Raw genomic sequence first — 115,343 nt, 5'->3', positions numbered from 1 at the left:
GCAGCAATAATAGGATTCAGTATCCCGCCAATATAATCCCCAAACGTTCCCCACGTCCCGGTATCCTTAGACAAATTTTGATAGACGCTCCACCAAGCATGATCTTTTAATAGATGAGAATTGAAATTAACAAAATAAAAAACAACAACAATTAAAACGACACTAATAAGGGTTAACAAAACCCATTTTGTGCTAATACCGTTTGATTCGGTTTTATTTTTTCTAATCGAATTGCTCATCAGCAATAACGGCTCTAAGGAAAAAACTTATAAATATCTCGTCTGTGCATGACTGTCTTCACGATAACCACTTCATTTTCAATCGCCAAGCCCACTCGGTAATTACCGAATCTGACTTTATAAAAACCGTGATAGCCCTGCATTTTCTCGATTTTTCCCAAACTAAAAATTGATGAGGCGGAAATCAGTTCATCAAATACGAACCCTTCAATTTTTACCCGCGTTTCGCTTGGGACGCTTGCCAATTGCTTTAAGAATTTTTTGTTGTACCTGACTTCCATCAAGCCTTGTCCAAAGAGGCATAGTATTTTTTTGCATCTTCGACGGTCATTGCCTCGCTTTTATCTTCGTTCATTAATTGAACTAAAGCGTAATTTTCCAAGACATTTTCGATTTTCTCGAACGTGGCAATATCAAGCTGTACCGCAACTTTTTGATTGTCTTCGTTAACGATGTATTGTTTTTTTAATTCCATAATCTCTGTCTCCGAGTATTACCCCACCGAGCCTTCCAAACTCAACCCCAATAACGCCTGCGCCTCGACCGCGAACTCCATCGGCAGTTCCTTGAACACTTCCTTGCAGAAGCCGTTCACGATCATCGATACCGCATCTTCGGCCGAAAGCCCGCGCTGCTGGCAGAAGAACAGCTGGTCTTCGCTGATCTTCGAAGTGGTCGCTTCGTGCTCGACCTGCGCGGACGGCTGCTTCACCTCGATATACGGGAACGTGTGCGCGCCGCAGCGGTCGCCGACCAGCAGCGAGTCGCATTGCGTGTAATTGCGCGCGTTTTCGGCGCTCTTCAGCACCTTGACCAGGCCGCGGTAGGTATTCTGCGCCCTGCCGGCCGAAATGCCTTTCGACACGATCGTGCTGCGCGTGTTCTTGCCGATGTGGATCATCTTGGTGCCGGTGTCGGCCTGCTGGTAATTGTTGGTCAGCGCCACCGAATAAAACTCGCCGATCGAATTGTCGCCGGTCAGCACGCAGCTCGGGTATTTCCAGGTGATCGCCGAGCCGGTTTCCACCTGGGTCCAGGACACTTTCGAATTGTCGCCGCGACAATCGGCCCGCTTGGTTACGAAGTTGTAGATGCCGCCCTTGCCTTCCTTGTCGCCGGGATACCAGTTTTGCACGGTCGAATATTTGATCGTGGCGTCTTTCAGCGCGACCAGCTCGACCACCGCAGCATGCAGCTGGTTTTCGTCGCGCATCGGCGCAGTGCAGCCTTCTAAATAAGACACATGGCTGCCCTCGTCCGCGATGATCAGGGTCCGCTCGAACTGGCCGGTATTGGCCGCGTTGATCCGGAAATAGGTAGACAATTCCATCGGGCAGCGCACGCCTTTCGGAATATACACGAACGAGCCGTCGGTAAACACAGCCGAATTCAGCGCCGCAAAAAAATTATCGGTATGCGGCACGACCGAGCCGAGGTATTGCTTGACCAGCTCGGGATGCTCGCGCAACGCTTCCGAGATCGGGCAGAAAATAATGCCGGCATCCTTAAGCTTTTCCTTGAACGTGGTCGCGACCGAAACGCTGTCGAATACCGCATCGACCGCGACGCCGGCCAGACGCTCCTGTTCGTCGAGCGGAATGCCGAGCTTTTTGTAGGCGTCCAATACTTCCGGATCGATGTCGTCGAGGCTCTTCGGGCGGTCTTCCTTACGTTTCGGCGCCGAATAGTAGCTGATCGCCTGATAGTCGATCGGATCGAACTTCACGAACGCCCATTTGGGCGTCTTCATCGTGCGCCAGTGGCGGTAGGCCTTCAGGCGCCATTCCAGCATGAATTCGGGCTCGTTCTTGACCTTGGACAAACGATAGATCACGTCCTCGTCGAGGCCCGGCGCAAAGGTTTCGGTTTCCAGCACCGTCACAAAGCCTTGCTTGTATTCCTGGCTGATCAGATTTTGGATTTCTTGAGCGCTTGCTGACATAAAAGTTCTCTATAACAAAATAGATGCAGAATAATAAGACCAAACGATGGGTTTCGCTGCGCTCAACCCATCCTACGCATACATTAACGGTATAAACTCGCCACCGGAATCAGGATTTCCTCGGGCGCCATTGCCGGCTTGATCATATCCGCCAGCGTTACCGACTCCAGCGCGTCCTGTATCGCTTGGTTGATCACGCCCCAATTGCCGCGGATGCCGCACCCTGAAGCCTGTTCGCAGCCCTGGTGGGAAATACTGCACTCGGTCAGCGCGATCGGCCCTTCCAGGGCGCTGATCACGGCCGCAACGGTGATCCTGTCCGGCGTATCGGCCAAGGCATAACCGCCTTTCGCGCCGCGCGTCGAAACCAGTACACGCGCAGGCACCAGCAGTTTAAGAATTTTACTGACCGTCGGCAAGGCAATTCCTGTGGCCGAAGCAATCTCGATCGCCGTGTGAAAGGCTGTGGTATCCTTCGCCATAAAACTCAAAATAACCGTGGCATAATCGGTCAGTTTACTTAACCGTAACATACTCCGCTCCCGCTAATTAGGACTATTTTAGTCTTATTTAATTCCATAGTAAAGAAGTAGGTTTTGATTTCTCGGCAAACTGCAAAACCGCCCGCGATCTGTTATCATGGCGGCCCCTAAAACCGACTCAACTACATAAGGCATCCATGTCCGAATTCAGCAATGTCACCGTCGTAAAAAAAGCCAACGTTTATTTCGGCGGCAACGTTTCGAGCCGCACCATCCGCTTCGCGGACGGCTCGGTCAAAACTCTCGGCTTCATGCTGCCCGGAGAATACACATTCAACACCGCCGATCCCGAACTGATGGAAATCCTCGACGGCGACCTGGACGTCTGGCTGCCGGCCGCTACGCACTGGCAGACGGTTAAAGGCGGCGAGTCGTTCAACGTGCCGGGCAATACCCAATTCACGGTCAAGATCAAGACACCGACCGACTATTGCTGCTCGTTTCTGAAATAAAACGGATCAGCCGAAAATGCCGCAGCGATGAACTTCTGGCAAAACAAAAAACTGCATGAAATGACCGGCACAGAGTGGGAATCGCTCTGCGACAACTGCGGCAAGTGCTGTTTGAACAAGCTCGAAGACGAGAAAACCGGCGAAATTCACTTCACCAGCGCGGCCTGCAGGCTGCTCGACTTGAAAACCTGCCGCTGCACGCGCTATGCGGAACGCATGCAATTGGTGCCACGCTGCCTCGACGTCAGAAAGCTGGATCTAGAAGCGTATCACTGGCTGCCCTCGACCTGCGCCTATCGGCTACTGGCAGAAGGCGAAGACCTCCCTGCATGGCATCCGCTGGTTTCGGGCCGCCGTGAAACGGTGCAGCGGGCCGGCGTTTCGATCAGCAGCTATGCAATCAATGAAAACCAGGTCAGGCGGCTGGAGGATCACATTATCCGGTGGCTGGATTAATCCATGCCCTTCTCCCGAACGCCGGCAAAAGAAGGGCCGATCGCTCAGGCAATCCGTAATTTTTCGAGAGAAGCAAAGGCGCGTTCCCCGCTAATGTCGGGCGTAATGGTCAATTCAAGCCCGGTAACACCGGCAAGCGCAACCGTATGATCTTCGGTCTCGCGCGTGCTCCCGTCGGGACTGAAATTCCATTGCTGGCGCACGATTTCATTCCAGGTCAGGCCGTCATCGCCGGACCAGCGAAGCACATATTCCTGTGTCCGCTTGATCGCATTTTCCAGAAAAATCAGATGAATCCGATGGAGGTCCTGCGGCTTTTTAAAAAGCAGACGGATTGATTGGGCCCCAGGCTGGGCGGCCCGCCAACCGCGCTCCGTATTGGATAACAGGGCGGCTTCTATCGGATGCTCGCTGCTTTCCGAAGTCACCTCCACGTCGGCAACCGGCTCCAGATTCAACCAACCCGTCGCCTGCTTTTGCCGATCGGGGGAAATATCGGTAATGATGCGTTTTTCCATATGGCCGGACTCCCACTATTCGAATTAAAACTTACCTTCATTCGATTGAACGGCGCTCCTATGGTTCACGCTCCAGGGGCAGCAGATACCAGAGCACGGCCGCGACCAGAAACAGCGCCGGAACATCTCCCGCCAGATTGGCCCGTTCGTTTGCGTCCGCAATGCCGTGAAACAGCATGATGCCGCCATGCACAATGCTCGACCCGATCGTAAAACCGATCAGGCTCCGATGCTCCAGCGGATTGTTGGCTGCCCGGATCAGGAAGACGCCCAGCGTGGCATAAATGCCGATGATCATCTGCTCGTATTCCGGCTGCCGCGGCTCCCAGCCCCAGCCGGAAGGCCAGATCCACATCATCAGCGGATAAACGCCGACGATGAATACGGTTCCGACGATTCGAAGAGCCATACTCAGGTATTTGAGTTTTTGATCGGGTGTCATGTCGACCTCCTCTCGGCTTAGCCAGGAACTAAAGGAAAGCAGCTATAAAAATAGACTGATGAAAGAGGTTCATCGTTCGTGGAGATACCCTAAAGGGCACTCGGTGGGCTTTATGCCTCAGCCCCACAAATTCCGGTCGACCACGCATTTTGAGTTAAAATGTAGGATGTGCCGACGAAAGGAGGCGCATCGATCGCAAACGATACCCTAAAGGGCACTCGATGCGCTTTACTGCGTTCAGCATATCCTACGGCTATCGCCTGCATCCCTACAAGTCGTCAACGCATCTTGCGGACTAAAGGCTACTCTTCCCCCAGCCATGCTTCCAGCGTATCGATAATACTCTGCGCCTGTTCCCGGCTGGAAATATTGAATTTGGACTTCTGGCGGTATTCGCCGTTCTGTTTCTGGTAACGCCGGATCGAATATTTGTCCGGGCCGTATTCTTCCTTCGCGCGGTTCCATTCCTGGTAGCGGTACATCACGGTTGCCCAGGCGCCCTTGCTCAGGACTTTCTTGTCCAGCTCCTTAACCGTTTCCACACCGCCGTCTTCATAGGCGATGGTCAATTCTTCTACATTCTCTGCCATATTGCACCTAAAACTTTATGTAGGGTACGCTGTGCGTACCGTGCCACGGTTACAAGTAACCCAAAACAGGTACGCTCAGCGTACCCTACTTTCCTATAAACTGTCCGAACGCCCGGCTGCCCTCGCCGGCCCTGATCGTTTCGACGACCTGCAGCCGCTTCGCATCGATCACCGACACCGTGCCGTCGAACCAGTTGGCGACATAGACATGGCGGTCGTCCGCGAGCGTGCCGATCCCTTCCGGCTTGCCGCCCACCTCGATCACTCCATGCTCCTTCAACTCGGCCGTATCGATCACCGAAACCGAATCGCTGTTCTGGTTGGTCACCAACAGGCGGCTGTCGTTCAGCGCGAACGCGGCCGCATACGGCCGGCCTTGTACCTTGACGGTAGACACGATTTCCATCGACGCCGTATCGACCACCGTCACGTCGTCGCTTTCGACATTGGCCGTATAGAGGCGCCGGCCTTCGCTGTCGAGAGCCAGACCGAAAGGATGCGCACCGACGCCGGCCGATCCGACCACATTCAGACTGGCCAGATCGATCTTCGAAACCGAATTACTGAGCCGGTTGGCGACATAGAGCCAGCGGTTGTCGGGACTGACCGCAAGGCCTGAAGGCGACTGGCCGACCGGAATCGTCTTGACCGGTTGCAGGCTGTCCGTGTCGAGCACGGTCACGATCGCCTTATACCAGTCCGCGACGAACAGCCGTTTGCCGCTCCGGTCGATGGCGACGCCCAACGCGCCGTCGCTGACTTTGGCTTCTTTGACGAGCGCGCGGGTTTGCGCGTCGATCACCGCGATGCTGCCGCTTTCCGGCGCACTGATATAAACCCGGCTGCCGTCAGGCGCTACCGCCACACCTGCCGGCTTGCCCTTGACGGGAACCGTATCGACCACTTTGCCCGACTCGGTATCGATAATCGCGACATTGTCGTCCAATTGATTAGTGATATAAGCAAAAGGCGCTGCGGCAGAGGGCAACGGCAGGGCCAAAGCCGCCAAAACTGCCGCCGCGAGAACATTATGTCGCCCCGATCGCATGCTTATTTTTCGGCCAGGGTTTTCAGGTTGGCCAGGCCGGATTTCAACACGTTTTCCACGGCCTTGTTCGCAACTTCTTCGTTCATTTCGGCCGGTGGATCGTTGTTCATGTAAGCGCGGTAATAGGCCGCCTTCCAGAACACCTTCGACTTGTCCGCACCTTGCGCTTCGACGCCGATGGTCGCGGCATAATCGTGCACCGGCAATACAGGCACATGCTCTTCCGCGCCGGCATGGGTGATCGTGCTCGCGGTGCTCATTTCGGTGATCTTGTAGGAATACGACATCTTCGCTTCGTCGTATTTTTTCAACTCTTCGGTGATTGTGCCGCCGCTAGCCAGAGTCAACACGCGAACCGCACCTTTCTTGTTGCCGTCCTGATTGGTCACGCTGCTGATGCCGGGATGCCAGGACATATCGCCGTAATCCTTGATAATGCCCCAGACTTTCTCGGCGGGCGCGTTGATCACGACTTCTTCTTCGGCTTTTTGACGAACCGGCCCGTGCGCAACGGCAAGCGATGAAGCAAAGAACATCGCAGCGGGAATGCTATACAACAGTTTTTTCATGATAACTCCTGAGTGGGACGTTAATAAATAAACCCCGCATTATATGCCAATCCCTTGCTGCAAGCATCCGTTTAAAATGGATAGCGAACATAGGCGCCGGAGCGCATTCTTCAAAACCATCCCGCAGCTTGCATATTTAATATTTAAATAACAAAAACTTACAAATAACAGTCAATCCGTTTTCGAAAAATAGACCGCCCATCCCTTTACCGTAAGGCTTATGGCCATTATGCTGTAGCTTTTTTGCATCAATCACTTGCGATTGAAGATCCATGCCGTCCCATTCCAAGCTCGCCTGTTTTCTGCTGCCGCTCGCATTTTGCATAGTTGCGGCGGCGGCCCCGAACCAGGCGAAGGAACCCGATCCCGGCTTTCCGGCAGAATCGGCAGCCCTCACGCTGGAACGCGCCGTCAATCTGGCGATCGAACGCAATCCCGACCTTCAGATCGCCAATGAACGGATCGGACAAGCCGAAGCCGCCATCGGCGAAAGCCTCGCCGCGTTCTATCCGCAAATCAAGGCCCGTTTGAGCTACCGTTACAGCGACAATCCGGCGGAGGCATTCGGCATGATCGTCGCACAACGCCGTTTTTCTTTCGGCCAGAACATCAATCAGCCGAACGGCGTGACCGATTTCCGCCCCGAAGTCCAGGCAACCTGGTCTTTGTACCGTGGCGGCCGGGATTATCACCAAAACCAAGCCGCCGGCCTCGACAAGGAAATCTTCGAACTGGAGCTTTCGGCGGTCCGCAACAATCTGATCCATGGGGTGACCGACGGCTTTTATACCCTCGTGGTCGCGCAGGAAAATCAGGCGATCGCGCATCGAGCGATCGAAGCGGTGCAGAGCGAGCTGACTGAAACCCGTAAACGCCATGCCGCCGGCACAATGCTCAAAGCGGACGTACTCTCGCTGGAAACCCGCCTGGGCGCCGCCCGTGAAGTCGAAATCCGCGCGCAGAATGCGAGCGAAATGGCGCGTACGGTACTCAGAACCCTGCTCGACTTCCCACAAAGCGACCCGATCGAACCCCTCATTGATCGGGAACACCCTGTGCCGCGCTTGCCGGAGGCGTTTGACAACCTGCAAGCGCAGGCATTCGGCAACCGCCCCGAAATACAGATTGCCCAACGACAAATCGAAGCTCGGCAGCTCGAGCTCAAAATCGCCCTGGGCGAAAATCTGCCGCGCGTCGACGCCTTCGTCAATTACGGGCTGAACGAACGCTCGCCCGAATTTTCTTCGGCGCATGACAACGTAACGTCGGGCGTCGCGGTCGAGATGGACCTGTTTTCCGGCCTCGGCACGGCGGCGCGGGTCCGCAAGGCCGAAAGGCGGCTGGCCGAAGCGAAAGCGCAACGCCATAAAATCGAGCTGCAAATCGGCCGGGAAGTCAAAAATGCGTCCCTGGAATTGCAGGAAGCGCTGCAGCGCGCGGAAGTCGCCCGAACGGCGGTCGCGGCAGCGGAAGAAGCGTTCCGTCTGGTTACCGTGCAGCATCGGGCCGGGGCCGCGACGGTGACGCGCTTTCTGGAAACCGAAGTCGCCCGCGACCGGGCGCAAACGCAATGGATGGCCGCGCGGTATGACGCGCTGCGCGCCGAAGCGGCTCTGCAGCGCGCGCTCGGAGCCTGGCGATGACGCAGCCGCTGCCGAAAAAATGGCTGTTCCCGGCCGGCGCGCTGCTCGTACTGCTCCTGCTAATTTTATGGATGCTCGGGCTGATCGGGGGAGACAAAACCGAACCCGGCCTGACGCCTCTGCCCGCGCAACCGGCGCCCCAACGGGAAACTGCGCGCGTCATAAAACAAACGTTCCGGGAGACGCCGGCTTGGCCGGGTATAGTCAAGGCGTTCAGCGAAGCGCGGGTAGCGCCGAAGATTAACGCCCGTATTCTGGAAGTGGCCGTACGCGAGGGCGACCGGATCAAACAAGGCGCACTCCTCGTCCGTCTCGACGCAGAACAGCCTCAGACGCGGGAGCGGGAAGCTTCGGCGCATGCCGCCGCCGCGAAAGCCGAAGCGGTGCGTGCGGAGGCGGACCTGAAACGGACGCGGGAACTGTTCGAACAGGAAGCGGCGACCCGCGAAGCCTATGAACACGCCGAAGCAGCCGCACGCAAGGCAGCGGCGGCCGCCCGGGCCGCCGAACAGAACGTGCGTGAAGCCGCGCTGCAACGCAGCGAAACCGTATTAACCGCGCCTTTCGGCGGTGTAATCGCCCGGCGCTTGCATGAACCGGGCGACATGGGCCTCGCAGGCGAGCCGATCGTCGTGCTGCACAATCCTTCGGCGTTGCGTCTGGAAGCCTCGGTCCCGGCCTACTGCGCCGTCCGAATCCGCACCGGCGATCCGGTCACGGCGCGGATCGACGCTCTGAAAGCTTCGCTCGATGCGAAGATCGGCGAAATCGTGCCGGCCGCCGACCCGCTGACCGGCACGGTTCTGATCAAAGCCGACCTGCCCGAAACAAAAGACCTGCAGCCGGGCCTGTTCGGCTGGCTCGACCAGAGTTGCGGAACCGAACATACCGCCCTGCTGATTCCCGCGGCGGCGCTGCACCGGATCGGCCAGGTCGAGGCCGTAACCGTAGTGGAAGACGGCAGGCTCATTGCACGGCACGTGCGCTCCGGCTTCGTCCGCGGCGAGTTCGTCGAGATTCTCTCCGGCCTGGACGAGGGCGAAACAGTGGTCATCCAATGACGCGCGACTCCCAACGCGGCCTGAGCGCGGCGATCGTCCGTATCTTTACCGTTTCCCATCTATCGCCGATGCTGCTGATCGCGGCGCTGATCGCCGGCATCGCTGCCTTACAGTTGACCCCGCGCGAAGAAGACCCGCAAATCGTCGTGCCGGTGATGGACGTGATGATCGACTATCCGGGCGCCTCCGCCGAAGAAGTCGAAAAACTTGCCGCAACGCCGCTCGAGGCGATGCTGAAACAGATCCAAGGCGTCGAGCATGTATTTTCGGCTTCCCAGCCGGGCCGGGCGGTCGTCACGGTCGGCTATTACGTCGGCGAAGACCCCGAGGACAGCCTGGTCAAGACCTGGAGCAAGGTGATGTCGAACCAGGACCGCCTGCCGCCCGATGTGCGTGGCTGGAACATCAAGCCGGTCGATATCGACGACGTGCCGATGCTGATGCTGACCTTGTCTTCATCGACCGGACAAACCGATGCAATGGGACTCCGCCGGATCGCCGACGAGCTGCTGGCGAGCCTCAGCGGCGTCGACAATATCGCGAAAACCGAAGTGATCGGCGGCGCGCGACGTCAGGTGTCGATTTATCCCGATAGCGCAAAAATGACCGGCTACGGAATCGCGCTGCAGGACATCATCCACGCGCTCCAGGCCGCCAACGTCCATCTGCGCACAGGGCGCTTCCGGAACGGCAACCGCGAAACGGTGCTGGAAGCCGGCGCCTATTTCGCATCGGCAGACGAAGTCGCCGCGGCCGTGGTCAAAGCCGCCGAAGGCCGCGCCGTTTACCTCCGCGACATTGCCCGCGTAATCGACGGCGAGGAAGAGCGCGAACATTACACCCGGATCGGTTTCGGCCCGGCGGTCTCGAAGATGCGCACGGTCGGCCGGGCCGAAGATCCCAAGGCGAAGCCCGGCGACGAACGCGAAATGGTCTCGATCGCGCTGGCGAAGCGCAAGGGCAGCAATGCGGTAAAGGTTTCGCAAGATATTCTGGCCGTGGTCGCAGCGCAGCGGGATCTCTTGATCCCTGCCGACGTCGAAATCACGGTCAGCCGCGATTACGGGGCGACCGCCGACCACAAGGTCAACGAACTGGTCAAGCACTTGGGCCTTGCGATCGCGATCATCCTGGTGCTGCTGGCGCTGGCGCTCGGGCCGAAGGAATCGCTGATCGTCTGCATCGCGGTGCCGGTCACCTTCGCGATTACCCTGCTTGCCGACCTGGTATTCGGCTATACGATCAACCGGGTCACGCTGTTCGCGCTGATCCTGTCGCTGGGCCTCCTGGTCGACGATCCGATCGTCGACGTCGAAAACATCTTCCGCCATTTCAAACTGAAAAAAGAGCCGCCGCTGGAAGCGCTGCTGTCGGCGGTCGACGAAGTGCGTCCCCCGACGATCGTCGCGACGCTGGCGGTGATGCTCGCATTTATCCCGATGTTCTTTATCACCGGAATGATCGGACCGTACCTCGCTCCGCTCGCATTCAACATTCCGGTCGCGATGCTGATTTCCTTGCTCGTCGCATTCACGATCACACCCTGGGCGAGCTATCTGCTGCTGCGCGGCGAATACGGCAAGGACGAAGCCGCATTCGACTTGAAAACGTCGAACGGCTACCGCTTTTACCGCCGCCTTTTGGGACCTTTAATCGCCTCGCCGGCGCGCAGCCGAATGTTTCTGATCGCGGTCGGCATCGCCTTTCTACTGTCTTCCTTGCTCGCGGTCACCCGCGCGGTGCCGTTGAAACTGCTGCCCTTCGACAACAAGAACGAATTGCAGATCGTGGTCGACATGCCGGCCGGCAGTACGCTCGAAAAGACCGATGCGGTAATCCGCGCCTTGGGCCGTTATCTTGCGACGGTGAACGAAGTCACCGATTACGAAAGCTATATCGGCCTCGCTTCCCCGATCGATTTCAACGGAATGATCCGGCATTATTACCTGCGCGCCGGCAACCGGAAAGGCGATATCCGAATCAACCTCCTGCCGAAGGACGAGCGCGTGCAGCAATCGCACCAGATCGCGATGCGCATCCGCGGCGACATCGAACGGATCGGCCGGCAGTACGGTGCGAAATTGAAGATCGTCGAATTGCCGCCCGGCCCGCCGGTGCTGTCGACGCTGGTCGCCGAAGTGTACGGCCCCGCCGATGGAAGCTACGGACGGCTGATCCAAACCGCCGAACGCATCAAGCAGCGTTTTAGGCAGATCGCCGGCGTCGTCGATATCGACGATCTGTCCGAAGCGCCGGACCCGACCTTGCTGTTTCGGATCGATAAACAAAAAGCCGCTTTGCTCGGCGTCAGCCCGGAGGCAATCGTCTGGACGCTCGGCGTAGCGTTGGAGAGCGGCGCTGCCGGCACGCTGCATGTACCCGGCGAACGGCTACCGCTCGAAATCCGCCTACGCCTGCCGCGCGCGGAACGCTCGTCGCTGCCGGAGCTGTTGAATACTAAAGTTAGAAGCAGCGGGAGCGCGTTGATTGCGCTGAGCGAACTCGGCACGCTCGTTCCCGAATCCGGCGAGCCGGTCATCCATCACAAGGATCTCGAACGCGTCGCCTACGTGATCGGCGACAGCGCGGGCCGCAGCCCGGTCGAGGCGATCATCGACCTGTACGCGGACTTCGCCGACCATCCGCTGCCTGAAGGCTACCGCGCCGAACTGAGCGGCGAAGGCGAATGGAAAATCACCGCGGCGATCTTCCGCGACCTCGGTATTTCGTTCGGCGCCTCGCTGATCATGATCTATGTGCTGCTGGTCGTGCAGACAGGATCCTTGAGCCTGCCTGCGATCATGATGATCGCGATCCCGCTGACCATCATCGGGATCATGCCCGGCTTCTGGCTGTTGAATGTCTTCTTCGCTGAAACGATCGCCGGCTTTACGGATTCGATCTATTTCACCGCGACCGCAATGGTCGGGATGATCGCCTTGGCCGGGATCGTGGTCCGGAACGGGATCATCCTGATCGATTTTATCGAACGGACACGCGCACGCTCAGATATAGCCAATCTCGAAGAAGCCCTGATCGAAGCGGGCGCGACCCGGATGCGGCCGATTTTCCTGACCGCGGGTGCCGCAATGTTCGGCTCGGTCGTGATCATCCTCGATCCGATCTTTTCCGGCCTGGCCTGGAGCTTCATCTTCGGAATCTTCGCCTCGACCGGATTTTCGCTGTTCGTGATTCCGGTGGTGTATTACCTGATCTACCGGGACAAGCCCGGCAATAAGGAGGAAATCTGAGTCGCGCTCAGCAGATGCGCGGCAACTGTTCTCCGCTGAAAAGATCGAGGATCCGATTCACGCCGATCAGTGTCTGGAGAGTGACCCGGCCTTGGGAACAGGCGGACTTGACCTGGCCTATCCTGCAAGACTGCTGCCCTAATGGATGCCGGCGCAAAACAGCCAGCGCGGCTTCGGTTTGCAATTCCGGAACGAATAGCGCGAAACAGCCTTCGTTGGCGATATACAACGGATCGAAGCCCAGGATGTCGCAGGCGGCACGCACATCTTCCCGCACCGGCAAGGCGCTTTCACTAAGCTCGAATTCATAACGGCCTGCGGACGCCAGTTCGATCAGCGCCGAGGCCAGCCCGCCACGGGTCAGATCGCGCAGGCAGTGGATTTCGATGCCGGCCTGCAGCAGTTCCTGCACGAGGCCCGACAGGTCCGCGCAATCGCTTTCGATCCGGTGCTCGAAATTCATCCCTTCCCGCTCCAGCATGACCGCAATCCCGTGCCGGGCAAGGTCGCCGTTCACGATGATGCTGTCGCCGGGTCGGATCGCCGACGGCCTGACATTCACCGGCTCGCCGACAATTCCGATACCGGCGGTATTGATGTACAGCCCGTCGCCCTTGCCGCGATCGACCGTTTTGGTGTCGCCGGTCACGATCAGCACGCCCGCCTCGGACGCGGTCTGCTGCATCGACTGCAGTATCCGCTGCAGGTCGGCGGCCGGCAGCCCTTCCTCGATGATCAGCGAACAGGTCAGGTACAACGGCTTGGCGGCGCTCATCGCGAGATCGTTCAGCGTACCGCAGACGGCCAGCTTGCCGATGTCGCCGCCGGGGAAAAACAACGGCTTCACGACATACGAGTCGGTCGTGAACGCCAGCTTTGTTCCGTTGATTTCGACGACCGCACTGTCGTGGTTTTGATCCAGGACCGGATTCCGGAACACAGGCCTCACGAGTGTGTCGAGCAATTGCTGCATCAGCCGGCCGCCGCCCCCGTGCGCCATCACGATCCGGTCGTATTGCAGCGGAAGCGGGCAGTTCAATTCGAAATCAGCCATGTTGCAGGCGGCGGTAGCGGTAATAAGCGGCGCAGGCGCCTTCGGACGAGACCATCGTGGCGCCGAGCGGTTTTTCCGGCGTGCAGCGGGTGCCGAACTCGGGGCACTGTGACGGCTTCAGCAAACCTTTCAGTACGTCGCCGCTGCGGCAGGCGACAGGCTCCTGCGTATCGATCGCATCGACCGAAAAGCGCAACTCGGCATTGAAGTCGCGGTAATCGTCGTTCAATGCCAGACCGCCGTGCCTGATCATCCCGAGTCCCCGCCAGTTTCGGTCGACCACCTCGAACACCTGTCGCAACAACTGCTGCGCGGCCGGATTACCCTGCTCGCGCACCACGCGGCGGTAGGCGTTTTCCACTTCGAAGCGTCCTTCTTCAAGCTGCTTGATGCAGGCATAAAGCCCGTGCAGAACATCGACCGGCTCGAAGCCGGTGATCACGATCGGGACCCGGTAGCGCCCGGCGAGCGGCACGTATTCGCCGCAACCCATGATTGTGCAAACGTGTCCCGCTCCCAAGAATCCCTGCACCCGGTTGTCGGACGAATCCAGCAGCGCTTCGATTACGGGCGGCACGCGCACATGGCAGACCAGCAGCGAAAAGTTCTTCAGTCGCGACTGTTTAGCCTGGTAGGCCGCGAGCCCGATCGTCGGCGCGGTCGTTTCGAAACCGACGCCGAAGAAAACGACTTCTTGGTCCGGATGCTTACGGGCGATTTCGAGCGCATCGGTCGGCGAATACACGATTCTGACGTCGGCACCCTGCGCCTTCAGGCCGAGCAAGTCCTCCTGCGACCCCGGCACGCGCAGCATGTCGCCGAACGAGCACAGAATCACGCCCGGCAAGGCGGCGATCGCCAGCGCTTTGTCGATATATTCGAGCGGCGTCACGCACACCGGACAGCCCGGTCCGTGAATCAGGTTCACGCCTTCGGGCAGCAGCTGATCGATCCCGTATTTGATGATGCTGTGAGTCTGGCCGCCGCAGACTTCCATGATGTTCCAGGGCCGGGTCGTGATGGCGGCGATCGCGGCGGCCAGCTGTTTCGCCGCGGCAGGATCGCGGAAGGCCTGCTGCATATTCATTGCTCGTCCTTAAACCCGGCCAGTTCGCGAAATGCCTGCAGGCCAGCCTCGGCTTCGCCGGGATCGAGCAGCGACAGCGCAAAACCGGCATGCACGATCACATAGTCGCCGATCTGCGCTTCCGGCACATAAGCCAGACTGATTTCCTTCACGATGCCCGAAAAATCGACCCGGCCTTTGCGCAGCAAAGGGTCGCTGTTTTCGGAAATATCGGTGATTCGGCCGGGAACGGCAAGGCACATATTCGGTTATCCAAGGTATTTGACGGCATACAGCTGGCCGAGAGACAGGCCGCCGTCGTTCGGCGGTATTTTTTCATGACAATAGACTTGAAAGCCAGCGGATTTTAATTTTCCGGCCGCCCGTTCAACGAGCAGCGCGTTCTGGAAACAGCCGCCGCTCAACACAACAACTTGTTCCCCGGCGCGTTCGGCGATCGCCGTGATGATCGCCGCCAAAGTGTTGTTAAATTTTCGCGCGACCAGGCCGTGATTGCCGGCCGGAATATCCGCCAGCAGCTGTTCGATCATCGGTTGCCAGTCGATCATGCAAGGCCTTTCGCCGGCGATCCGGAAATCGTAGAGGAGGTCCGATTCGACCGCTGCCGCGCATTGTTCCAGCCCGATCGCGGCCTGCCCCTCGAACCGATTGACCTGGCAAAGCCCGAGCAGACTGGCAACCACATCGAACAGGCGCCCGGCGCTGGTGGTGAGCGGGCAGTTGATCCCTTTTTTTAACGCCGTTTCGAGCAGATTCGATTCCGCTGCCGAGAAATGCGGCGCCATGCGCTCGAAAGTCCTTACGGGATCGATCGCGTAAAGGAGCCCCAAAGCCGCGCGGCGGGGCTCCCGCATCGCTTTTCCCCCACCCGGCAGCGAAAACGCGCGCAGATGCGCGAAGCGTTCGAATCCCCGGCCGTGTATCCGCAGGAATTCGCCGCCCCAGAGCGTGTTGTCGCTGCCGAGCCCGTTGCCGTCGAAGGCGACTCCGAGCAGCGGCGGCTCCAGGCCGTGTTCGGCCATGCAGGCCAGCACGTGCGCGTAGTGATGCTGAACCCTGAGTGTTTTAACGGGCTGAGACGATAGCATCGCTTCGCGTTCGGCGATCCGACTCGCGCCATAGTCGTCATGCAGATCGCGCACGATCAGCTTCGGTTCGATGGGATAAAACTGCCGTAGATCGATCAGCGCCGCGTCGAACTGCCTGACGGAATTTGCATCATCCAGATCGCCGATATGCGGACTCACGATCATCTGACGGTTATGGCCGATCGCGACGGTACTTTTCAAATGTCCGCCGACCGCGAACGCATCCGGCAGGGCCGCCTTCGATAAAACGGGCTGCGGCGCATAGCCTCGGGCACGCCGCAGCAGTGTGAGTCGGCCGTTGATTACCCGTGCCACCGAATCGTCCAGCGGCCGTAGGATCGGACGGTCATGGGTCAGGAAACAGTCGGCAATATTCGCCAATCGCTCCAGCGCCTGAGCGTTATCGATGCAGATCGGCTCGCTGTGCCGGTTGCCGCTGGTCGCAACGGCCGGCGCACCGAAGCCATGCAATAGCAGATGATGCAAGGGCGTATAGGCCAGCATCACGCCGAGCATCGTATTGTCCGGCGCCACTGCCTCGGCGACGGCGGTATGATTCCGCCGCTTTGCCAGCACGATCGGGGCGGCAGGCGAAGCCAGTGCCTCCTTTTCAAGCTTGCTCAGAAAGCAAAGCGCTTCGGCGTCTTCAATCCCCGCCACCATCAAGGCGAACGGTTTGGCCGGCCGGTGCTTGCGGATGCGCAAGCGCTCGACGGCCGCCCGATCGGCTGCATCGGCCCACAGCTGATAGCCGCCGATCCCTCTGACCGCAACGATTTTTCCTTCCCGCAAATAACCGCAGGCGGCCTCCAGCGCCTGATCGCCGTCTGCCAACTCGTTGCCCGCCCGGTCGAGCAGGCTTAACGCCGGGCCGCACTTCGCGCAGGCGATCGTTTGCGCATGGAAACGCCGGTTGTCGATGGATCGATAATCCTGGATGCAGGCCGGACACATCGTGAATCCTGCCATGGCGGTGCGCTCGCGGTCGTAGGGTAGACTCTCGATGATACTGTAGCGCGGCCCGCAGCGGCTGCAGCTGGTGAACGGATAACGGTAGAATCGGCTGGCGGATTCGAATAGGTCCTTCAAGCAATCGCCGCAAATCGCCAGGTCGGGCAGCACGAAAATCGCGTTTTGCCCTTCGGCTTCGCTGCTTCGGATCTCGAAGCGGCTGAAATTTTCCAAAGGCCGCTTGTCTACCGAGAGCGTGAGAACGTTCGCGGGCGGCGGCGGGTTATTGAGCCCGTCAAGAAACTGCCGCTGCAATTCCGGCGCGCCTTCGATCGCTATCGTCAGTCCGGCGCCGGTATTTGCAACCCACCCGTTCTGGTGGCACCGCTCTGCCAGCTGAAAGACGAACGGCCGCATTCCGACGCCCTGGACCGTTCCCTCGACCTGAATCCGAAGCTGTTCGCGAATAGTGAAAACCCGTAAAAGTTTTAATGGCATTCAAGCATAAGTGGACTTATTATAATGCCGGCAGGCCCCGAACATTCAAATCCGGCAAAACGTATGCGACTATTCATTCAGGATCTGGCGGCAAAACATCACTTTCAGCCGACGCGTTTACTCGAAATGCTGCGGGAAATTCAGGCCCGCGATCATCATATTTCGAATGAAGCGGTCGAGCTGCTGGCCAAGGCGCTGCAAATCCCCCGGACGCGGATCATCGACGCGGTCGAGTTTTACAACTTCTTTTCTTCCACCCCGAAGGGGCGTTACGAACTGCTGATCAGTGACTCGATTACGGATCGGATGCTGGGCAAAGACGCCCTAATCGAATACATGGCCGAAAAATTGCGCGTGCCGGTCGGCGGCGTGCGCAACGACGGTCTGGTCAGCCTCGACAATACCTCGTGTACCGGCATGTGCGACCAAGGTCCGGCGGGTCTAGTCAACGGCCATGCGCTGACGCGGCTGGATCGCGCCCGAGTCGACCGGATCGCCGACCTAATCGAGCGGCAAACACCGCTTGCCGGATGGCCTCCCGAGTTTTTTCAGGCCGAAGATAATATCCGCAAATCTGGACTACTGCTGGGCCGGCCGATCGCCCCTGGCGATGCGCTGAAGGCGGCCTATACGCGAGGGCTCAACCAAACGCTGGCCGAAATCGACGCTTCGGGGCTGCGCGGCCGCGGCGGCGCGGGATTCAAGACCGCGGCCAAATGGCGCTTCTGCGCCGAAGAAGCGGAAACCGAACGCTATGTGGTCTGCAATGCGGACGAAGGCGAGCCCGGCACGTTCAAGGATCGGGGGCTGCTGAATGCGTTCGCGGACCAGGTGTTCGAAGGGATGACCCTCTGCGCCGCGATCGTCGGCGCCAAACACGGCTTTTTGTATTTGCGCGGCGAATATCTGCACCTGTACGACAAACTGCAGGCAATTCTCGCCCAGCGCCGGGAGGCCGGCCTGCTCGGCCGCGGCATTCTGGGACATAATCTCGATTTCGACATTGAAATCCGGCTCGGCGCCGGTGCCTATATTTGCGGCGAGGAATCGGCATTGATCGAATCGCTCGAAGGCAAAAGCGGCATTCCGCGCAATCGGCCGCCGTATCCGGTCTCGCACGGCTATCTCGGCAAACCGACCGTCGTGAATAACGTCGAATCGTTCTTCGCGGCCGCGGCAATTGCAGTGCACAGCGGCGCCTGGTTTGCGGCGCACGGCACCGAGAAATCGAAAGGCACCAAGATTCTCAGCATCAGCGGCGACTGTACACATCCCGGCATCTATGAATACCCGTTCGGAACGCCGGTCCGAACTATTCTGGACGACTGCGGCGCCAAAGACATCCTGGGCGCACAGGTCGGCGGGCCGTCAGGCACCTTCATTTCTAACCGCGAATTCGGCCGCCTGCTCGCGTTCGAGGATCTGGCCACCGGCGGCTCGTTCATCGTATTCAACAACAGCCGGAACATCCTCGACATCGCGCATAACTTCACCCATTTCTTCGCGCACGAAAGCTGCGGCTTCTGCACGCCCTGCCGGGTCGGCACTTCATTGCTCAGGAAACAGCTCGACAAGATCTACGACGGCCGCGGCTCGGCCGGCGACGTCGCGGCACTCGACGAGATTTGCCGGCTGGTCAAGACCTACAGTCACTGCGGCCTCGGCCAGACCGCCGCGAATCCGGTGCTGACGACCCTGGCGCGCTATCCCGAAGCCTACCAAAGCCGGTTGAAGAAAATCAGCTACGAGCCCGGTTTCGACCTGGACGCCGAGCTCGAAACCGCACGCCGCCTCGCGAACCGGAGCGATGCGGCCGCGCATCTATCGCAAACGGGGGAATGAGATGACCAAGACGTTTATACTCGATGGCCAACCGATCCCTTTCAGCGACGGTCAAACAATCATCGACGCCGCGCTTGATGCCGGCGCCTATATCCCGCATCTGTGCCACCACTCCGGCTATACGCCGCACGGCAGCTGCAAACTGTGCTCGGTGCTCGTGAACGGCCGGGTCTGCTCCGCCTGCACCTTTCCGGCCACGGAAGGCCTGGAAGTACTGAGCCATACCGAGGAATTGAACGAGGACCGTAAACGGATCACGCAGATGCTGTTCGTCGAAGGCAACCACCTCTGCCCCGGGTGCGAAAAAAGCGGCAACTGCAAGCTGCAGGCGGTCGGCTATTATCTCGGCATGCACGACAACCATTTCATGCATTTTTTCTCGCCGCGCAAACTCGATGCCTCGCATCCGGACGTGATGATCGATCTGAACCGCTGCATTTTCTGCACGCTGTGCGTCCGCGCCTCGCGCGAGAAGGACGGCAAGGACGTCTTCGCGATCAGCGGCCGAGGGATCAACAAGCACTTGATCGCCAACTCCGCAAGCGGCTTATTGAAAGACACCGACCTCGAAGCGAGCGACAAGGCCGCACACATCTGCCCGACCGGCGCGATCCTGATCAAACGCACCGGCTATGCGACGCCGATCGGGGCGCGCGACTACGACCATCAAACGATTGCCGAAGTCAGCCTTGAACAGGAGCAAGAATCGCATGGCGGATAAAAAACTCAGAATCGCGACCGTCTCGCTGGCGGGCTGCTTCGGCTGCCACATGTCGTTCCTGGACATCGACGAGCGGATCCTGGAATTGGCCGAAGTCGCCGAATTCGACCGCTCGCCGCTGACCGACATCGAACACTGCGGCGACTGCGACATCGGCCTGATCGAAGGCGGCGTCTGCAATTCCGAAAACGTGCATACGCTGCGCGAGTTCCGCAAGCACTGCAAGATTCTGGTCGCGGTCGGCGCCTGCGCAATTAACGGCGGCCTGCCCAATTACCGGAACTATATTCCGCTGGAAGAATGCCTCGGCGAATCCTACCTGGACGGAATCGGCGTTGAAAACCCGCAGATTCCGAGCGATCCGGAACTGCCGCTGCTGCTGAACAAGGTCCGGCCGATCCACGAAGTCGTCAAGATCGATTATTCCCTGCCCGGCTGCCCGCCGTCCGCGGACGTGTTCTGGAAATTCCTGACCGATTTGCTGGCGGGACGGGAGCCGGCATTGCCGTATGAATTGATCCATTATGATTGATACTTAATTTTATCCATCTGAATTAATCGGTAGACCATGAAAACCAAAGAATTGATAGCGGAAGCGGTTTCGTTACCTGTAGAAGAAAGAGCTTTACTCGTGGATTGTTTGTTAAGCAGCTTAAATACGCCCGAACAGGGGGTTGACGAAAATTGGGTGACAGTAGCCAAAAACCGGCTGCAAGAATTAAAGTCTGGTGAAATTAAAGCGATTTCCAGCGAGGAAGTTTTTAAAAAAATAGCCGCTAAATTTCAGCAGTGAACATTCTGTTCCATCCCGATGCGGAACTGGAATTCAATGAAGCTATCGATTATTACGAAAACGCCGAAACTGGCCTAGGCCTCGATTTTTCGATTGAGATTGCCAATGCTATCGAAAGAATCGCTGCTTTCCCAAAAGCATGGCCGCTCTTGGAAGATGGCATCAGAAGATCCTTGGTCAGGCGCTTCCCCTACGGCGTTTTATACCATGAGAGCCAAAGAACTATCTATGTCGTTGCAGTAATGCATCTTCATAGAAATCCCGATTATTGGCAGCACCGAATCAAGAACTAAGACAGACTATGTACGAACATTTGGAAACCGCCGACAATCCCGAAAACCTGAGACGGATCGCGATCGACCCGGTCTCCCGCGTCGAAGGCCACGGCAAGGTCACGCTGCTCTTGGACGAGCACAACCAGGTCAAACAAGCCCGGCTGCATATCGTCGAATTCCGGGGCTTCGAGCGGTTCATGCAGGGCCGGCCGTACTGGGAACTGCCGGTAATCGTGCAGCGCCTGTGCGGGATTTGTCCGGTCAGCCATCAGCTCGCGGCCGGTAAAGCGATCGACCAGCTGGTCGGGATCGATCCGGACAAACTGCCCCCAACCGCGGACAAGCTAAGACGGCTGCTGCATTTCGGCCAAGTCCTGCAATCGCATGCGCTGCATTTTTTCCATCTGGCCAGCCCCGACCTGCTGTTCGGTTTCGAAAGCGAGATCGGCAAGCGCAACGTGATCGGAGTATTGAGCGATTATCCCGACATCGGCCTAAAAGGGGTCAAGCTGCGCAAATACGGTCAGGAAGTGATCCGGGTGATCTGCGGCAAACGCATCCACGGCACCGGCGCGATCGCGGGCGGGATGAACAAGGCGCTGACTTTGGAGGAACGTGACTATCTGCTGAAGGACGTCGATCAGATCATCGCCTGGTCCGAAGAAGCGGTCGACGTGATCAAGAAAGTGCACTGCTCGCATCTGCCCTATTACGACGAATTCGCAACGATACGCAGCAATTATCTCGGCCTGACGCGTCCCGACGGCGCGCTGGAGCTTTATCACGGCGGCATCCGGGTCAAGAACGACCGAGGCGAAACGGTGATCGATCATATCGACTACTGCGGTTACAGCGACATAATCCACGAAGAGGTCCGTTCCTGGAGTTACATGAAGTTCCCTTATCTCTTGGCACTGGGCAAAGAGGACGGCTGGTACCGGGTCGGGCCGCTCGCGCGGGTGAACAACTGCGACTATATCGACACGCCGCTGGCGGAAGCCGCGCGCTTCGAATTCAAGGCGCACGGCGGAGGCCAGGTCATGGTGCACAGCACGCTCGCGTTCCATTGGGCGCGGATGATCGAGGTGCTGCACTGCGCCGAGAGCATCAAAAATCTGCTCCTCGATCCGGAAATCCTGGGGCGGGACCTGGTCGCGCGCGGCGAAAAGCGCTACGAAGGCATCGGCGTGATCGAAGCGCCGCGCGGCACGCTGTTCCACCATTATCGGGTCGACGAAAACGACATCTTAACTAAAGTGAATCTGATCGTCTCGACCACCAGCAACAACACTGCGATGAACGAATCGGTCCGGCAGGTCGCGGCGACCTATCTGTCCGGCCGCGAGTTGACCGAGCCGCTGCTGAACAACCTGGAAGTCGCGATCCGCGCTTATGACCCTTGCCTGTCCTGCGCGACGCATGCGGTCGGCAAGATGCCGCTGCAGGTCGAACTGGTCGATGCCGAAGGCCGCATTGCCGATCGTATAGTCAAATATGGCGACGGCACAATCGAACGGTTGGCCGATGCCTAAACCCGTCCTGGTCTTCGGCTACGGCAATCTCAGCCGCGGCGACGATGCGCTCGGCCCCTTGCTGATAGACTACGTGCAAGAGCGCTGCGATACGGAGGCCATCGACATCCTGACCGACTTCCAACTGCAGATCGAACATGCGTTGGACCTGGAACACCGGGAGCTCGTTCTGTTCGCCGACGCGTCGGTCGCCTGCGAAGCGCCTTTCGAATTGAACGAACTGGAACCGGCTCTGGAGATCGCTTATACGACCCATGCGCTGCATCCTGCCTCGGTGATGGCGGTTTTTCAATCGATCGGAAAAGGACCTCCACCCCCTTGCTTTTTACTGGCAATTAAAGGCGAAACGTTCGAATTGGGCGAAAACTTGAGCCCGAACGCCGAACGCCACTTGCGACATGCCGAATCGTTTATCGAAGAGCTGCTGCAAAATCCGCATCCTGCCGTCTGGCGCAGCAAAAAATTCAAAGAGTCGACCGTTATTTGATAAGATTCGAACGTAGTCAACCTCGGAAAATATCATGTGCGGAATTTGCGGCTGCGGCACTCCCCATCCACATCCTGAGCCCCAAAAACATCGCTTCGTCCTGAACCGGAATCTTGATGCCGTGCATGATCACGAGCATTCGGCGGCGCGCTTGTTAAAAATCGAACAGGACCTGCTCGGCAAGAATAACGCGTACGCCGAACAAAACCGGACTTACTTCGAACAGCACCGTATTTTCGTGCTGAATCTGGTCTCAAGCCCCGGTTCCGGCAAAACGACGCTACTGGTCGAGACGATCAAGGCGTTGAAAGACCGGATTCCGATCGCGGTCATCGAAGGCGACCAGCAGACCGAACACGACGCCGAACGGATTCGCGCCGCCGGCGTGCCGGCCGTGCAGATCAATACCGGCCGCGCCTGCCATCTGGATGCGCATGGGATCGGCCATGCGGTCGAGAAGCTGGGTCTTAGAAGTCACAGCCTGCTGGCAATCGAAAACGTCGGCAACCTGGTTTGTCCGTCTTCCTTCGATCTCGGCGAGGCGCACAAGATCGTCGTGCTGTCGGTCACCGAAGGCGACGACAAGCCGCTCAAATACCCGGACATGTTCCATGCCGCCGACCTGATGCTGATCAACAAGACCGATCTCTTGCCTTACGTCGACTTCGACGTCGATCGCTGCATCGGATTTGCACGGCAGGTCAATCCCGATATCGGAGTCATCCGCCTTTCAGCCACTAAAGGTGAAAATTTTTCGGCCTGGCTCGATTGGCTATCGGAACGCATGACCGACATAAAAGCCAAAGCGGGTTCGAATACCGCGGAAGAGGCTCAGGCAATGCATAGACCTGCCAAGTTTTAAAAACCTGGCAGGTCTGGAAAGACATTATCGCCCAAACGTCTACGGCATACCCCGGCTCCGCCAGCTGCCGAGAAAATGCCGAACCAGCAGCTTCACGCCGGCTTCCATGTCGTCCGCGCCGGCGACCGCGAACTTGCCTGTCAGCGACAGCATGCAGATGCCGTGGACCCCGCCCCATAAAGCGCGTGCGGCCTGCCTGACCTGGTCATCCGGACGATCTTCCGCGAGCCGCTTGAATTCCGCTTCGAAGCGGGAAAATGCCTGATCGATCTTTTCACGGTACCAGTCCGGAAACGCTTCCCCTGCCGGCTGACGATGTTCGAAAATCAGGTTCCAGCAGTTGAAATGCCGGCTGGCGAAATGCAGATAAATCCCCGCAATCGCTTCGATCGCTTCCGCCGGACCGTCGGATGGCAGGCCATCGAACTGTTCGATCAACGCATCGAGCGTGCGCGCGTTCAAATGCAACACAAGGTCGTTCATGTTCTCGAACACCATGTAGATGCTGCCGACCGTGTAGCCGATCTCGAAAGCGACATTGCGCATCGTCAGCGCCTTGCTGCCTTCTTCCGCGACCAGCGTTTCGGCCGCCTGGAGCACCATCGCCTTGATTTCAGGGAGAGTATGTTGGCTTCGTCTTGCCATTGTAAATACAGTAGTTGATTAACGGCCAAGTCCGTGATGAACGAACTCACTCAATAAATTTGAACTGGAGACGGTTAAGCGGAACGCAGCCGTTCCCATTCCGAATGACGCTACCGCGAAGTGAGCATCTTTCCTTCGCCTCAAATCGGCCTTACCGTACCGGACAAACTGTTTTCGGAAAAATACCCGGCCAGAAAATCAACAAACGTCGTCAGCTTGGCAGGCAAAAACCGCCTGTGTAAATAAATCGCATAAATCGCCAGGGATGGAATCCGGAACTCCTGCAATACCTCGACCAGTTTACCTTGCGCCAGATAGTTCGCGACCGAAAACTCCGGCGCCTGAGTAATGCCCATCCCCAACGCCGCCGCCTGGCACAAAGCGCGGCCGTTGTTCGAGGCGAAATGCCAGTGGGTTTTAATTTTGGTCTCCTGGTTGCCGGTCCGGAAAATCCAGTAATCGCGGTGCGGCGTATCGATGTAATGCAGGCAGCGGTGTTCGCTAAGTTCTTCTATCCGTTCCGGTTTGCCGTGGGCTGCGATATACTCGGGCGATGCGTAAACGCACAGCCGCGTCTCGGCGATCTTCCTGGCCACCACGCCGAGATCCAGCGTATCAGTGACCAAAATCGACAGGTCGAAGTTTCCTTCGCTCAGATTCACCCGGCTGTTGTGCAGAGTCATCAAGATTTTCACGTCGGGATATTCGTGCTGATACGCCTCGATCGCCGGCACCATGAACAGTCCGCCGAAGTCGATCGGGGCGCTGATTTTCAATACGCCGCGCACTTTCCGGCCGAGCTGCGAGGTCGATTCGTCCAATTCCCGGAAATCGTCCAGCAACTGCTTGCTGCGGTGATAGTAAATTTCTCCGGCCTCGGTCAGGCTGATCTGGCGCGTTGTCCGGTTCAAGAGCGCGACCCCGAGCGATTCTTCGAGCTGCGCGACATATTTGCTGATCATCATCGCGGACAGGTTCATTTCACGGGCGACTGCCGCAAAAGTGCCGAGTTCGACGATCCGGCAGAATACCTGCATATTATTCAATTTACCCATCGTCTTACTATAAACGATAAGTTTATATTTTATAAATTTATAACACTATTTAAAGCCTGGGTTTAGTGGGGTATATTACACCTCGGAGATAGTTGAAAGCCGCTTGGCCCTGTGCATCGAAAGAGACAAGACCAAGCGGTTTTTTTGTATCGGCCGCTTTTTTGATTTCCCCAATAATAACGATAAGAGGCACTCATGAGCAAAATTCTGAATGAAGTCTTGGCCGCCAACCGGGATTATGTCGATAACTTCGGCGATAAAGGCGACCTGCCCCTGCCGCCGGGCAGACACTTTGCGATTCTGACCTGTATGGATGCGCGCCTCGACCCGGCCAAATACGCAGGATTATCCGAAGGCGACGCGCATGTGATCCGGAATGCGGGCGGCCGCGCCAGCGACGACGCGATCCGTTCCCTGGTCATCTCCTATAAACTGCTCGGCACCCGAGAATGGTTCGTGATTCACCACACCAACTGCGGCATGGAATTGTTTACCGACGAAATCATGCGCCGCCTGCTGAACAGCAGCTTGAAAACAGCCTCGATCGACGCCAGCGGCTGGCACGACAGCGGCGCAGGTCCGGGCTCGGCCGAAGGCAATTATATCGACTGGCTAACGATTTCGAACCAGGAGCAAAGCGTGCTCGAAGACGTTCAGCGGATCAAGAGCCATCCGCTGGTGCCGCGCGAAATTCCGGTTTACGGTTATATTTACGACTGCAAATCCGGCCGTCTGCTCGAAGTACCTGCCGCAACCGAAGCCGGCAGAGCCGGTTAAGGCGCTGACCTTACGTTCCGCCCGCCGCGAGTCGGGCGGAAACGGATTTCCCCCTCTGATTTTTTTCCTCTCCTCGCCCCGCCGCTGTTTTATAATTCGTCTGAATGCATCGGCACTCTGCCGCCTCGGTTCAAGATGCTGCGAAAATCAATCCGGATAAATTCGATCGAGTCATGAAACCACTCCCCTCTCAGGAATTGCTGGCGGTCGTCGACGAAAACGACAATGTGATCGGCACTTGCGCCCGCCATATCGTGCATGCCTCGGGAATGATGCACCGCGCGGTGCATATTCTGGTATTCGACGATTCCGGACGGCTGTTCCTGCAAAAACGTTCGATGCTGAAGGATCTGAATCCGGGACTTTGGGATACCTCGGCCGCCGGCCATGTCGACGCGGATGAGGATTACGACGGCAGCGCGGTGCGGGAACTGCGCGAAGAACTCGGCGTAGAACACGAAGGTCCTTTAGCACGGGTTTTCAAAATCCCGCCCACGGCCGAAAACGGGATGGAGTTCGTCCAGGTTTACCTCGTCACGCACAACGGGCCGTTCGAACTTGCCGCCGACGAGATCGACGAAGGCGGCTGGTTTGGGCCCGATGAAATCGATGCCCGCGTCAAGGCCGACGACACGAATCTGACGCCGACCTTCAAAATGCTCTGGCGCCAACGGGGTGCCGAGAGCGGTTTATGAATCAGCCTTTCAACACGCCGCGAATCACGCCGGCGATCTTCTCGATCGTCTGATCATCCAGCTCCGAGCAGATCGGCAAGGACAGGCAAGTCGCCGCGACCCGTTCAGTATTCGGCAGGCTGACGCCGGCGCATTCGTCTTTGAACACGTTCTGTCGGTGCAGCGGCACCGGATAATAAATCGCCGAGGCGATCCGGTTTTCCTGCAGCGCCTTCATCACTTCGTCGCGGCGGTCGCACAATAAGGTGTACTGATGGTACACATGCTCGCCGATGCCGTCTTCGAAAGGCGTGGTCAAAGGCAGGTCGGCCATCAGTTCCGAATACCGGTGCGCGGCGCGGCGGCGCGCGCCGTTGTAGCGGTCGATCCGTTTCAGTTTCGCGCGCAGAATCACCGCCTGCATCTCGTCGAGACGGCTGTTGTAGCCGATGATGTCGTGGTAATAGCGCACCTTCGAACCGTGGTTGCGCAGCATTTTGATCGTTTCGGCGGCCGCGTCCGAATTGGTCACGACCAGGCCGCCGTCGCCGTAGGCGCCGAGGTTCTTGCTCGGAAAGAAGCTATAACCGCCCGCGTCGCCGATCGCGCCGGTCTGCCTGCCGCCGATCGAGGCGCCGAACGACTGGCAGCAGTCTTCGATCAGTTTCAGATTGTGCTGCGCGCAGATTGCGGTGATCCGTGCCATGTCCGCCGGCTGGCCGAACAGATGCACCGGCATCACCGCTTTGGTGTTCGGCGTGATCGCCTGCTCGATCGCCTCCGGGGAAATATTGAAGGTCTTCGGATCGATATCGACGAACACCGGCTTCGCGCCGACATAGCGGATCGCCTCGGCGGTTGCGATAAACGTGAACGCGGTCGTGATCACCTCATCGCCGGGGCCGATGCCTTCCGCGATCAGCGCCAGATGCAGCGCGTCGGTGCCGGAAGCGACGCCGATCGCATGCTTGACGCCCAGATAATCGGCGCATTCCTGTTCGAATGCGTGTACGTTCGGACCGAGAATGAACGAACAGTTCGCGATCGTCTCGGCGAGCCCTTGCTCGACCTCGTCCTTGATTTCGGCGTATTGGGCCTTCAGGTTTACCATTGGGATCATTTTTTTCAAACCTTGAGTTTATAGAAAAAATTATCATTCCCTCGCTGCGTGGGAACGATGAGGTTGAAGGTAGGGTGGATAAGCGAAGCGCATCCACCAACGCTGCCACCACGGTGGATGCGCTTCGCTTATCCACCCTACATATAATCTTAATTCAGGAGTTCGGTAATCCTGATTGCAGTCGCCAGCGCTCTTCTGCCCGCCTCGCCCGGCACCAGCGGCTTTTCGCCGGTTTGTATGCAGGCGATAAAATGCCGGATTTCTTCCAGCAGCGCGTCGCTGGTCGCAAATACCGACTCTTCGGTCACGATCTCGGGAATGCCGGGAAACATTTCCTTGTCGCCGGTGCGGTGCTTGGTCAAGACGCGGTTCTGGAAGTCGACCGACACGTACGAAGACGGCCGGAACAGGCGCATTTTGCGTTCCAGCTTCATACTGATCCGACTGGCGGTCACATTCGCGACGCAGCCGTTTTTGAACAACAGACGCGCGTTCGCAATATCGGTGCCCTGTGTCAGCACTGCCGTGCCGCTTGCATCGATCCGCTCGACTTCCGAATCGACCAAAGCCAGAATGATATCGATGTCGTGAATCATCAAATCGAGTACCACGCTGACGTCGTTCGCGCGTGGATTGAACGGCGCCAGCCGGTGCGACTCAATGAACAGCGGCTTTTCTTCCTTGTCGAGCCCGAGCACGGCCGGATTGAAACGCTCCAGATGGCCGACCTGCAAGATCCGGCTTTCTTGATCCGCAATCGCGATTAGCTCGTCGGCCTCCTCCAGCGTGACGGTAATCGGTTTTTCGACCAGCACGTGCGCGCCGGCGGATAGAAAATCCTTCGCCACCCGATGATGCAGCGTGGTCGGCACGACTACGCTGACCGCATCGATCTGACCCAAGAGCTCCCGGTAGTCGGTCACCGCCTTCGCGCCGTGTTTCTCCGCAATGTTATGGGCGGCCGCCTCGTCGATATCGACCACCGCGGCCAGCTCGCAGTCCGGCAGCGAAGCGTATTTTTCCGCGTGAAACTTGCCAAGGTAGCCTGTGCCGATTACCGCGCATCTTAATTTTTTCATCTATCTCATCCAACCGTCATTGCCGGCATCGTTTTTTAACGCACCGATCAAAGCATATTTTGCACATTGTCCATCATAAACCGGCCAGATTTTCGAAGCCTGGCAAGCCTCCGGCCGCACTCTGTTCAGCCGAGACAACAAACCGTCCATTGTAAATGAAGCACGGACTTATTCAAATGGCGCAACTTTATCTGAAAGCCTGGCCTCTGCAAATGTAGCGAAAATCGGCCATGTTTCGGTTTGAATTTAAAAAATCCCCCGATCCAGAACCGGCGAATTTTCGGAATCAAGCACGGCCGCCTTTTATGGTATTCTATAGGGCTTGGTTTTTTTCTTAAATTCCCATATCACTTTATGCGAACTCGCGTTAAAATTTGCGGTTTTACGCGTGCCGAGGACGCGAGACAGGCCGCGTTGCTCGGCGCCGATGCGGTCGGCCTGGTGTTTTATCCGCCGAGCCCGCGCAACGTCGACATTGATCGGGCGCTTCGAATAACCGACGCCCTGCCCGCGTTCACGACGACCGTCGCGTTGTTCGTCGATGAGAAAGAGGCGCGGATACGGGAAATTCTGCAGCACGTGCCGATCGATTGCCTGCAGTTTCACGGCGATGAGGCGCCCGAGGACTGCAGGCTTTACCGCAAACCTTATATCAAGGCGGTCAGGGTCAAGCCCGGCACCGATATCGCAGAGCTGGCGCGGCAATATCACGATGCGGCGGGACTCTTGCTCGACGCGTGGCATCCGGATGCGAAAGGCGGCACCGGCAGCCTTTTCGACTGGAACATGATTCCTGAACAATGCGGCTTGCCGATCATTTTGGCGGGCGGCTTGAATCCGGAAAACGCCTGTGATGCGGTACGGACGGTTAAACCTTATGCGCTGGATGTCAGCAGCGGGGTGGAAGCGGCTAAAGGCGTTAAAGACGCAGTCCGAATGGCGGCGTTTTTAACAGAAGTTAATAAGGGTGACACAATAAATTATGACAAATAAATACAATATGCCCGACGCGCGGGGGCATTTCGGCCCCTACGGCGGAACGTTCGTCGCGGAAACGCTGATTCGGCCGATCCAAGAACTTAACGAAGCCTACCACCGCTATTTGCAGGACTCCGACTTTCTGGCCGAACTGGATGCCGATCTGCAGCATTACGTCGGCCGGCCGTCGCCGCTGTACTATGCCGAACGCTGGAGCCGCGAACTCGGCGGCGCGCAGATCTACCTGAAACGCGAAGACCTGAACCATACCGGCTCGCACAAGATCAACAACACCGTCGGCCAGGCCCTGCTCGCCAAGCGGATGGGCAAGACCCGGATCATCGCCGAAACCGGCGCCGGCCAGCACGGCGTCGCGACCGCGACCGTGGCGGCCCGTCTTGGCCTCGAATGCGTCGTTTACATGGGCGCGGTCGATGTCGCTCGCCAATCGCTGAACGTCTACCGGATGAAGCTCTTGGGCGCGAAAGTCGTCGCGGTCGAATCCGGTTCGAAAACGCTGAAAGACGCACTGAACGAAGCGCTTCGCGATTGGGTGACCAATGTCGATAACACCTTTTATATCATCGGCACGGTTGCGGGTCCGCACCCTTACCCGGCCATGGTCCGCGACTTCCAGGCCATTCTCGGCCGCGAAGCGAAGCAGCAATGCCAGGAAATGACCGGACGCCTGCCCGACGCGCTGGTCGCCTGCGTCGGCGGCGGCTCGAACGCGATCGGCCTGTTCTATCCGTTTATCGACGACGAGAGCGTCAAAATGTACGGCGTCGAAGCGGCCGGCGACGGGATTGAAACCGGACGTCATTCCGCGCCGCTGTCGGCAGGCCGCCCAGGTGTACTGCACGGCAACCGCACCTATCTGATGGCCGACGACGACGGCGAAATCATCGAAACCCATTCGATCTCGGCAGGACTCGACTATCCGGGCGTCGGCCCCGAGCATTCCTGGCTAAAAGACACCGGCCGCGCGAACTATGTCGCGATCACCGACGACGAAGCACTCGAAGGCTTCTACGCGCTGACTCGCATGGAAGGCATCATTCCGGCGCTCGAATCGAGCCATGCGATGGCCTATACGATGAAGCTGGCGCCGACGATGAACAAAGACCAGATCATCATTGTCAATCTGTCCGGCCGCGGCGACAAAGATATGCAGACGATGGCCAAACGCGAGGGAATTTTACTGTGAGCCGATTAGCCGCCAAATTCGAAGAACTGTCCCAAAACGGCCGCAAGGCGCTGATCCCGTTCATTACCGCGGGCGATCCGAACCCCGCTTTCACGGTGCCCATGATGCATGCAATGGTAAAGGCCGGTGCCGACGTAATCGAACTGGGTGTGCCGTTTTCCGATCCGATGGCCGACGGCCCGGTGATCCAGCGCGCCAGCGAACGCGCGCTCGCACACAAAATGAGCCTGCGTCGTACGCTGGAAATCGCGATGGAGTTTCGGCGCACCGATACCAAAACGCCGCTGGTGCTGATGGGCTATCTGAACCCGATCGAAGCGATGGGCTATGAGGGCTTTGCCAATGCCGCACAGCGGGCCGATGTCGACGGCGTGCTGACCGTCGACCTGCCGCCCGAGGAAGGCGAAGCTTGCGCCGCCGAATTGAAGGCGCGCGACATCGATACGATCTTTTTGCTGGCGCCGAACAGCAGCGCGGAACGGATCAAAAAAATGGGTGAGATCGGATCGGGTTACCTTTATTATGTATCGCTGAAAGGCGTCACCGGCGCGGGGCATTTGAACACCGCCGATGTAGAGCAAAAACTCAAGGAGATCCGCGCGAACGCCAGCCTACCGGTCGGCATCGGCTTCGGCGTGAAAGATGCGGAGACCGCCAGAACCGTCGCCGGCATCGGCGATGGCGTCGTGGTCGGCAGTGCGTTGATCAGCCATATCGAAGCGAATCCGGACGATCCCGAACGCGCCAAAAGCGCAATCATCGCCATGCTGAGCGCGATGCGCCAGGCCATGGATAATTAAAAAAAATCTCCCCTACCCCTCTTTTTCAAAGAGGGGCTTCACGCTTACTCGAGTATTTGACTCTGGGGGTGAGTAGTTACACGACAACCGCGTTAAAGCGCGCAACGAGGCACAATGACAATGAGTTGGTTTCAGAAACTGGTTCCGTCTACCATCAGAACGGAAAACTCCAATAAAAAAGGAGCCGTGCCTGAAGGGTTGTGGAATAAATGTCCCAACTGCAATGCAATTCTTTATGCGCTGGAGCTGGAAAGAAATCTGCATGTTTGTCCGAAATGCGAACATCATATGCGCATTTCGGCGCGGACTCGGCTGGACATTTTCCTGGACGCAGAAAATCGGGAGGAAATCGGCAAAGGCATTAAGCCGACCGACCCATTGAAATTCCGGGACAGCAAGAAATATAAGGACCGTATCGCTCAGGCGCAAAAGCAGACGAAAGAAAACGACGCTCTGGTCGTAATGAAAGGCAAACTGAAGGGTTCCGACATCGTCGCGGCCGCATTTGATTTCAACTTCATGGGCGGCTCGATGGGATCGGTCGTCGGCGAGCGCTTCATGCGCGGCGTAAACAAGAGCCTGGAACTCGGCTGTCCCTTCATCGTGTTTACCGCAAGCGGCGGCGCCCGGATGCAGGAATCCTTGTTTTCGCTGTTCCAGATGGCGAAGACCAGCGCCGCGCTGACCAAACTGTCCGAGGCCGGCATTCCGTATATTTCGTTTATGACCGATCCGACCATGGGCGGCGTTTCGGCGAGCCTGGCGATGCTGGGCGACATTAATGCCGCCGAACCGAACGCACTGATCGGCTTCGCCGGCCCCCGCGTCATCGAACAGACCGTGCGTGAAAAGCTGCCGGAAGGCTTTCAACGCAGCGAATTTTTGCAGGAACACGGCGCGGTCGACATGATCATCGACCGCCGCGATATCCGCGACAAAATCGCGAGCGTTCTGAGCATTTTGTCCCCTGTAAAAACCGAAGCGCTGGCGCGCCTGGAATATCTTCAGAATCCGGAGCCGGAAACCGTCGACGAAGTGCCCGGCGAAAGCCAAGTCGTAGAAGACCAATAGCCGATTGCGATCCCACCGTTGATGCCGCGTTTCAATACGCTAAAGGACTGGCTGACCTGGCAGGAAAGCCTGCATCCTTTAGCAATCGACATGGGCCTGGAACGCGCCGCGCGCGTTTTCGCCGCGCTCGATCCGGATTACCGGAAACCGGTTACGATCACCGTCGCCGGCACTAACGGCAAAGGCTCCTGCGTTGCTTATCTCGAAACGATTTACCGGGCGCAGGGCTACCGGGTCGGCGCCTATACCTCGCCGCATATTCTACGCTACAACGAACGCATCAAAATCGACGGCCTCCCGGCCGCCGATGAGTTGATCTGCGAGGCATTCGCCCGGATCGAAGCGGTCCGCGACGACACCTCCTTGAGTTATTTCGAATTCAGTACACTCGCTGCGCTCGACATTTTTTCCCGTCGCCGCGTCGATATCCAGATCCTGGAAGTCGGCATGGGAGGCCGCCTCGACGCCGTCAATATCATCGATCCGGATGTGGCGCTGATCAGCAGTATCGGGATCGATCATGTCGACTGGCTCGGCCAGACCCGCGAAGCGATCGGTGCCGAAAAGGCAGGCATCTTCCGTGCCGGCATACCGGCGATTGTCGGCGACCCAGAGCCGCCCGCCTCGCTCTTGCAATGCGCCCAAAACAAAAACGCCAAACTTTTCCGCATCGGCAAGGAATTCGGCTACCGGAAAACCGCGAACGGCTGGCATTGGCGCTGCGCTGATCAATCGCTGGAAAATCTGCCGCCTCCGTCGCTGAAAGGGGAACACCAATACCGGAACGCGGCCTCAGCGATTCTGGCGGTCCGTCAATTGTCGCCGATTCTACCGGTCGACATTGCGGCGATCCGGCAAAGCCTCGAAAATGTAAAACTGGCCGGCCGTTTTCAGTTAATTAATGATAAAATTCCCTTTCTGTTGGACGTGGGGCATAATCCGGAAGCCGTAAAAACTTTGGTCGAATACCTGCGGGAACATTGCCGGCATTACCGTGTCCGCGCGCTGTTTTCGATGATGAAAGACAAGGACATCAAAGGCGTGCTCGAACTGATGAATCCGCTGGTTTACGACTGGTTTTTCGCTCCTTTGACGAATCCCCGGGCGGCTAATGAGGCGCAAATGCGCTCAATCTTCGAACAGTGCGGAATCTCCGCCGCGCATTTCGGCTTTCAGACCTTCAACGAAGCCTTCGCCGCCGCAAAAACCCAGTTGCAAGAAGGCGATCTGCTGCTGGTTTTTGGCTCTTTCTTTTTGGTATCCGATTGCCTCTCCGCGCTAGATAAAGGTGAATGACGAAATGGATCAAGAACTGAAACAACGATTGATCGGAGCGGCTGTCGTCACGGCGCTTGCCGCCATTTTTATCCCGATGCTGTTCGACGACCCGGTCGACACCAGTGGCCAGGCAGTCAGCGAAATGACGATTCCCGAACCGCCTGCCGGTTCGCCGAATGGTCCCGAAAGCAAACTGCCTACCGATGCGGCGAGCATAGAGAGCGCCTCCGGCAATGCCCTCTCGCCCGCCGCTTCCCCCTCCGGTAATAATCCCTCTGCAGCGACTCTGAATGTTACTGCGGGAGGCGTCGAAAAGATCGAGCCCGGCCTTCAGGAAAATGCACCTGCCGATTACGAGCCGCCTGCCGAAGTAGACGTCGCCGCCGATGCCGAGAATGCGCCGGATGAAGACATCGAAGCCGTCCCGCCGGCTCCTGCACCGGAACCGACGATAGACCGCACTTCACCTGCGGCCGTTTCCCCGGTCGAAACGGCTGCGCCGAAAACCGCTCCGGTTCCCCGCCGAACCGAAAGCGTTAGCGAGTCTGCCGCAGTTGAACCTGTCCCGCTGGAACCCGCAGAGACGCCGGCAAAGGCAGCGCCGAAAAGCGCGGCAAAATTCGAACGCTGGAATATCCAGGCGGGCAGCTTCACCAAAAAGGAAAATGCGCTTTCGCAACGCGACAAACTGCGCAAACTCGGTTTTCCGGCCGCCTTGGAAACCTTATCAACCGACAAAGGCCCTATTTACCGTCTGAAGATCGGCCCCGAACTAAGCAAACAGCGCGCGCTCGAGATCAGAAACCGCTTGAACCAACAGAACATCAAGACGATCATTCTGGCTGAGTGATGGCGATGGTCCAGTTCATGGCCCAGTTTTTTGTGAAAATGCTGTGGATTGATTATGCGATTGTGGTAGTGCTGACGATCTTTCTGTTGATCGGCCTGCTGCGCGGCGCGGCGCTGGAGACGCGTTCGCTGACCTGCTGGCTGATTGCCGCCGCGATCGGCTGGTATTTTGCGGACGCCTACACCCGCGCAATCCGCTCGGAATTCCCGAATCCGAAGGCAGAAATTGCGGCCGCGTTCGCGATCCTGTTCGTGCTCACGCTGACGCTGGGCACAATAATATTTTTTATCCAGAATTTCAAAAAAAAACGGACTTATCCTTCGCTTTTCGGCCATTTCGCCGGCCTACCCGTCGCCCTGTTTCGCGGCTTGCTGTTCATCAACCTGATCGTGATTTTTGCCGGGCTCACGCCGCTGCCCAGGGAGAACTGGTGGCATGAGTCGATGCTGCTGCCGCATTTCCAGAATGCGGTCGTGTGGCTAAAGACCCGTTTTCCGTCCGGATTCTCGGACTTTCTTCGTTATTCTTGATTTTTTTAAGGCTTGGACTTATCGATATGTGTGGTATTGCTGGAATTGTTTCCCATCAAAACGTCAACCAGGAGTTGTTCGACGCCCTCACGGTGCTGCAGCATCGGGGACAGGATGCCGCCGGTATCGTAACCTGCGAGAACGGGCGCCTGCATTTGCGTAAGGAGAACGGCCTGGCCCGGGACGTATTCACCAACGCGCACATGCTGAAACTGAAAGGCACCATGGGTATCGCGCATGTCCGTTATCCGACGGCCGGCTGCACCAGCTCGGCCGAGGCCCAGCCTTTTTATGTGAACTCGCCGTTCGGCCTGACGCTCGCGCACAACGGCAATCTCACCAACACCGATGAATTGAAAAAAGCGCTGTTCGTCGAAGATCAGCGCCATATCAATACCGATTCCGACTCCGAAGTGCTGCTGAACGTGTTCGCGCACGAACTGCAGAATCTCGGCAAACTCAGCCTGACCGTCGACGACGTGTTCGAAGCGGTGCGCGGGGTACATCGCCGCTGCCGCGGGGCGTATGCGGTCGTGGTGATGATCACCGGCTTCGGCATCCTGGGCTTTCGCGACCCGCACGGCATCCGCCCGGTCGTGTACGGCGAGCGCAAGACCGACAAAGGCTCCGAATTCATGATCGCCTCCGAAAGCGTCGCGCTCGATGTGCTCGGTTTTAATCTGATCCGCGACATCGAGCCCGGCGAGGCCGTCTTCATCGAACAATCCGGCGAACTGCATACACGGCAATGCGCGGATACGGTCGACCATTGCCCGTGCATTTTCGAATATGTCTATTTCGCGCGCCCCGACTCGATCATCGACGACATTTCGGTTTACAAGGCCCGCCTCCGGATGGGCGAAAAACTCGCGCAAAAAATCTTGCGCGAATGGCCCGATCACGACATCGATGTGGTGATTCCGATCCCGGACACCAGCCGCACCGCGGCACTCGAAATGGCCAACCGGCTTGGGGTCAAATTCCGCGAAGGCTTCATCAAGAACCGCTATATCGGCCGTACTTTCATCATGCCCGGCCAGAAAATGCGCGAGAAATCGGTCCGGCAGAAATTGAATGCGATCGGCCTCGAATTCGAAGGCAAAAACGTGCTGCTGGTTGACGATTCGGTCGTGCGCGGCACGACTTCCGAGCAGATCATCCAGATGGCGCGCGATGCCGGCGCCAAAAAAGTTTATTTCGCCTCCGCCGCGCCGCCGGTCCGCTACCCGAACGTTTACGGGATCGACATGCCCGCCGCGCACGAACTGATCGCGCATAATCTGTCCGAAGAAGAAGTCGGCAAGGCCATCGGCGCGGACCGGATCATCTACCAGGATCTGCAAGACTTGATCGATGCGGTGCGCAAAGGCAATCCGGCCATCGAGCATTTCGATACTTCCTGCTTCAGCAAGAAGTACGTCACCGGCGATATCGACGACGCCTATCTCGAACATATCGAAGGCCTGCGCAACGATCATGCGCAAGGCCAGCGCAATGCCCAGAACTTCATCATCGAAATGCAGAATTGCTGATAACCTGTAGGTTGGGTTGCTGCTTTTCGCAACCCAACCGTTTGCATAAATATTGGGCTGTGTTCGCCAGTCCAGCCTACCCTCCCGACAAACAATGAAAGACATCGACTGGACCGATTACTCTCTCGAAACGCAAGCCGTCCGCGCCGGCCACCGCCGTACGCCTGAAGGCGAGCACAGCATCCCGATTTTTCCGACCTCCAGTTACGTTTTCAACAGCGCGGAGGAAGCCTCGTTGCGCTTTACCGGCCAACAGCCCGGCAACGTGTATTCGCGCTTCACGAATCCGACCGTCACCGCGTTCCAGGAACGGCTGGCCTTGATGGAAAAAGGCGAACGCTGTCTCGCATTTGCATCGGGCATGGCCGCGATCATGGCGGTCGGGATGGGGATTCTGAAAGCCGGCGATCATGTGGTCTGTTCGCGCGGCGTATTCGGCAATACCGTGCTGTTATTCCAGAACTATTTCGGCAAATTCGGCGTCGAAACCGATTTCGTTGACTTGGCCGACCCCGCCGCCTGGGAAGCCGCGATCCGGTCGAACACGCGCTTCCTGTTCCTCGAAACGCCATCGAATCCCTTGACCGAAATCGCCGATATTGCCGAATTGGCCGGCATCGCGCACCGGCACGGTTGCCTGCTGGTCGTCGACAACTGTTTTTGCACCCCGGCCCTGCAAAAACCGCTGACCCTCGGCGCGGACATCGTCGTGCATTCGGCGACCAAATACCTCGACGGCCACGGCCGCTGCGTCGGCGGCGCGGTCGTTGCAAACAACGAGATCATCGAAAAACAGATTTATCCGTACCTGCGGACCGGCGGCGCCACGATGAGCCCGTTCAACGCCTGGACCTTCCTGTCCGGCCTCGAATCGCTCGCGGTCAGGATGAAAGCCCACTGCGACAACGCGCTGGCGCTCGCCCAATGGCTGGAACAACAGCCCGGCGTCGCCAAGGTCCACCACCCGGGTTTGCCTTCGCATCCGCAGCATGAACTTGCCAAAGCCCAGCAAAGCCATTTCGGCGCAATCGTCAGCTTCGAACTGGCCGGCGGCAAGGACCATGCGTGGAAATTGATCGATGCGACCGAAATGATCTCGATCACCGCCAATCTCGGCGACGTGAAAACCACGATCACGCATCCCGCGACCACGACGCACGGCCGCCTGACGCCGGAAGCCCGTGCGGCGGCCGGCATCAGGGACGGTCTGGTCAGGGTTTCGGTCGGCCTTGAAAATATCGTGGACATCAAGCGGGATATCAGCCGGGGTTTGTAGAGCAGTCTGTCGTTTGATTTCGGGTAAGCGTTCACCTCCCCTTTTGAAAAAGAAGGCTCAGGAGATTTAAGTTTAAAAAATCTCCCCTAACCCCTCGGCAATATAGCTCCTGCATTGCCCTCGATCGCTTGTTCCCGACGCGATCTACCTCGCCCTTCCGTGGGCTCGTACCTCCTGCATGAACGCCAGGGATGGCGTGAATGCAGAGATTGCACGACTGCATGGATGCAGGAGGTAGGCAATCCAGGAGCTATATTGCCGAGGAGCAAATCTCTGCCCATGCAGTCGTCGGTAACTGCTTCCTGCGTTACTCTACCTCCTGCATCCATGCAGTCGTCTTTTTCAAAGAGGGGGACCCATAGCGGAACGGGATTTGCAATCCCGTCCTCACCGGTTTGCAGCAGCCGGCATCCTCAAGTTCTCGCAAACCCTGGAACCACACAGCTCACCTGCCGTCACAAAAATAGTTCGGTTTTAAAATCCGCGTCGGAAAAGTATAATTCCGGCATCGCCTTTGCTTCCCTTTATCTTAATATGTCAATCCAATTCTTGACCTTGCATCATGCCAGCCTGATCGTTTCGGATACCGAAAAGTCTTTACCGTTCTACAAGGACGTACTGGGGCTCAAGCAGATCGAACGGCCGCCGTTGCCGTTTCCGGGCGCCTGGCTGCAAGTCGGCGCCTCTTCATCCCAGCAGATACACCTGCTCGAACTCGACAATCCGGACCCGACCACCGGCCGTCCCGAACACGGCGGCCGCGACCGCCATGTCGCGCTAACGGTCGCCTCGCTGGATCCGGTGCTCGAATCGCTGGGAAAAAATCAGGTTTCCTATTCGCTCAGCAAATCGGGGCGCAGAGCGCTGTTCTGCCGCGACCGGGACGGCAATGCAATCGAGATCATCGAACAGCCGCAATAACCTGGCCTGCCTATCATTCGGGAAAAGTGCCATGACATCCCTTGCAGAAAAATTGCCGATCAGTACCAAAGATTATTTTCAAGGCGAAGCTTCGGCTAATTGCAAACACGAGTATTTGAACGGCGAAGTCTGGACGATGGCCGGCGCAACTGATGCGCATGTCACGATCACCATGAATTTAGGGGTTTACTTAAACAGTCGCTGAAAGGCACTCCCTGCCGCGCCTATATCTCGGACATAAAAGTCAATGTCGAAAAAGCCCGGGCGTTTTTCTATCCGGACGTGCTCGTCACCTGCAACACCAAGGACCGGCCTCCCCCCTTTTCAAACAACACCCCGTGTTCATTGCCGAAGTGCTCTCCCCTTCCACCGAAGCCTTCGATCGCGGCCAGAAATTCAGCGTCTACCGCCAACTCGAAAGTCTACAAACTTACTGGCTGATCGACAGCCAGAAAATGTCGGTTGACTGTTTTAACCGCAAGGACAATAACGAACGGCTATTACACGGTTATGAAAACGCGGATGAAATGATCCGCATCCCTTCGCTGGATGTCACATGGCCGTTACAGATGTTGTACGAGGAAGCCCTATCTACCTGAGCGGAACGGAATTTGCCACCCCGTCCCCAGCGTTTTTACAATGTCGATACCTTGCAGGCAGATAAAAATCCTGCGGACGGAACCCCAAGTTATGTCCGGCGAGAAGAGCTGTAGTCCTGTAGGGCGTTTTTGCAATAGCAAAACGCCAACAGGCTTCCAGGCCGACGGATTGCCTAACGGCGAATCCACCCTACAGTTGGAGTAGGTCGGGCAACAGCTCCACCGTTGCCCGACGTTGGGTTAGGCATCATGCGCGGTGATGGCGATGATTCATCGTTCACGGTGCGATTGAGCGTTGAAATCAGACACAAAAAGCGTGCTCGACCGGCATGATCGAGGCCGAATAAAAAACCACCCGGACCGGTAAACAGCGCGGGTGTTTTTTTCAGGCCAAACACTGCGGGTATTATAAAAGTCGGGCAACGGTGGAGCTGTTGCCCGACCTACCCGGCTACCCGGCTACCCGGCTAATCCCAATAAGATCATTAATTTTCGATATGTTATGGTTTTTACGCAGCAAATTAAAGTAAATTTTTAAGGTTATTTCATTTATTTTCAATGACTTATATTTTAGGTTAGCGCCTATGGGTTTGTAACCCCGTCTCACTCAGATTTACATATTCCCCAACTTTATATATCCCCCAACTGACAATTTTTGTCAGTTCCAGACGCTCCGAGTCAACAGCTCTTCTTTTATGATTGAGTTTTATTTATTTCCGTCAGCCGAAAACGCAACCGACACGCCTTCTCATTAATAAAAAACAAAAATTAATTCAACTACTTGTATATCCTTAAGGTTTATGGACAGATAAAAAACGCAATTTAAACAAGCCTGGCACACAAACTGCTTGTACCAATTGTCTTTGAACCCACCCCAAACCTAGAGGAATAAAAACATGAGACACTTACCTAAAAATGTGCAACAAGGTTTTACTTTGATCGAATTAATGATCGTGGTCGCGATCATCGGAATTTTGGCGGCCGTTGCGCTGCCGGCTTACAAAGACTATACCGTGCGCGCCAAGGTTTCCGAACTGATTATGGCCGCTTCTTCGGGAAAAGACTCCGTGGCCGAGTACGCCAATGTCAACGGCACGATGTCCGGAGCCGTGGTCTCCACCCAGTCCTCCACCTATGTCGCCAGCGTCGCCTTTGACGGCACCGACACAATCACCGCCACAGCCACCGCGGCAGAAGCAGCCATTGACGGTAAGACGATTACCTTACAAGGCACATACAATTCAACGACCGGCCAGGTAAGCTGGGTTTGCAGCGGCACCATCGACGCCAAATACCGTCCTTCCAGTTGCCAATAAGCTTCAAAGGGATTCGACAGCAAAGGGGCCTCGCTTGAGGCCCTTTTCTTTTGATGAGTCAACTCGAACCGACAGACATGAACGATAAAATCCTCCATGACTCCAGGCAGGCGGCAGCCATTTTCACCATCAGTTTCTTGCTGTTGCTGGCCAGTGCCGCGCTCGGCATGAACTCGTGGCCCGCCCAGGAACTCGCGTCCTCCTTGTTTAAAATGTCGGGGAAAGACTTGTTCCTGGCTTTTCACGGCTATGCCCTGCCCCTGGTCGTGCTGTTCTGGGGGTCGCGCCCGCCGCCGCGCGAGCAATGGTTGACGCTGATCCTTTGGCCGTTGCTGTCTGCCGCGCTTTGGTCCCTGTTATCGCCTTCATTGCCCATCGCCTGGATGGACGCGTCCAAATTTCCCGCTCCCATGCTGCTGGTCGTGGCGATGTCGATCCCCGCCACCTTTTTTCTATCGGCCCGCGCCTTTCGAAAACTCGAAGCGTTTACCGATCCCGTCTTCGAACTTCGCCTACGCTGGTTGCTCGTACTGTCTCTCCTGTTCATGATGGTGCCGCATTCGGCTTTGAGCCTGAATGCCACCCTGCACCCCTATACCCTTGACATGTATGCCCTGCACTGGGACGTCGCCGCCGGACTGCATGGGAGTCCATGGCTCATCGGATCCGTCCATAGCGTGCCCGGCTTGGCCAAAATATTGGACATGGCCTACGGAATGACGCCATTGAGCTTTCTCTCGGTGGCCATCCTGCACTTACGCGGCCGTCCGCCTCATGTCGCCTCGGCGCTCCTGATGTGGGTGGTGCTGACGTTGTGCGCCATGATCGCTTACAATTTCTTTCCGGTTACCGGGCCTAGATATCTTTTCGGCTCGGATCATTTCGCGGCCAGATTGAGCAATCCGCAGAATTTGTCCCTCGAACCGACGCGGGTTGGCCTGTATCCTCGCAACGGCATGCCTTCTATGCATTTCGGCTGGATGCTTGCGGCCACGATCCTGTGTTGGCGCAGCGGCAGCCGTTGGCGCTCGAGGATCATTCTGATCGTCCTCACCTTCCTGACAGCCGTTGCCACCATTTACAACGGCGAACATTATGTGGTCGATCTCATCGTAGCCGTACCCTTTGTACTCGCCTGCATGGCGCTCTGTAGCACTTCAGTTCCCTGGCGCCGCTCCCAACGAGGCTGGATCGTCGTGTTAGGCTTTGCGGCCTGGCTGTCCTGGATAGGATTGCTTCGTTTTGCGATTCACGACATCGTCGCGCATCCGTGGATATGCTGGGTCATGGTCGGCGCCACCGCCCTGGTCGTTTGGCGCCAGGGAGTCGGTCTGGCCCGATTTGAAACGATCGTAGCCGTACCGGACCTGTGCCCTGCCGCGTCCGACAATTTTGCCCTTGCCCCGCTCGACCGGAGGATAGGCGTCCTGTTCTTTATCTCCGGCTTTGCCGCTCTGGTTTATCAAGTGCTGTTCGCCAAGCAGCTGGCGCTGGTTTTCGGCAGCACGGCGACGGCAACCTTTACCGTTCTGGCCACCTTTCTCGGCGGCATGGCCATCGGTTCGCTGATCGGAGGCAGACTTTCCGTTCGCCTGGAACGCCCGGTTTTAGCCTATGCCGCCGCGGAATTGCTGATCGCCGTCTATTGCGTGCTGACGCCGATGCTCTTTGCCGGCATACAGCAATCCTACATTGCTCTCGCCTGGGGGCATACGCCCGACAGTGCCGCGCTTCTGGCGTTGCGTGTCATGCTGGGCGCGGCGGTATTGCTGGTTCCCACGGTCTTGATGGGCCTTACCTTGCCATTGTTGGCTCAAGTTCTGGGAACGGCCGGCGAGCGCATGGGCCCCAAAGTCGCCTGGCTGTATTTTGCCAACACCGCGGGAGCCTCGTTAGGCGCCCTTCTGACGGCCTACCTTATCATTCCTGCGCTTGGAGCCCGCAGTACGACACTGATCGCCGCCATGCTCAATCTTGGGGTGGCGTTGACCGCCTTGAAACTCGGCAAGCAGTTGCCGATACGGCTCGACGATGCTCCGCAAGAAAACCCTAATTCAAAAATCAGCGCCGTTTCCCTGGATTTACCCCGCTACTCCGGCTTAGCCGCCATGTTGGCCTTGGGTATCGGCGGCATATTGTCCCTGGGTCTGGAGGTTGTTTACGTGCATATGTTGTCTATCGTCACTGGCAACAGCGTGTATGCCTTCGGACTGATGCTTGCGACTTTTCTTCTGGGGTTATCCCTCGGTGGCGAAGGTATCCGCCGTTTCATGCTGAGGCAGCAGATCGATCACGCTCTGCTGCTGGTGGCCATGTTGCTTGGGCTTGCGCTATCCGTATCTCTATCGGCCTTCGTATGGAATTGCATCCCGGAGTACTTTGCCAGCTTTGCTCTTTACCCGGCGGCCCGTTCTTTCGGTGCGCGCGAGGCCATTCGAGGCATGATCTGCGCCCTGATCATGATACCTCCAACACTTTTCATCGGCGCCGCCTATGTGGTGAGCATGGACATCTCTACGGCGGCCGCGAAAGACAAGCCGGCGCTGAGGCTGGGAACGAGCGCCGCACTCAATACGCTGGGCAATATCGTCGGCGTATTGCTGTTCGGTTTCGTCCTATTGCCAAAACTGGGCGGCTTGAAAGCCGGCCATGCCATCGCTGCCGCGGCCGTACTGCTAAGTCTTGCGGTGCTCCTCTTGTCCGGCCGGCATGTATTGAAGCAAGGACTTGCCTATATCGGCGCCGCCGCACTCATGACCGCGCTGTCGGCTATGACACGCCTGGATTACAATCTGTTAAGCTCGGGCGCGAATGTGTATTTTTCCCCCCAACAATGGGGCGACGCCATCGATCATGCCGAAAGCATCGATGGAGGATTGACCACGGTAGTCTCCTCGGGATCGGCCGACAATACTGTCAAAACGCTGCTCACCAACGGAAAATTTCAAGGGAACGACGCGATGCAAGGCGAGATGAGAGCGCAGATCGGTTTTGCAATGGCTCCTCTCCTGCACCAAGAACGGAGAGAACGCGCGCTCGTCATCGGCTATGGTACGGGAGTGACCAGCCGCCTCTTCCACGAAGCGGGATTCAAGCGCGTCGAAATTGCCGAGTTGAGCGAAGACGTAGTTCATTTAGCGAACAAACACTTTGCCAAGGTCAATAAAAACGTATCCTCGTCTTCGGAAGTGCGGACGCACATTACCGATGGCCGAAACCTTTTGTTGCTTTCCCGAAATCGCTACGATGTCATCAGCATCGAAATCACTTCCATCTGGTTCGCCGGCGCCGCCTCCCTGTATAACGAAGAATTTTACCGTTTGGTTCGGACGCATCTCGCGCCCGGCGGCGTCTTGCAGCAATGGGTGCAGCTCCACCATTTATCCGCCATCGACATCCTCAGCATCATCGCGACTCTGCGTACCGAGTTCCGATATATCTCATTGTATGTCATAGGCGGACAGGGCATTCTGGTCGCCACCAACGCCGTCGAACACAAAAATCCCCATCCCCAAGCTATTGGGCTATTAAAGCGAAGCGAAAGCTTTTCCGAAGCCCGCACGGTGTTCGTCAAACCGGTCGAGACATTGGCGGAAAATCTTGTGCTCGATTCCGAAGGCATCGACCGTTTTCTTGCAAGTTTCGGCGCCGAATCGGGGATCTGGTCCTCTACGGACGACAACATGTTGCTCGAATACAGCACTCCGAAAGGCAACGTCAACGATGCCAAAAAATCCTTCGAAACTAATATGGCCTTACTGGAGAAGTTTCGGAATCTGCCCGAGTTAGCCCAAACGGGTCCTGGTTTGAGCCGCTAAGGCGATAGGCCTAGCCAGAAGCAACTGTCAGACGAAATCCCCTTGACTGGGACGTGGCTTGCAACCGTTCCAAATGTTTGGATGGCTCTCCATTCCCACGATGAATCTGGCCGCCGGGTGATGCCGATTATCCGCTGCGCTAAGGAGAAGCATGGGCGCTAACTCAAATTTTTGACACTTCAAATAAAATCCATTTACTTTCAATGCGTTGTTGCTCTTACCCCCTACGCGCGCCCATGTAAAAACGCCCCCGCCCCGGTCATGGCATGAATGGATGTTTCGAGATGAGGAGCGTTTATCCTTGATTCCGCTCATACTACACTGAGGCTACGTGCTCTTTTGGCCGGACGGGATAAATACCCCGTCCAGCTCAGAAGCAGAATCATTGCAAGTCTGCTGGCAGAATAAATATCCCGCTCCCGTCCGGCGGACAGTCATAAAAAATATATTTTTGATAGCGTTTACCGATTGCAAATTCAGTGCTGTGCTATGATTTCCTCATCCATTACCTCAATTTCGTTCCGTTAATCGGCAGTACCGCTACCGAGTTTTACACCGAGTCACTCGCCATTGCAGATCACCTTATGCAGAAACCCAACCCATTGCCATTTGAAACCACCACGGCCTCCATCAGCAGCTGGCTGCTTTCCCTCGATCGGCTTGTTCCCGCCGAGAAAATCAATTTGCTCAACGGAGTATTGAATGAATTGGCGACATCCTCTATCGAAAAAAGCGCCTTGTTTTTGACGCTGGACAAGTTGACCGAAACCGTTTTGCTGTTATCCCAATTATTGGAGCACAATGCCCGGAAGTCGGCCGACTCGCCGGATAAAACCCGGAAGTGGGTGGCCGCCGCGATCAAATTGCCGAAAAAATTGAGCTTCGTATATGCGCAATTGGCACATGAAACCACCCTACCCGGCTCCCAACAAGCGGTTTGCGCGTATAGAGCGATGCAAATCTTGTCCTTGCTGAATAAACGCAGTACTTTGTTTTATGTAGCTCATGATTTGACGATCTGGAAAAAATTCGCGGATCTGTATCTGCTGGCGGAAACAAATCAATGGCTGATGCTGAAATTCGATGATCGAATTCCGGGAATGCCCCATTATCCAACCATCGACGCGCTCGTAAAGCATACGCTGCTCTTTCATTCGTGCCATCCTTACCGGTACAACGGTACGGCGATAACAGCCATTTTTGACGCTACCGCGAAATTAGCCGAATACGTTCGGCTGGGGCCCGACTCATCGGATTTTGCCCTCTGCCATTGGCGGCCCGACGCACAGCTTCCTCCCGAATGCGAGGATCCGGAAAATCCCGTTCAACGGGTAGTGTCGCTGCATACCGATGAATTGACGGATTTTCTTGAAAACCATCCGGATAAGGCGGCAACATTCGAGGCTTACCCCGGCCTTCTGCAGCGCTTGACCGCTTATCATGAAATCCGCCGCTCGATCGACCCGCTGCATTCCAAAACCTGCGGCTTGATCGTCGGAAGTGCCCAAGCCGAGAAATTTTTAAACCTCCTGATCAGCCGTTACCGAGTCATGAAACTCAGCGGCATTCACGAAAGCCATCAGACCGCAACCCATCTGGAGCTGGTACCCATGGAATTCAGAAGTAATCTGGCATCGCTGTCGTCGAAGATTCTCTCTGATGTCAAAAATGTCTCGGCAAGTCAATCGACGCTGTTCCCTACTAAAGACAGCGCGTTTTGGGTCACCAAAACCTGTAATCTCAAGTGTTCACAGGACGAACCGGCGATTCTTGTTCAGGAAGGGAAGCCTCCCTGTTTCGCCTTGATACGTCATATCCGCCCAGACGACAACATCAAGTTTAAAAATCTTTTGCTGGAGAAAATCGTCGGAGACGTTTATTCGGTCGAATTAGGAAAAACTCATGGTTTCATTATCATTCGCCCGAACAGCGCGCACGCCGAGCTTTTTTTGCCTCCGACCAGCCGCCACGAAAATACCGCAGTGTTGGCGATCGGTCGGGGAATTATCGATGCTTCGCTCCGGATAGAGAAATTTATCGAATCGAACATGCACTTCGCCCGCTATGAAGTCAGCTTCTGCTGAACCTGATCTGCGACTGTCCAATCGGCGCAGCAATAGAGTCATGCTCCTCACGGCGAATTAATTGGTATATTGACGCCAAAAGAAAGACTATAATATACCTACCCTTCCGGTTAGACTTTCTCACCCAATTGGAATTTTTTCCTCGCCCCCGCTTTTAAATTGAAAAATCCTCCGTATTTCTACTAGACTTGTAGCATTTTATTCTTGTAAGGCATTAAGGAAATCGAATTGAAAAGGCAGGTTCCCCTATCGAAAATTACAAGAAGTCGGGTTGCCCTTGCTATTTTGTTGTGCCTTTGGCTAGAGAGGGGATATCCGGAATCCATTCCGAATAAAGTCAATCCTGACAGCGTTTATATCATTATCAACTCGGCCAATCCTCAACGGCAAATCAGTCAGACCGGTTTGAATGCTATATTTAATATGCGTTTGAGGCACTGGAACGATGGCTCTCCGATTACGGTTTACGTACTGCAGGACGAAGATCCGCTACATAAAACCTTTTGCAAACAGAAATTGCGCGTATTTCCCCATCAGATACGCCGGGGCTGGAACAGGCTGGTTTTCAGCGGCACGGGACAAGCCCCGTTAGTAGTCGAAACGAAAGAGGAGATGTTGAAACAAGTCATGGAAACGCCTGGGGCAGTAGGCTACTTAAGCGGTAAGGATTTGACCTCAGCCGTCCAAATATTGGAAATTCAATAGGAAGATAAGCCTTTATGCACCATTCGCCAATACACTTCAAGCATGACTTATTCTTCACGTGCTCCTGCATCGCCGCGTTAGCATTCAGTGCAACCACCTCCGCGCAAAACTTGAACATCAACAAATGGTTGCCCGATTCGGTCCAGGTGCACGGCTTTCTGTCGCAGGGCTTTATTAATACGAGCGACAACAATTTTTTCGGCCATTCCGAAGGCTCGCTTTCGACCGATTTTCGCGAACTGGGAGTTAACGGTTCGTGGAGCGCATTGCCCGATTTGCAATTAGCGCTGCAAGTGGTCTGGCGGGACGCGGGGCAAACGGATGAAGACGGTTTTCGTATCGACTACGGTCTGGCCAATTACAATCTTCTGTCCACCGAATCTTCATTGCTGGCGATACGCGCTGGCCGAGTACCGACGCCGCTCGGTTTTTACAATGAAACCCGCGATGTCGCGGCGACCCGTCCGAGCATTTTCTTACCGCAATCGATTTATTTCGATCGCAACAGAAATCTGGCCCTATCCGCCGATGGAGGCTATCTATATGGCGAGCACCGCACCGAATTCGGAGATTTTTCATTCAACTTCGGACTGATAACCCCCCGCACCGACGACCCTGAATTCATGAATACGATTTTGAGAGGGGAAGCTGGCACTTTGGAAGGCAACACCTCATGGGTCGCTCGGCTGAGTTACGAAGCGCCTGACAAGGGAGTCCGCCTGGCAGTGACTTATGCAGAATTCCTCAGCGACTTCCATTCTTCACGGAGTCTATCGAATGAAGGCTCTTTTCATTTCAGCCCATTGATCTTGTCGGCACAGTACAACGCCGAAAAATGGTCTTTGACCGCAGAATATGCATTGCGACGAACCCGTCTGGATTATTTCCACAGTTCGGACATCGGCTTTACCGGCCAGAGTTATTATATCCAAGGCACGTACCGTTTCACCGACAAGCTGGAAGGGCTCGTCCGCTATGATGAATTGATATGGGATCTTGACGATCAATACGGCTATCGGTATCCCGCTCGGTTGGGTCCCTCCTTTTCCCGCTACGCTCGCGACTGGACGTTCGGCCTGCGTTATGAAATTCTACCTTCCTTGCTGGCGAGCGCCGAATATCATCACATCAACGGTACCGGCTGGCTGCCACACTTGGAAAATCCACAGCAAGAGGCTCAGCGCTGGGATATGTTCGCTTTCATGCTTTCGTATAACTTTTGATCGCCGAGCGTCGAGCGCTTAGGCTTTATGACCTGTGCTGGTTTTAGAAACCTTACATGTTAACCGGAGACCTGTGCGTTTTCCGTATGAAACTCCGGATACGGCATCGCTTTTCCGATGCCGTATCCTTGCGCGTAATCGATGCCCATGCCCGCCAACATATTCAGAATATCCTGATTCTCAACAAACTCAGCAATCGTCTTTATGCCCATACCTTGACCCACGCTGTTGATCGCTTTCACGAATAATTGATCTTCACGACTGTACAAAATATTCTTGATGAATGAGCCGTCGATCTTCAAATAATTGACCGGTAACTGTTTCAAATAGCTCATCGACGAGAAGCCGACGCCGAAATCGTCCAACGCAAAACTGCCGCCGATCCCCTCGATTTGCAAAATCAAATCATGGGCCGCCTGCAGCCTCGTTACCGCCTGCGTTTCGGTAACTTCAAAGATAAAGTGCTTGGCATCCAAGCGATAACGCTGTAAATATCGGCTGATTACCGAAAAGGCGGCTGGATTGGACAGCATCTCAGCGGACAGATTAATTGAAAGCTTGATATCGCGGCCTTGTTCCAATAACTCGGCCTGTTTGCCGAACGCCAACTCGATCACGCGCTGGTCGATTTGATAAATCAGCCCGGTTTGTTCGGCAACCGTGATAAACTGGGCAGGGCGCACGACCTCTCCCCCTTCCCCGACCATTCTGAGCAGACACTCGTAGTGCGTAATCGTGCGGTCGGCAATGCGCATGATCGGCTGGTAATAGAGTACGAAGCGGTTTTCTTCGAGCGCTTTTTCGATTTTGGCCTTCCAGGTGACCCGGCTCTTGATCTCGTTCCGGTTGATATCGGCATGATTGGCCAGCCGCCAACTGCCTCGGCTTTCCTCCTTCGCCCGATACATCGCAATATCCACCGAGGCGAGCAGGTCATGCGCGCTGCGGTCCCCTTCCGGAAACATCAAGAGGCCTGCGCTGACCGAAACGCGATGCTGCTCGCTGCCGACATCGATCACGACCATCGCCATTTCGCTGCACAATTTCTGCGCCAGTTCCTCGGCCTGTTGTTGATCGATGTTGATCGCCAGAATGATGAATTCGTCGCCGCCGAAGCGCGCGACGATATCCGATTTGCGCGTAATGTGGAGCAGTTTCTCGGCCACCTTGATCAAGAGTTCATCGCCGACCTGATGACCGCTGCTGTCGTTGATGTATTTGAATTGATCGATATCGAAGAACACGATCGCGGACGTATGATTTTGGCGAATCGCCAGATTAATTGCGTGTTCGAGCTCTTTTTCGAACTTGCGGCGGTTGTAAAGACCGGTCAAAGGATCGTGTTCGGCCAGCCAGGTCAGGCGGTTCTCCGACTTTTTGCGCTCGGTCAGATCGAGGCCGACCACCAGGGTTTCATGCGCGGATTCCGCATTCAGTTCTTCGATGAACAGCGGCGACAAATACCACGAAAGATAGAGTTCGGAACCGTCCGCTGCAAAAATCGGGCACTCGAACTGCAAATTTCTGCTTTGCGTCCGTTCGAAAACGCCGGTCAGCGCGTGCATCAAATCGGAAGTCTCAGCGGTAAAAAACAGTTTGGAAAATTGTTTGCCGACCAGATCGGTTGTCGTATAGCCGGTTAATTGCTCGGTAAATTTATTGACCGTACGAATGATGCCATTATTATCGATAGTTAGAATAATCACCTGCGCAGTGTTGAGCATGTTGTCGATAAAATTTTTCTCGATCAAAAGCTCCTTCGCCTGATTGAACAATTCCTGAGTGCGCTGATTGACCTGATCATCAAGTGCCTGCAATGTACCGATGAGCTCGTGCGCCGCGCTTTCCAGTACATCGATTTCGTCCTTCAGGAAAGCATGTTTGGGTGGCAGGATTTGTTGCCCGACATCGTGGTACTGTTTTCTCGCGATCAAAGGGAACACCTTGACTAGGCTTTTGAGGCGGCGTGTCGGTCCGATCAACAAAAACAGCAAGACACCGCCGGATAATAACAGGCTCGACAGCCCGCTCAACGCATACAGGGCAGTCGCCTTTTTGACGCTGTCCAGCGAATCGCTGATATCCTCGATGATCAACAATCGGGTTTTATGGCTGGTTTCAAACGGCAGAGAAATCAGATCGTAGGTTTTTCCGCCGATTTCGAAAACGGCCGATCCTTGCGGCAATTCCTCGGGATAGCGCTTGCTGATTTCCATCAGCAATGCCGAGTTTTTTTTAACCTCTGTCATCGCAATGACATTCATCGACCAAGGCTCCAGTCGTAGAATGCCGAGCCGCTCGCCTGGTGAATGCTCGGTTAGAATACCGGCATCCAGGCCGACCACATTCTTCAATTTCAATACCGTATCGGCTAAATCGACGCCGAAAATGAAAATGCCGAGAAAATCGCCGTCATGCAAAAACGGGGTCGTGCGAAAATGAATGCAGTGATCCTTGCACAAAATATAATCGTATGCGGTTTCGTTTTTAGCCGCCAGATTGACCCACTCGTCGAACTGCTTTTGATAACTCCCCCCCCAGTTGCCGAGCATTTTGGCGTCCTTAGTGAACAGAAAAACCGAAGTGATCTGCGATTCCAGTTCGATTTGAGGCCAATTCCGATCGATCGTCTGCTTGATGGCCTTCAACACCTTATCCGGCGACATCGTAGAATCCAAAAGTCCCGGGATCAGCCAGCCGATATCGATCCGGTCGTTCTTGACCTGCTCCAGAATGGCCCGAAATGCCTGGGAATAGGCATGATGCAAACGCGCCCTTTCCTGCTCGTAATTTTTATTCAGAGTGAACTGCCCGAACAGCACGACAGCCCCGGAAGAGAGGAAGGTAACGAAGCTAACGGACAGAATGGCTTTCCAGACCAAGCTCAGAAAGCGTTGTGTTTTTCTTTCCATAAAGGGGATAGGAAATAGAGGGAGCGTTCGGGCGATAACTAGTTGATCAGTTCAGATTGTATCGCATCGTAAAGCGCCTGATAATCGGGACTTAGATTTTTGTAGATAAGTTCTGGGAAAATCAGATACGGGGCACGCGGGCCGAAATAATCCGTCGTCTCCCCGATCCGGTTTAAACCGACACCGAACCGCATCAGCAGCCTTGCGAGGCGCGGCTCCATCAAGCCGACCCCATAATCGAGTTTTTCTTCCAACATTAAAATCGCCGTTGCAAATATCAGGCAAACCGGCAGGTAATTGATCGGAAATCGTTTATCACTCTGATCCTCGGAAGAAGATTCCCCGCTTCCGAGATCGTAGTTCTTATCGCTTTTCCGGCGCCGGAATGATGAAAGAATCAGCATTCTGGAGACTTCGCCCGTCTTTCCGCTTCTGATGTCTTGGACCGGCGCCTGGCTAAAATCGAACGGGTTCGGATAACTTTCTTCAATGGGCAGCGTTTTCGTAGGGCTGGCATCTAGCGGAACCAATCTGACATTCCCGATGGGTTGACCGCTCGGCTTATGATAAAGCAGGGTATGAATCGACCAAGCATCCCATAAATCGGTTTCTAACCGTTCCTTGCTTAGCCCATCGGTTGCGATCATATTTTGCTCTTCAAAATAAACGCGATAGCGTATGTTAAAAGCGATTTTCTTCATTTCAGGGCTCAAGGCCTTGACCATGCAGAAATATTTTTTGTAATGCGTTACAAGACTTAACTTACAATCCATTGAATCACCTCGGCTGAATATTGCAGCACAACTTTATAATTGCAGGACATTGCTGATCATGGTCGAACCGTAGCCTTGCCTTCACCGGCACTGGGCCGGAACCACGGCAATTTTATGCGACCTAAGTGCCTGCACAGGTTCAGGCAGACCAGCAAATCGGACGCAACCGGTATATTCTTCGTCCTAACATAAACTATCGAAAAAAGCAGACGTAGCAAGGCGATAGGCTAACGACCGCACAACTGCACCCATGGCACATGGGTATATGCCGTCGATCATCCGCCCGGCTGTTTTCATTCCGGCGCATCCAAAGGCTATAGTATCTGGAAGAAGGCATTGATAATCATAATGTACTCTGTCTGAAATTTAAAAGAAAATAACAATCGTTAATTTTTGATTGTGGTTATTTTAACTTTTCAGTAACCTACCTTCGCTTAGGTAACTGCCAAATATCCGGTCTGCGATCGTCACGGGATAAGGAACGCGGCCGAAGTCAGACAGGAGCAAGGCAATGCTTTGCTCCATTCTAACGGGCGTAAGGATGAGAGCGTTTCTGGAGATCTTTTATCCTGCCGATCAGGAAGGGGGCCCCTGCAAACGCCTCTTTCGTCTGTTCCGGCAGAAGCATCGGCCGTTTACTAAGCCATAATCAATAACAATAACTAAAAAAGTAGGAGGAACGGTGTTAAGCGCATCGCTGGCGATATTTATCGCATTATTGACGGGTCTTTTGGGCGTAGTTTACGTCTTGTGGCAATTTAAAATCATTCTCGGCTATGACCGCGGCAGTACCGCGATGCAAGCTATAGCCGAAGCTATTCAGGAGGGGGCTTCGGCTTTTCTTAACCGGGAATACCGGGTTCTGGCCGTCTTTGTCGTGATCGTGGCCTCGGTCATTTCATCCTTTTTACAATGGCAAACGGCGCTGTGCTTCGTCGTCGGCGCCATCGCCTCCGCCAGCGCGGGTTATCTGGGCATGTACGTCGCAGTGCGGGCCAATGTCAGAACCGCCGCAGCCGCCAGCCGAGGCCTGCACGAAGGCCTCAGGGTCGCGTTCGGCAGCGGCGCGATCATGGGCATGTCAGTGGTCAGCTTCAGCCTGATCGGGATGACATCGCTTTACTTGATCTTCAACGGCGATCCGAACCAGATGACCTACGTGACCGGTTTCGGCTTCGGCGCCAGCAGCATCGCCCTGTTCGCACGGGTCGGGGGCGGCATCTACACCAAGGCGGCCGACGTCGGCGCGGACCTGGTCGGCAAGGTCGAGAAAGGCATTCCCGAGGACGATCCGCGCAATCCGGCCGTGATAGCCGATAACGTCGGCGACAACGTGGGCGATGTGGCCGGCATGGGCGCCGACTTGTTCGAAAGCTACAGCGGCTCGATCATCGCGGCCGCAACCCTCGGCGCGACGCTCGGCGGAGACAAAGCCGCCGCCTTTATCGGCCTGCCGTTTCTGGTTGCGGCGGTCGGCATTATCGCCAGCCTATTCGGAATCTACATGGTGACCGGCGAGGAAAAAAACGCGAACGAAGCCACTACCAAGATCTATCCCGGCTATTCCTTATGGATTCGCTACAGCCATCATTTGCGCCGTTTCGTCGCAAAAATCGACGAAAACGCTTCGCTCGAAGATCTGCTGGCAGCGTTGCGCCGTTCGGTCTGGGGCGCATCGGCGGCCATTCTGGCGCTCAGCTTGATGACCGTTCTGATTTCCGGCGCCAGCATCAATTACTGGCTGGTGATCCTGGTCGGCCTGGTCGCCGGCAACGGCATCGCCTATGCGACCGAATATTTCACTTCCTACACCGATAAGCCGACCCTCATGATCGCGCACGCGACGCAAACCGGCCCCGCGACAACGATCATTCAGGGCATGGCGGTCGGGATGTTGAGCACCTTGCTGCCGGTACTGATTACCGCGTTCGCGATCCTGATGAGCATCTGGCTCGGCTTCAAGGCCGACGGCACGATCGCCGCCGGCCTGTACGCGGTAGCCTTGTCCGGGGTCGGCATGCTCAGCACGCTCGGGGTGACGCTTGCGACCGACGCTTACGGTCCGGTCGCCGACAATGCGGGAGGGATTGCGGAAATGGCGCACCTGCCGGCCGAAGTCCGCCATCGCACCGATGCGCTCGACAGCCTCGGCAACACGACCGCGGCCACCGGCAAGGGCTTCGCGATCGGCTCGGCGGTGCTGACGGCGCTGGCGCTTTTAGCAGCCTACGTCTCCGCAGCGAAAATCGAGAGCCTGAACATTCTCGGCCCCACCATGCTGCCCGGCATTCTGATCGGCGCGATGATGCCTTATCTGTTTTCCGCCCTGACGATGATGGCGGTCGGCAAGGCCGCACATGCGATCGTCATGGAGGTTCGCCGCCAGTTTCACGAAATTCCGGGCCTGATGGAAGGCAAGGCGCAGCCCGACTACAAGTCCTGCGTGGGCATCAGCACGGAAGGCGCGCTGAGAGAGATGATCCTGCCCGGCTTCCTGGCGGTTGTCGTGCCGCTCGTCGTTGGCCATGTGCTCGGCAAGGAAGCCCTCGCCGGCCTCCTGATCGGCACGATGAGTTCAGCCTTTCTGCTCGCGGTGATGATGGCGAATGCGGGCGGCGCCTGGGACAATGCGAAGAAATGGATCGAAACCGGGCAATACGGCGGCAAAGGCTCCGATGCGCATAAGGCCGCGGTCGTCGGCGACACCGTCGGCGACCCGTTCAAGGACACCAGCGGTCCGTCGCTGAATATCCTGATCAAGCTGATGACGATCGTCAGCCTGGTATTCGCGACTTCATTCGGGTCGGGATGGTTGAGTTTTTGATTCTTGCACACTTCAAGGGAATTATCCTGAGTCGTCTGGTAAAACTCCTCGGTCCCTTATTAACGAAAGACCTGCCAGGTTTTAAAACCTGGCAGGTCTATACTCTATCATAGGAACTGTAGCGCGGATAAAACGCAGTACAATCCGGAACGAACCTCCCCCGGATTCTGTTCGGCTGCATCCAGGCTACTGACTGCTTTTATAATCCGCAAGGCGCGATAAACAAGCGCGCACGATTTCTTCGGCGCGCATTTGCGTGTCCGCCTCGGCATAGCAGCGCAGTTCCGGCGCATTGCCCGAAGCGCGAAGATGCACGATCTCGCCGTTTTCGAAGGACAGCCTCAGACCGTCGGTTTGATCGGAAGCCGTTACGTTACCGCATAAATCGCCGAGTAAATCGCTTACGGCTGCCTGGGACGCCGCCAACTCGTACAAAAGGCTCCGGCTTTTCTCGGGTGCGAAAGACGCCAGGCGATCGCTGGCGGTATAACGCGCCGGCAGGCTTTCCGGCAATTCGGACAGTTTGACGCCGCGTTCCTTGGCCATTGCCAGCAAGACCAGCATCGGTAACACGGCGTCGCGGGTCGGTAACGGTTTTAACCGCCGGCCCTGCTTCCGTATTTCGGTCGCCACCAGAAACCCGCCGTTCGCCTCAAAGCCGACCACTGAATTGTAACCCTGCCCTGCCAGCTTCTCCATGCCCTCTATTACATACGGCGAACCGATCCGGGTACGCAAGACGGCGAAATCCCCGCACTTTTCGACCGCGGAGTTACTGCTGACCGGCGTCGCGACAGCTTGGGCGTTTAAATATTGCGCACATAAAATGCCGACGATGTCGCCGCGCAACCAGCGGCCGTTTTGGTCCCCGAGCAGAGGCCGGTCGGCGTCGCCGTCGGTGGATAAAACCGCATCAAACCCGTAGCGAGCGGCCCATTGTTTCGCCATCGCCGTATCCCGTTCGCTGACCGCTTCGGTATCGATAGGCATAAAGCGGTCGGTCCGTTCGATGGAAATCACTTCGGCACCCAAGGCCTGCAGCAGTTCCCGCAACAGATCGCGCGCCACGCTCGAATGTTCGTACAATCCCAACCGCAGTCCGGCCAGTTGCTGCGGAGGAAAAAACTGCCGATAGCGGTCGATAAATCCTTGATAAGCCGAAGGGTCGATTTCCGGAAGCACGGCATCGGGCAAAACATCGGGCAGCCTCACTTCCGCCGCGCCGATCGCCACTTCATCCTGCTTGGAAATTTCTCCGTCGGGACGATAAAACTTGATGCCGTTGCGATCGAAAGGAATATGGCTGCCCGTAATCATCAACGCCGGAATCTGCTGCTCCAGCGCATAAAAAGCCAGAGCCGGCGTCGGCAGGATCCCGCAAAAATCGACCTGAAAACCCGCATAGTGGATCGCCGCCGCGCAAGCGCCCGCAATGGCCGGGCTGCTGGGCCGCAAATCCATGCCCAATGCCATGCGTGAACCGGGCGACGGCGCAATGCTGTGCAAGAAAGCCAGCGTATAAGCAAAACATACCTCGGCGTTCAAATCCGTCACCAGCCCCCGCGCTCCGCTAGTGCCGAAGCTGATTGGACTAAGGGCTATGATTTCGCGGCTGTTTTTCATGGTTTCCTTATATATTGTAGAAATATTTGCAATTAATCCTTCGTAAGAAGCCAAAGGCCATACATACTGCTTGGATAGAAATTTCTTGCAGATGGGCTTAACTCATACCCTTATACACAAGTCCGTCATTCCGGCATGGATTGCCGGAATCCAGGCTGCATGGATAGCTCGAAGCTTGCCATCCCTGGCACTGGATACCCGCCTCCCGGCGGGTATGACGGTATTTATGTATAACGGTATGGGCTTAACTACAGTCTCATACCTTTCGAGCAGCGCAGAGGCATAATCAGGTTTGGCTATTTGCGGAAACTAGTTTAACCGATTTGAGGCTTTTGCTGTAAACCGAGCAGAACCAAAGCTAACAATTTTCGCCAGCAATCAGAAAATCATTCGCTCTAAAAATCAACACAATAACATTGCAGGCTTGTAAGTAAAAAGTAAGAACGGCAAAATAAGCCACTGAGACTAAATATTACTGCTTGCCAATCGGCATCAAAATACTACCTATACCTTACACTAGCATTAATAGATATCTGCCGTAAATAAAATTGTCATTAAGGTACTAAAAAGCCTGCCTAGTGATTAACTCATCACAAAATAACAAAAAAGATTTATAAATTTACAATTTCCCTCACTCAATAAATATTCATTTAAGGAATAACCATTAAATTGAGCCGCGCGGGTAAAAATTCTGGGTGTTAGGTTTTTATTCATATTTTTTACCCTACTTTGCGCAGACGCCTGTTCAAAATAGGTATTCGTTTCTCTCAGAAGCACTTATTTTCCAGCTTTGAAACAAGTTATTACGCATACAGTGATCTACATTTCGACTCATTCGTCAAACGATGTTCTCTCATTAACCGAAATTTTTTCACAAACCTTTACGACTAGGTAATCACATTTAAAAAATCGCAATTTGGGCTAGAAAATTAATCCTTAATACTACTTTACAATTTTTTGGAAAAACCCATGAAAACAATTACTTTATTTTTGCTTTCAATGATATTGGTCATTGCAATGCCTTTGGCGAATGCAGCATCATCCGCCAAGGAGCTTAAACAACAAGCGACCGCAACAGCCAAGGGAAATAATAAAGCCCTAGTCTCCGCTGCAAAAGCGAATGCTGCGGCCAATCGAACCGAGGCCAAAGCAAACAAAAAAGTCGCTAAGTTAGAAAAGTTAGAAGCAAAGGGCAAAGCGACTGCCCAACAGGTTACTGAAGCTAAGGCGGCAGCTGAACAAGCAGCAGCACAAAAAACTGCCGCTGAGGCGCGCTTAGCCCAGGTAGCCGAGCACAAAGAACTGAGCGATCAGCAATTACAGAAGGTAAAAGAAGAGGCATCTGCCGCTGTCCGTGCGGAAAAAGTAGCAAAGAAAACTGCTAATGCACAACAAAAAGCAGAAAATAAACTTGCTAAGTTACAAAACTCCGGAAGTCCCGATCCAGTAAAACTGGCTGCAGCCCAGGAAGCGGTAGCTAAAGCGGCGGCCGAAAAAGCGGCAGCGGAAGAAGCGGTTAAAACCGCTCTTCAAGTGTTACAAAATTTAGTTGATGGCCTCAAGCCTGTTAGCCCTTCTTGAACCTTGGATTTAAGATAAGAACTCGGTAACTCACGCCCCATCCGACCTGACAGTGACCGGTTAAAGTAACTGTCAGGTTAGGCTTGAGCTGCTTGAACTACTACACCTACAATAAGGCAGATTTGGAGAATGAACTCGCCCTACCGCATATAGGCCATAAAGCATAAATGAAAATGCGCTGGCTGGCTAAAACCTATTCCGAACACGGCGCGTAATCCTCGCTTCCGCCAGTCCGTTTACCGCCCGATGGCGTAATACTGCAGCCCGCTTTGTTTCACCAATTTCGGCCTATACATGTTGCGCCCATCGAAAATAGCTTTGTCCTTCAACAGGCTGCTCAGTTTGTCGAAATCCGGACTGCGGAATTGTTTCCATTCGGTACAGATAATCAGCGCATCGGCATCGGTTAAGGCATCATCCGGCTTGGAACAATACTTCAGGCCGGACTTTTTGCCGTAGATGCGTTGGGCTTCTTGCAACGCTTCCGGGTCATAGGCTTGTACCGTGGCTCCAGCGTCGATCAATTCCTCCAGCAGCACGCGGCTGGGAGCCTCACGCATGTCGTCTGTATTAGGCTTGAAGGCTAGCCCCCACAAGGCGAATACTTTTCCCTTGAATCCATTTCTATAGTGGGAGGAAATTTTTTCGAACAGCCGGCGTTTTTGCCGGTTATTCACGTTTTCTACCGCCGATAGCAATTCGGCGTGATAGCCCATTTCCCTGGCCGTACGTTCTAACGCCTTGACGTCTTTCGGGAAGCAGGAACCACCGTAACCACAACCGGGATAGATGAAACTATAACCGATGCGGTTATCGGAACCGATACCGTGGCGGACGTGTTCGATGTCGGCACCGAGCCGTTCCGCGAGATTGGCCAGCTCATTCATGAAGCTGATCTTGGTGGCCAGCATCGCATTGGCCGCATACTTGGTCAGCTCGGCGGAACGGATGTCCATCGCAATGACCCGTTCCCTGCTACGATTAAAGGGCGCATACAGGGCTTTCAAAAGTTCGGTGGTACGCGGGTCATCAGTACCGATGATGATACGGTCGGGCTTCATGAAATCCTCCAGCGCCGAACCTTCCTTAAGAAACTCCGGATTCGAAACCACGTCGAATTCTAATGATTCGCCGCGTTGAGCAAGGACCTCCTGAATAGTCTGTTTGACTTTGTCGGCGGTACCGACCGGCACGGTGGATTTGTCGACAATGATTTTATAATCGTTCATATGTTCGGCAACACTTCTGGCCACCGCCAACACATAACGCAAATCGGCGGAACCGTCCTCGTCCGGCGGCGTTCCGACCGCGATAAACTGGAACAAGCCGAAGTCCACCGCTTCCTTGGCATCGTCAGTGAAATGCAGACGGCCGGCTTCCATATTGTTCTTGATCATTTCTTCCAGGCCCGGTTCGTAGATCGGTATGATACCCTGCCTGAGCTTGTCGATCTTTTGCCGATCGACATCCATGCACATCACCTGATTGCCGACGTCTGCCAAACACGCGCCGGTCACCAGCCCGACATAACCGCTGCCAAATACGGTAATTTTCACAATGATTAATCCTCTTATAGGCTGTTTTAATTCGATAACAACGCTGATCCGACTACCACCTTTCTGCAATCGAACAGCTTGAGTAATGATTTTGCCTTGATGCTCGACGATAAGGTTAAAGAACCGGCATTTAACGATACCGTCGGGTTCCAGTATGCCGTGGAAGCGGGGTGTACGGCCCAATTAGCGGCAAATCGTGAGGTGCCTCTCTTCCACGGACCACTGCCATTTTCCGGAAGAACAAAGCGCCCGCAAAATGCTCTGTTCCAAGACTGCCTGCCAGAACGGCGTCGTTCCTCAGTGGCTCGCCTTTCCCCGCAGCTCGCCCTCATGCGCAAGGAACCAGGCATACGTATCCTGCAAGCCCGGCTCGAGCTCAATCGAAGCCCGCCAGCCCATACCGGCTAGGCGCGAAACGTCCATCAATTTGCGAGGAGTGCCGTCAGGCTTGGTCGTGTCGAAACGGATCTGTCCCTGGAATCCGACCACCTTGGCCATCGTTTCGGCCAGCTCGCGAATCGTTACGTCCTTGCCCGTGCCAACATTGATGTGCGACAACATCGGCGCGGTATTGGCCCGGTAAGCGGCCGCGTCCAGTTCCAGCACGAACAGGGACGCCGCCGCCATGTCATCGACATGCAAGAATTCTCGCATCGGCCTGCCCGAGCCCCACACAACGACCTCCGGCGCATTATTCAGCTTCGCCTCGTGAAAACGCCGCATCATCGCCGGAATCACGTGCGAATTTTCCGGATGAAAATTATCGTGCGGACCGTACAGATTGGTCGGCATCACCGACCGATAATCCACGCCATACTGACGGTTGTAGGATTCGCACAATTTGATTCCCGCAATCTTCGCGACCGCATACGGCTCATTGGTCGCTTCCAACACGCCGGTCAACAGCGCCTCTTCGCGCATCGGCTGCTCGGCAAATTTCGGGTAAATGCACGAACTGCCCAAAAACAGCAACCGCTTCACCCCGTTCCGATAGGCCTGATGAATCACGTTCGCCTCGATCACCAGATTTTCGTAAATAAAGTCGGCGGGATAGGTGTTGTTCGCCCAAATGCCGCCGACTTTGGCCGCCGCCAGAATCACGACGTCCGGTTTTTCCTTCTGCATGAATCCGGCGACCGCCACCTGATCGGTCAGATCCAGTTCCCGATGCGCGCGCGCGATGACTTCGCAATCCCCTCGCGCCTGAAGTTGCCTGACCAGCGCGGAGCCGACCATCCCGCGGTGCCCCGCCACATAAACCTTTCCGGAAATTTTCATCAGGCTTACTCCCGGCTGACCGACACGGAATAGCCGTTCTTTTTCAACAGCGCATGCTGTTTCGCCTGATCCAGGTCGGTCACCACCATTTCCGCGATCATCTGATCCAGCGTAATTCTCGGCGTCCAGCCCAGCTTGTCACGCGCCTTGCTCGGGTCGCCCAGCAAGGTTTCGACTTCGGTCGGACGGAAATAACGCGGATCGATCCGTACCATCACATCCCCTGCTTTCAATGCAGGCGCATGATCGCCCGTGATAGACGCAACCCGCCCGACTTCATCGACGCCCGTTCCGTCCCAGGCCAGCGTGATACCCAATTCGCGGGCCGTTTTCTCAATGAACTGGCGCACCGAATATTGTACTCCGGTCGCGATCACGAAATCGTCCGGCTGTTCCTGCTGCAGCATCATCCACTGCATTTCGACATAATCGAGCGCATGTCCCCAATCCCGCAGCGCATCCATGTTGCCCATGTACAGGCAAGGTTCAAGTCCCTGCGCGATATTGCACAAACCCCGGGTAATCTTGCGGGTCACGAAAGTTTCGCCTCGGCGCGGAGATTCGTGATTGAACAGGATCCCGTTGCAGGCATACATGCCATAGGCTTCACGGTAATTGACCGTGATCCAATAGGCATACAGCTTGGCGGCCGCATACGGCGACCGCGGATAGAAAGGCGTCGTTTCACGCTGCGGAACTTCCTGCACCAAACCGTAGAGCTCGGAAGTCGAAGCCTGATAGAAACGGGTCTTCTTTTCCAGCCCCAAAAACCGTATCGCCTCCAGCAGCCGCAAAGTGCCGATCGCATCCACATCCGCAGTATATTCCGGCGCCTCGAACGAAACCGCCACATGGCTTTGCGCGCCCAGATTGTAAACTTCATCCGGCTGCACCTGCTGAATGATCCGGGTCAGATTGGAGGTATCGGTCAGGTCGCCGTAATGCAGAATAAATTTTTTATTGTCGACATGCGGGTCTTCATAGATATGATCGACGCGCTGTGTATTAAACAATGAGGCCCGGCGCTTGATCCCGTGCACTTCATAGTCTTTTTTCAATAAAAACTCGGCCAAATATGACCCATCCTGCCCCGTAATTCCCGTAATTAATGCTACTTTTTTAGCCATCTTCATTTTCCGTTGAGTGAAATAAAAAACCATGTTTAATCGAAATCATTCATCACATGATGATGCCGGCACAAACAGGACTACCCCCCTTGAGAGGAAAGCAAATAAATTTTGATAAGTTCGCTTTAAAGCGAAGGGTTAAGGAGCTAGCTGGTTATCCTAAGACAAAAGAAATAAGCGCAATGGATCCTTTCTGGCTCTAGCTTTTGTTCTCCGCACTCTTTGCCACTGCCTCCATTATGTCAGGACACTTGCTGCCTCTCTCACGGGAGAAAGTCGGGATGAAGAGAATAAATAAAAAGACTTATTCCGCTCCCTTTGGCAATTGCTCCCAGCATTGCCCTCGATCGCTGGTTCCCGACGCGACCTACCTTGCCCTTCCCTGGACCCGTATCTTCTGCGTCCTTACGGTCGTCGGCAATTGCTCTTTGCATTGCCCTACCTCCTGCAGCCTTGTTGGCATCATCCTAACTTTTTCCTTTAGTCCTGGGAGCGGCGGAAAAAGGTTCTTTGGACCTAAGGGAACCTCGCTCAGTGCGTAAAACCTTGCCAAAAACAGTTACATACCAAACCACATTTGAGACAAGCTCAAGACAAGTTCATACCCTACACGCTGCTTTCCTAGGGAGATCGATACAATTGCTCTTGAGCATGGTCCGGCTTTCGTTTTGCCAATATTAATACACACAAAACCGTCAAACATCCGGTCACATCGGCCAGCCAGTCCCAAGCGCTTGACGTGCGCCCCGGCAGATAAGACTGAAACCATTCGTGCACCATGCTCAGCATGGCCATTAAAACCAATAGCCGCCAAAATTTAGGGCTGGTTCCCATTCCCCACCACAAGAACCCGCTTAACAGGCCATAAACCGAGGCATGAACCAGCTTATCCCAAGGCTCAGCGACGCGATGCGCCGTCATGCCCTGTAATTCCGCCATAAATAAAAATGCAATCAGGCAGAGCGCCGCACTTAAACTGAGAAAACGTCGACAAGAAAATCGTTTAGGCATTGGTCACATTGTTTTTTAACGAAATAAGACAGCAAAAAAATCAATAGACAGCTTTCGTATTGGCTGGTTGTAACGCGTTTTTTGAAGCCAACCCCAATAAAATTTCTTCAAAATTCTGCAATATCGCTTCCTTACCCAGCTTTTCCAAGGCGTACTGCCTGGCCTTCATATTGACATGCGGACGTCCCGCTTTCGCGGCATGAAGCATAGATTTCAAAGAGCCAAGAAATTGCTCTAAATTTTCCGGCTCAACGCGTTCAGCGATGCCGGGATATCGTTCGCATAATATGCCTAACTCTGTTTCCGCTTCAGCGGTAATTAGCGCATAACCGCCGGCTGCCAATATCGTCGTCAGTTTTGAAGGTAAAACCGCATCGGCGGCGCCTTTTCTTTGTATCACCAGGTGTACGTCAGCCAAAGCCATCAGTGCCGGCAAATCCTCATAAGGCTGCAACGGTTCAAAACGAATATTGTGAAGTTCTAGCCGTTTAGCCTGTTCAATCAAGTTTTGTTTTTCAGCTCCTTCGCCAAGGACTAAAAACACAACGTCGGATTCGGAAGATAAATGTTTGGCTGCCTGCAGCAATAAATCCAGGCCCTGTTTTTTTCCAAGATTGCCGGAATATAAAACGATTTGCGATGTATCCGACAAGGCCCAGCGCCGGCGAAAATCAGAAGCGTCCACCCCAGGCTTGATGAAATCGGTATCCACCCAATTGGGAAAAAAATGCAAAGGCACTAACTGCCGAGTTTTATTTCCGGCTCTAGCCAGCATCGAATGCGAAATTGAACTAATTGCGCTGAAACGACGCATAAAAAAGTTCTCAACCGCCTGAAAAATCTTGGCTTTCAAACGTCCATTTTTCGCCATCCCTAGCCCCAGCATCGCATCCAATTCGAAGTCCTGGATATGCAAAATGCTTTTGGCTCCGGTCAATCTACTCAGCAGCAAGCCGGCGGGAACACAAAAAAATGTCGGTTCTATCGTAATGATCAGGTCAGGCTTCCACCGCCATTGACTCAATACGGCGGGTAGACTGGTCAGGGCAAAACTGGCCAAATGCAATAAACGCGTTAGCGTCGTCGGCCGCTGCGGCACAAACAGCGGGCAGCGGAGTACACCGACATTATTCAATGTCTCGCGTCGATAACTCCACCCGGAATAGCCGGAGCCGACGCGCCACTCAGGGTAATAGGGAGGCGCGCTGATCACTCTGACTTCATGCCCTCTTGCGGCTAGCCAGTCGCCCATTTCACCGGAATATTTACCGATACCGGTTAATTCAGGCGCGTAATTGATTCCATAGAGAAGTATTTTCATTATTTTATATAGTCAATTGAATCGCCAGCGGTTAACCGGCATCTTTGCGCCGCGAAAAGTTCTCAGACTCTTGTTCCATCGCTTTGATCGCGTTGCCTGCTTTAAGGGGTTTGGCTGAAGAACCGAAACTAGCCACAGCCTCATGGCATATTACTCATTAGAATTTGCATGGCTGTCTGCTCAACCCTAACTTATGCCGAACCAATGCCCGAACGGCATGAGGCAAAAAACCTTGACTGCAATACTGGCCTATCGCCCTTAGCAGCAAAAGCCGATTGGGCTTGAATCTCTCGTTGGCCGCTTGCAAACACCCCGTGCTCCCGATCTGGCCGATAATCTCCCCTCGCCGGAAACAATGCCGTATTCAATCCCTGTGGCTTGCCGCAAGGATTAATTTGTGAATTGGCTGCGCCGATGAGCGATGAAATAATCACAGCGCAGCAACTTCTGTTTTTACATTCCACGAATCAACCGGGGCCAACACCTCAATGACAATTACAGTGTGCTCATTTTCCTGACGCAGATACTTAAACAGATGATCGCGAAGCCTTGTTTGAGTAACGCGAATCGGTTGATTTGAACTAATTTTCATATTGATTTCCGGGGTTTCCATGATATCGGTCTTCTGCTTTTTCGGTTTAGCCCTATTTCCTTGCCGAGGGCCACTCCAGGCTGGAAATGCCAGCCGTCCCGAAGGAACATGAACGGTAACTTCATTTGCAGAGCCTTTAATCGTGGCATTATTTGCAGAACCCAGATGCCAGCGGAAAAGCAGCTTTTGTTTGCGTTGCGGCGCTTTTACTTCATCAAGAACGATTGCCTTATTGTCATCCCATTTTACAGTGCGATTCCATGAAGATATCTGCGGGTAAGAAGCACCAGCGGTCACTTTTATCATTCCCCCGGAACTGTCCGCCTGAATCACAGCAATCGGCGCTACATTTTTTGTTGAAGTCGTGTCACTACCTACTTGCAAGACATTGTGCCCAATCAAGGAATCGTATTCGGAAATCTTTCGCAGATTCCAGTACCCTGGCGTGCCTGCTTCGATCAACACAGGTTTGCCGTGAACAATAAAATTGAGATGGCCTCGATCATGGTGATCATGGAAGTCCATTCGATCACCGCCGCGAAGCCACAATCCGGAAGCGCCGAAATCCCAGGAGCTCCGCCAAACAAACAAGTGGGAGCGTTCAAACAGACCAAAAGTCGGTGGTTGGGGCAACTTCTCACCCATCCTCGCCAAAGCAAGCAAGCCGAAGAAATCCTGACTCGGGCCTTCTGCCACATTTTTCAAAATCCAATGGAGCTCTTTATCCTCAGAGATTGCGGCAAAGCCGGACAATTGGCCGCGCATGGAGCGCACTCCCTGGATGCGCTGAGATGAGTACCCATCAAAAGCATTGACCACATACCCTCCAGGCTGAAAATACAAAGCGACCCAACGAGGAAAGTTTTTAAAGAAAGGATTGCCGGCAAAGCGGTTATCGCCTGAAATACGCATGAACCGATCCGCAAGCATCAGCGAAAGACTGCTCCAGGATAAGCCATAAGCGTAACCCTCACTCATCGCCCCGTCAGCCCCCGCCACCGCCAAACTCATTTCGATATTCCGAACCCCGAGGGCATAAGCCTCTGGGTAATTTTCTCTGCCCAACAAACAGGCGGCGATAACCAGGCCACTTGAAGGAACAATCCATTGATTGGACTCTACTTTTCTGGCTCGAATATACCAAGGCCTTTGCTCACGCCAGTCCGCCTCAATTTGTTTCATCTCGCGCTCCAAGGTATGCAGTATCCGGCCACGCAAATTCCCCCTGAGGCCATCTTGCGGAAGAATATCCAGAGTCAATGCCAATGCCTGGATGACCGTACCGGTCGCGAGCCACACACCATCCCCTACATCGGATAAACGCCCTTCCTTACGATAAGGCAGAGTCCAACCCGGCCGCTGAAACGGAATCCATGTCACAACCTCCTCCAATTGGGCAGTGAGGTGGCGAAGAACCCTTGGTGATTTTTGAAGGCGATATGCCGCTGCAAGGAACGGAAGTTCTTTAAGAATACCCCGGGCGCTTTCTACATCAAACGACGCAAGCGCGAATTGTGCGGCATTTTTTTCTGAAAGATACTTCCGTTTCAATCTAGCCGTTGAAGTGGTTTCCCGTCCAAATCTCTTACTTCCTTTAACCGTACCAATCTGGCGCACAGTATAAGGCCGAGCAATAATGGGGCCTTCAGCAATTTTGTCTGCAACCTTAAGCATTCGATTCAACGCATGGGCTCTTGAGAGATCCAAATGAGTCAATTGATCAACTTGAGCGGCAAAAGAATTGTCAACAACCGAAGTCACCTCTGCGGCATACAGAAAATAACTCTGGGCAAATAAAATCAGGGCCGCGAAATGCCTTGGAGACCCCATTGATGAGGAAAACATTTCATGGAGCCTGAATAGGCCAGACGAGCTAAAATTTAAAGTCCCACTAATACGCACCATTTTTCTCAACTTTCATGCGCCCATAGCCTGCAATAAATCCTATGGTAAACAAGGACTTCGCTTGTGATAAATCGAAGCTCACCTGGTGGTGTATGAATCCGGCGATAATGAGTGCGACTAAGGTCGGTCCTTGCCACCCTAGCATGAGCAATCCCGTATATCTTATTCTGCGGAACACTAGAATTATCACAATGGCGAATAAAACCAAGCCCACAACCCCTGAAGCGGCTGCAATTTCCAGCCAGATATTGTGCGGGTAAGGGTAATAGCTTTGAAACGAGAAAGCCCCCAATCCAGAACCAATTAAGGGGGAGTCCATAAAGAGTTCGTAGGCGATTAGGTATAATTCGAGCCGTTCTTGCGATGATGTGTCTTCGGATGAACCGTAACTTTGAAAATTAAAAATGCGGCTGAGCGTGCCATCCTCGCTGATGCCGAGATCGAACGAAATAAACAAAATTAGAGCCACCATGACCAAGGCGGTGCTGCGCAGTTTTAAACGTCGCATAGTGCACCCTGCAGAGATATAGGTCAGGGCCATATAACCAGCAGCTACAGCGATTAGAGCACCGCGAGTGCCTGTAAGGAAGGTGAGATAGCCCGCAAGTATGATGGCAGCCGCTGAGAGAGCCAATGTGTACAGGGTGTGCTTCCTTTGCCCTAACAGAAGGGCGATGGCTGAAAGGATCACGTATGGCAAAGGTTGAGACAGACCAACCACGGAGGCCGAGTTGATCCGCAACCGGCCATAAATCATATCGCCTTGAGCTACCACGAGATAAGAAATAACCGCACCTATCAGACAAAAACCATATATGACTTCCAAAATGCGAATCTCGGGTAAAGGGAGAGACGCCAGGAGTCTGGATGACGCATAAACACTGATTGCAGGCAGCAAAAAATCAACCGCAAACTCCACTTCGGCATTTGGGTACTCTACCCAGATTACAGATGCGCTATGCCAAATCAAGAATAACAGGAACGCAACGTCAAGCTTATTAAGTGCAATTCTGGAGCGCTCTCGAACGTGTTTAAAAGCCAATACGCTGACCGCACAAAGAGCATAAACACTGGTCACACCGGGCACTTCACTAATAGCACTGACTGTGTAACCAAAATACAAGCCAGACAGTAATACTCCAGGGTATTTTATCCCAGCAATCAAAGTTAATATTAATATAGAAATCGACAGCATTTATATAATCAGGATAAATCAACAAGCTAGATTCACGCTTTCACGAGAATGGCGAGTACAAAGTTTCCGCAAAATAAAGTATATAAAACTAATAACCATACTCTGAAAACCTACTCGGAAGCATGCCGCTGCCTAATAAATTTAGCCGGTACACCCGCACATATTGAATTAGGCGGTAAATCTTTAACCACCACCGATCCTGCACCGACGATACAGCCGCGGCCCACCTTAACAGGGCCCACCAGTATTACGCCAAAACCGATTAAATTATCACCCTCAAGTACCACGGTTGCATCAGGATGGCGGCCTTGTGCGTATACCGTTAAGGTAGGATCGTCAAAACGATGATCATTCCCAACAAATGCTACATTGCTTGAAATAAGCACATCGTCACCGACGCTTACATTACATTCGATGGTAATATTCTTCCCGATCCCAACTCTATTACCAAATACTGCGGATAATGGCGGTCGAATATCGAAGTCCTTACCGATGGAGAAATCACGTCCCCAAGATATTTTTTTTTGCAACAGCATCTTCAGCATCAATTTGCGGGATGCTCTTAACAACTGCCTCAAACACTCACTCAAAAAGGCTTTCTTTCTGAACGGCGACTTAAATTCCATAATACATTGCCTCAATCAAGCGTTCAGCCATTGTTTCTACAGAATATTCTCTTATGCAAATTTGGTTTATAGCCTGATCACGTGTAATCCATTCCTCACGATTTTTCCAAATTTCAAGCATTGCACCCGCTAACGAATCTTCATCATCAGCCTTAAAAAAAAGGGCGTTTACATTATTTGTTGCAGCTTCGATTTCCGGGGCATGGGGCTCATCATCTGCAATAATCATCGGCACACCGAATCCAAAACTTTGGGTAATTGACAAACCCACATAGCCAGGCGAGAGGCTAGCTAACGCATGCGAATAGAGATTCTTTAATAAATCAATCTTCGATATATGGCCAAAAAACTCCACTCGTCCCTCGGGTATGAGGCTGCCTGCCAAACGCTCTATTTCGACAAGGGCTGGTCCATCACCCACTATTAACAATCTGCATTCGGGCACCAATGCCTGAACTTTGGCAAAGGCTTTAACAGCCAGAGCTACTTTTTTGTCCTCTACGATCCTGCCCACATAAATGAAGTCTGTCCGTGCAGATCGGCTCACGGCGTGCATATCTGAAACGCGATAAAGTGCATTGGGAGCCGCAATAATTGGTTTGCGATGCGACATTTTCTCGTTAAGATCTTTACGCTGGGTTTCGGTATATACAACGATTACATCAGCCAGAGACCTCATCAGTTGCCTAATACGGTCTGTCGATGAGTCTTTCCCTTGCCTCGGCCAAGCATGACCCCATAACACCGTTTTCTTACCCAAGATTTTTCTAAACAAGATAATCAACCAATTTGAAACGATGCGCGGATTTAGCTCAAGAATAACAACATCCGGGATCAGCGCTTCCAAGACAGCTCTAGGCTGAAACAAAAGCCGCCGTCCCAAGAAAAAGTAATTATCTATTAGGGTAAGTACATTACCTAGCTGAACACCTATTTTTAAGCTTTTGTAGAAGTATTCCTTGCCACAAACGATTTTAAAATCATCACCAAGCTTTTCGACTATTCTTTCCAACACCCGCTGTCGATAATCACCGATAGTTGTTTGTACAAGTAATACTTTCACTTTATGAACCTAAAGCCAATTTAATTGTGTTATGTATCTTTATTGCTTCAACTTCAAACAGGTTTTTTATTTGATTTGAAATCGCGCTTTTATCATTAATAATTAACTCAAAGTGTTGTTCAGCACTGCGCTCACCGTCCAAGTCGAATAGCAATTTTTCTAAACCTATATCTGAAAAAATCCCGGTAATCTTATTATGGCCAGACACATCAACCATTGGGATAGGGATGGCACCCTGTGACATCGCAAATAACAAAACATGGAGGCGGTTACTCAATACAAAGCCACTGCATCCATATAGCTCAAATATACTTGTTTCATTACTTTCTGAATAAACCAATGACCTTGCATTATTAAACCCTAACTCCGCACTAATATAATCATTGGCTTCAGCATCCATAACAACTTGCGAAAGGAAGATTGTATTGTCCTCATTAATTATACCTCGATCTCTAAGTCCCTTCAGTTTTCGAACCACTCCGTCTAGATATTTATAATCGTTTACACCCAGTGTTCCTGCTCTAAAACTAATAACAAAATCACGCCGTGTATTTATTTCAATAGTATTCATACTCTTTAAAAGCAGGAAGGCCATATCTGGGCAACGGGTTACTTTATTTACACCAATGCTCCTTGCATAGATTTCAGAAATGCTTTCCCGTACCGAGTACACTCTCATGAAGTACGAACGGAATTTTTCAATTATTTCGATTGATTTTTCATATGGTCCCACTGAGCACCCAAACCGACAAACGTCGATCCCAATTAATCTCCAGAAAAAAAACAATGCCAAGCCTAGAATACGTTTAGTCAGTCCGCCATCACTGCCGAAAAAATGGCCGGGTTTCATTACGAAAATGACCTTGTCACTTAAGAGTGTGAGTCTAGCCATTCTTAGGACCATTGATTTAAATGAGCAAGAAATCAAATTGGCACCGGTATTAGCTAATTCCTCTTGATAACTAATTGGACAGTTGTTTACATTAACGAAAACTTTCCCATAACTGGCCAGTTGCTTCAGCAATTCTCGATTGATTATTCGATCACCGAGATTCTCATGTTGAGTTTGCGCGGAGTAGAAGATGTATTTTTCTTTCACTTTTTCGTTTATCGTATTTTTTATTCGCCCGGAAAAATCCGGTTCCTCAATTTTACTATGCCAAAAAGCATAGGTAATGGCACCGCTATCTTCTCAACTAAATAAATCAGCACCGATGATGACCTAGTGAACTAATCATCCGACCACAGTCCGAACTAATCTAGGCAGGGTACAGCCCCTGATTCTAGCTATTGACCACAACACAAATGCTAGGCACATCAACTCAAAAAATATCGTTCCCAGTACACCTCCTATCACGCCATAATTAACTGATGCAATATATGCGATTACTACCGAAAGCCCGCCCACTAAAGGGCCGAATTTGGCGAAACCCAAATGGTTATTTGTTGCAAACAGCATGGCTATGCTTGCATACCAGGTTGAATTCAAAACCACAGTTACCAACATCAAAGCAAACACAGGCTCAAGGTACTCAACTTTCCCAGACGTCCATAAATCAATTAGCCACTTTCCCATGAAAAACAGGCCGGTGCATAACAAAAGACTTCCCAAGAAAGATATACGGCACGCCTTGTCGTGGATTTTCCACGCTCTGTCCTGCTCTCCCTTACTCCATTGCCTCGTCAATTCAGGCCAAACAGTCCGGTTAATTTGTACGCCGTATTGAACAACTAAACGAACAACTAAATACATCGAGCTAAAGGAGGCAACAGCAGTAGAAGAAGTTGCTGCAGAAACGGCAAGAAGACAGCCCTGTTGGTTTAGCGCAAGTGCCATCGGTATACTTGTAAAGCCCAATGCCGGTTTGAATGCACGCTTAAATATTGCATATCGAAAATATTGATATCCGTATTGAGCCCAATTTGCCAATTTTCTTACGTCATAAGCCATCCCAACATTGCCTATTATTCGAGCAACTGCAAAAGCCAGTGCGCATTGCGCATAGCTCCCCCCCATCACGAGCATGACCACAAAAAACACCAGCTCAAAGCACCTTATTATATGCGTCAAATAAACGCCTCTAGCCGGCGATCCGACCGATCTATATACAGCATTCGTCAATTGAGTTTGGAATATTGCAAGTGCATAAAGTGTGAATGCAATAACTGCGTAAGAGAATTCCACACGAGTTATTGACTTTAAATTAAGGTACGAGACAGCATCACTGAACAATAGCAAAGCGCACACAATTACCAAACAAATTGCCGATACAATACTAATTAGCACCCAACTCGTTTGAAATTGCTTTGCAGCACGACGGTAAAATGACTTTAGAATATATCTCGTCATCAAATTACCGGAGTAACTTGCAAAACCAAGTTCTGCCACCGCTATATAAGCAGGAAAAGTTCTAATCACAAACCACGTACCTAATGCTTCCACGCCCCAAAACCGCAGCAGCAACGGAACCATGAGCAATCTATCGAACACTGTGACAATATTTCCAAATGTGTGAGCACCAAAGGTATTAAGCAAACGGCCTTGAGTTTTGCTCATTCCGGTGCGGCGCGCTTTCTTTTGCAGCTCTTTCGGTGAATTGCGCAGGCGACCTTGAGTCTTGTTCGCTCCACTACGGTGTGCTTTCTTTCGCGGCTTTTTCGGTGAATTGCGCAGGCGTCCTTTAATTTTTCTCATCCGATACCTAGCGACCAACCGCCAAAATGCACAAGCTCCAAAATGGGTAAAACTATTTCTTCGATCATGGTCTACAGAAGTTCAATAGTGTTCTTTAGGGACGGCCTGAGAAAAGTATTAAATACATTTATAATGCGAACCAATAGGTTAAATTTTTTAAAATGCCATGAAATTGCCTCTGGTCTGAAAATATCTGGTTACAGTTTGGTGTCTTTAGTATTTGCTGCATAAGTCAATAACGCGTTGATTTTAAATTATTATTCTTAAAGACATAATCTATGCATTTTCCAATTAAATCAAATGGCTAGATTCTATTTATCAAACAAAGCCGTATCTTTGGCATTTTGGCTAATGTTATGTCTATACCAATCCTTTTGACGGCAAAACGTTATTTCTCATTAATTGGCAATATCCAAATTAGCACCGCTCAGTCTACTCTTGACAGATATTAATTTTTGATACTAAAAATTATTTGTGACGAGCACAAAAAGTTTGCAATTTCAAATTACTCATTATTTTTGCATCTTGGTCACAAGCTTGAGACAAATTGGCATGCGTCAATATTGGTGCGATATCGAATGCATCGCTATGCTGTATTTTCTCCATTACCCATGTTTGTTCGATAGCCTGGAGGCCCTCTAAGCGCGCCTTTCCCCGCAGATTGGGCCAGCTATTCAATCCCAATAAGGCCAGATCATATTGAACCGAGCGTTCCCAACGTCCCAAATTCACCGCTCGCTCCATCGCTCCATTCAATTCTTCATCAAATTGTTGCAACACCAATTTGCTGACCACCAATCGGCTCCAGAGATAGGGCCAGGAAGGCGTAAGGCGTATGCTGCGGCGTAAATATCCCAGGAATTTAGGCTCATTTGGCTGCCAGCCTAGTTCCTGTGCAAGGTTTTTTCTATCGACTTCCAAGATGTCCAATTTCTGATTAAAAAGGCTGGCCAATTCCAAATAACGCGCATACGTAGGACGCAGCTCCAGAGTTTTTTCCAGATGTTGCCCGGCCAGACGCCACTGATCGTCGTTTTTGTTGGAGCTATCCTGATTCACAGTATCCAGATGATGGGTCAGTTGCGTCGCATATACATCCGCCAAAGACCAGCGCATCGCAATAACAGCCAGAATAGTTATCCCCAGGATGATCGGGAGGTATAAAATTGCCCGGAACACCGGCTTCGATTTTAAATAACAGATTGCGGTCACGACAGCATCGCCTCGGCATTCCCGATAAACAGGGCCTGGGCCTTAGCGGCTCCGATGATCGGCAACAGCATCTCATAAGCGGCTTTCAGGCTGGGCCGGCGTTTATGCAGGTTATGAGCATCGGTCGCAATCAGCGTTGCGTTGCCTTTTTGGATCAATGAAAGTGCCAGTTTTTGAGAAACCTCCCCAAACAAGCCGGTCACCGAATCCGCGGTAATCTGCAGCAAGCAACCCTTTTTGACAAAGGCATCGATCTTTTCCGGCTGGCGCATCACGCTTTGGTTGCGTTCCGGGTGCGCAATGACCGGAAGGATGTCGCGCTGGATTAGCCAGTCGATCAATTTCTCCGCGCCAACGGTAATGTGATCGTGCGGAAACTCCAGCAATATCAGCCGCTTTTCTTGCCAGCCTCCGAGAAACGGAATTTTGCCCTGACTGATCAGGAGGGGAAGTTCGGCGCAAATACGCACTTCAGCGGCCATACCGACCTGCAACGGGATTTTCTCGGCATCCAGCTGACTCTGGAAATCTTCAAATATGCGGCGAATGCTGTCGCTATCGTTATCGTAGCACCCCGGTTGAATATGCGGGGTGACCACACAGCATCGGGTACCGTGTTCGACTGCATAGCGCGCCATCTCCAGCGATTGCTCCATCGTTTTAGGACCATCGTCGATGCCGGGCAGCATGTGGCAATGCATATCAATCATGGGTTAGGCCTAATGCTTAGTTGGTGGTTAGGTTAGTATTTATGTGAACCGCTAAAAACAACTTCCTTCTTTGGAAGGGATTAGATGAAAGAGACCATGATCTCCCTCACTCCAGCCCTCTCCCCTTCATGGGAGGGGAGTACAATCTTCACTCGCGACTGAAGCCGCCTGCGCCAGAAATCTTCCTCAAGAGAGGTTGGCTTCATCGGCTCCATATGATGTTTGGTAATAGTAATAACCGCTATATTCGCCGTGACCGTAACGCTTGCTCTTTTCGACATCCATTTGAGCCAGCACGATGCCGGCCAACGGGGCGCCAAACCGTTCGAGCATTTTAAGTCCATCCTTCACAGCCTTGATCGATGTAGCATCAGCCTTGACCGCGTAGATGACAGAGCGCACGTGCTGCGCCAGCCATTGCGCATCGCTGACCGCATGCACCGGAGGCGAGTCGATCAGAATCAGGCTGTAGCGTTTTTCCAGTTCTTCCAATAATTCGGCAAATGCCTTGGATGCCAGCAACTCCAGAGGATTGGGAGGAGGCATACCGGCCGGCAGTACATCCAAAGCCAGTCCCTGCACGGAATGCAAGCACTCGTCCAGCTTGGCATGTAGAGCTAACGCATGGGTAAGACCGACCGATTTGGGAGGGAGCTGAAAGCGTTTTGCCAACGTCGGTCTGCGCAAATCGGCTTCTATCAGCAGCACCCGCTTGCCGCCATTATCAAGTTGCGCCAAGGATTGCGCCAAACTCATCGCGAGCGTGGATTTCCCTTCTCCCGGAAACGACGATGTGACCATCCAGATGTTATGCGGGCTATCCAATGCCGATAATACCAAACCCGTTCTGATCGTACGTACGGCTTCGGCGAACACGCCGCGCGGTTCCTGCATGACTAATTGCCCCAATGCTTCGGGTTGATTGCGCAGCCTATCCAGCAATGGCATGACGCCCAGGAAAGGCTGATCGAGCTTTCTTTCGATATCGTCCGGCGATTTGAAAGTGGAATCCAGATAATCCAGCAGGAAAGCTATCAGCACGCCTAAAAACAGTATGCCGACAAAAGTCAACGCCAGGATCAGCTTTTTCCTCGGTTTTTCCGGCTCGATTGGAGTACTGGCCTTATCGATAAAACGGATATTGGAGGCTCCAAGTTCGGCAGCTTCGTTAGCCTCTTTGAAGCGGTTGATAAAGGTCTCATACAGTTTTTTGTTCGATTCGACTTCGCGCTGCAATTCGCTCAAACGCGTTTGCTTCCGGCTTATATGTTGCACCTGCGATTTATTGCCTTCTATGCTGGAAAGAACCGCCTGCTCATTGGCCCTGGCAATTTCATAACGGCTCTTGATGCTGGAGGCGATGCTCGCCAATTGTTTGTCCAGCAATTCCTTTATCGACGCTCGCTCCGAATGCACGGCCACCATCGCCGGATGCTCCGGCCCGTAGCGTTCGGCAAGATCCGACTCCTTACGCGCCAGTTCGGCATTCTTGCTCTTCAGATCCATCACAACCGGATCCTGCAATACCTCAGGAGCCTGCTCAAGCCCTTTGCCCGATTTGATTTTGTTATAGAGGTTTTCCGCTTCGAAACGAGCCTGGCGCACACTCGCCAAGGTTGCGGTGTTTTGCTCTATTTCCTTGGTACTCAATGTCAACACGCCTTCCAAATCGACCAGATGCTCCTTGGCCAGGTAGTCCTGCAAGCGGTTTTCGGATTCGCTCAATCTGTCCTTTAAGGATTGGAGACGCTCGGAAAGCCATACCGCCGCTTTGCGGGTGTCCTCCATACGCGCTTCAAGGCCGCTCTCGATAAATGCCTCGCCCAATGCGTTCACTACTTCCCGAGCCAGCTTGGGGTCTTTAGCGTCGAAGCTGACATCGACCAACTGCGTCTTCAGGCGGGGTTTGACGGTCAGTCTCTCCAGAAACTCTTTCACTAAGGCTTCTTCAGCCTTGATGGCTTCATCGGCTTCGTTGCTTTCCGATCTTTCGGGAACAAGCGCCGGCAGCAGCGCGAGCCAATCCGTCCAAAACGCCTGGCTTTCTTTTTCCGGCAGTAAATCGCTGAATTCGAGGTGCGCGGCCAACTTCAAGCTGCGGATAACCTTACGTGCCAAATCGGGGGACTTAATGATTTCAAACTGGGTTTGAAAATATTCCGCCCTGGACATATCCATCGAATACACGTCTTCGATCGAAAGCAGATTGCCCTGCTTCCCTTCCACCAACAGCGTTGCGGAAGAACGATAGACCGGCTTCATCGAAAACACGAATAGCCCCACCAAAGCAGTTGCCACGATAGCCAACAGCAAGATCCGCCATTGATATTGGCGGACGACGCCCCAATAATGACGCAAATCTATGCTGTCTTCTTCGAGAAAAACCTCATCCTGTAGGATTCTATCCATATTGAACTGCCGCTCAGACATAGCCATCTGGGCAGTGGGCCTCAACTTCAAATCATTCATCAGAAAAAGCTCTCCTCGACGATCACCACATCACCGGGCGCGATCGGCGCATCCAATTCAACCTCGATGCCTTGGCGGGCCACGTCCTTTTCTCGCTCGAGCAGAACGCTCGATTGCGAAGCCCGCTCGGTAAAGCCGCCGGCTATCGAGATGGCTTTTTGCACAGTGAGCCCCGGCAGATAAGGAAACGCCCCCGGCCTGTTGACTTCGCCGTTCACGAAAAACTCGCGATATTCCAGAACCGATACGGTAACCCTTGGATCTTTCAGATAACGGCCGCTAAGGCTCTGTGTAATTTTGTCCTTCAATCTGCCCACCGTTAAACCTTTCACGTTCATTTCGCCGAGAAAAGGAAAGATGATCGTGCCGGCATCTGTCAGCTTGGCTTCCAAAGTCAGGTCAGGCTCGCGAAACACTGTAATCATAATTTTGTCTCCTGCTCCGAGCTCGTAATTGGACATTAAGCTGCTTTCCGCTGGGGGCTCAGAAATTGCATGGGCAACGGCCGGTCCGAGTAATGCAAAACATAAAAATAAAATTTTTTTCATAATTGTCTTTATCACTTCAATACCATGATGCCCAAGGGGCCTGGGCATCATCGGAAATACGCGGATTGCCGGTAATGTAAAACATGATCGTATTCTGATTAAAATCGAAGTCTCTATTGCTCGACTCCAGACTTCGATACGAATAATTGATGCCGATGCCCAGCCAGCGCCGGAGCCCATAATTCAAGTCGAAGCCGAACGAGGTATAGTCATCCTGACGATTTACACCAAGATTGTCGGCATTTTCTCGCGCCCCGAACAGTTGAGTCTTGACACGCGGGGTCCAGTCATGCTCCCAGCTCATACGGAAACGGTCGGACGCCCGAATATTACTGCTCGCAAGCGTTGGGGCCGCATCACGCGAGATGGTCAGATTTAGGCGCGAATAACTTAATGGCGCCCAATTAACGGCTAGATCCCATGTCGCATCATTAAATTGCTTGAATTGAGAATTGTCGAACTCCTGATGCAAGTAACCGACCCGTGCAACAAATTGGGTTTTGACCGAATACTGCCAAGTACCTCCAAACAAAAAACGCTGCTTTATGCTATCGAAGGCCGATGCCTCGGTCTGCCTGTACTTGACCCATGTATTTTCAACCTGAGCCTGTAACGTCGTTTTTGGCTCTATCCGGAAATAAAAACCGGGAGTCGTTACGAACTGCGTTCTCTCCTGTCTAGCCGTAAACTCGGGGTTATTTTGGAAGGTATAGTTCTGAACATTGAACTTTAACTCCAGATTACCTTTGGCTTCGACCCTGCCGTAACGGTAGATGGCACCGGCGCTGTATAAACGATATTGATCAGGCTCGGCTTGCCCTGTGGAGCTTAGCAAATCTCTTCCTAGAAATACCCCTCTCTGATAATGGCTATTTAGATACCCCAGATTGATGTCGAGCCGATTACGGCGGGTAAATTCAACATGCGATGAACCGCCGACAAAATGATCGACATAATCGTCTTGTGGGCTGTTGTGATATTGAGAACTTTGTAAGGTATAAGTCAAAGTATATCGGTTCAATTGTCTTTTCAGCGCCAATTGCCCCCCGGCGTGAAACTGCGTCAGAAAGGAGGCCTTTTTGAATCTATCCTGCTGAAATATGTTGTCATTGTATGACTCCGCCGCTTCGAAAATAGGCGCGAACTCAAACGGGCCAACTGGAAAAATAACCGGATCTTTCCGAATATCCAGCACTTCAGCCCCTGGCGCCGGGGCGCAAAACACCAACGAGCACCAGGCAATCTTGCGATAATTCACTCGTATAACCGTCAAATCGAGGAGCAATTGCCGAGCGCTTGCTCGGCTACCCGCGGCAAAGCCAGGAGTGCCACAAACAATAGGATGTTGGCGGGTATCTGCAGATTAAAATCGACCGTGGAATGAATCAATAGGCTGACAGTGCCCATAATCGAGGCAAACCCCATTCCATTCAGCAGTTTTGATTTGCTACACTGCAGCAGCGCCCATCCTTTTTGAAGGCCAAGCATTAAATAAGCCGCCAGCGGGATACAACCGATAACGCCCAGTTCCACTAACAGCTGCAGATAATCGTTGTGGGCATAATCGTAAAAACCGCCGACAAATCCAGTGTATTTGGGGAATATATAAGCGAATGTACCTGCGCCAGTGCCCGCCAGCCAAAAATCGGGGATCATCTTCATCACATATTGAACAACTTCGTCACGGCTTTCATGGTCGAGGCCGGTATTTTCGATTCTTTCCACGACTTTGCTGATATCGAACCATGTCCCTAACAGAATTATATCGACCGCAACGATACTGACGATGACCGCAACGAAGCCTGGACGGCGAAATTGTTTGGTGGACAGAAAGGCTATCGTCGAGGTGATCAATAGCGCATTGAAAAAAGCCGCATTACCCATCCGTGAGTGAGTCATCAGCAGGCCGATCACCATCACGACCAGCAGGCAGCGTAAAACGGCAATCGGGCTCAGCAAGGTTTGCAGGGCATAAGCCAGAATCCCGCGCCAATGATGACGGCCCCGATCCGAGACTTTGCGTGAACCCAATAACAAGCCAATGCCTATCGGCAGAGTCATTTCCAGGTAGCCGGCAAGATGGTTCCGATTCACGAAGGTGCCTGTCGCATTGCCGATATAGGCTTCTTTAGGCACAAAAAATAAATATTCCACACCTGTAAGTACCATCATAGTGCCGTAAAACGCTTGGAATACTCCCGTTAAAATCAGCATATAGCAAAACTGTACCAGCCGTTTCCGACTGTTAATCAATCCGTTCATTAAGCAGACCATTGCAAAACAGCCTAATGTCAGCATGGCTTTATCGAGCGTTTTTCCAGGTTCCAAAGAAACAGGAAATGCATTCTCGGTGTGATCGGAAGACAATACGTTTAACGCCGACGTATAAATTTCCACTGTGGCCGGAGATAAAACGGTCAGCCAGTCCGCCAGCAGAACAGGAGACGCTTGACCCCACATCCAAAAAGCGACAAACAGTAACAGAAACTTTCCCAAATGGTTGGGTTGTGCTTGGCTTTTAGTTGGCTCTCTGGTCATTCGGTAGCACTCTACAACTAGATACCCAGCCAAAAGCATCAGAAATACAGCGGATAACGCCAGCGATGCCCATCCTCGATTACTGCCTAAGGGTAAAGGAGATACGATAAATACCCCCAAGAATCCAACATAAATCGAACGTTCTATCCAAAGAAAAAAACCGGATAGTGAGAATCCGTTCATTTGCATTAAAATTTGTTCATTTTTTCAAAATGTGTATCCAACTCTGCTATTAGGCTAATGATTGTGGCTTGCGAAACAAGCTCAGTAACAATTACTACACCTATTGTTTACTGGGCTCAAAAAACACTTATGCTCGAAAAGCCATTAAAAAGCTCCGCCGTTCCGGCATACTTATAGCAAAGAGGTATTGGGAAAACCAAAAAGCCAAATTAAGGCAAACTCCTCCACTGATATACAGAATCCATTCCTCCGAAGCTTGCCTTAACTAAAACATTTCCTCGTTAGCAAGGAGATACACTTTTTCTGCAGTGGCCGGGATTGTCGTCTCCATGGCCGTTTCCATGGCCGTTTCCATGGCCGTTTCCATGGCCGTTTCCATGGCCGTTACCGTTCCCATGGTTATTGCCGTTTCCATGGCCTTTGCCCTTACGAAACTCAGCAGCATTAGCGTCCTTGGCTAAAGTAATATTCAAGCCTTTACTTACCTCATTTTTTTGATCTGCAAATATCTGACTGCTAACCATCAAAATAAACATGCCTGAAATCGAAATCACCAGCTTCTTCATCATCATAATTTCCTCCAAAAGTAAAACATAACCCTCCACCTAAATGCTGTGTAGGCCGTAAAGAAACAAAAAATATCAAACAAAAAACTTATGAAAAGACTCTTCCTTAGCAAGAGCTTGCGAAATTTTCTTGTTTTACCAATTCCATACAATTACCGCAGTGAAAAAATAATATTCTAATGAGCATTCGTCGTTTTGAGCACGACACCGAACGTCCTAATAATGATAAGAACATCCAGCAACAACGACCAATTCTTCAGATATTCCAGGTCATATTCCACTCTTTTTTCCATTTTTTCGAGCGTTTCCGTTTCACCTCTTAATCCATGAACCTGCGCCCAACCGGTGATGCCCGGTTTGACTTTATGACGCAACATATAACCCTGAATAAGTTTTCTATATTCCTCATTATGTGCAACGGCATGAGGCCTTGGACCGACGATACTCATATCGCCTTTGAGTACGTTAAAAAATTGAGGAAGCTCATCCAACGAGGTTTTTCTTAAAAATCCTCCGAAAGGATAAATTCGGCGATCGTTTTTGGTCGCCTGCTTAATAGTCGGGCCGTTTTCGCAAACATTCATGGTCCTAAATTTATACACTCTGATTTCTTTTCCATCGAGACCGTATCTGATTTGATTAAAAAGTACCGGTCCCGGCGATGTCAATTTAATGACTAACGCAATCAGGAACATGGCAGGAGAAATGATAATTAAAATAATTAAAGAGATTATGAAATCGAATGCAGATTTCCATATTGCATTTAAATGATTAATTGGACTTTCCAAAACGGACACGATGGGAATATCATGAATAGAATCAATTCGAGACTGAATCAGGTCGAAATTCGATATGTCGGGCACGAAATAAATCGAAGCCGTTGTATCGCGCAATTCGTCCAGCAGGCGAGTAATTCGCTCTTCATTCCGAATCGGCAGCGTGACAAAGACAACCTGAACGGCATTTTCTTTGACATACGATAAGACATGATCCATATTGCCTAATAGTTTTCCCTGGCAGCCGTTCCAAAGGCGGTCCTTATCGCGTGAATCAAAAAACCCATCAAACTGCATCAAAAGACTGGGGTCCTCTGATATCTCCTTGCTTAATCGATAAGCGACCTCCGTGGCTCCAACGATGACACATTTGCGAATTTTGGTTTTATGCAGCCGAAATTTTAGCCAGAAATGCAGAAACCCATGGGCGGCTAGCAATAATGTCGGCAAGGACACCAGCCAGATCATGATGACGTACTTTTGAACATGCTCGGAAAATTGGGTATTCAGAAACAAAGAGTAAATCAGGAAAATGAATACGCTGCTTCCAGCCAGCACAGCAAAAATGTATGAGTGAATGCCGCTCGCACGAAAACTCAGTAATGGTCTCAACGTTCGGGAAACCATCCAGGAAAATAACACAACGGCTACCAATAGAATTCCTTGGTAACTGTTCCAGGGAACCTGAAAGTACAGCACAAAAGCCAGAAAGGATAATCCACAGACGGCTGGATCTACCGTTCTTCTTGTCAACGCAATAATCGGTGGCTCAGATAGAATTTTCATAGCTGACGTACCTAATTGAATTTAAACAGCATTAGCAGTCGTGGAAATTATAAAGTCTACTTACCTACGACGTATGTGATGATCATCAAAAAAACATAATTTTTCCACTAGAAAATATATTTTAGAGGCAGCGGATTTCTTAAAAAGGACTTATTTTTATTGATAGACTAAATTCACACAGTATTAAAATAGCAAATTCGTCAAAACCGCACCTTTTTAAAAAATTAAAACAAGTGAGTTAGCGATCCAGGCACCTTCTACGCCATACGCTGTTTTTTACCGGACGACAATAGAAAAAGTCTTGTTCTCTGCCTGAAAGAAGGCTTAATCTGTGCCTATTCTTTCAAATATTTATGATCCCTGGACTCATGAAGCTGTCATTCTGAAGCGTATATAAAAAAGCAGCAAACCTAAAACCATTGATGGCAAGCTCTTAGCTCGACTTTAGTCATGCGGGGCCATAATACACAGATCGACTTAAACGACTATTAAAAATACAAAAAACTTAGCAAAAAAACTTATTCTACTTCTCATAGATCCTTAATTTATAGATAAGATTCTAGTATATATAATTGTTCTATTTCCCTCGACGAAAGAGCGGCCATGTGTCCAGCCAGCCGGCGGCTACGATGGGCGATTCTGGAACCCTATGCTGATGCCCTAATAGCGCAAGCGGTAAGCCCATCGATGACATTGAAGGAACTGCAAAGCTGGCTGGAAACCGAACATGCCTTACCCTATCGATCGCGGCCCTGAATAAGTTTCTGCGCCTGAAGCTGGGTTTTCGCTATAAAAAGCATCCGTTCACAACCGCTCGCGTATAGGGCGTCTGAACGGAAGAATCAATGGCAAGCCTGGCAACAATATTGCGATATTTCCAAGCGGGTATTTCTGGATGAAACCAGGATGACGAACGGCATGAGCCGACGCTATGGCAGAATTGTAAGGGATGCTCGGTGTAAGGACGCTGCGCGGCAGGCCAATGGCAAACGCTGACCTTCATGGCCGGATCGCGGGCCGATCGGCTAACCACACCGGGGGGATCAGGCGAGGAAGGCTGATACCTTCAAAGAATATCTGCGTTCGCAGCTCGGACCGACGTTAAGCCCCGGCGATAGCGTCATCCGCGATAATCTGCCGGCGCATAAAGTGGCCGAGGTCGAAGCGATCATTCAAGCACAAGGAGCAACCTTGCAAGACCTGCCAACTGACAGCCCGAACCTAAATCCGATCGAGCAAGTGTTCGCTAAAATCAAAGCCCTGCTGCGCAGAGCCGCAGAGCGTACTATCGATAAACTTTGACAGAATCTCGGCGGGATCCTTGATCAGTTCCATGCTGAAGAATGATTAAACTTCTTCAGAAATTCAGGCTATGTTTCCAACCAATGAATAAATGCTCTAGATAAATCACCGGAATACGCATTTTTACCCGCCGTTGAGTATGGCAAAAAAAAAGGGCCGAAAGGCCCTTTTTTAAATTGCGGCAAGAAAAAACTTAATCTTCTTTTTCCGCTTCTTTCATGCTAAGGCGAACGCGGCCTTGGCGGTCGATTTCGAGTACCTTGACCCGAACCACGTCGCCCTCGGACAGCTTGTCGCTGACTTTGTCGACATGCTCGTTCGAGATTTGCGAGATGTGCACCAGGCCATCTTTTCCGGGCAGGATCGTCACGAACGCACCGAAGTCCATCAGGCGCACGACCTTGCCTTCGTAAATCTTGCCGACTTCGACTTCGGCGGTAATCTCTTCAATCAGACGGCGCGCCTCTTCGCCGGCCGCCTTGTCGACCGAGGCAATCTTCACGACGCCGTCGTCGGTCAGGTCGACGCTCGCGCCGGTGATTTCGGTGATGCCGCGGATCGTCGCACCGCCCTTGCCGATCACTTCACGAATCTTGCTCGGATCGATCTTGAAGGTAATGATCCGCGGCGCGTAGTCGGACATATGTTCGCGCGCGGCCGGCAATACCTTATTCATCTCGCCGAGGATGTGGATACGGCCGGTCTTCGCCTGCGCGAGTGCGGTCTTCATGATCTCAGCGGTGATGCCGTCGATCTTGATGTCCATTTGCAGCGCGGTGATGCCGTCTGCGGTACCCGCGACTTTGAAATCCATGTCGCCGAGATGGTCTTCATCGCCCATAATGTCGGACAGAACCGCGTAATCGTCGCCTTCCTTGATCAGGCCCATCGCGATACCGGCCACCGGCGCCTTGATCGGTACGCCGGCATCCATCAGCGCCAAGCTGCTGCCGCAAACCGACGCCATCGAACTGGATCCGTTCGATTCGGTGATTTCGGAAACGACACGGATCACATACGGAAATTCTTCCATCACCGGCAATACGGCCATCACGCCGCGCTTCGCAAGACGGCCGTGGCCGATTTCGCGGCGTTTCGGCGAACCGACGAAACCGGTTTCGCCGACGCTGAACGGCGGGAAGTTGTAGTGCAGCATGAACAGCTCTTTGTATTCGCCGGTCAATGCGTCGATGATCTGCGCATCGCGCTGAGTGCCCAATGTCGCAACGACCAGAGCCTGCGTTTCGCCGCGGGTAAACAGCGCTGAACCGTGGGTTCTGGGCAATACACCGGTTCTAATGGTAATTGGACGTACCGAATCGAGCGTACGGCCGTCGATGCGACGCTTTTCGCTCAGAATCGCCTGGCGAACGATGTTGTATTCAAGATTTTCGATGATGTGGCGGATCGCATTTTCAGTATATTCGCCCAGCGCGGTAAATTTCTCGATCGCCGCGGTACGGATCACTTTCAGGCGGTCCTGACGGACCAGCTTTTCGGCGACCCGGTAGGCTTCCTTGATGCCTTCCTCGACTTCGGCGGTAACCAAGCGCACCAACTCGGCATCGGCATCGGGCGCGGTCCATTCGACCACACCGGCGCCGGCCGCGGCCGCGAATTCGTTGATCGCTTTAATCGCGATCTGCATTTGTTCATGGCCGAACAGCACTGCACCAAGCATTTCGTCTTCGGTCAGACCGTCGGCTTCGGATTCGACCATCAATACCGCATTGGCGGTACCGGCAACAACCAATTGCAGGCGCGAATCCTTCAACACCGCCGGCGACGGGTTCAACAGATATTGTCCATCCTTGAAGCCGACGCAAGCTGCGCCAACCGGGCCGTTAAACGGCAACCCGGAGACCGCCAGCGCCGCAGAAGCACCCAGCAAGGCAGGAATTTCGGTATCGACTTCGGGATTCAGCGAGATCACTGTCGCAATGATCTGTACTTCATCGGTGTAGCCTTCGGGGAACATCGGACGCATCGGACGGTCGATCAGGCGCGAAATCAACGTTTCCTGTTCGGATGGACGTCCTTCCCGCTTGAAAAAACCACCGGGAATTTTACCGGCCGCATAGGATTTTTCCTGATAATTTACCGTCAGCGGAAAAAAGTCGTTGCCGCCTGTATCTTTTTTGCTAACGACGGTCACCAATAATGAGGTGCCTTCGACATCGATGATCACGGCGCCGTGGGCCTGGCGTGCTATTTCACCGGTTTCCAACGTAACGGTGCGATCGCCGTACTGAAATTCTTTCCTGATAGGATTCACTATTAGGTTCCTTTGCGTAGATATTGTTGAGTTAAAACTGGGGTAACGCTGAAATGCAAACGGCGCCGAACCGGCGCCGTTTGCAGTCTGGTCTTATTTGCGCAAACCGAGACGATCGATCAGCGTACGGTAGCGGTCGCCGTCCTTGTTTTTCAGATAGTCGAGCAGTTTGCGGCGCTGATTGACCATGCGCAGCAGACCGCGGCGCGAGTGGTTGTCTTTTTTGTGCTCCGCGAAATGCGGGGTCAGGTGCTGGATGTGCGCAGTCAACAGAGCGACCTGGACTTCCGGGGAACCGGTATCGGTTTCGGACAGACGATACTCTTCAACGATTTTTTTCTTTTGTTCCGCAGTAAAAGGCATTTGCTTAAACCCTATGTTTCAATAATTAAAAAAAGCCCTGACAGGGCCGGTGACACACCCATTTCCGCGATAGGGAGCAGAGAATGGGTCAAACTTAGGCTCCCAACGCCGGAGCGTGAGAACGATAATATTACTTGGTTCCCACGCTCCTGCGTGAGAACGATGAAAAAGGTTGCATAGACAAGACGAAAAGACCGGTTGAAACCCTTTCGCCTTTTAGCTGGATCCTTCCAAATTGAACAGTCTGCAAGGCGCTAGTTTACCATCCAATCGCATTTCACCCAAGCCTAAAAACGCGCCCGCATGGTACAGGCGCACGGGTCCGGATTGCGCGAGTTCGGCCCAGACCGCCTGTCCGTTCCTGATCTTAACCGCATCGTAGTCCTGCAATTCGACCGCCTGCAATGCCTGGAGCGGTTCATCGACGTTCAGCAGGCAGGCATCGAGCTGCTGCGAGTCCATCGCGCGTAATTGTTCGATCGTGTAGGCCCGGTCGAGCGTAAATACGCCTGCCTGCAGGCGGCGCAGTTCCTCGACGGCCCCTCCGCAGCCGAAGTGGACGCCGATGTCTTCCGCCAGCGAGCGGATATAAGTGCCTTTCGAGCAGAACACTTCCAGCGTCAGCCGATCGCGTTCGAAATCGAGCAGCTTCAGTTCGTAAATCGTGATCCGGCGGGCCTTGCGCTCGACCGTCTTGCCTTCGCGGGCCAGTTCGTAAAGCTTCTTGCCGTTCAGCTTCAGCGCCGAATACATCGGCGGCACTTGGTCGATTTCGCCGGTGAAGCGCTGCAGGCATTCATCGAGCATAGCCGATGTGATTTCCGGAACCGGCTTCGTTTCGAGCACTGCCCCTTCCGCATCGCCGGTGTCGGTCAATACGCCGAGCCGGATCACGACCCGGTAACGCTTGTCATCATCCAGCATCATGCCGGACACCTTGGTTGCCTCGCCGAAACACAAAGGCAACAGCCCGGTCGCCAAAGGATCGAGGCTGCCCGTATGCCCGGCCTTGGCCGCATTCAAGAGGCGCTTGACCTCCTGGAGCGCCAGATTCGAAGACACGCCAAGCCGTTTGTCCAGCAGCAGAATGCCGTGGACATTGCGCCGCAGATTGCGTTTACTCATTCCTGATCGGGGGCTTTATCGGTCTGGTCGATGTCGCTGAGAAGTTCCGCAACGCGCATGCCGGTATCGAACGAATCGTCGTAAATAAAACGCAGTTCCGAAATATGCCGCAGCCGCATCCGTTTCGCGAGCTCGTGCCGGATTACCGGGGCAAGCTGATTCAACCATTTAACATGATTCCGCTTACCGGCTTCATCCGCGTTCAGTACCGTGAAATAGATTTTCGCGACCGCGAGATCCTTGGTCAGATCGACTTCATTGATCGTAATGAAGCCGAGCCGGGAATCCTTTACGACCCGCTGCAGAATGAACGAGAGTTCCTTCTGCATTTCGGATGCCACGCGGGCGCTACGCCCATATTCTTTTGCCATGATTCTTTACAATACGCGTTTGACTTCGGTCCGTTCGAAGACTTCGATCTGGTCGCCGACTTTGACATCGTTATAGTTCTTAACGCCGATGCCGCATTCCATGCCCATTTTGACTTCGTTCACGTCATCCTTGAAGCGCCGCAGCGACTCGAGCTGGCCTTCGAAAATCACCACGTTATCGCGCAAGACGCGGATCGGCAGGTTGCGCTTGACGTAGCCTTCGACGACCATACAGCCGGCGATCGCGCCGAACTTCGGCGAACGGAACACGTCGCGGACTTCGGCCAGGCCGACGATCTGCTCCTTGATTTCCGGCGCCAGCATGCCGCTGATCGCGTTTTTGACTTCGTCGATCGCTTCATAGATGACGCTGTAATAATGCAGGTCGACGCCCTTCTCTTCGATCAGCTTGCGCGCAGTCGCATCGGCGCGGACATTGAAGCCCATCAGGATGGCACCCGAGGCCAGGGCCAGGTTCACATCGCCTTCGTTGATGCCGCCGACGCCGCCATAGACCACCTTGACCTCGACTTCCGATGTCGACAGGTCGACCAAGGCGCCACGCAGCGCTTCGAGGCTGCCCTGCACGTCGGTCTTGAGCACCAGGTTCACGCTCGCAACCTCGCCGGCAGTCATCCGGGAGAAGACCTCGTCCAGCTTGGAAGCCTGCTGCGCCGCATGGCGCGTGGTCCGCTTGCGCTCTTCGCGGTGCTTAGCCAGCTCTCTGGCAATCCGTTCGTTCTGTACGACCAGGAATTCGTCACCCGCGTTCGGAGTGCCCGATAACCCGAGGATTTCGACCGGCACCGAAGGGCCGGCTTCCTTGATCGCCTTGCCGTTTTCGTTGAACATCGCCCGCACTCGGCCGTATTCGTGGCCGCACAGCACCATCTGGCCGCTTTCGAGCGTGCCTTTTTGCACCAGCACGGTGGCAACCGCGCCACGGCCTTTATCCAAGCGCGACTCGATCACGATACCCGAAGCCGGGCCTTGCACCGGCGCCTTCAGTTCGAGAATTTCGGTCTGCACGATCAGGGCTTCAATCAGATCGTCGATGCCCTGCCCGGTTTTCGCCGAAATTTTCAGGAACTGCGTGTCGCCGCCCCATTCCTCGGCCAGTACGTTAATAACCGACAATTCCTGCATCACCTTATCGGGATTCGCATCCGGTTTGTCCATCTTGTTGATCGCGACAATGATCGGCACGTTAGCGGCGCGCGCATGCTCGACCGCTTCCTTCGTCTGCGGCATCACGCCATCGTCGGCCGCAACCACCACAATCACCACGTCGGTCACATCCGCACCGCGCGCCCGCATCGCGGTAAACGCGGCATGGCCCGGCGTATCGAGGAAGGTGACCGAACCGTGGTCGGTCTTGACCTGATAGGCGCCGATGTGCTGGGTAATCCCGCCTGCTTCGCCGGCGGCAACCCGGGTTTTACGGATATAGTCGAGCAACGAAGTTTTACCGTGGTCGACATGTCCCATGATCGTAACGATCGGCGCGCGCGGCACTTCCGGATAACTCTCTTCCGACTGCGCTTCGGCGAGCATTTCTTTTTCGAGATCGTCGTCGCTCTGCATGATCGCCTTGTGGCCCATGTCCTCGACCAGAATCGCCGCGGTGTCCTGATCGATGCTCTGGTTGATCGTCGCCATGATGCCGAGCTTCATCAGCTGCTTGATCACCACTGCGACCTTCACGCTCATCTTGTTGGCGAGATCGGATACCAGAATCGTTTCCGGAATCGTAACTTCCTTCACGATCGGCGCGGCCGGCATTTCGAACTGATGTTTGCTTTCGAATGGAGCTCCAGCTCCCGAGCGCTGCGGTGTTTTGATCTTTTTCTTCGGCCGGCGCGGCGCATCCCGTCCTTCGGAGAAAGGGCTGTCATCGCGCTGCTTCTTGCGATGCAGCGTTTCCTGCTTCTGCAGCGCCTGCTGGCGAACTTTTTCGGCGGTGCGGTTGATCGACTCTTCGACGCGCCGATCCCGTTCGCTCATTTTCTTTTTGGCGCTATCGTCGGTCTCTTTGCCTTTGACGGCTTTTTCCACTTTGGCTTTCTTGACTTCCTTGACTTTGACCGCTTCAAACCGGGCTACCGGCACCAGTTCCGCCTCATCCGCTTCCTCGACAACTTGCACGGCCACTTCTTCCTCGAACTCTTCCTGCGGCGCTTCTACCGGAGGCGCAGGTCTGGCCTCGACAGCCGGAGGGGTCGTTTCCGCAATCGGTTCGACCACCTTGGGCTCTTCGGCGGGCTTCGCTTTTTGCTGGGCGGCGGCAATAACCGGCTCGACCGCCGGCACGGACGGTTTTTCTTCCGGCGTGGGCTGCGGCTGGACTGCCGGTTTGGTTTCGGCCGTCTCGGCAAGATCGCGTTTGTTTACATAGGTTTTCTTTTTGCGGACTTCGACAGGGATCGTTTTGGTCGCCGTACCGGGCACGCTCGCCTGCTTGATTTCGATCACCTTGCGGCGCTCCAGCGTCACGCGCCGGGGGGCCGTTTTAGACTCGCCGCCATCCTTGCCGTGGCGTTTGCGCAAATGCGCCAGAAGCTGCATTTTCTCGTCTTCGCTGATCACATCGTCCGGCGTATTGGCCGATAACCCCGCTTCCTTCAATTGTTCCAATAACCTTTCCAGAGGTATTTTGACTACCTCGGCCAATTGCTGTACTGTTTGATCGCTCATCGCCTACTCCCGCCTTACTTGCCTTTTTCTTCAGAGAACCAGGGCTCCCGCGCCTTCATAATCAACTTCGCCGCTCGATCTTCATCCATTCCGGGTAAGCTCAGCAGGTCGTCGATCGACTGTTCAGCCAGATCGTCCATCGTAATTATACCGCGGCCGGCCAATTCATAAGCCAGCTCTTTGTCCATGCCTTCCATCTCGAGAAGGTCCTCGGCCGGCTCATTGGTTTCTATTTTTTCTTCCGCCGCGATCGCGCTGATTAATAAGGAATCTTTCGCCCGGCTGCGCAGCTCGTTCACCAATTCTTCGTCGAAGCCCTCGATTTCGAGCATTTCGCTGACCGGCACATAAGCGATTTCTTCGATCGTATTGAAACCGACTTCGACCAGCGTCATCGCAATGTCTTCGTCGACATCGAGTTCCCTCACGAACAGATCCTTGATCTTATTCGCTTCGGCTTCGCTGTTCGCTTCGGCTTTGGAGGCATCGATCACGTTCAGCTCCCAGCCGGTCAACTGGGTCGCCAGCCGAACGTTCTGGCCGCCCCGACCGATCGCCTGAGATAGGTTTTCGGTATTGACCGCCAGATCCATCGAATGCTTGTCTTCATCGACCACGATCGACTGGATTTCGGCCGGCGACATCGCATTGATCACATATTGCGCTTCGTTCGGATTCCAGAGAATGATATCGACCCGCTCGCCGGCCAGTTCGTTCGAAACCGACTGCACGCGCGACCCGCGCATGCCGACGCAGGCACCGACCGGATCGAGACGCGGATCGTTGCTCTTGACCGCGATTTTTGCCCGCGATCCGGGATCGCGGGCCGCCCCCATCAGCGTGATCAGGCCTTCGCCGACTTCCGGCACTTCCAGCCGGAACAGCGCCAGCAACAATTCCGAGGCGGTCCGGCTGACGAATAATTGCGGGCCGCGCGGCTCCGAACGCACGTCTTTCAAATAGCCGCGAATCCGGTCGCCGACGCGCACCGACTCGCGCGGAATCATGTCTTCCTTCGCGATGTAGGCTTCCACATGGCCGCCGAGATCGAGATACACGCTGCCTTTTTCGATCCGCTTGACCACGCCGGTAATCAGTTCGCCGACGCGGCTTTTGTACGCATCGACGATCTTCTTGCGCTCCGCCTCGCGAACCTTGTGAATGATTACCTGCTTCGCGGTCTGGGCGGCGATACGGCCGAACTCGACCGATTCGATCTCTTCCTGCACCAGATCGCCGACCTGGGCATCCGGATTATCGAAGCGCGCGACATCGAGCAAAATCTGCGTGCCCGGAAATTCGACATCGCCGTTGATTTCGCTGTTCGGCGCCACCACATCCCACAGCCGGTAAGTCTTGTAATCGCCGGTCTTTCGATCGATTTCCACGCGGGCTTTGATCGGAGTGGCATAGCGTTTGACCGTCGCCATTTCCAGCGCCGATTCGATCGCCTGGAAGACGACTTCTTTCTCGATCGCTTTCTCGTTGGAAAAAACATCCACGACCAACAAAATCTCTTTATTTGCCACTGCGTACTCCTTTTTCGATTAAATACTCCGGCACCAGACGCGCCTTACTGATTGCCGAAAACGGCACTTCGAAAGTTTGGCCGTTTTCAATCAGTGTAATGATATCTTCTTCGACTTTTTCGATCAGGCCGGTAATCCGTTTGCGTCCGCCGATCGCCTTGAACAGGTTCACCTGCACGGTATTGCCTCTAAAGCGCTCGAACTGGCCGAGCTTGAAGAACGGCCGGTCCGCACCCGGCGAGGATACTTCCAATTGATAATTGTCCGGAATCGGATCTTCGACATCGAGCATGCCGCTGACCTGATGACTGACTTTCGAGCAGTCATCGAGCACTATGCCGTTGTCGCTGTCGATATAAATTCTTAATAAGCCATGCCTTGGATGCGGGTGATATTCAATGCCGACACATTCATAACCCAAGCCCTCCACGATCGGCTCGATCAAGGCGACCAAATGTTCGGGAGCCTGCTTCATTTTTCCTCGCTTTTCACCGCACAAAAAAAAAGAGCCCAGGGCTCTTATCACTCACTAGCAAATGCTATCGCCACAAACACGGAGCCCGGAAAATAAAAAACCCCATGATGGGGCTTCCGTGTAAATGGCGGCCGAAACCTTCGAAATAACCGCTTTCGAACCTCTGCCGTTAGGATACGGCACGAATGGCCGGAACATCCTAAAAAGCTTAATATATCATAACGTTTAGCAATTTTCAAAGCGATTTAAGCATTCGGCCTGCTCCCCTGCGGAACTCGAGCCAGAAGCTGCAAGGCCGTACGTGTCCTTGCTCCTGGGACAGTTGCCGTTTTTCAACTACGTAAAAAACCATGATTTCCGCCTTCATCGCCTCATCCGCTCAACAAAACCCGCTTTCTCCCGGGAAAAGAGCAGGATTCAAGGCCTGGACATCAAACCCAATGCCCCGATTACGATCAGATAGATGGCGACGATCAGATTGAGCAGCTTAGGCATAATCAGTATCAGGATGCCGGCGGTCAGGGCCAACGCCGGTCCCGTATTGCCTTTAGATAAATTGATTTTCATAAACTTCCTCTTTCGGGCCGTAAGTTTACTTTATTCGATTCGGCTAAAAGATTTTCTCTATTGGCTTAAAGAATCGGATTCCTTAAAATGCCCGAGCTTATCGCAACTTTCGACAACTTGCAGGCGTTAATACTTTAGGGCGAGCTTGAGCGATTATTTGACAATGCCCAATATACCAATCAAAATCAGATAAAGGGCGATGATATAGTTCAATAAGGCGGGGCGAATCAGTATTAAAATCCCCGAAATCAGCGCGAGCGCCGAATGAATATCGACATACATAAAACCCTCTGCTTTCTGTTATAGAACGACGCCGTTGAAGCTCCTTTATTCCACCCTTTATACGACACGGCAATTCATCCTCAATCCGACAGCCCGCCGTAAACGGCCGCATTCGAAATTGACTGGTATCATTTGCCGTTTGGCGGAAAAATCCCGATATAGAGTTAATTTTTGTTGAATATATTGAACCGGAAACTCTTGTTCTGATTTTCCTGTTCGATTTAGAGTTCAAAAAATTTATTCAAACAGCTTTTTACGGGTCTTCATCATCGATAACTTGTCTTGTCGGTCTGAAAATCAAGGTTAAAAAACGACAAGTTGAAATTTCCGGCTGGGCAAGAAATTCAATATGCCCAAGCTCTGCTTTTGTCCCGATCACTTCACTCCAACACACCTCGCTTCTTCAAGCGCCGGTTCACCTGCCAATGGTAAAGGCCTGCCAACAAGGGACGAATAACCGGTAATCCTATTACCCAGGCCAGCGGCTTCAATACCGGCACCCGCCGCATTAACAGGATATAGGCATCGATTTCCGAATGAATGCGCCCGCCCGCATCCTGAACATGCAGCTCGCTCAGAGCCTTCCGGGGATCGATGCCGAGTTCCCGCAGGCGCGCTTCCCGGCCGGTAATGTCAAACCAGCAAACCTCTTCGTCGGATTTACCCGCAAGCCGCTCGTAATTTTGCCGGTCGCGGACGCATTGAGGACAGGCGCCGTCATAATAGACCGTCATTTTATTTTTCTGCATAATTAAACTTGCCTTCTTCATTCTGGCACAGCTAATGCTACTGAGAGAGTCGGAAAACACTGTTTCCGCCGTAAGCCGTCATGACATGCTCTGCGACATAAATTTGAATTCAAGATGCCTTTTCCGGTTCCCCGCATCAAACACAAACTAAACCGATGGCTTGCTGTCGGTCCGACCGATACGCTCGTTAGCTGGCTTTTCCTGCGCGGCCTGGCGATGATTTATCTGGCGGCGTTCGCCTCTTTATCGGTTCAAATCGAGGGTTTGATCGGCACGCAGGGCATCCTGCCCATTCAGGCAAAATTGGCCGAATCCGCTCAGTTATACGACAGCGACAAATATTGGCTGTTTCCGACGCTGTTCTGGCTCGATGCATCCGATCCGGCGCTCAAACTGGCCTGTTATGCGGGCATCATTTCGTCGCTCCTGTTGCTGTTGAATATACTGCAGCGGCCGGCCTTGATGCTCTGCTATCTGTTGTATCTGTCCTTAACGGTGGCGGGGCAGGATTTTCTATCGTTCCAATGGGACGTGTTTCTGCTCGAAGCCGGGTTCCTCGGGATTTTGCTGAGCTGGGGCTCAAGCCTTGTCGTGTTCCTGTACCGCTGGCTGATCGCGCGCTTCATGTTCATGGGCGGCGTCGTCAAGCTGGCCAGCGGCGATCCGGCCTGGGCCAGCCTGACCGCTTTAAATTACCATTACCTGACCGAACCGCTGCCGACGCCCCTGGCCTATTATGCTTATTTTCTGCCGGAATGGTTTCACAAACTGTGCGTAGCCGGCGTTTTCTTCATCGAACTAATCGTGCCGTTTTTCGTGTTCATGCCGCGGCCTTTCCGGCTGTTCGCCGCCGGAAGCTTCATCATTCTCCAGGCCGCGATCATCCTGACCGGCAACTATAATTTCTTCAATCTGCTGACGATTCTGCTGTGTCTTTGGCTGCTCGATGACAAGTACTTCTCCGACCGGCTGCCCCCGCGCCTGATTACCGCAATTCAAACTAAACCGCCGCGTCCGGGCCTCGCCGCGCATTTTTTCGCCGGCACCTGGGCCGCCTTGGTACTGATCGTCTGCGCTGCCACAGCCTGGATGCACCATTTTCCGGGCCGGACACCGCAGCCGCTCCGCGCCGCGGTGATCGCCACTTCGTCTTTCGGGATGATTAACCAGTACGGGCCGTTCGGCGTAATGACGACAGAGCGGCACGAGATCATCATCGAGGGCTCCAACGACGGCAAGGTGTGGCAGGCATACGAGTTCAACTATAAACCCGGCGATCTCTTCCGCGGGCTGCGCTGGAACATTCCGCATCAGCCCCGGCTCGACTGGCAGCTGTGGTTTGCCGCACTGGAAAAGCCCCGGCACGACACGTGGTTTCCGGCCTTCATGGCGCGCTTGCAGGAAGGGTCGCCACCGGTTCTCAACCTACTGCGAACGAACCCTTTTCCGGACCATCCGCCGGCGTTCCTCCGAGCCATGTTATACCGTTATGACTATGCCCCTCCGCAAGTTCGCGCCGAAACCGGCCAAATCTGGCGGCGCGAACCGGTCGGCCGATACTGGCCGCCGGACCGAACTCGATAAGTCCCGTTTTCAGGCCATGCTATGATGGACTTTTTCGGACTGAGGCCATCCCGATGTGGATACAAAAAACCTTCTTTCTGCCGCCGAAAAAACGCGGCTTTCATTTGGTTACGAACGAAATCCTTCAGGAAATCCCTGAGTTAAGCAATATCCAGTGCGGTTTGCTGCATCTGTTCATCAAGCATACCTCCGCCTCCCTGGCGCTCAACGAAAACGCCGACCCGACCGTGCGCCAGGATCTGGAAAGTCATTTCAACGAGATGGTGCCGGAGCGCGCGCCTTATTATCAGCATGATTACGAGGGCGATGACGACATGCCGGCACACATCAAGAACTGCCTGCTCGGCTCGAGCCTGACGATTCCGATCACGCGGGGCAAATTGAATCTGGGAGTCTGGCAGGGTATTTATCTCTGCGAGCACCGGAATCATGGCGGCAAACGGGAGCTTGTCGCTACGCTGCATGGCGAGTAAGAACCGGGATTATCAACGGGAAAAGGGCAGTCTTGTTCGGATTACCGGGGCGGGGCTTCAGCCCTGTAATACGGGTTAAGAGCTAAAGGCTGTTATGCTGTGAAAGCAGCCTATTTAAAATCCCCCCTGCCCCCCCTTTTTCAAAGGGGGGGGAAGCGGCATTGTCAAACGTAATTTTGTCGACGTAGTCAATACTCCGCTTTCCCCTTTTGAAAAAGGGGAAAGCGGCATTGTCAAAAAGAGGCGAGGGCAGGAGTCGCTTCAACAATGGCCAAAACGACATTCCACCCTTAGCCAAAACGGATCCCCTTTTTGAAAAGAGAGCGAGTAGGCTGGAGACATCCCCCTTTGAAAAAGGGGGCAGGGGGGATTTGTTCTGTATATAATTGATGGGACAACGCTGACGCAGCGCTTAATTCGCATTGTAGCCTCAACCGTCAGCTGACTTCCAAAACCGGCGCCGCCGCCAACAGTTTGCGGGTATAGTCGTGCCGCGGCTCCATCAGCACCTGCTTCACGTCACCATGCTCGACAATCCGGCCTCGATACATCACCGCGACTTCGTCGGCAATTTCGGCAACGACCGCCAGATCGTGCGTAATGAACAGATAGCTGACATTTTTTTCGCGCTGCAGGGTTTTCAAAAGCTCGATGATCTGCGCCTGCACCGACACATCGAGCGCGCTGGTCGGTTCGTCGCAGACGATCAGCTTGGGATCGACCGCCAAGGCGCGGGCGATGCAGATGCGTTGGCGCTGGCCGCCCGAAAACTCATGCGGATAGCGCTCTGCCGCATCGGCCGGCAAGCCGACCTGCTCGAGCAATTGCCGGACCTTTTCACGCCGGGCATCGGCGCCGGTCCCGGGATGCAGGGCGCGAATCCCCTCCGCCACGATATCGCCGACCAGCATGCGCGGATTCATCGACGAAAAGGGATCCTGAAACACGATCTGCATGTCCGCGCGCTTCTGCCGTAAGGCCTCGCCCCTCAATTGGCCGAAATCGACGCCATCCAGAAGCACCCGCCCCGCTCCGCCCGGAATCAGGTTCAGCAAGGCCTTGCCGAGCGTGGTCTTGCCGCAGCCGGATTCGCCGACCAATGCCAGCGTTTTGCCCCTTGGAATCGTGAAACTGACCCCGTCAACCGCGCGCACATAATCGACCACGCGCTTGAACAGGCCTTTGCGGATCGGATAATAGCAGCGGAAGTCATCGACCTTGAGCAGCGGCGGCGCCTCCCGGGGCTGGTGCGCAAGGCAGCTCTGCATCGACGGCAAAGCTTGCAGCAGCTTTTGCGTATAAGGGTGTTTCGGCTGTTCGAAAAAATCCGGCAGCGCGCCGGTTTCGACGATCTTGCCCTGCTGCATCACCGCGACCCGGTCCGCCAGCGTCGAAACCAGCGCCAAATCATGACTGATCAGCCACAGCGCCATGCCGGTCTGCTTCTGAATGTTTTTGAGCAAAACCAGAATTTGGGCCTGGATCGTCACATCCAGCGAAGTCGTCGGCTCGTCCGCAATCAACAACTCGGGCCGGCCCGCCAAAGCGATCGCGATCATCACGCGCTGCCGCTGGCCACCCGAAAACTGGTGGGGATAATCGTTGATCCGCTGCTCCGGGTTCGGAATTTCGACCTGACGCATCAGTTCCAGCACGCGTTCCCGCACGGCCGCTTTCGGCAGCGAAAAATGGCTCTCGAGCACTTCCGCGATCTGCCTGCCGACCGTCATCACCGGATTCAGCGACGACATCGGGTCCTGAAAAATCAAGCCGATGCGCCGGCCGCGGATTTCGCACAAATCCAGCTCCGAATGGGCGAGCAGGTTATCGCCGTTCAGCGTGATCGAGTCGGCTGACATCCGCGCGCTATCGGGCAACAGGCGCAGCACCGACAAGGCGGTGATCGACTTGCCCGAGCCCGATTCGCCGACCAGCGCAAAAGTTTCACCCGGATTGATCAAGAAATTGATGCAGTCGACGACTTTCTGACGGCAATTGAAGGCGACGCTGAGGTTTTGGACGGATAACAGAGGAGTCGTCATTAACGGTATGAAGTTTTTCTGGATAACATTAGGAAAATTTATTCACTGCTCACATTACCGCTCCGCCGCGGATCGAACGCATCCTGCACCACGTCCGCAAACAGGTTCGCCGCCAGGACCAGGATAAACATAAATACGAAAGCGGCGGCCAGCGACCACCAGACGACCGGCTCGCGGGCCATCTCCAAGCGTGCGCCGTTGATCATGTTGCCCCAGCTATAGGTGGTCGGATCGACGCCGATGTTGATGTAGGACAGTACCGCTTCGGCCAGCACCAATGCGCTGAAATCCAGCACGACCGAGATCAAGACGATATGCATCACGTTCGGCAGAATGTGCCGCGCCAGGATCGCTCCCTGTTTGACGCCCAACGCTTCGGCCGCCTTCACGTATTCCATTTCCCTGAGTTTCAGCGTTTCGGCGCGGAGCAGCCGGCACAGCCCGGTCCAGCTGGTCACGCCGAGGATCATGCAGAGAAACAGGAGGCGCATGTCGGCGCGCACCACCACGCTGGTGAAGGCTTCCTCGTGATTCGCCATGTATACCTGCACCATCAGGATCGAGGCCGCGATCAGGAGAACGCCCGGAATCGAGTTCAGCGTGGTGTAGACATATTGGATCACGTCGTCGATCCAGCCCTGAAAAAACCCGGCCAGAATCCCGAACAGGATCGCCATCGGCAGCATGATCAATGTCGTCAGCGTACCGATCACCAGGCCGGTGCGGATGCTTTTGATCGTCTGGTAAAACACGTCCTCGCCGACCTTGTCGGTGCCCAGCACGTGGTAATAAGAAGATAAATAACACAGCATGTAACCGGCCGTCACGATCCCGAAACCGACCGCCAAGGCGCTTTTCGCCGGCGCAGAGCCGTACAGGAAGCGCTTTTGCCGGGCGGCGAAAATTCCCCAGAGCATCAGCAGAAAAAACGCACAAAGGCTGGCACCCTGGAATAGGCCGTAAGCGGCTTTTTTCAGAACATCGCCGGCCAGCTGCCGCTCCGGATCGGCCAGATGCGCCCCGCCGTACTTCAGCCGCGGATAATCCCAGCGCGTCGCGCCGCCGTCCAGCGTGATCATTTCCTTGCCGTAGCCGAATGCCGCGAACGGTGCGGAATAAGTCTTTTCGCCCTGCCGGCGCAAAGGTGCGGCCCAATAGTCGAGCACGCTGATCACATCGTAACCGTCATCTCCCGACGCCTTGAAATGGATCGAATCGAGCACGCCGACCAGCACGAAAAACAGCAGCACGGTTAACGAGACCATGCCGCTGCGGCTTGCGGCGATTTGCCGGAACGGCCGCCGGAAATGCTCCTTGCCGCGCATATAGAAGCCGAGACCGATCATGATCGCGATCAGCAGAAAAATCAGGGCATCGGTCCATAAAACGATCATGCGAAACAACCTGTTCGGGGAGAAATGAAAGCCAAGCTTGCGTGCTATTTTCCCATAATTCGGGCCAATCGCGGCATTTTGATAAAGCCGGGCGTTTTTCGGGTTCTATGATAAAATCGGTCGGTTCAATTCCGACGTCCCGCATCGAACCGAAGGCATGATGCGGCACAGGAAAGGCATGACAGCACAGAGGCCTCGTTGTGCCCAAGCATTTTCTCCATCACATCATTATAAAAACGCACATGAACAAACCTAAGAAAGTTGCAATTTTGACCGCCGGCGGCCTGGCGCCCTGCCTGAATTCCGCGATCGGCAGCCTGATCGAACGCTACAACGAAATCGATCCGTCGATCGAAATCATCTGCTACCGCAGCGGTTACAAGGGCCTCCTGCTCGGCGATTTCTACAAAGTAACTCCGGAAGTGCGCGCCAATGCCGGCCTGCTGCAGAAGTTCGGCGGCTCGGTGATCGGCAACAGCCGCGTCAAGCTGACCAACGTCAAGGATTGCATCAAGCGCGGCCTGGTCCAAGAAGGACAGGACCCGCAAAAAGTCGCGGCCGACCAGCTGGTGAAGGACGGCGTGGACGTACTGCACACGATCGGCGGAGACGACACCAACACCGCGGCGGCCGACCTGGCGGCCTTTCTGGCGCAGAACAATTACGGCCTGACCGTAATCGGCCTGCCGAAAACGGTCGACAACGACGTGTTCCCGATCAAGCAATCCTTGGGCGCCTGGACCGCCGCCGAGCAAGGCGCGCGTTATTTCTGGAACGTGGTTGCGGAAAACAATTCGAACCCACGCATGCTGATCGTGCACGAAGTGATGGGCCGCAGCTGCGGCTGGCTGACTGCGGCGACCGCAGTCGAATACCGGAAGCTGCTCGACCGCGCCGAATGGCTGCCTGACCTCGGCTTGAGCCGCGATAGTTATGAAGTGCACGGCATCTTCGTGCCGGAAATGGATATCGACTTGGCTGCCGAAGCGAAACGCCTGCGCGAAGTGATGGACAAGGTCGACTGTGTGAACATTTTCGTATCCGAAGGCGCCGGCGTCGAAGCGATCGTTGCCGAAATGCAATCGAAAGGACAAGATGTGCCGCGCGATGCGTTCGGCCACATCAAATTGGATGCGGTAAATCCGGGCAAATGGTTCGGCGAGCAGTTCGCGCAGATGATCGGCGCGGAAAAAACGCTGGTGCAAAAATCCGGCTATTTCGCGCGCGCCGCCGCGGCAAACGCCGAGGATATCCGCCTGATCAAATCCTGCGCCGACCTCGCGGTCGAATGCGCGCTGCGCCGCGAACCGGGCGTGATCGGCCATGACGAAGACAACGGCAACGTACTGCGCGCAATCGAATTCCCGCGCATCAAGGGCGGAAAGCCGTTCGACATCGATGCGCCGTGGTTCGAAAACACCTTGAGCGCGATCGGCCAGACCAAAGGCAAAAAAGTCAGCACCGCACATTAAGCCCGCTTGGCCCATGATTCCCACGCTTCGCACTCATCGTTATATACAAGTCCTTCAAAGCTCAAGCATTGGCGTTCAACACTTGCTTTGAACGTGATAGAGGAGTAACCCAAAGCGAGCTTTGGATTACTCCTGCCGGTCCATTTATTGGAGCCGGCGATCGAGGTGTATAACGACGAGCGCTTCGCATGGGAATCATGGAACCGTCCTTCTCCCCGCCTAGGAAAACTATATCCCTTTCTGCTCGGGGGTCAAGGCATTAAGCCAGCCTTCCACTTCCGGACTTAACTGCCCTGTGCCGGACAACTTCAACGTTTCCTTCAGATTACCGTGCTCCACCAGCGGCAGCGGCAAGATCCCCTGACCGCCCATGCCGTTATAAGCTTGGATGCCGCTGTCTTTGGGATCGGACAACAATATCCGGCCGGCGACTTCCAGTTTATCCATGTCGATGACGATCAAATCGTTGGCAAATTTACTCGCCACATAGGCGTAATAACCGCCTCCTTTCTTCATCCCGAAATGAGCGCCATGACAACCCGGCTCGCAAGGCAGGCTCTTGATCACCTTGTTGGAGGCGGTATCGACAATGGTGATCGACGCGCTCAAGGTATTGGCGGTAACCACGTACTTGCCGTCCGGACTCACCGGCGTCTGGATCGGCAACAGCCCATAGGCTTCGCCGCTGATCTTGCCGGTCACCGGATCGTAGTCCGCGGCCAAATCGATGTCCATCAGCTTTTTCTTGCCGGGAACATCGATGACCGTCAGCGAACTCAGCAGCGGCGGCGTACCTAGCAGATTCGCCGCATAGGCGCGTTTTCCGTCCATGGTACCCCAGACGGCGATCGGGATGACACCGCCCGTAGGAATCTCGGTGTTCTGCTCGCTATCGAGGTCCACCACCGAGACACTGCCGGCAAGCGCATTGGGGGTTATCAAATACTTACCGTCATCGGTAATAAAATGGCCATGAGGCGAAGTATGCGGCCCGGTGTTGATGCTATTCAGAGCGGAGGGACTCTTGCCGGGCGTCATCTTGAGCACCTGTTCGCCGGCATTGAGGGCGACATACAGGACATCGTCGGCCGGCCGAGTCATGACATGTGACGGCGACTCTCCCACCACGACATTGCTGTAAGTCTCGCCGCTGGCACGATCGAAGGTGAGCAGCTTCTTGTCGAACCACTGGGTCTGATAGATGTATTGATATTGTTTGTCGGTCCACATGTTGTGGGGGTTGTTCATATCTTCCTTGACACCCTTGAACTTGCCGGCCACACTCCAGTTTCCCGTATTGATCCGTGTCGCGGTGCCGACCTTTTTCTTACCGTCGATCTTCTCGAACTGCGTGTTGACCCAGACTTCGCCCACGCCCGGTGTTCCGGGCTTTTCCAATTCATTGGGCATGGTCATGCCGAGCGCGCTCAGACTGATCGTATTGCCCTCGATGTTGAGCGGAATGTCGGGCAGGCTGACCTCCCATTTGGGCTTGCTGTAATCGCGCCAGAGACTCGGGGTGGTGGCCACGAAAAAAGTCCGCAGCAGGCGTTTGGCAATGTCGCTGCTGGCCGGCACTTTGGCGCCGGTCACCAGTTGCAGCTCGCTGCCGACATCCAGTCCCTTCGTGTTCGGATCGTCCACCACGACCGCGCCGAACATGTAAGGGTGCACTTTGCAGGTAAAGACATACAGCCCCGGCTTGTCGAACTCCGCGGTCACGCTCGCGCTGGAGGGTTTTTCCTGGTCTATCGGGAAACTTTGGGCTCCGGAGGGCCACAACAGACTGGTGATGGTGTGCTCGGTATTGGTATCGGTCATCTTGATCATCGCCGCCTGCTTGGGCTTGATGACTACCAAGGCATCGCCGTCGACGGGATCTTTAAACCACAGTCCGGGTTCGTCGGACATCTCCAGCATCGCCGACGGCATCAGGCCCGGCACACTGAGGAGCAGGTCATCGCCGCTCGCTGGTGCCGCACAAACGGGAGTTCCAAGGTTCGCCATTACAATGGCCGCTGTCAACTTTAAAACTTTACTCATGATTGTGTCTCCTCAATCTTTATTCGATGACTCTGAAGCCACCCATCATGCCGCTTTGCATGTGCTGCAAAACATGACAGTGGTAATGCCAAGGCCCGGGGCCGACACCTTCGCCTGCTTTGATCACGAAGGATTCGCGCACAATCGGACCAATATTCACCGTGTCAACCAAATGCGTTGTTCCCGGTTGCAGCCAGCGATGACCGTGCAGATGGAAGGTATGGAACGCCGTGCCGATGCCGATGACATGGAAACGGACCAGCTCACCCTCGCGGGCTCCAAGGGTAGGGTTTGTCCACAGTGGCACCTGGCGATTGGCAAGATGATTGATTTCTGTGCCCCAGAATGTGGTCTCATGCATCCAAAGAACAAACTCGCGTTTAATATCTTTAATATCTACCCCTTTCATTTGGCCATCGACCATCGCCATTACCTTGCCGCCTTTTGGATTGACGATCAGCGTTCCGTACAATCCCTTATCCTCCGCTCCCAACATCGGATTGCCGAATGCATGATCGTGATAAGGCCAAGTTCCGGCAGTGCCCGGCGCGGCCGTCCATTTGTAGGTATAAGGCTTACCGGGAAATGCAGCCTGGTCGGCTACATGGTTGAACACCTTCATGGTGCCGTCGCTGTCGATTTTGAAATGAACGCCATGAACATGGATGCTTACGGGCTCATTCGAATCTTTAATGCCATGTTCTAAAGTCACTTCGGCTTGGTCTCCCTCGGTCATCACGATCGCGGGTCCCGGGATGGTCGGTTCGGTGCTGTAACGATTGGTAATGTCTTCGAGCTTCCCGGAAGCGTCGCGTATTTTGTGGCTCACCATTTGGTAAGCCAACTGCCCGGAGTCCAGTTTGCCAGCTTTCAAGGTGATCAGGTGAGTTTTCCCGGATTCCGTGCCGGCATTCGCCGTAGGCATCAATGCCCATGCACAGAAGATTAAAACGGCTATTTTTGTCATTTTTTATGCCTCTCTATCAAGTGAGCTGTAACTGAAGCTTCCTTCATCCAGCCGTGTCGAAAAAAACAGGACTGAAAAAATCCCTGCAGACTTTGGCAAAATATTGTCTTATGAAGTAACGGTCGATCCATCATCGATCGAGCCGCCCAAGAATTTTTCCAACTCCTCTTCAGCTGTGTGTAAAGCCTTGCAAGCGAGCTTGCTTTGGAACTGGAACTCCAATGGTCATATGAGGAGGACCCGGTGAGCAGCCGGTTTACAAAGAAGCTCCAGTTACAGCTAGTGTAGATCGCAAAACAAACTTTTGCAACTTAAAAGTTTTATAAGATTATTTATAATTTTAATTCAAGCGGAGAGGAACCTAATGGTATCCTTGTGGTATCCTTGCAAAAACCATTTTCCCGAATGAAGGCCGTCATGTCTCAAGAGATAAGCTCCCGTCAGAATCAGATACTTAAACTATTGCTCGAGAACAGGAACGGACTGTGTATCGACGACATAGCCGATGCGTTGGATATTTCAAGAACCGCGGTTCAAAAACATTTTGCCGCACTTGAAAATGAAGGTTACATTAGAAAAAAGACATTGAATAAAACCGCCGGCCGACCGGTGACGGTGTATGCGTTGACGGATAAAGGCATCAACTATTTTCCCAAGCAATATGCCTGGTTTTCGGAATTAATGCTGAGCGATTTGCGCCAAGAAATAGGCCCCGAGCGTTTTAGGGACTATATGCGAAAACTGGGGATCAAATTGGCAGAAAAACTGCGCAAACGATTTGAAGGGAACGAACTCAATGAAAAAATCGATGAGCTACTCAAAATCATGACGGAACTCGGCTATGAAGTACAAGCCGATGCCCAGACCGAATCCGATGTATTCAGCATCCAGGCTCATAATTGCGTTTACCATGACCTAATTAAACAACACAATGAGATTTGTGAATTCGATCTCACCTTAATAACGTCCTTACTGGGTGAAAAAGTAGAGCAGTCGAGTTGCATGGCAAAAGGCGATTGCGCCTGTAAATTCAAAGTCAGCAAGAATGACGCAAAATAATTTCCGGCTACCGCAGACCAGAGAAAGTAACCGGTTTTGTCGCCCTACAGCATTTACTTCGCTTAGTAGAAGGCAAACTCATTCTCGTCTTGGGTCAAAAGCCGTATCAGTTTCGGATGCACGAACAGTTTTTCCTTACCGGCCCGAATCTCAACCAGCACGCCGATTTCGGCGAGTTGCTTCAGGTAGGTTGAAGCGGTCTGACGTTTGGCGACCTCCCTTTCCACCAGATTTTGTATCCGGCAGTAAGGCTGTTCGAAAATGATTTGCATCAGTTCATGGCTGTAAATCTGCGGCAACTGCATTTTGACATGGTTGCCCGTGTGTTCGATCAACACCCGTATCGCGGCAATTTTTGCGGTAGTCCAGCCGGCCGTGGCTTCGACGGCTTTCAGCATGAAGATGATCCAGTCTTCCCACTGTTGGTGCTGCGTCACCGCCAGCAGCAGGCGGTAGTAATCCTGTTTGTGCTGAACGATATAACGGCTCAAATACAGGATCGGCAAGGTCAACAGCTGTCGGTCGATCAAATACAGGATATTGAGAACGCGCCCGGTACGCCCGTTGCCGTCGGTAAACGGATGAATCGCCTCGAATTGATAATGGGCAATCGCCATTTTGATCAACGCGTCGGTGTCGTCTTCCGCGTGCAGGTAATTCTCCCAGTTGCCCAGCAGATCGCGGATGATCGATTCGCCCACCGGCGGCGTATAGATGATGTCTCCATTCGCCTGGTTGCTGAGCGTGGTCCCCGGCACCTTGCGAATATCCATTTGCACCGATTTGATCGTACTGCAGATTTCCAGCGCGGTATTGGCGCATAACGGCCGATTGACAAGCCCCTCGTATCCCTGACGCAGTGCCGTACGGTAACGCAGCGCTTCCTTGGTCATCGGATCGGCCTGATGGTCTTTCCCGGCAAAACGGAAAAGCTTGTCGGTCGTCGTGACGATGTTTTCGATCTCGGAACTGCCTTGCGCTTCCAGTAAAGGCAACAGGTTGATCAACAGCCCCTGATTGGGCAGCAATTCGCCCGCCTGCTTGAGTTCGGCCAGTGCCGCCCGGGCCGGAATGCAGGCTTTCAGCACCGCGATGCTTTCATATGCCATTTGCGGCGGCAACGGCGGAAGCTGGTTATAAGGTTGGTCTGGCCGCCACGTCATGTTTAACATTCTTTAAAATTTCAACATATTGCCAGGATATGTCGAAGCGATAAACATGTAAAGATAATATGTCGAAAGCAGCTGAAAATTTCGACATGTTATTTTTCAGAGCGATCGATTCAGCGATTAAACCGGCGAAAAACACCCGCGCCGATTTTTAGCATGTCCTGCACGGACGGGAAAAATGCTTCATTTGAGCGCCGCGCCGTCATAACCTAGCTGCCGCCAAGCCTCGAACAGCACCACCGCCGCCGTATTCGACAGGTTCAAACTGCGGCTTTCCGAGCGCATCGGCAGATACAGGCAGCGCGCTTCGCCGAGATCGGCCAGCAGGCTTGCCGGCAGGCCACGGCTCTCGGGGCCGAACAGCAGGGCATCGCCGGCCTGGAAGGCGACTTCGCTGAACAGCTTCCGGCCTTTCGTGCTCAACGCGAAGACGCGGCCGGGCCGTACGCGCTCCAGAAAATCGGCCAGTGCCGGATACACTTTCACATCGGCCCATTCATGATAATCGAGCCCCGCCCGGCGCAGTTTCTTGTCTTCCAGTTCGAAACCCAGAGGCTCGATCAGATGCAGCTTTGCGCCGGTATTGGCGCAAAGCCGGATGATATTGCCGGAGTTCGCGGGAATCTCCGGCTCGTACAACACGATATGCAACATCGAAAACCGTCAATCCAGCGCCGGAACCGGCGTCAGTTTCCAGATCTCGTTGTTGTAGTCGGCGATTGTCCGATCGGTCGAGAATTTGCCGCTGGCGGCGCAGTTGAGAATGCTCATCCGCGTCCAGCGCTCCTGGTCCCGATAGGCCTCCTCCACGCGGCGCTGCGCATCGACGAAACTGCGGAAGTCGGCGATCGTCATCCACGGATCGAACGGGCTTTTCAGCGAGGCGATGACCGGATCGAAAATGTCCGGTTCGAACGAGTTGAAATAGCGCATCTCGAGCAGATTCATCACCCGCTTCAGGTCTTCGTCGGCTTCGATGAGCGAGACAGGATCGTAATGGCGGCGCTTTTCTTCGACCTCCTGCTCGGTCAGGCCGAACAGGAAGAAGTTCTCGTCGCCGACCTCCTCGCGAATCTCGATGTTCGCGCCGTCGAGCGTGCCGATCGTCAAGGCGCCGTTCATCATGAACTTCATGTTGCCGGTGCCGGAGGCTTCCTTGCCGGCGGTCGAGATCTGCTCGGACAGGTCGGCGCCCGGACAGATTTTTTCCATCGCCGATACCCGGTAATTCGGCAGAAAAATCAGTTTGAGCTTGTCGCCGACCATCGGGTCGTTGTTGATCACTTCCGAGACGTTGTTGATCAGCTTGATGATCCGCTTCGCTATGAAGTAGCCCGGCGCCGCCTTGCCGCCGATCAGTACGCAACGGTTGGTCCAGTCGGCGGTGTCGCCGCGCTTGATCCGGTCATACAGATGGATCACGTGCAATACGTTCAACAACTGCCGCTTGTATTCGTGAATCCGTTTGACCTGTACATCGAACAGCGCGTCCAGATTCACGTCGATGTCATGCTCCGCTTTTTTATAATCGACCAAGCGTTTTTTCGCACTCAGACGCACTTCCTGCCAGCGTTTTTGGAAAGCCTTGTCGTCGGCGTATTTCTCCAATTTTTTCAGTTGGGTCAGATCGGTCAGCCAGCCCTCGCCGATCGTTTCGGTAATCAATTCGGCCAAGTCGGGATTGCAGGAAGCGAGCCAGCGGCGCGGCGTGACACCGTTCGTCTTGTTGTTGAATTTTTCGGGCCACAATTCGTAAAAGTCACGGAACAGCCCCTGTTGCAAGAGCTTGGAATGCAGTTCCGCGACCCCGTTGACCGAGAAGCTGCCCACGATCGCCAGGTAGGCCATGCGGACATGCTGTTCGTGGCCCTCCTCGATCAACGACATCCGCCGCAGACGGTCGATGTCCCCGGGCCAGCGCGTCGACACTTCGGTCAGGAAGTCCGCATTGATCTGGAAAATGATTTCGAGCAGGCGCGGCAACAGGCTCCTGAACAGCGAGACCGACCATCTTTCCAGCGCTTCCGGCAACAGCGTATGATTCGTGTACGCCATCGTTTCGCGCGTAATCAGCCAGGCTTCATACCATTCGAGGCCGTGCACGTCGATCAAAAGCCGCATCAATTCCGCCACCGCAATACTCGGGTGGGTGTCGTTCAATTGAAAACAGTTTTTCGCCGCAAACTGGCTGAAATCCTTGCCGTGGCGGCCTATCCATCTTTCGAGCACGTCCTGCAGGCTGGCCGAGGCGAGCAAATATTGCTGTTTCAGGCGCAATGCCTTGCCGTTTTCGTTGGCGTCGTTCGGATACAGCACCATCGTGATGTTTTCGGCGGTATTTTTCGCGGCGACCGATTCCGCATAATCGCCCGCGTTGAATTCGTCGAGATTGAATTCTTCGGTCGCAGTCGCCTTCCACAGGCGCAGCGTATTGACCGTGCCGTTCTGATAGCCGGGGACCGGCGTGTCGAACGGCACCGCCAGCACATCGTGCGTATCGACCCAGGAAACCTTTTTCCGGCCGAATTCGTCGACATGCGTCTCGGTGCGCCCTCCGAACTTGATCCTTTGCTTGTATTCGAGGCGTTCGATTTCCCAGACGTTGCCGTTGCGCAGCCAGTGGTCGGGCTTTTCGACCTGTTCGCCGTTGACGATCAGCTGCGTAAACATCCCGTATTCGTAGCGCAGGCCGTAGCCGGTCACCGGCAGCTGCAAAGTCGCGCAGCTGTCGATGAAGCAGGCGGCCAGACGGCCCAGGCCGCCGTTGCCGAGTCCTGCATCGGGCTCGCTCTCGACCAGTTCTTCCAGTTCCAGCCCCAGAGCGTAGAGCGCGCTTCCGGCCGCTTCGTCGATGCCCAGATTCAGCATGGCATTGCTCAAGGTGCGCCCCATCAGGAATTCCATCGACAGGTAATACGCCGTTTTGCTGTCGGCCTGTTTATAGGCGTTATAAGTTTTCTTCCAGCGTTCGACCAAGCGGTCGCTGATCGCCAGCGAAAACGCCTCATAGGCATAATGCAGCGAAGCGCAATTTTCATCCCGGCCCAGCCGGTGTCCGTAATAGCGCTTGAAATCGTCCTTCAGTCCACCCGTGTCCATTCCCAAACCGGGCAACTTCGCAATCTCGGTTTTCGGTTGACTCTTTTTGAATTGTTTCTTAGGCATTGTTCGGATCGTGGTAAGTTAATAAAAGATGGAGCCCATTTTAGGCTTTTTTAACTAAGGTTTCAGCAAGTTTTCGGACTTTCGCCGATTCTCCGTAAACTTCCGTCAATGGGCCCATTTTGGGGCAAAAAACGCCCAATCGAAACGCCTAACCCGCCAAGATCGTGCATGAGCGGAATCATAGCCGTTTGTACAGAAAATTAAGCAACTCGCATGCCGTAAGAGAGCGGCCGAAGCGCAAAATCATCTCATCGAGATTGGTCATTACAATTTTATCGAGAACCGGGTAGAATACTGAAGCTATTGCCGGAATAATGGCTTATAATAAACGGTTCTTCGATGCGTTTTTACCGAAGCGATATTAACCATACGGCAAAACACGAAGCCGAATTGCCGGCTTGAGAAAATTTTCAGGTTAACGAGGTACTGGGGTGGAGCTAAACGGCGCACAAATTTTGGTGCAAAGTCTCAAAGACGAAGGCGTTGAATATATTTTCGGCTATCCTGGCGGTGCAGTACTGCATTTGTACGACGCGCTGTTCCAGCAGCAGGACATCAAGCATATTCTGGTGCGGCACGAGCAGGGCGCGACCCATGCGGCCGACGGCTATGCGCGCGCAACCGGCAAGCCCGGCGTGGTGCTGGTCACCTCCGGCCCCGGCGCGACCAATGCGATCACCGGCATCGCGACCGCCTACATGGACTCCATCCCGCTGGTCGTAATCTCGGGACAGGTTTCGATGCCGGTGATCGGCAGCGACGCATTCCAGGAAGTCGACATGGTCGGCATCAGCCGCCCCTGCGTGAAGCACAACTTTCTGGTCAAAGACGTCAACAAGATCGCCGAAACGGTCAAGAAAGCCTTTTACATCGCGACCACCGGCCGTCCGGGCCCGGTCGTGGTCGACATTCCGAAGGACATGACCGATCCGCGCATCAAGGTGCCGTACCATTACCCGAAAAAGGTCTCGATCCGCTCCTACAACCCGACCGTGACCGGCCACAAAGGCCAGATCAAGAAAGCGGTCGACCTGCTGCTGTCCGCGGAGCGCCCGGTCATTTATTCCGGCGGCGGCGTCGTGCTCGGCGAAGCCAGCCAGGAACTGACCGAGTTCGCCCGCCTGCTCGGCTACCCGGTCACCAATACACTGATGGGGCTCGGCGCCTACCCGGCTACCGACAAGCAGTTCATCGGCATGCTCGGCATGCACGGCACCTACGAAGCGAACATGGCGATGCACGAGAGCGACCTGATCATCGCCATCGGCGCGCGCTTCGACGACCGCGTCACCGGCAAGCTGGACCGCTTCTGCCCGCACGCGAAAATCATCCATATCGACGTCGACCCGGCCTCGATCTCCAAAACGGTCAAGGTCGACATTCCGATCGTCGGCGAAGTGAAGCCGGTGCTGGAACAGATGATCGAACTGGTCCGGGAACATAAAAAGAAGCCGAACAAAAAGACCCTGGACGACTGGTGGAAACAGATCGCGCAGTGGCAGGCGATCCAATGCCTGGAATACGACCGTTCGAGCCCCCTGATCAAGCCGCAGTACGTGATCGAACAGCTTTGGGAAGTCACCCGGGGCAACGCCTATATCACGTCCGACGTCGGCCAGCACCAGATGTGGGCGGCACAGTATTACAAATTCGACAAACCCCGCCACTGGATCAATTCCGGCGGCCTCGGCACGATGGGCTTCGGCCTGCCCGCCGCGATCGGCGTCAAGCTCGGCCATCCTGACGAGGAGGTGGCCTGCGTGACCGGCGAGGCCAGCATCCAGATGTGCATTCAGGAACTGTCGACCGCGCTGCAGTACAATACGCCGGTCAAGATCGTCAACCTGAACAACCGCTACATGGGCATGGTGCGGCAGTGGCAGGAGTTTTCCTATGAAAGCCGCTATTCGCATTCGTACATGGACACGATTCCGGACTTCGTCAAACTCGCCGAAGCCTACGGCCATGTCGGCATGCGCATCGACAAGCCCGAGGAGGTTCGCCCGGCGCTCGAGCAGGCGTTTGCACTGAAAGACCGCACCGTGTTCCTGGACATCATCACCGACCGAACCGAAAACGTGTATCCAATGATCGAAGCCGGCAAAGCCCATAACGACATGAAGCTCAGGGTTGCCGCTTCCGCCTCGACAGACAGGGAACTGGCCTAATGAGACACATTATCTCCGTTTTAATGGAAAACGAATCCGGCGCACTGTCGCGCGTCGCCGGCCTGTTTTCGGCGCGCGGCTACAATATCGAATCCTTGACCGTCGCCCCGACCGAAGACCCTACCCTCTCGCGGATGACGATCGTCACGCGCGGCAGCGACGACATCGTCGAACAAATCACTAAGCAACTGAACAAGCTGATCGACGTGGTCAAGGTACTCGACCTGGCCGATGTCGGCGCGCACATCGAACGCGAACTGATGCTGATCAAGATCCGGACAACCGAACTGAACCGGCTCGAAATCCGCAGCCTCGCGGACATTTTCCGCGGCAAAATCATCGACGTAACGGCGACCACTTACGTCGTCGAGATGACCGGCCCCTCCGAAAAACTCGACGCATTCATCGCCGCCATCGCGCCCGAAGCGATCCTCGAAGTCGTCCGTTCCGGCCCGACCGGCATTTCGCGCGGCGAAAGCGGACTGCACTTGTAAAGCCGCGGGCTGTTTTTCATTTTTCTAATTTATAAAAGCAACAACAGGTAAAACCATGCAAGTTTATTACGACAAAGATGCGGATCTTTCGATCATCAAATCCAAGAAAGTAGCGATCATCGGCTACGGCTCGCAAGGCCATGCGCATGCGAACAACTTAAAAGACTCGGGCGTCGATGTAGTAGTGGGCTTGCGGCCGAATTCGGCCTCCGTCGCGAAAGCACAAGGCTCCGGCTTGACCGTCAAGGACGTGCCGCAGGCGGTTGCCGATGCGGACGTAGTAATGATCCTGACGCCCGACGAATTCCAGTCGCAACTGTACAGAACCGAAATCGAGCCGAATATCAAGCAAGGCGCAACCTTGGCGTTCGCGCACGGCTTCTCGATCCTGTACAACCAGGTCGTGCCGCGCGCCGACCTCGACGTGGTGATGATCGCCCCTAAAGCGCCGGGCCACACGGTCCGCTCCGAGTTCGTCCGCGGCGGCGGCGTACCCGACCTGATCGCGGTACACAGAGACGCCTCCGGCAACGCGAAAGCATTGTGCCTGTCCTACGCTTCCGCGATCGGCGGCGGCCGCTCGGGCATCATCGAAACCACCTTCCGCGATGAAGCCGAAACCGACCTGTTCGGCGAACAGGCCGTACTTTGCGGCGGCGCGGTCGAACTGATCAAAGCCGGTTTCGAAACGCTGGTCGAAGCCGGTTATGCGCCGGAAATGGCCTACTTCGAGTGCCTGCACGAACTGAAGCTGATCGTCGACCTGATGTATGAAGGCGGCATCGCGAACATGAACTATTCGATTTCGAACAACGCCGAATACGGCGAATACGTGACCGGCCCGCGCGTCATTAATGACGAAAGCCGCCGCGCGATGAAAGAAGCGCTGAACAACATCCGCAACGGCGAATACGCGAAACGCTTCATTCTGGAAGGCGCCACCAACTATCCGGAAATGACCGCGCGCCGCCGCCTGAACGCCGAACATCCGATCGAAGTCGTCGGCGAGAAACTGCGCGCGATGATGCCGTGGATCAAGGCGAACAAGATCGTCGACAAAGCCAAAAACTGATCTAACCGATCCGTTCGAACCCAAAAGCCCGCCCTTCGGCGGGCTTTTTTTTGCGCTATAAAAAACCTCACCCTCATAAATTTAAGCTTTCGCAAAAACCCCCTCCCCCTTTGAAAAAGGGGGATCGAGGGGGATTTATTTAAAAAATCTCCCCCGGCCCCTCGGCAATCGCTCCTGCATTGCCCTACCTCCTGCCTCCATGCAGTCGTCTTTTTCAAAGAGGGGATTGGATAACCTGCTTTTTGTAACGATCTACAACTCGGAAAGCTATTTAATACCAGATAGTTATATTCAGTTTTTAAACTATTTTCGACAGGCTATAACTCCAACTTCTGCTATGCTGTATCAACTGATGTAAGTTGCTAATATGAACTACTCATCCCCTACAGGTGTCTCATTTTTACTCTGCCGCCCGTTCATCACGCATTCATCTTGCGGGAAAGATAATAGGCCGCAACCGAGAAAGAAAACCCTTCAAAAGGGTGAAATCAACCGCTGAATTTTATTAATTCGCAGGGGAAAAACAACTTCTTCCCCAACCAAGCCGCATTAATCAAGCAAAAAATAAAATGGCTCGCTTTTTGCTTGTTAATTTTTAATCCCCCTCAACATCACAAAGTTTTGAAATTAGTAAGGAGAGTTTATGATACGCATCATTGAAAAATGGAATGACGCGGAATTAGTGTACGACGATTACGGCTATCACTTGCGCGTATTTTTGGGAGATCAATTGAGATCGATCATCAATGTGACAGCCGAAAATGACGACGAAGCAATTAAAAGAGCGCGTCGCGCGATCTATCTTTTCCTGTCCTGATGCGGACCGGCCGAAAGTCCGACCAATGCCGTCTAGCTGTTGGCCGGACTAATCGGCATATCCAAGCGCGTTTTTTTCCGCGCCGGGCAATAAATGCACCAAAACAGTTTTCAGAAGCACTATCCTGATTCGTCTTTTTCTCTTTCTTATGAGACATATAGGGCATCGGCTCGCCGCGCGGCATTGATTTAACATGTAAAAACACCGGAGTTTTGCCATAATGGCAAAAAACCAACGCCCACCGCCAATGCGCACTCATCCTCGCTTTTTCTATTATCTCGGGCTCGCGCTCTTCTGGACCGTTTTCATCTGGTCCGGCATCCGTCCGAAAGACTATCCGA

General features: G+C 54.0%; 100 protein-coding genes and 1 pseudogene (2 of these 101 cut by a window edge). 44 read left to right on the top strand and 57 right to left on the bottom strand.

Annotation, left to right across the window (positions count from 1 at the left end; all coding sequences use genetic code 11):
* The 5 genes from JJL52_RS01905 to JJL52_RS01885 all read right to left on the bottom strand — a co-directional run.
* On the bottom strand, nt 1-239 hold the start of the coding sequence (locus tag JJL52_RS01905; RefSeq protein WP_202050686.1) for a hypothetical protein. 400 nt of this gene lie to the left of the window's left edge; 239 of the gene's 639 nt are visible here — the first part of the coding sequence; it begins with the start codon at nt 237-239; its stop codon lies beyond the left edge, outside the window.
* Nucleotides 240-253: 14 nt separating this feature from the next.
* Complete coding sequence (locus JJL52_RS01900) at nt 254-520, bottom strand: type II toxin-antitoxin system RelE family toxin (protein ID WP_202050685.1); 267 nt, start codon at nt 518-520, stop codon at nt 254-256.
* The gene (locus JJL52_RS01895; protein ID WP_202050684.1) at nt 520-714 is read right to left on the bottom strand and encodes a RelB antitoxin-like protein; all 195 of its coding nucleotides are present in this window, start codon (nt 712-714) and stop codon (nt 520-522) included. The genes JJL52_RS01900 and JJL52_RS01895 overlap by 1 nt, the downstream gene beginning before the upstream one ends.
* A gap of 18 nt (nt 715-732) precedes the next feature.
* Nucleotides 733-2,181 carry a Fe-S cluster assembly protein SufB gene (sufB, locus tag JJL52_RS01890; protein ID WP_202050683.1) on the bottom strand — a complete coding sequence of 483 codons (1,449 nt, stop codon included), beginning with the start codon at nt 2,179-2,181 and terminating at the stop codon, nt 733-735.
* Between the two features lie 83 nt (nt 2,182-2,264).
* Nucleotides 2,265-2,714, bottom strand: a complete 450-nt coding sequence (locus JJL52_RS01885; protein WP_202050682.1) for an SUF system Fe-S cluster assembly regulator — start codon at nt 2,712-2,714, stop codon at nt 2,265-2,267.
* A gap of 146 nt (nt 2,715-2,860) precedes the next feature.
* On the opposite strand from JJL52_RS01885, the gene ppnP reads away from it, so the two are divergent.
* Both ppnP and JJL52_RS01875 read left to right on the top strand, forming a co-directional pair.
* Nucleotides 2,861-3,175: a pyrimidine/purine nucleoside phosphorylase gene (gene ppnP / locus JJL52_RS01880; protein ID WP_202050681.1), complete on the top strand. Its 315-nt coding sequence runs from the start codon at nt 2,861-2,863 to the stop codon at nt 3,173-3,175.
* A 27-nt stretch (nt 3,176-3,202) separates the two neighbouring features.
* The gene (locus tag JJL52_RS01875; protein ID WP_202050680.1) at nt 3,203-3,631 is read left to right on the top strand and encodes a YcgN family cysteine cluster protein; all 429 of its coding nucleotides are present in this window, start codon (nt 3,203-3,205) and stop codon (nt 3,629-3,631) included.
* A 44-nt stretch (nt 3,632-3,675) separates the two neighbouring features.
* On the opposite strand, the gene JJL52_RS01870 is transcribed toward JJL52_RS01875, so the two are convergent.
* From JJL52_RS01870 to JJL52_RS01850, 5 genes are all read right to left on the bottom strand, one after another.
* Nucleotides 3,676-4,149, bottom strand: coding sequence for a discoidin domain-containing protein (locus JJL52_RS01870; protein WP_202050679.1), 474 nt, complete (start codon nt 4,147-4,149; stop codon nt 3,676-3,678).
* Nucleotides 4,150-4,207: 58 nt separating this feature from the next.
* Entirely contained in the window at nt 4,208-4,591 is a 384-nt protein-coding gene (locus tag JJL52_RS01865; RefSeq protein ID WP_202050678.1) for a DUF6632 domain-containing protein, read from the bottom strand.
* A gap of 302 nt (nt 4,592-4,893) precedes the next feature.
* Nucleotides 4,894-5,181 carry a hypothetical protein gene (locus tag JJL52_RS01860; protein WP_202050677.1) on the bottom strand — a complete coding sequence of 96 codons (288 nt, stop codon included), beginning with the start codon at nt 5,179-5,181 and terminating at the stop codon, nt 4,894-4,896.
* 85 nt (nt 5,182-5,266) lie between these two features.
* Complete coding sequence (locus JJL52_RS01855; protein ID WP_202050676.1) at nt 5,267-6,229, bottom strand: YVTN family beta-propeller repeat protein; 963 nt, start codon at nt 6,227-6,229, stop codon at nt 5,267-5,269.
* Nucleotides 6,230-6,231: 2 nt separating this feature from the next.
* On the bottom strand, nt 6,232-6,798 hold the full coding sequence (locus JJL52_RS01850) for an SRPBCC family protein (protein WP_202050675.1): 567 nt from the start codon (nt 6,796-6,798) through the stop codon (nt 6,232-6,234).
* Nucleotides 6,799-7,070: 272 nt separating this feature from the next.
* On the opposite strand from JJL52_RS01850, the gene JJL52_RS01845 reads away from it, so the two are divergent.
* From JJL52_RS01845 to JJL52_RS01835, 3 genes are read left to right on the top strand one after another with little or no spacing between them, the layout of a single operon-like run.
* Nucleotides 7,071-8,441, top strand: coding sequence for a TolC family protein (locus JJL52_RS01845; protein ID WP_202050674.1), 1,371 nt, complete (start codon nt 7,071-7,073; stop codon nt 8,439-8,441).
* The gene (locus JJL52_RS01840; RefSeq protein WP_202050673.1) at nt 8,438-9,502 is read left to right on the top strand and encodes an efflux RND transporter periplasmic adaptor subunit; all 1,065 of its coding nucleotides are present in this window, start codon (nt 8,438-8,440) and stop codon (nt 9,500-9,502) included. Before JJL52_RS01845 ends, JJL52_RS01840 begins: the two co-directional genes overlap by 4 nt.
* Nucleotides 9,499-12,753, top strand: coding sequence for an efflux RND transporter permease subunit (locus JJL52_RS01835; RefSeq protein WP_202050672.1), 3,255 nt, complete (start codon nt 9,499-9,501; stop codon nt 12,751-12,753). The genes JJL52_RS01840 and JJL52_RS01835 overlap by 4 nt, the downstream gene beginning before the upstream one ends.
* Before the next feature lie 7 nt (nt 12,754-12,760).
* Here the strand turns inward: JJL52_RS01835 and hypE are convergent, their stop codons facing one another.
* The 4 genes from hypE to hypF are packed head-to-tail and all read right to left on the bottom strand — an operon-like array spanning nt 12,761 to nt 17,431.
* Nucleotides 12,761-13,807, bottom strand: a complete 1,047-nt coding sequence (gene hypE, locus JJL52_RS01830; RefSeq protein WP_202050671.1) for a hydrogenase expression/formation protein HypE — start codon at nt 13,805-13,807, stop codon at nt 12,761-12,763.
* Nucleotides 13,800-14,894: a hydrogenase formation protein HypD gene (gene hypD / locus JJL52_RS01825; protein WP_202050670.1), complete on the bottom strand. Its 1,095-nt coding sequence runs from the start codon at nt 14,892-14,894 to the stop codon at nt 13,800-13,802. The genes hypE and hypD overlap by 8 nt, the downstream gene beginning before the upstream one ends.
* Complete coding sequence (locus JJL52_RS01820) at nt 14,891-15,136, bottom strand: HypC/HybG/HupF family hydrogenase formation chaperone (RefSeq protein WP_202050669.1); 246 nt, start codon at nt 15,134-15,136, stop codon at nt 14,891-14,893. The genes hypD and JJL52_RS01820 overlap by 4 nt, the downstream gene beginning before the upstream one ends.
* Before the next feature lie 6 nt (nt 15,137-15,142).
* Nucleotides 15,143-17,431, bottom strand: coding sequence for a carbamoyltransferase HypF (gene hypF / locus JJL52_RS01815; protein WP_202050668.1), 2,289 nt, complete (start codon nt 17,429-17,431; stop codon nt 15,143-15,145).
* A 63-nt stretch (nt 17,432-17,494) separates the two neighbouring features.
* Here hypF and JJL52_RS01810 point away from each other — a divergent pair, with 63 nt between their 5' ends.
* Genes JJL52_RS01810 through hypB form a run of 8 tightly spaced genes read left to right on the top strand, consistent with a single transcriptional unit; the run spans nt 17,495 to nt 23,943 of the window.
* Nucleotides 17,495-19,273 carry an NAD(P)H-dependent oxidoreductase subunit E gene (locus JJL52_RS01810; RefSeq protein ID WP_202050667.1) on the top strand — a complete coding sequence of 593 codons (1,779 nt, stop codon included), beginning with the start codon at nt 17,495-17,497 and terminating at the stop codon, nt 19,271-19,273.
* Between the two features lies 1 nt (nt 19,274).
* Nucleotides 19,275-19,994 (top strand): 2Fe-2S iron-sulfur cluster-binding protein, encoded by a 720-nt coding sequence (locus JJL52_RS01805; RefSeq protein ID WP_202050666.1) that lies wholly within the window; start codon nt 19,275-19,277, stop codon nt 19,992-19,994.
* Nucleotides 19,984-20,526 (top strand): NADH-quinone oxidoreductase subunit B family protein, encoded by a 543-nt coding sequence (locus tag JJL52_RS01800; RefSeq protein WP_202050665.1) that lies wholly within the window; start codon nt 19,984-19,986, stop codon nt 20,524-20,526. Before JJL52_RS01805 ends, JJL52_RS01800 begins: the two co-directional genes overlap by 11 nt.
* 36 nt (nt 20,527-20,562) lie before the next feature.
* The gene (locus tag JJL52_RS01795; RefSeq protein WP_202050664.1) at nt 20,563-20,787 is read left to right on the top strand and encodes an addiction module protein; all 225 of its coding nucleotides are present in this window, start codon (nt 20,563-20,565) and stop codon (nt 20,785-20,787) included.
* Entirely contained in the window at nt 20,784-21,080 is a 297-nt protein-coding gene (locus tag JJL52_RS01790) for a type II toxin-antitoxin system RelE/ParE family toxin (protein WP_202050663.1), read from the top strand. Before JJL52_RS01795 ends, JJL52_RS01790 begins: the two co-directional genes overlap by 4 nt.
* Before the next feature lie 8 nt (nt 21,081-21,088).
* Nucleotides 21,089-22,594, top strand: a complete 1,506-nt coding sequence (locus JJL52_RS01785) for a Ni/Fe hydrogenase subunit alpha (RefSeq protein WP_202050662.1) — start codon at nt 21,089-21,091, stop codon at nt 22,592-22,594.
* Nucleotides 22,587-23,081, top strand: a complete 495-nt coding sequence (locus JJL52_RS01780) for a hydrogenase maturation protease (RefSeq protein WP_202050661.1) — start codon at nt 22,587-22,589, stop codon at nt 23,079-23,081. The genes JJL52_RS01785 and JJL52_RS01780 overlap by 8 nt, the downstream gene beginning before the upstream one ends.
* A 34-nt stretch (nt 23,082-23,115) precedes the next feature.
* A complete protein-coding gene (hypB, locus tag JJL52_RS01775; RefSeq protein ID WP_236993973.1) occupies nt 23,116-23,943 on the top strand; it encodes a hydrogenase nickel incorporation protein HypB in 828 nt (275 codons plus the stop codon).
* A 39-nt stretch (nt 23,944-23,982) separates the two neighbouring features.
* On the opposite strand, the gene JJL52_RS01770 is transcribed toward hypB, so the two are convergent.
* Together JJL52_RS01770 and JJL52_RS01765 are read right to left on the bottom strand one after the other, a co-directional pair.
* A complete protein-coding gene (locus tag JJL52_RS01770; protein ID WP_202050660.1) occupies nt 23,983-24,588 on the bottom strand; it encodes a TetR/AcrR family transcriptional regulator in 606 nt (201 codons plus the stop codon).
* Between the two features lie 140 nt (nt 24,589-24,728).
* Nucleotides 24,729-25,643 (bottom strand): LysR family transcriptional regulator, encoded by a 915-nt coding sequence (locus JJL52_RS01765; protein ID WP_202050659.1) that lies wholly within the window; start codon nt 25,641-25,643, stop codon nt 24,729-24,731.
* 195 nt (nt 25,644-25,838) lie between these two features.
* Between JJL52_RS01765 and JJL52_RS01760 the strand changes: the two genes are divergently transcribed.
* Nucleotides 25,839-26,420, top strand: coding sequence for a beta-class carbonic anhydrase (locus tag JJL52_RS01760; RefSeq protein ID WP_202050658.1), 582 nt, complete (start codon nt 25,839-25,841; stop codon nt 26,418-26,420).
* Between the two features lie 173 nt (nt 26,421-26,593).
* Nucleotides 26,594-27,115 carry an NUDIX hydrolase gene (locus JJL52_RS01755; RefSeq protein WP_202050657.1) on the top strand — a complete coding sequence of 174 codons (522 nt, stop codon included), beginning with the start codon at nt 26,594-26,596 and terminating at the stop codon, nt 27,113-27,115.
* 1 nt (nt 27,116) lies between these two features.
* Here JJL52_RS01755 and JJL52_RS01750 read toward each other — a convergent pair whose 3' ends face one another.
* Entirely contained in the window at nt 27,117-28,214 is a 1,098-nt protein-coding gene (locus JJL52_RS01750) for a DegT/DnrJ/EryC1/StrS family aminotransferase (RefSeq protein WP_202050656.1), read from the bottom strand.
* A gap of 149 nt (nt 28,215-28,363) precedes the next feature.
* Nucleotides 28,364-29,293 (bottom strand): Gfo/Idh/MocA family protein, encoded by a 930-nt coding sequence (locus JJL52_RS01745; protein ID WP_202050655.1) that lies wholly within the window; start codon nt 29,291-29,293, stop codon nt 28,364-28,366.
* 354 nt (nt 29,294-29,647) lie between these two features.
* Between JJL52_RS01745 and JJL52_RS01740 the strand changes: the two genes are divergently transcribed.
* The 17 genes from JJL52_RS01740 (at nt 29,648) to JJL52_RS01660 (ending at nt 49,481) form a co-directional block, all read left to right on the top strand.
* The gene (locus tag JJL52_RS01740) at nt 29,648-30,286 is read left to right on the top strand and encodes a phosphoribosylanthranilate isomerase (RefSeq protein WP_202050654.1); all 639 of its coding nucleotides are present in this window, start codon (nt 29,648-29,650) and stop codon (nt 30,284-30,286) included.
* Nucleotides 30,276-31,478, top strand: coding sequence for a tryptophan synthase subunit beta (trpB, locus tag JJL52_RS01735; RefSeq protein WP_202050653.1), 1,203 nt, complete (start codon nt 30,276-30,278; stop codon nt 31,476-31,478). The genes JJL52_RS01740 and trpB overlap by 11 nt, the downstream gene beginning before the upstream one ends.
* Nucleotides 31,475-32,278 (top strand): tryptophan synthase subunit alpha, encoded by an 804-nt coding sequence (trpA, locus tag JJL52_RS01730; protein WP_202050652.1) that lies wholly within the window; start codon nt 31,475-31,477, stop codon nt 32,276-32,278. The genes trpB and trpA overlap by 4 nt, the downstream gene beginning before the upstream one ends.
* A gap of 114 nt (nt 32,279-32,392) precedes the next feature.
* On the top strand, nt 32,393-33,349 hold the full coding sequence (gene accD / locus JJL52_RS01725; protein ID WP_236993972.1) for an acetyl-CoA carboxylase, carboxyltransferase subunit beta: 957 nt from the start codon (nt 32,393-32,395) through the stop codon (nt 33,347-33,349).
* 21 nt (nt 33,350-33,370) lie between these two features.
* On the top strand, nt 33,371-34,645 hold the full coding sequence (folC, locus tag JJL52_RS01720) for a bifunctional tetrahydrofolate synthase/dihydrofolate synthase (RefSeq protein ID WP_202050650.1): 1,275 nt from the start codon (nt 33,371-33,373) through the stop codon (nt 34,643-34,645).
* Between the two features lie 4 nt (nt 34,646-34,649).
* Nucleotides 34,650-35,477 carry an SPOR domain-containing protein gene (locus tag JJL52_RS01715; RefSeq protein WP_202050649.1) on the top strand — a complete coding sequence of 276 codons (828 nt, stop codon included), beginning with the start codon at nt 34,650-34,652 and terminating at the stop codon, nt 35,475-35,477.
* Nucleotides 35,477-36,007, top strand: a complete 531-nt coding sequence (locus JJL52_RS01710) for a CvpA family protein (RefSeq protein WP_202050648.1) — start codon at nt 35,477-35,479, stop codon at nt 36,005-36,007. The genes JJL52_RS01715 and JJL52_RS01710 overlap by 1 nt, the downstream gene beginning before the upstream one ends.
* Nucleotides 36,008-36,033: 26 nt before the next feature.
* Nucleotides 36,034-37,539: an amidophosphoribosyltransferase gene (purF, locus tag JJL52_RS01705; RefSeq protein ID WP_202050647.1), complete on the top strand. Its 1,506-nt coding sequence runs from the start codon at nt 36,034-36,036 to the stop codon at nt 37,537-37,539.
* 94 nt (nt 37,540-37,633) lie between these two features.
* A complete protein-coding gene (locus tag JJL52_RS01700) occupies nt 37,634-38,815 on the top strand; it encodes an O-succinylhomoserine sulfhydrylase (RefSeq protein ID WP_202050646.1) in 1,182 nt (393 codons plus the stop codon).
* Between the two features lie 534 nt (nt 38,816-39,349).
* Complete coding sequence (locus JJL52_RS01695) at nt 39,350-39,736, top strand: VOC family protein (RefSeq protein ID WP_202050645.1); 387 nt, start codon at nt 39,350-39,352, stop codon at nt 39,734-39,736.
* A gap of 31 nt (nt 39,737-39,767) precedes the next feature.
* On the top strand, nt 39,768-39,941 hold the full coding sequence (locus JJL52_RS01690) for a PDDEXK family nuclease (RefSeq protein WP_202050644.1): 174 nt from the start codon (nt 39,768-39,770) through the stop codon (nt 39,939-39,941).
* Between the two features lie 10 nt (nt 39,942-39,951).
* Nucleotides 39,952-40,335, top strand: a complete 384-nt coding sequence (locus tag JJL52_RS01685) for a Uma2 family endonuclease (protein WP_336885027.1) — start codon at nt 39,952-39,954, stop codon at nt 40,333-40,335.
* A gap of 896 nt (nt 40,336-41,231) precedes the next feature.
* Nucleotides 41,232-41,651: a pilin gene (locus JJL52_RS01680; protein WP_202050642.1), complete on the top strand. Its 420-nt coding sequence runs from the start codon at nt 41,232-41,234 to the stop codon at nt 41,649-41,651.
* A 77-nt stretch (nt 41,652-41,728) separates the two neighbouring features.
* A complete protein-coding gene (locus JJL52_RS01675) occupies nt 41,729-45,469 on the top strand; it encodes a fused MFS/spermidine synthase (RefSeq protein WP_202050641.1) in 3,741 nt (1,246 codons plus the stop codon).
* A gap of 584 nt (nt 45,470-46,053) precedes the next feature.
* Nucleotides 46,054-47,553, top strand: a complete 1,500-nt coding sequence (locus JJL52_RS01670; protein ID WP_202050640.1) for a cyclic-di-GMP receptor FimW-related protein — start codon at nt 46,054-46,056, stop codon at nt 47,551-47,553.
* Between the two features lie 228 nt (nt 47,554-47,781).
* On the top strand, nt 47,782-48,258 hold the full coding sequence (locus JJL52_RS01665) for a type 2 periplasmic-binding domain-containing protein (RefSeq protein WP_236993971.1): 477 nt from the start codon (nt 47,782-47,784) through the stop codon (nt 48,256-48,258).
* A 14-nt stretch (nt 48,259-48,272) separates the two neighbouring features.
* Entirely contained in the window at nt 48,273-49,481 is a 1,209-nt protein-coding gene (locus JJL52_RS01660) for a porin (RefSeq protein ID WP_202050639.1), read from the top strand.
* A gap of 59 nt (nt 49,482-49,540) precedes the next feature.
* Here the strand turns inward: JJL52_RS01660 and JJL52_RS01655 are convergent, their stop codons facing one another.
* Together JJL52_RS01655 and JJL52_RS01650 are read right to left on the bottom strand one after the other, a co-directional pair.
* A complete protein-coding gene (locus JJL52_RS01655) occupies nt 49,541-52,393 on the bottom strand; it encodes an EAL domain-containing protein (RefSeq protein ID WP_202050638.1) in 2,853 nt (950 codons plus the stop codon).
* Nucleotides 52,394-52,431: 38 nt separating this feature from the next.
* Nucleotides 52,432-53,166: a PEP-CTERM/exosortase system-associated acyltransferase gene (locus tag JJL52_RS01650; protein ID WP_202050637.1), complete on the bottom strand. Its 735-nt coding sequence runs from the start codon at nt 53,164-53,166 to the stop codon at nt 52,432-52,434.
* A 682-nt stretch (nt 53,167-53,848) separates the two neighbouring features.
* Between JJL52_RS01650 and JJL52_RS01645 the strand changes: the two genes are divergently transcribed.
* A complete protein-coding gene (locus tag JJL52_RS01645; protein ID WP_202050636.1) occupies nt 53,849-55,990 on the top strand; it encodes a V-type H(+)-translocating pyrophosphatase in 2,142 nt (713 codons plus the stop codon).
* Nucleotides 55,991-56,176: 186 nt separating this feature from the next.
* On the opposite strand, the gene JJL52_RS01640 is transcribed toward JJL52_RS01645, so the two are convergent.
* Nucleotides 56,177-57,613 (bottom strand): phosphomannomutase, encoded by a 1,437-nt coding sequence (locus JJL52_RS01640; RefSeq protein ID WP_202050635.1) that lies wholly within the window; start codon nt 57,611-57,613, stop codon nt 56,177-56,179.
* A gap of 969 nt (nt 57,614-58,582) precedes the next feature.
* On the opposite strand from JJL52_RS01640, the gene JJL52_RS01635 reads away from it, so the two are divergent.
* Nucleotides 58,583-59,194 (top strand): hypothetical protein, encoded by a 612-nt coding sequence (locus tag JJL52_RS01635; protein ID WP_202050634.1) that lies wholly within the window; start codon nt 58,583-58,585, stop codon nt 59,192-59,194.
* 236 nt (nt 59,195-59,430) lie between these two features.
* On the opposite strand, the gene JJL52_RS01630 is transcribed toward JJL52_RS01635, so the two are convergent.
* The 19 genes from JJL52_RS01630 to JJL52_RS01540 form a co-directional block, all read right to left on the bottom strand.
* Nucleotides 59,431-60,750, bottom strand: a complete 1,320-nt coding sequence (locus JJL52_RS01630) for a nucleotide sugar dehydrogenase (protein WP_202050633.1) — start codon at nt 60,748-60,750, stop codon at nt 59,431-59,433.
* Nucleotides 60,751-61,047: 297 nt separating this feature from the next.
* Complete coding sequence (gene fcl, locus JJL52_RS01625) at nt 61,048-62,028, bottom strand: GDP-L-fucose synthase (protein WP_202050632.1); 981 nt, start codon at nt 62,026-62,028, stop codon at nt 61,048-61,050.
* Nucleotides 62,029-62,033: 5 nt separating this feature from the next.
* Complete coding sequence (gmd, locus tag JJL52_RS01620) at nt 62,034-63,155, bottom strand: GDP-mannose 4,6-dehydratase (protein ID WP_202050631.1); 1,122 nt, start codon at nt 63,153-63,155, stop codon at nt 62,034-62,036.
* A gap of 621 nt (nt 63,156-63,776) precedes the next feature.
* The gene (locus JJL52_RS01615; protein ID WP_202050630.1) at nt 63,777-64,166 is read right to left on the bottom strand and encodes a VanZ family protein; all 390 of its coding nucleotides are present in this window, start codon (nt 64,164-64,166) and stop codon (nt 63,777-63,779) included.
* Nucleotides 64,167-64,206: 40 nt separating this feature from the next.
* Nucleotides 64,207-65,487, bottom strand: coding sequence for a glycosyltransferase WbuB (locus JJL52_RS01610; protein ID WP_202050629.1), 1,281 nt, complete (start codon nt 65,485-65,487; stop codon nt 64,207-64,209).
* 430 nt (nt 65,488-65,917) lie between these two features.
* Nucleotides 65,918-67,924 carry a heparinase II/III domain-containing protein gene (locus JJL52_RS01605; RefSeq protein WP_202050628.1) on the bottom strand — a complete coding sequence of 669 codons (2,007 nt, stop codon included), beginning with the start codon at nt 67,922-67,924 and terminating at the stop codon, nt 65,918-65,920.
* 46 nt (nt 67,925-67,970) lie between these two features.
* Nucleotides 67,971-69,179 (bottom strand): O-antigen ligase family protein, encoded by a 1,209-nt coding sequence (locus JJL52_RS01600; RefSeq protein WP_202050627.1) that lies wholly within the window; start codon nt 69,177-69,179, stop codon nt 67,971-67,973.
* Nucleotides 69,180-69,289: 110 nt separating this feature from the next.
* Nucleotides 69,290-69,805, bottom strand: coding sequence for an acyltransferase (locus tag JJL52_RS01595; protein ID WP_202050626.1), 516 nt, complete (start codon nt 69,803-69,805; stop codon nt 69,290-69,292).
* Nucleotides 69,795-70,868: a glycosyltransferase gene (locus JJL52_RS21620; protein ID WP_202050625.1), complete on the bottom strand. Its 1,074-nt coding sequence runs from the start codon at nt 70,866-70,868 to the stop codon at nt 69,795-69,797. Before JJL52_RS21620 ends, JJL52_RS01595 begins: the two co-directional genes overlap by 11 nt.
* 1 nt (nt 70,869) lies before the next feature.
* Complete coding sequence (locus JJL52_RS01585; RefSeq protein WP_202050624.1) at nt 70,870-71,967, bottom strand: polysaccharide pyruvyl transferase family protein; 1,098 nt, start codon at nt 71,965-71,967, stop codon at nt 70,870-70,872.
* A gap of 135 nt (nt 71,968-72,102) precedes the next feature.
* Nucleotides 72,103-73,563, bottom strand: coding sequence for a lipopolysaccharide biosynthesis protein (locus tag JJL52_RS01580; protein WP_202050623.1), 1,461 nt, complete (start codon nt 73,561-73,563; stop codon nt 72,103-72,105).
* Nucleotides 73,564-74,031: 468 nt separating this feature from the next.
* Nucleotides 74,032-74,775, bottom strand: a complete 744-nt coding sequence (locus JJL52_RS01575) for a hypothetical protein (RefSeq protein ID WP_202050622.1) — start codon at nt 74,773-74,775, stop codon at nt 74,032-74,034.
* Entirely contained in the window at nt 74,772-75,485 is a 714-nt protein-coding gene (locus JJL52_RS01570) for a tyrosine-protein phosphatase (protein WP_202050621.1), read from the bottom strand. The genes JJL52_RS01575 and JJL52_RS01570 overlap by 4 nt, the downstream gene beginning before the upstream one ends.
* Nucleotides 75,486-75,671: 186 nt before the next feature.
* Nucleotides 75,672-77,894 (bottom strand): GumC family protein, encoded by a 2,223-nt coding sequence (locus tag JJL52_RS01565; protein ID WP_202050620.1) that lies wholly within the window; start codon nt 77,892-77,894, stop codon nt 75,672-75,674.
* Nucleotides 77,895-77,953: 59 nt separating this feature from the next.
* Nucleotides 77,954-78,415: a polysaccharide biosynthesis/export family protein gene (locus JJL52_RS01560; protein WP_202050725.1), complete on the bottom strand. Its 462-nt coding sequence runs from the start codon at nt 78,413-78,415 to the stop codon at nt 77,954-77,956.
* A 103-nt stretch (nt 78,416-78,518) separates the two neighbouring features.
* Nucleotides 78,519-79,760, bottom strand: coding sequence for an outer membrane beta-barrel protein (locus JJL52_RS01555; RefSeq protein WP_202050619.1), 1,242 nt, complete (start codon nt 79,758-79,760; stop codon nt 78,519-78,521).
* Nucleotides 79,761-79,771: 11 nt separating this feature from the next.
* Nucleotides 79,772-81,040, bottom strand: a complete 1,269-nt coding sequence (locus JJL52_RS01550; protein ID WP_202050618.1) for an O-antigen ligase family protein — start codon at nt 81,038-81,040, stop codon at nt 79,772-79,774.
* A gap of 464 nt (nt 81,041-81,504) precedes the next feature.
* Nucleotides 81,505-81,792: a hypothetical protein gene (locus JJL52_RS01545; RefSeq protein WP_202050617.1), complete on the bottom strand. Its 288-nt coding sequence runs from the start codon at nt 81,790-81,792 to the stop codon at nt 81,505-81,507.
* A 173-nt stretch (nt 81,793-81,965) separates the two neighbouring features.
* Nucleotides 81,966-83,351: an undecaprenyl-phosphate glucose phosphotransferase gene (locus JJL52_RS01540; RefSeq protein ID WP_202050616.1), complete on the bottom strand. Its 1,386-nt coding sequence runs from the start codon at nt 83,349-83,351 to the stop codon at nt 81,966-81,968.
* Between the two features lie 1,056 nt (nt 83,352-84,407).
* On the opposite strand from JJL52_RS01540, the pseudogene JJL52_RS01535 reads away from it, so the two are divergent.
* Nucleotides 84,408-84,653 (top strand): annotated as a pseudogene (locus tag JJL52_RS01535) (transposase); the annotation flags it as partial.
* A 193-nt stretch (nt 84,654-84,846) separates the two neighbouring features.
* Here the strand turns inward: JJL52_RS01535 and pnp are convergent.
* The 10 genes from pnp to JJL52_RS01485 form a co-directional block, all read right to left on the bottom strand.
* Nucleotides 84,847-86,928: a polyribonucleotide nucleotidyltransferase gene (gene pnp / locus JJL52_RS01530; RefSeq protein WP_202050615.1), complete on the bottom strand. Its 2,082-nt coding sequence runs from the start codon at nt 86,926-86,928 to the stop codon at nt 84,847-84,849.
* 93 nt (nt 86,929-87,021) lie between these two features.
* Nucleotides 87,022-87,291 (bottom strand): 30S ribosomal protein S15, encoded by a 270-nt coding sequence (rpsO, locus tag JJL52_RS01525; RefSeq protein ID WP_202050614.1) that lies wholly within the window; start codon nt 87,289-87,291, stop codon nt 87,022-87,024.
* Between the two features lie 216 nt (nt 87,292-87,507).
* Nucleotides 87,508-88,416, bottom strand: coding sequence for a tRNA pseudouridine(55) synthase TruB (gene truB / locus JJL52_RS01520; protein WP_202050613.1), 909 nt, complete (start codon nt 88,414-88,416; stop codon nt 87,508-87,510).
* The gene (rbfA, locus tag JJL52_RS01515; protein ID WP_202050612.1) at nt 88,413-88,787 is read right to left on the bottom strand and encodes a 30S ribosome-binding factor RbfA; all 375 of its coding nucleotides are present in this window, start codon (nt 88,785-88,787) and stop codon (nt 88,413-88,415) included. Before rbfA ends, truB begins: the two co-directional genes overlap by 4 nt.
* 6 nt (nt 88,788-88,793) lie before the next feature.
* Entirely contained in the window at nt 88,794-91,481 is a 2,688-nt protein-coding gene (gene infB / locus JJL52_RS01510; protein WP_202050611.1) for a translation initiation factor IF-2, read from the bottom strand.
* Nucleotides 91,482-91,495: 14 nt separating this feature from the next.
* The gene (nusA, locus tag JJL52_RS01505) at nt 91,496-93,010 is read right to left on the bottom strand and encodes a transcription termination factor NusA (RefSeq protein WP_202050610.1); all 1,515 of its coding nucleotides are present in this window, start codon (nt 93,008-93,010) and stop codon (nt 91,496-91,498) included.
* Entirely contained in the window at nt 93,000-93,485 is a 486-nt protein-coding gene (gene rimP, locus JJL52_RS01500; RefSeq protein ID WP_202050609.1) for a ribosome maturation factor RimP, read from the bottom strand. Before rimP ends, nusA begins: the two co-directional genes overlap by 11 nt.
* Before the next feature lie 417 nt (nt 93,486-93,902).
* A complete protein-coding gene (locus JJL52_RS01495) occupies nt 93,903-94,052 on the bottom strand; it encodes a DUF3096 domain-containing protein (protein WP_202050608.1) in 150 nt (49 codons plus the stop codon).
* Nucleotides 94,053-94,205: 153 nt separating this feature from the next.
* Entirely contained in the window at nt 94,206-94,334 is a 129-nt protein-coding gene (locus tag JJL52_RS01490; protein WP_202050607.1) for a DUF3096 domain-containing protein, read from the bottom strand.
* 380 nt (nt 94,335-94,714) lie between these two features.
* Entirely contained in the window at nt 94,715-95,083 is a 369-nt protein-coding gene (locus tag JJL52_RS01485; RefSeq protein ID WP_202050606.1) for a thiol-disulfide oxidoreductase DCC family protein, read from the bottom strand.
* A gap of 114 nt (nt 95,084-95,197) precedes the next feature.
* On the opposite strand from JJL52_RS01485, the gene JJL52_RS01480 reads away from it, so the two are divergent.
* Both JJL52_RS01480 and JJL52_RS01475 read left to right on the top strand, forming a co-directional pair.
* Nucleotides 95,198-96,667, top strand: a complete 1,470-nt coding sequence (locus tag JJL52_RS01480; RefSeq protein ID WP_202050605.1) for a lipase maturation factor family protein — start codon at nt 95,198-95,200, stop codon at nt 96,665-96,667.
* Nucleotides 96,668-96,720: 53 nt separating this feature from the next.
* Nucleotides 96,721-97,140, top strand: a complete 420-nt coding sequence (locus JJL52_RS01475) for a secondary thiamine-phosphate synthase enzyme YjbQ (RefSeq protein WP_202050604.1) — start codon at nt 96,721-96,723, stop codon at nt 97,138-97,140.
* A gap of 437 nt (nt 97,141-97,577) precedes the next feature.
* Here the strand turns inward: JJL52_RS01475 and JJL52_RS01470 are convergent, their stop codons facing one another.
* Together JJL52_RS01470 and JJL52_RS01465 are read right to left on the bottom strand one after the other, a co-directional pair.
* The gene (locus tag JJL52_RS01470) at nt 97,578-99,182 is read right to left on the bottom strand and encodes an ABC transporter ATP-binding protein (RefSeq protein WP_202050603.1); all 1,605 of its coding nucleotides are present in this window, start codon (nt 99,180-99,182) and stop codon (nt 97,578-97,580) included.
* Between the two features lie 38 nt (nt 99,183-99,220).
* Complete coding sequence (locus JJL52_RS01465) at nt 99,221-100,576, bottom strand: ABC transporter permease (protein WP_202050602.1); 1,356 nt, start codon at nt 100,574-100,576, stop codon at nt 99,221-99,223.
* A 242-nt stretch (nt 100,577-100,818) separates the two neighbouring features.
* On the opposite strand from JJL52_RS01465, the gene JJL52_RS01460 reads away from it, so the two are divergent.
* The gene (locus tag JJL52_RS01460) at nt 100,819-102,048 is read left to right on the top strand and encodes a pyrophosphate--fructose-6-phosphate 1-phosphotransferase (protein ID WP_202050601.1); all 1,230 of its coding nucleotides are present in this window, start codon (nt 100,819-100,821) and stop codon (nt 102,046-102,048) included.
* A 228-nt stretch (nt 102,049-102,276) separates the two neighbouring features.
* Here JJL52_RS01460 and JJL52_RS01455 read toward each other — a convergent pair whose 3' ends face one another.
* Nucleotides 102,277-104,091, bottom strand: coding sequence for a hypothetical protein (locus JJL52_RS01455; RefSeq protein WP_202050600.1), 1,815 nt, complete (start codon nt 104,089-104,091; stop codon nt 102,277-102,279).
* 19 nt (nt 104,092-104,110) lie between these two features.
* Entirely contained in the window at nt 104,111-105,058 is a 948-nt protein-coding gene (locus tag JJL52_RS01450) for a multicopper oxidase domain-containing protein (RefSeq protein WP_202050599.1), read from the bottom strand.
* Between the two features lie 417 nt (nt 105,059-105,475).
* On the opposite strand from JJL52_RS01450, the gene JJL52_RS01445 reads away from it, so the two are divergent.
* The gene (locus JJL52_RS01445) at nt 105,476-106,117 is read left to right on the top strand and encodes a helix-turn-helix transcriptional regulator (RefSeq protein ID WP_202050598.1); all 642 of its coding nucleotides are present in this window, start codon (nt 105,476-105,478) and stop codon (nt 106,115-106,117) included.
* 62 nt (nt 106,118-106,179) lie between these two features.
* Here the strand turns inward: JJL52_RS01445 and fic are convergent, their stop codons facing one another.
* The 3 genes from fic to JJL52_RS01430 form a co-directional block, all read right to left on the bottom strand.
* Nucleotides 106,180-107,280 carry a protein adenylyltransferase Fic gene (gene fic / locus JJL52_RS01440; RefSeq protein WP_202050597.1) on the bottom strand — a complete coding sequence of 367 codons (1,101 nt, stop codon included), beginning with the start codon at nt 107,278-107,280 and terminating at the stop codon, nt 106,180-106,182.
* Nucleotides 107,281-107,469: 189 nt separating this feature from the next.
* A complete protein-coding gene (trmL, locus tag JJL52_RS01435; protein ID WP_202050596.1) occupies nt 107,470-107,940 on the bottom strand; it encodes a tRNA (uridine(34)/cytosine(34)/5-carboxymethylaminomethyluridine(34)-2'-O)-methyltransferase TrmL in 471 nt (156 codons plus the stop codon).
* Nucleotides 107,941-107,949: 9 nt separating this feature from the next.
* Complete coding sequence (locus JJL52_RS01430) at nt 107,950-110,451, bottom strand: glycogen/starch/alpha-glucan phosphorylase (protein ID WP_202050595.1); 2,502 nt, start codon at nt 110,449-110,451, stop codon at nt 107,950-107,952.
* 431 nt (nt 110,452-110,882) lie between these two features.
* Here JJL52_RS01430 and JJL52_RS01425 point away from each other — a divergent pair, with 431 nt between their 5' ends.
* From JJL52_RS01425 to JJL52_RS01405, 5 genes are all read left to right on the top strand, one after another.
* Complete coding sequence (locus JJL52_RS01425) at nt 110,883-112,619, top strand: acetolactate synthase 3 large subunit (RefSeq protein WP_202050594.1); 1,737 nt, start codon at nt 110,883-110,885, stop codon at nt 112,617-112,619.
* Entirely contained in the window at nt 112,619-113,113 is a 495-nt protein-coding gene (gene ilvN / locus JJL52_RS01420) for an acetolactate synthase small subunit (protein ID WP_005370347.1), read from the top strand. The genes JJL52_RS01425 and ilvN overlap by 1 nt, the downstream gene beginning before the upstream one ends.
* 55 nt (nt 113,114-113,168) lie before the next feature.
* Entirely contained in the window at nt 113,169-114,185 is a 1,017-nt protein-coding gene (gene ilvC / locus JJL52_RS01415) for a ketol-acid reductoisomerase (protein ID WP_202050593.1), read from the top strand.
* A 643-nt stretch (nt 114,186-114,828) separates the two neighbouring features.
* Nucleotides 114,829-115,002, top strand: coding sequence for a hypothetical protein (locus JJL52_RS01410; RefSeq protein ID WP_202050592.1), 174 nt, complete (start codon nt 114,829-114,831; stop codon nt 115,000-115,002).
* A gap of 247 nt (nt 115,003-115,249) precedes the next feature.
* A protein-coding gene (locus tag JJL52_RS01405) for a DUF2238 domain-containing protein (protein ID WP_236993968.1) crosses the window boundary here: on the top strand, nt 115,250-115,343 show its 5' end (the start). The gene runs 554 nt beyond the window's last position; the window shows 94 of its 648 coding nt (coding positions 1-94); it begins with the start codon at nt 115,250-115,252; its stop codon lies beyond the right edge, outside the window.

It is taken from the genome of Candidatus Methylomicrobium oryzae, assembly GCF_016745425.1.
In the GTDB taxonomy this organism is placed as follows: domain Bacteria; phylum Pseudomonadota; class Gammaproteobacteria; order Methylococcales; family Methylomonadaceae; genus Methylomicrobium; species Methylomicrobium oryzae.
The sequence above is the reverse complement of the archived record's forward strand: the minus strand, read 5'-3'. Positions and strand labels throughout refer to the sequence as shown.

Bases quoted from the DNA above. Each gene is read 5' to 3' on its own strand.
- JJL52_RS01670 (WP_202050640.1), top strand. From the start codon at position 46,054: ATGCAGAAACCCAACCCATTGCCATTTGAAACCACCACGGCCTCCATC.
- ilvN (WP_005370347.1), top strand. From the start codon at position 112,619: ATGAGACACATTATCTCCGTTTTAATGGAAAACGAATCCGGCGCACTG.
- JJL52_RS01810 (WP_202050667.1), top strand. From the start codon at position 17,495: ATGCGACTATTCATTCAGGATCTGGCGGCAAAACATCACTTTCAGCCG.
- JJL52_RS01870 (WP_202050679.1), bottom strand. From the start codon at position 4,149: ATGGAAAAACGCATCATTACCGATATTTCCCCCGATCGGCAAAAGCAG.
- JJL52_RS01865 (WP_202050678.1), bottom strand. From the start codon at position 4,591: ATGACACCCGATCAAAAACTCAAATACCTGAGTATGGCTCTTCGAATC.
- JJL52_RS01460 (WP_202050601.1), top strand. From the start codon at position 100,819: ATGAACAAACCTAAGAAAGTTGCAATTTTGACCGCCGGCGGCCTGGCG.
- JJL52_RS01455 (WP_202050600.1), bottom strand. From the start codon at position 104,091: ATGAGTAAAGTTTTAAAGTTGACAGCGGCCATTGTAATGGCGAACCTT.
- gmd (WP_202050631.1), bottom strand. From the start codon at position 63,155: ATGGCTAAAAAAGTAGCATTAATTACGGGAATTACGGGGCAGGATGGG.
- JJL52_RS01635 (WP_202050634.1), top strand. From the start codon at position 58,583: ATGAAAACAATTACTTTATTTTTGCTTTCAATGATATTGGTCATTGCA.
- JJL52_RS01840 (WP_202050673.1), top strand. From the start codon at position 8,438: ATGACGCAGCCGCTGCCGAAAAAATGGCTGTTCCCGGCCGGCGCGCTG.
- trmL (WP_202050596.1), bottom strand. From the start codon at position 107,940: ATGTTGCATATCGTGTTGTACGAGCCGGAGATTCCCGCGAACTCCGGC.
- JJL52_RS01780 (WP_202050661.1), top strand. From the start codon at position 22,587: ATGCCTAAACCCGTCCTGGTCTTCGGCTACGGCAATCTCAGCCGCGGC.
- JJL52_RS01770 (WP_202050660.1), bottom strand. From the start codon at position 24,588: ATGGCAAGACGAAGCCAACATACTCTCCCTGAAATCAAGGCGATGGTG.
- JJL52_RS01640 (WP_202050635.1), bottom strand. From the start codon at position 57,613: ATGAAAAACAGCCGCGAAATCATAGCCCTTAGTCCAATCAGCTTCGGC.
- accD (WP_236993972.1), top strand. From the start codon at position 32,393: ATGACAATGAGTTGGTTTCAGAAACTGGTTCCGTCTACCATCAGAACG.
- JJL52_RS01700 (WP_202050646.1), top strand. From the start codon at position 37,634: ATGAAAGACATCGACTGGACCGATTACTCTCTCGAAACGCAAGCCGTC.
- JJL52_RS01745 (WP_202050655.1), bottom strand. From the start codon at position 29,293: ATGAAAAAATTAAGATGCGCGGTAATCGGCACAGGCTACCTTGGCAAG.
- JJL52_RS01655 (WP_202050638.1), bottom strand. From the start codon at position 52,393: ATGGAAAGAAAAACACAACGCTTTCTGAGCTTGGTCTGGAAAGCCATT.
- hypD (WP_202050670.1), bottom strand. From the start codon at position 14,894: ATGAATATGCAGCAGGCCTTCCGCGATCCTGCCGCGGCGAAACAGCTG.
- sufB (WP_202050683.1), bottom strand. From the start codon at position 2,181: ATGTCAGCAAGCGCTCAAGAAATCCAAAATCTGATCAGCCAGGAATAC.
- rpsO (WP_202050614.1), bottom strand. From the start codon at position 87,291: ATGCCTTTTACTGCGGAACAAAAGAAAAAAATCGTTGAAGAGTATCGT.
- JJL52_RS01860 (WP_202050677.1), bottom strand. From the start codon at position 5,181: ATGGCAGAGAATGTAGAAGAATTGACCATCGCCTATGAAGACGGCGGT.
- JJL52_RS01445 (WP_202050598.1), top strand. From the start codon at position 105,476: ATGTCTCAAGAGATAAGCTCCCGTCAGAATCAGATACTTAAACTATTG.
- rbfA (WP_202050612.1), bottom strand. From the start codon at position 88,787: ATGGCAAAAGAATATGGGCGTAGCGCCCGCGTGGCATCCGAAATGCAG.
- JJL52_RS01785 (WP_202050662.1), top strand. From the start codon at position 21,089: ATGTACGAACATTTGGAAACCGCCGACAATCCCGAAAACCTGAGACGG.
- JJL52_RS01795 (WP_202050664.1), top strand. From the start codon at position 20,563: ATGAAAACCAAAGAATTGATAGCGGAAGCGGTTTCGTTACCTGTAGAA.
- JJL52_RS01850 (WP_202050675.1), bottom strand. From the start codon at position 6,798: ATGAAAAAACTGTTGTATAGCATTCCCGCTGCGATGTTCTTTGCTTCA.
- JJL52_RS01695 (WP_202050645.1), top strand. From the start codon at position 39,350: ATGTCAATCCAATTCTTGACCTTGCATCATGCCAGCCTGATCGTTTCG.
- JJL52_RS01710 (WP_202050648.1), top strand. From the start codon at position 35,477: ATGGCGATGGTCCAGTTCATGGCCCAGTTTTTTGTGAAAATGCTGTGG.
- JJL52_RS01835 (WP_202050672.1), top strand. From the start codon at position 9,499: ATGACGCGCGACTCCCAACGCGGCCTGAGCGCGGCGATCGTCCGTATC.
- JJL52_RS01610 (WP_202050629.1), bottom strand. From the start codon at position 65,487: ATGAAAATACTTCTCTATGGAATCAATTACGCGCCTGAATTAACCGGT.
- JJL52_RS01765 (WP_202050659.1), bottom strand. From the start codon at position 25,643: ATGGGTAAATTGAATAATATGCAGGTATTCTGCCGGATCGTCGAACTC.
- JJL52_RS01485 (WP_202050606.1), bottom strand. From the start codon at position 95,083: ATGCAGAAAAATAAAATGACGGTCTATTATGACGGCGCCTGTCCTCAA.
- JJL52_RS01605 (WP_202050628.1), bottom strand. From the start codon at position 67,924: ATGTTTTCCTCATCAATGGGGTCTCCAAGGCATTTCGCGGCCCTGATT.
- JJL52_RS01565 (WP_202050620.1), bottom strand. From the start codon at position 77,894: ATGGATAGAATCCTACAGGATGAGGTTTTTCTCGAAGAAGACAGCATA.
- JJL52_RS01740 (WP_202050654.1), top strand. From the start codon at position 29,648: ATGCGAACTCGCGTTAAAATTTGCGGTTTTACGCGTGCCGAGGACGCG.
- truB (WP_202050613.1), bottom strand. From the start codon at position 88,416: ATGAGTAAACGCAATCTGCGGCGCAATGTCCACGGCATTCTGCTGCTG.
- fcl (WP_202050632.1), bottom strand. From the start codon at position 62,028: ATGAAAATTTCCGGAAAGGTTTATGTGGCGGGGCACCGCGGGATGGTC.
- trpB (WP_202050653.1), top strand. From the start codon at position 30,276: ATGACAAATAAATACAATATGCCCGACGCGCGGGGGCATTTCGGCCCC.
- JJL52_RS01885 (WP_202050682.1), bottom strand. From the start codon at position 2,714: ATGTTACGGTTAAGTAAACTGACCGATTATGCCACGGTTATTTTGAGT.
- JJL52_RS01470 (WP_202050603.1), bottom strand. From the start codon at position 99,182: ATGACGACTCCTCTGTTATCCGTCCAAAACCTCAGCGTCGCCTTCAAT.
- JJL52_RS01820 (WP_202050669.1), bottom strand. From the start codon at position 15,136: ATGTGCCTTGCCGTTCCCGGCCGAATCACCGATATTTCCGAAAACAGC.
- JJL52_RS01715 (WP_202050649.1), top strand. From the start codon at position 34,650: ATGGATCAAGAACTGAAACAACGATTGATCGGAGCGGCTGTCGTCACG.
- folC (WP_202050650.1), top strand. From the start codon at position 33,371: ATGCCGCGTTTCAATACGCTAAAGGACTGGCTGACCTGGCAGGAAAGC.
- JJL52_RS01540 (WP_202050616.1), bottom strand. From the start codon at position 83,351: ATGAAAATTCTATCTGAGCCACCGATTATTGCGTTGACAAGAAGAACG.
- rimP (WP_202050609.1), bottom strand. From the start codon at position 93,485: ATGAAGCAGGCTCCCGAACATTTGGTCGCCTTGATCGAGCCGATCGTG.
- JJL52_RS01495 (WP_202050608.1), bottom strand. From the start codon at position 94,052: ATGAAAATCAATTTATCTAAAGGCAATACGGGACCGGCGTTGGCCCTG.
- hypB (WP_236993973.1), top strand. From the start codon at position 23,116: ATGTGCGGAATTTGCGGCTGCGGCACTCCCCATCCACATCCTGAGCCC.
- JJL52_RS01755 (WP_202050657.1), top strand. From the start codon at position 26,594: ATGAAACCACTCCCCTCTCAGGAATTGCTGGCGGTCGTCGACGAAAAC.
- JJL52_RS01560 (WP_202050725.1), bottom strand. From the start codon at position 78,415: ATGTCCAATTACGAGCTCGGAGCAGGAGACAAAATTATGATTACAGTG.
- JJL52_RS01690 (WP_202050644.1), top strand. From the start codon at position 39,768: ATGACATCCCTTGCAGAAAAATTGCCGATCAGTACCAAAGATTATTTT.
- JJL52_RS01805 (WP_202050666.1), top strand. From the start codon at position 19,275: ATGACCAAGACGTTTATACTCGATGGCCAACCGATCCCTTTCAGCGAC.
- infB (WP_202050611.1), bottom strand. From the start codon at position 91,481: ATGAGCGATCAAACAGTACAGCAATTGGCCGAGGTAGTCAAAATACCT.
- purF (WP_202050647.1), top strand. From the start codon at position 36,034: ATGTGTGGTATTGCTGGAATTGTTTCCCATCAAAACGTCAACCAGGAG.
- JJL52_RS01875 (WP_202050680.1), top strand. From the start codon at position 3,203: ATGAACTTCTGGCAAAACAAAAAACTGCATGAAATGACCGGCACAGAG.
- JJL52_RS01845 (WP_202050674.1), top strand. From the start codon at position 7,071: ATGCCGTCCCATTCCAAGCTCGCCTGTTTTCTGCTGCCGCTCGCATTT.
- JJL52_RS01480 (WP_202050605.1), top strand. From the start codon at position 95,198: ATGCCTTTTCCGGTTCCCCGCATCAAACACAAACTAAACCGATGGCTT.
- JJL52_RS01750 (WP_202050656.1), bottom strand. From the start codon at position 28,214: ATGATCCCAATGGTAAACCTGAAGGCCCAATACGCCGAAATCAAGGAC.
- hypE (WP_202050671.1), bottom strand. From the start codon at position 13,807: ATGGCTGATTTCGAATTGAACTGCCCGCTTCCGCTGCAATACGACCGG.
- JJL52_RS01650 (WP_202050637.1), bottom strand. From the start codon at position 53,166: ATGGATTGTAAGTTAAGTCTTGTAACGCATTACAAAAAATATTTCTGC.
- JJL52_RS01615 (WP_202050630.1), bottom strand. From the start codon at position 64,166: ATGCCTAAACGATTTTCTTGTCGACGTTTTCTCAGTTTAAGTGCGGCG.
- JJL52_RS01545 (WP_202050617.1), bottom strand. From the start codon at position 81,792: ATGATGAAGAAGCTGGTGATTTCGATTTCAGGCATGTTTATTTTGATG.
- JJL52_RS01855 (WP_202050676.1), bottom strand. From the start codon at position 6,229: ATGCGATCGGGGCGACATAATGTTCTCGCGGCGGCAGTTTTGGCGGCT.
- JJL52_RS01595 (WP_202050626.1), bottom strand. From the start codon at position 69,805: ATGGAATTTAAGTCGCCGTTCAGAAAGAAAGCCTTTTTGAGTGAGTGT.
- JJL52_RS01570 (WP_202050621.1), bottom strand. From the start codon at position 75,485: ATGATTGATATGCATTGCCACATGCTGCCCGGCATCGACGATGGTCCT.
- ppnP (WP_202050681.1), top strand. From the start codon at position 2,861: ATGTCCGAATTCAGCAATGTCACCGTCGTAAAAAAAGCCAACGTTTAT.
- JJL52_RS01490 (WP_202050607.1), bottom strand. From the start codon at position 94,334: ATGTATGTCGATATTCATTCGGCGCTCGCGCTGATTTCGGGGATTTTA.
- JJL52_RS01450 (WP_202050599.1), bottom strand. From the start codon at position 105,058: ATGACAAAAATAGCCGTTTTAATCTTCTGTGCATGGGCATTGATGCCT.
- JJL52_RS01675 (WP_202050641.1), top strand. From the start codon at position 41,729: ATGAACGATAAAATCCTCCATGACTCCAGGCAGGCGGCAGCCATTTTC.
- JJL52_RS01895 (WP_202050684.1), bottom strand. From the start codon at position 714: ATGGAATTAAAAAAACAATACATCGTTAACGAAGACAATCAAAAAGTT.
- JJL52_RS01550 (WP_202050618.1), bottom strand. From the start codon at position 81,040: ATGACCAGAGAGCCAACTAAAAGCCAAGCACAACCCAACCATTTGGGA.
- JJL52_RS01660 (WP_202050639.1), top strand. From the start codon at position 48,273: ATGCACCATTCGCCAATACACTTCAAGCATGACTTATTCTTCACGTGC.
- JJL52_RS01475 (WP_202050604.1), top strand. From the start codon at position 96,721: ATGTGGATACAAAAAACCTTCTTTCTGCCGCCGAAAAAACGCGGCTTT.
- JJL52_RS01600 (WP_202050627.1), bottom strand. From the start codon at position 69,179: ATGCTGTCGATTTCTATATTAATATTAACTTTGATTGCTGGGATAAAA.
- JJL52_RS01410 (WP_202050592.1), top strand. From the start codon at position 114,829: ATGATACGCATCATTGAAAAATGGAATGACGCGGAATTAGTGTACGAC.
- JJL52_RS01580 (WP_202050623.1), bottom strand. From the start codon at position 73,563: ATGAGAAAAATTAAAGGACGCCTGCGCAATTCACCGAAAAAGCCGCGA.
- ilvC (WP_202050593.1), top strand. From the start codon at position 113,169: ATGCAAGTTTATTACGACAAAGATGCGGATCTTTCGATCATCAAATCC.
- JJL52_RS01760 (WP_202050658.1), top strand. From the start codon at position 25,839: ATGAGCAAAATTCTGAATGAAGTCTTGGCCGCCAACCGGGATTATGTC.
- JJL52_RS01900 (WP_202050685.1), bottom strand. From the start codon at position 520: ATGGAAGTCAGGTACAACAAAAAATTCTTAAAGCAATTGGCAAGCGTC.
- hypF (WP_202050668.1), bottom strand. From the start codon at position 17,431: ATGCCATTAAAACTTTTACGGGTTTTCACTATTCGCGAACAGCTTCGG.
- JJL52_RS01680 (WP_202050642.1), top strand. From the start codon at position 41,232: ATGAGACACTTACCTAAAAATGTGCAACAAGGTTTTACTTTGATCGAA.
- JJL52_RS01430 (WP_202050595.1), bottom strand. From the start codon at position 110,451: ATGCCTAAGAAACAATTCAAAAAGAGTCAACCGAAAACCGAGATTGCG.
- JJL52_RS01465 (WP_202050602.1), bottom strand. From the start codon at position 100,576: ATGATCGTTTTATGGACCGATGCCCTGATTTTTCTGCTGATCGCGATC.
- JJL52_RS01800 (WP_202050665.1), top strand. From the start codon at position 19,984: ATGGCGGATAAAAAACTCAGAATCGCGACCGTCTCGCTGGCGGGCTGC.
- fic (WP_202050597.1), bottom strand. From the start codon at position 107,280: ATGACGTGGCGGCCAGACCAACCTTATAACCAGCTTCCGCCGTTGCCG.